This is a genomic window from Winslowiella sp. 2C04, assembly GCF_050037805.1.
In the GTDB taxonomy this organism is placed as follows: Bacteria; Pseudomonadota; Gammaproteobacteria; order Enterobacterales; family Enterobacteriaceae; genus Erwinia; species Erwinia toletana_A.
Genome location: NZ_CP188300.1, coordinates 288,358 through 402,606 on the forward strand (window position 1 = coordinate 288,358; position 114,249 = coordinate 402,606).

Below are 114,249 nucleotides of genomic sequence, written 5' to 3' on the forward strand. Positions count from 1 at the left end.
AAGTAATAAATCATAGGGATACATTGCAGAAACTTTTTCTTAAATGGTTTTTAATCTTTTTTTTGTATTCTTTTATTCGCTAATTATAAGTAAGCGTAAATTCTGTTGCTTAACTATCTGGAAGAAATTAAATTCCCTGCATTAATTAACCAGGGAAATTCTTCAAATGAAAACTAAAATCGCACTTCTTATTCTTGCCGCATCTGTATCTGGCTCCGCATTAGCGAAAGATGTAAAAGAGTGTCAGGCAGTTGACCAGAAACAAATCGAAGCACTGTTTGATCGCTGGAATGAATCATTGCAAACCGGTAACGCACAGACAGTGGCGGATAACTATCTTTCCGACGCCGTTCTGTTGCCAACCGTTTCAAACCACGTGCGCTTGACTGACGCAGAACGTAAGGATTATTTCGAACATTTCCTGCAGAAGAAACCGTTCGGTAAAATTGATACCCGTACCATTCGCATCGGCTGTAATAAAGCAATTGACGCAGGAACGTATACTTTCACCTTTAAAGATAATACCAGCGTCTCTGCCCGCTATACCTTTACTTATGCGTTTGATGGCAAACAATGGCTGATCTCAACTCACCATTCCTCTGCAATGCCGGAAACGAAATAATTGATTAACAGGGAAGTTAATTGTCCTTAGCAAATAAAAAAGAGTCGCTCTGTTGAGCGGCTCTTTTTTTTAGATTGTCAGTGAGAGCATCAGGTACTTGAGCGAATCTCCAGTTTATAACTGAGATTCTGCACCGCGTTTTCGTCGGCAGGGGAGGCGATCATGGTGCTGATGGCGTTTCCTATCTGTACGCCAAGCTTCTGATAGTTGATCTGCATAGCGGTAAGGGCGGGATAGCTGTGTTCACAATTTTCTGAACCTTCAAGGCAGGCGACGGCCAAATCATAGGGCACTTTAAGCATCCGTCGCTGACATTCATACAGTACGCCATAAGCAATTTCGTCATGGCTGCAAATAACCGCATCAATATCCGGATAAGTCTGCAGCAGCTCACCGATCGCATAGCAGCCCAGTTTAAAATCCGGCGCTTCCGGCACGGTGATTTTCATATCAGCATGGTGGTAGTGTGAAAGTAACGCTTTACTCCAGCCATTGATTTGCTGTTTCTGCAGGCGATTATCAGTATGGGCACCAATAAAAGCGATGTTTTTGTAACCCTTTTCCAGTAGATGACAGGTTAGTTTTTCGCCAGCTTCTGACATGGCGAAATTAAACGTCAAGTCGGCAGCGAACGGTTCGGCGCTACAAATATTGATCGTCAGAACGCCACTGTTCTGGATAAGTGCCTGGGTCTGTGATGAGAGTTGCGCGCCAAACAGGATCAGTGCCGCCGGGCGATGCTGCAACAGTTTCTCCACCACTTTGCTTTCGCTATGCTGATTATATTCATGGCAGGCCTGGATTAGCTGAAATTGACGTTTGCTCAGGGTATCCTGCAGTGCGCCAAGGAAGGCAATGCTGGGTTTATCATTAAAGAACGGATAGAGCACCGCCACGCTATTCTGAAAGGTAGCGAGCGCTGAGGCATGCTGTTGCGAAACGTAACCCAACTCATCAACCGCCGCGAGAATCTTTTTCAGCGACTCTTCGGAAACCTGCGTCGGATCGCGCAGCGCGCGCGACACGGTCATTGGGCCAACGCCGGCATGCTGTGCCACATCCTGAAGCGTGACTTTGGCCTTACCGCCTACCAGTTCGCTGGCATCAGTATTAGGCTGATAACCCAGCGTGACAGCGGCTTGTTCCACTTTAACGCGCAGCTTTTCAGACACCTGGTCGGGATTACGCATTACCCGGGAAACCGTCATGGTTCCTACACCAACATAGTTCGCGATATCCTGGAGTGTTACCCGACCACTGCTGCGACGCTTGCTCATGTCAATCTCCTGCAATGACGGCTAATTCCCGCGAAGCTAAACTGATGGGTATATAACGCCATGAAAATGTATTATTTTTATATCAACTGATGCTATTCCTTAGCATCGATAAGTTTGCATCAATTGTACCCAGGGCAACAACAGGTTTACAGTCAAACGATAGACAGATCACAATTGATGATAATTATAACTGTTAGCGATACCAATTTTGACAACCATCACATTTTTGCGCCGCCTGTTACTTTAGTCTGCTGGCAGATTAATAAAAAACAGGTATCGGCCAATGTTGAATCAATTACTCACGTCAGAAACCGTACAAATCCTTGAAAGTTGCCAGGACTGGCGTGATGCAGTCGCCAAATCTTGTCAGCCTCTGCTGCTCAGCAAGGCCATTGAGCCATCTTATATTGATGCGATTTATCGTTCACATGAAGCGATTGGCCCTTATTACGTGGTGGGGCCGGGCATTGCCATGCCGCACGCGCGGCCTGAAGAGGGCGTTAATCGCTTGTCGCTTTGTTTAACGCTGATAAAAGACGGGGTGACATTTAATTCAGAAGGAAATGATCCGGTTAAGTTGTTGATTGTACTGGCTGCAACTGACAGTAACAGTCATATCGAGATTATTTCCAGTCTGGCGCAGCTTTTTGATAATGACCAGCATGTACAAGCCATTATGGCGGCTACCAATAAAGAACAAATTTTATCCATCCTTGCCAACTATTAATCATTACTACGGGAAAAAAAATCATGAAAATCACAGTCGTATGCGGTAACGGTCTCGGCACCAGCTTAATGATGGAAATGAGTATTAAATCTATCGTAAAAGATTTAGGCGTGGCGGCAGAAGTGGACCACGTGGATTTAGGCTCAGCCAAGGGCACACCGAGTGATATTTTTGTCGGAACTAAAGATATTGCTGATCAGCTGGTGGCGCAGAACGTGGCGGGAAAAATCGTCTCGTTGAATAACATGGTGGATAAAGTGGCGATGAAAGAACGTTTATCTGTCGCACTGACTGAACTTGGCGCGTTATAAAAATAACTGCTGGAGGTCAAAATGGAATTTTTCCGTTTTTTGATGAGTGATGTACTGGCTGAGCCCTCGATATTAGTCGGTCTGATTGCGCTTATTGGTCTGATTGCGCAAAAAAAGCCAGTGACAGAATGTATTAAAGGCACGGTTAAAACCGTCATGGGTTTTGTTATTCTCGGCGCCGGTGCTGGATTAATCGTCTCTTCTCTGGGCGACTTTGCGGTGATATTCCATCACGCATTCGGCATTGCCGGAGTGGTGCCAAATAACGAAGCGATTGTTGCCGTTGCGCAGAAGAGTTTCGGCACCGAGATGGCGATGATTATGTTCTTCGCTATGGTGATAAACATTGCAATTGCGCGCTTTACGCCACTGAAATTTATCTTCCTGACCGGGCACCACACGCTCTTTATGTCGATGATGGTGGCGGTTATTCTGGCGACTGCCGGCTTGCAAGGCGCCACGCTGATTGCCGTTGGATCGATTGTGGTGGGGCTTGCAATGGTGATCTCACCGGCGATTATTCATCCTTATATGAAAAAAGTTACCGGTTCGGATGATGTCGCTTTCGGCCATTTTTCGGCAATTTCTCAGCTTCTTTCGGCATTTATTGGCAGCAAGTTCGGCAATAAAGAGAAATCCACGGAAGATATGGATGTTCCGAAAAGCCTGCTGTTTCTGCGCGATACGCCGGTTGCCATTGCCTTCACCATGTTCTTTATCTTTATTGTTACTTGTCTGGTGGCCGGTCCGTCGGCGGTAAAAGAGATGAACGCCGGTGGTAAGAACTGGTTTATGTTTTCTCTGATGCAATCCATTACCTTTGCTGCAGGTGTCTATATCGTGCTGCAGGGCGTAAGAATGGTGATTGCTGAGATTGTTCCGGCATTTAAAGGTATCTCTGACAAACTGGTACCGAACGCCAAGCCGGCGCTCGATTGTCCGGTAGTGTTTCCCTATGCACCGAATGCCGTACTGGTCGGCTTCCTCAGCAGCTTTGCGGCCGGCGTGCTCGGTATGTTTCTGCTGTACGCGTTGAATATGACGGTGATTATTCCGGGCGTGGTGCCGCACTTCTTTGTCGGCGCGGCGGCTGGGGTATTCGGCAACGCCACTGGCGGCAGACGCGGTGCGATTCTGGGTTCATTTGCCAATGGCTTGCTGATCACTTTCCTGCCGGTGTTCCTGTTGCCGGTTCTGGGCAGTATTGGTCTGGCGAATACGACCTTCAGTGACTCAGATTTTGGTGTTATCGGGATCCTGCTCGGACTGATTGTCCGCTAAGCTATCGGAGATAAACGATGGAATTTTATTTAGATACGGCAGATGTCGCTGAGGTGAAACGCCTGGCGGCGGTGTTACCGATTAAAGGTGTCACTACCAATCCCAGCATTGTCGCGCGCGGTAAGCGCGACATTACTAGTGTACTCGAGGAACTGGCATCGTTGCTGCCGGCTGACAGCACGCTGTTTGCCCAGGTCATTGCCAGAGAACCGGCAGCGATGGTGGAAGAGGCGCTAAAACTGCGGGAGGTGATTCCTGAGCTGGTAGTAAAAGTGCCGGTAACGCACAACGGGCTTAACGCCATTAAGCAACTGACTCAGCTTAATATTCCGACTTTGGGCACGGCGGTCTACGGTGCGGGGCAGGGTTTCTTTGCTGCGCTGGCCGGAGCCAGTTATATCGCGCCTTATGTGAATCGCATTGACAGCCAGGGCGGTGATGGCATTGGGCTGGTCACCGAGCTACAGAAACTAATCGGCCTGCATTGCCCTGACAGCAAAGTGCTGGCAGCCAGTTTCCGTACTCCGCGTCAGGTGCTTGACTGCATGCTGGCAGGTTGTCAGGCGATTACCGTTGACCCGCAGGTAGCAGAGATGTTTTTACTGGATCCGGCAGTCGATGATGCCCTGAAACGTTTCGACCACGACTGGTCAGCGGCGTTTGGTACTCTGGCGCTGTAATCAGTGAATGCGCTTAGCCGTTGAGGTTATCGCGCAGCGTTTCCAGTTGTTGTTTCAACTCTTGCAGGGTCCCGGCATCACAGGCCGCCGCACAATGTATCGATTCCGGAATCGTCGTGGCTTGCTGGCGCAACTGGCGACCCTGCTCACTTAATGTTACCACCACCTGGCGTTCGTCCTGTCTTGAGCGCTGGCGGTGGAGCATGCCAGCCGCTTCAAGGCGCTTCAGCAGCGGCGTCAGCGTAGCGGAATCAAGAAACAGACGTTCACCGATCTCTGAAACCGTCACATCATCCTTCTCCCACAGCACCATCATCACCAGATATTGCGGATAGGTCAGTTCAAGTTTTGCCAGTAGCTGCCGGTAAAGTTTGTGCAGCGCCAGATTGGCGGAATAGAGGGCAAAGCAGAGCTGTTGATCCAACAGCAGCGGGGCTTCATCCGGGTTTGAATTATTTGTAGGTGTTGTCATAGCTGAAAATATAGGTAGGGCACTACCTGATTGCAAGCGAATTTCCTCGTTGTGCGCTGGCTGGCTGCTGCGGGGAGATAAGGAGCGACATTAACGCCGCCCCTTGTGCAGATAAGAGGCTTCGCAGCCCGAAAATTATGACTGACGCTTATCTTCAGTGCGCAGCTCGAAATCGCTGGCATCGTGGCGTTCGTGCAGCTGTTGCGAGAGCTCGCCGGTGGTGCGGTTGACGATGCGACCACGCTGTACCGCCGGGCGTTGTTCAATTTCTTTTGCCCAGCGTTGCAGGTGGGTATACGACGCCGCATCAATAAATTCGGCGGCTTCATACAGCCCGCCCAATACCAGGTTGCCATACCACGGCCAGATTGCGATATCAGCGATCGAATAATCTTCTCCCGCAATATAACGATGCTCAGCCAGCTGACGATTCAGCACATCCAGCTGGCGCTTGGCTTCCATCGTAAAGCGGTTAACCGCGTATTCGATCTTCTCTGGCGCGTAGTGATAGAAATGGCCGAAACCACCGCCCAGATAAGGCGCAGAGCCTTGCAGCCAGAACAGCCAGTTGAGCACTTCAGTACGCGCTGCCGGGTTTTTCGGAACAAAGTGCCCGAACTTCTCTGCCAGATACAGCAGGATGGCACCAGATTCGAAAACACGCGTTGGCGGATTGGTCGAGCAGTCAAGCAGTGCCGGGATTTTGGAGTTCGGGTTCACATCAACAAAGCCGCTGGAGAACTGGTCGCCTTCGCCGATGCGAATCAGATGCGCATCATATTCTGCGCCACTGACATTCAGCGCCAGCAGCTCTTCCAGCAGAATCGTCACTTTCTGACCGTTAGGCGTGCCCAGCGAATAGAGCTGTAGCGGGTGTTTACCTGAGGGTAGTGCGGACTCATGCGTCGGTCCGGCAATCGGACGATTGATACTGGACCAGTTGCCGCCGTCCTGTTGGTTCCAGCTCCAGACTTTAGGAGGCTGATAGTTATTTTCCGCCATGATAATGACCTGCCTTTGCTGAGAGTTGAGTGTTTTTCCGTGTTTGAGTGTAGCACTCTGGCATCAGCAGATTTAACCGCATGAGGGATTGGCAGTAGCGGTAGTGGTAGGGTCGCAGGACAGTGCTTAAAGATGAAAAAATTTAACCTCGCCGACGCTGTCACATCCTTTTACATGAATAATCAAAATGATTATACTTCTCATTCGCTTTACTGGTCATTCACTCCAAAAGATTCTTAAAAACACCAGTAAGCAGTGGTGATAGCTACAGGGAAATACGCTGAGATGCGCAGCGCTGTTATGGCAGAAATCGTTACTGCCACAGGGAAAACCTGACCGAATGCGTGACGTTTCTGTAGCCAGAAACGGCGGCAGCGGTCGTCCAGATAATTAAAAATAATAAAGTGTTTTAAGGGTGAATAATGTTTTTTGCTTCAGGCAGTAACAGGATAAATCTCGTCAGCGCTTGCGCGTTGGTCAACGTCAACCCGCCATCCCTTTCGCTACTTGCAGTGCTTGTCGCCACTGCTTTACCGCTACCTTATGCCACGGCAGCGGAAACCACGCCAAAAAAAGAAGAAACCTTAACGGTGGATGCCGTCACTGCCGATGAAGCCAGCCCCGAGAATAGCGATTACAATCCGCCGCTCACTCGTGCCGGAACAAAAATGTTGCTGACCGCGCGCGATACGCCACAGTCGGTCAGTATTATCAGCCAGCAGCGCATGGAAGATCAGCAACTGCAGACGCTGGGTGAAGTGCTGAAAAATACCACCGGCGTGACGGAAAAAGTGGCGGACTCTGACCGCAGCACGTTCTATTCCCGTGGTTTTTTAATTGATAATTATATGGTCGATGGCATTCCGACCCAGTTTGAAGAACGCTGGAATTTAGGTGACGCGCTTTCCGATACTGCCATTTATGAACGTATTGAAGTGGTGCGCGGTGCCACCGGCCTGATGACCGGCGCTGGTAATCCGTCGGCTTCGGTAAACATGGTGCGTAAGCATGCCAACAGCCGTGAATTTGTCGGGAATGTTTCCGCCAGTTACGGTAGCTGGGATAAACAGCGTTATGTTGCCGATCTGTCCGCACCTTTGAGCGAATCAGGTGATGTGCGTGGACGTGTGGTTGCCGGGTATCAGGATAATGACAGCTGGATCGACCGTTATAACAGTAAGAAGAAATTCCTTTATGGCATCATTGATGCTGACCTGACGGATTCGACCACCCTGTCGCTGGGCTATGACTATCAGGAAACTAACGTTAATAACCCAACCTGGGGCGGCATGCCACGCTGGTATAGTGACGGCAGCAAAACCCATTATGACCGCAGCTTTAGCACCGCGCCTGACTGGGCATTCAGTGATAAAACATCGAAAAAAGTCTTCGCCAGCCTGAAACAAAGTTTTGATAATGGTTGGCAGTTCACGGTTAACGGTGCCCACACCGAAGTCGATTTCGACAGTAAAATGCTCTATATCGACGGCTACTTCGATAAAACTACCGGTATTGGCGTTAGCCCGTATGCTAATTATCCGGTGGTCGGTGGAACCGGCTGGAACTCCGGTAAGCGTAAGGTTAATGCAGTTGATGCTTTTGCCTCTGGCCCTTATGAACTGCTGGGGCGTCAGCATGAACTGATGGCGGGTGTCAGCTACAGCCAGCAGAAGAACCGCTATGTTAACTCTTGGGCCAACCTTAGCCCGGAAGATGTGGGTGATTTCAATAACTGGAACAGCCATTATCCTGAGACCGCGTGGGGCGAGCAGAACGTTGCACAGGATGATACGATCCATCAAAAATCCGCTTATATTGCTACCCGCGTCTCGCTGGCGGACCCGTTGCATCTGATTGTCGGCGCGCGCTACACCAGGTGGAGCACCAGCACTATGACGGTGGATATGGAGAAAAATAATATCTCTCCTTATACCGGCCTGATTTACGACATCAACGATACCTGGTCCGCTTATGCCAGCTATACCTCAATCTTCAACCCGCAGTCGTATCGTGACATCAACGGCAGCTATCTCTCTCCGGTTACCGGCAAAAACTACGAGACCGGTGTGAAAGCGGACTGGCTGAACAGTCGTCTGACCACCTCGCTAGCGGTGTTCCGTATTGAGCAGGATAACGTGGCGCAAAGCACCGGATCGATTATTCCGGGCACCAACGACACGGCTTACTATGGTGCTCAGGGTACCGTCAGCAAAGGCATTGAATTCGAAATCAACGGCGCGGTGACTGATAATCTGCAAATGACGTTCGGCGCCACGCGCTATGTTGCTGAAGATAACCAGGGAGAAGCGGTTAATCCAACGCTGCCGCGTACCACGCTGAAACTGTTTACCAGCTATCGTTTGCCAATGCTGCAGGATCTTACCGTTGGCGGCGGGGTCAACTGGCAGACCCACGTATGGGATCATGTTGAAGGCCCGGATGGCAACGGCACCTTGTATGCCGAGCAGGGTAGCTATGCACTGGTTAGCCTGTTCAGCCGCTATCAGGTGACAAAACAGCTGTCGGTGCAGGCCAACGTCAACAACCTGTTCGACAAAACTTACGATACTTCGGTAAGCCGTTCATTGATTTACGGCGCGCCACGTAATCTGTCGGTAACGGCCAATTACAGCTTCTGATGTTAAATCGGGTGCCTTAAGGATAAGGCATCCGATCCTGATTTTACTTCTCTTTATTCAACTGCGGCATGGCTATACAACCTAATCATCTGCCGCCGACGACTAACCGGCGGTGATTCTCCCTGCTGGAGTGGCCTGGCCCGGCTATCTGGGGCAATTCGGTCTCAAACGCATGTTTTGCCCTGGAAGAACGAGAAGAAACAGCCAGGCTGTTGATGCAGGGCAGTAAAAATCTCAGTCACTTAGCGATGACAATGCCGCTGAGCTATATAAAGTGTTTCCACCCACTGTTAATCCTGCTTACCTCCCCCTACAGAATGGCAAAAGGACAAAACAATGAAAAAACGACTTTATGCGGGTGCATTACTGTCAATAATGACGGTGGCCGCTGCGGCTCAGGCGCAGAGTCTGGTATATGTTTCTAACGCTGAAAGCGGCACGGTGACTGGCTATCAGCTGGACAAATCGAATAAAACACTGATCCCGATCGGCACGTTCCCGGCCGGAGATAACGCGATGTCTTCGGTGGTGTCGCCGGATAACAAAATGCTCTACGTCTCGGTACGCAGCAAGCCTTATCACGTGGTGGCGTATCATATTCAGCCGGATGGCAAGCTGGAGAAGGCCGGGCAGACGACGCTGCCGGAGAGCATGGCTTATCTCTCTCTCGATAAGCAGGGGAAATTTCTACTGAGCGCCTCCTACGGTGGTGATCTGTTCAGTATCAACCGTATCGGCAGCAATGGGCTGGTGGAGGAAAAACCGGTACAGGTTGTTCATACCGGCAAGCGCGCCCATGCGATCCAGGTTGATCCCACTAATCATTATCTTTATGTCACGCTGCTTGGGGCCGATCAGCTGCTGCAATACCATTTTGATGCGGTAACCGGCAAAGTGACGCCGAACGATCCACCGTTTATCAATATTCAGGATGAAGCCGCCACCGGCCCGCGACATTTCGTGATGGCTCCGCAGCCGGATCGGCAGGGCAAACGCAGTATGTATGTTCTGACCGAGATGGCCGGCAATATTACTCGTCTGACGCTGAATAAAGACGGCACCACCACTGAAGCAGAAGCGGTCAGTTCGGTCTCACCTGACGAAGATATGCAGCGCGGCGAAGCACAGCCGCTGAACGGTGATAAGCTGCCGCCGTCAAACAAGCCGCGTATCTGGCAGGCCGATATTCATATCACACCGAATGGTCGCTTTCTGTATTCTACCGAGCGCACCAGCAGCACGTTGACCTCGTTTTCTGTCGATACCAGTGATGGCCATCTGACACGACTTGCCAGTATCAAAACCGAACAGCAGCCGCGTGGTTTTGCTATTGATAACAGCGGTCGCTTTTTGGTCGAGTCCGGGCAGAAATCCGATCGGCTTTCCCTCTACACCATTAACGACTCGACTGGTGCACTGACGCTGGTTGGTCGCTATCCTACCGGCAAAGGGGCAAACTGGATCTCGCTGGTTGAGCAGTAACGTCAGGCGACGATCCGCAGCAGTCGGTAGTGGATCGCAACTGTCAGAGCCACGATCATCCTAATCTGTTGAAATGGCGGAGCGCGTACTCCGGCGCTCCGCCATTTCAGGTTAACAGACCCTGGTCAGCACCTTCTCCCCTTGCGAGAAAGCCAGCAGGTTTTCAAATACCAGATCGGCCATCGCCTGCATGGTTTCATCAGTGCTGCTGGCAATATGTGGCGTCACCACCACATTATCGCGCTGCAACAGCGCCGCCGGTACTGATGGTTCATGTTCAAATACGTCCAGCGCGGCTCCGGCAATGGTGCCACTGTCCAGCGCGGCAATCAGCGCCTGTTCATCCACCACGCTACCGCGTGCAATATTTATCAGATAGCCTTTAGCGCCCAGCGCCTGCAACACCTCCGCATTAACCAAATGGTGTGTCTCCGCGCCGCCGGGCAGCGTCAGCACCAGAAAGTCGGATTGCTGCGCCAGAGACAGCAGTGAGTCGTGACGCGTCCACGGCACCTGCGGGCGCGAGCGGGGATTGTAGTAGTGAATATCCATATCAAAGGCTTCGGCGCGACGCGCCAGCTCACGACCAATACTGCCAAGCCCGAGGATACCACACACCTTTCCACCTGGTTTGGTGGCGGGCGCAAAGCGCCCCTGTGACTGCCAGTTACCGGCGCGGGTATAGCGGTCGGCTTCGTTGATGCGGCGGGCAATATTCAGCAGCAGCGCCATGCCAAGGTCGGCAACGCAGGAGTTAAGCACCGTGGGCGTATTGGTCACCACAATCCCTCTGGCCTTCGCGGCAGCGATATCGATAGCATCGTAACCAACGCCATTGCTGCAAATTACTTTCAGATTGGGCAAGCGTGCGATTAGCCCGGCGGATGCCCCCATTTGCGGATTGCCGCTGGTCAGAATGGCGTCGATATCCGGACCAACCTCTCGCAGCAGCGCCTCGGGATCGGCCGCTTCCCATAAGCGATAAGTGGTGAACTGCTGATCCACATTGTTGAGCAGACGCTGTGGCAGGTGTGGACCTTTAATCAGTACCTTAAACTGTTTTAATGCCATGTTGGTTTCCTTGTTGCTGATACGCAGACTCTGCCGACGGTTGCTCTTCGCCGACACGTTCAATCGGGCCCATTACAAACAGGAACAGCAGCGCGGCAACCACACAGTGCGCGCCGACAAAAATCAGCCCGATGCCATAACTGCCGGTTAGCGCGACAATCACGCCGAACAGGATGGGAGTAGTAAAACCGGCAATATTGCCGAAGCCGTTAAAGAATGCGCCAGCCAGCCCGACGGCTTCTTTTGGTGCGGTATCAGCAATAATCGCCCAGGTGCCGGCACCGGCTGCCACACCCTTGCCGTAAAAGGCAAAAGACATCACCGTAATAATCCAGAAATTGCTGTTAAGCCCGGCGGCAATAATCAGCGAGGCCGCCATCAGCATACCGACGATATAAGGGGTTTTACGCGCCCACGACAGGCTCCAGCCGCGCTGTATTAGCCGGTCAGAAATAAAGCCGCCGGATATCGAGCCGAGGAAGCCAAATAATGCCGGAGCGACGGTAGCAAAGCCGGCATCAAGAATATTCATGCCGCGTGCCTGCACCAGATAAATCGGGAACCAGGTGATAAAGAAATAACTCAGTGCAATAACGCAGTACTGGCCAATATAAGCGCACCACAGCATGCGGTTGGTTAACAGTTTTTTCACCAACTGACGTGAGACGCGGGGTTTGGCTTTTCGCTCCTGCAGTGAATCGATCTCCACCAGGCCGCCACCGTCGACGATATGGCGCAGTTCCCGTTCAGAAACGCCAGGATGTTTACGTGGTTCATTCATATATCCGAGCCAGAACAGCAGGGCGATAAGCCCGATGGCTCCCAGCACAAAGAACGGCCATTCCCAGCCATAGCGGGAAACCAGCCAGCCCGACAGCGGCGAGAAAATGGCGACGGCAAAATACTGCGCTGAACTGAACAGCGATGAGGCCCGGCCACGTTCGGCGCTGGGAAACCACATAATAGTGACGCGGGCATTGGCCGGAAAGCTTGGCGCTTCAATCAGGCCAAGGGCAAATCGCAGGCCGAACATCAGCATCAGCGCGCCACTTAGCCCGCTGGCAAACTCGCCGATAAATCCCATCGCCAGAGTCGCCAGCGACCACAGGCCCAGCGTGATGCCATAGACCTTTTTGGTGCCAAAACGATCAAGAAACAATCCTCCGGGGATCTGACCGATCACATAGGCCCAGCTAAAGGCAGACAATACAAACCCCAGCTGTATAGCCGATAGCCCAAACTCATCTTTCATCGCCGAGCCGGACATGGAAAGGATTGAGCGATCGGCATAGGCCACGGCGGAGAGCAGCAGAATCAGCATTAATATCCAGATCCTGACATAGCTGTTTTTTCTTGCTAACTGATTGGTCAACATAACGCGGACTCCTTAAATTGCAGGCAGGGCTTATGGACTGGTCATCGTCAGGAATACCGCATACGTTCCTTTTGTTAACGAAATATAGTTAGCATGTTAATGATTGGTCATTGTGCGAATGGTGAAATTATTGGCGTATTTCATTCGGATATCTGGAGATAGTTACAACGGGCTTTGCGGTGACGCACAAATTGAGTAAAAGAGACGGGTGAGTTTTGTGGAGTGTGCGGTGGGTGGAAGTTTTATACATGAAGTTCTGTCTGGCAGGAGATTTAAACTGCGGCATGCTGCTCAGAGCGTGTGAAAATCATTGAGGATGACGATCCACAGTGCAGCACGTCGCCGGGCCATCAACGATACACCCAGGATGATTAATCTTCATATTTAACGTGTTACGACAGGTGTTTCAGTGGCTGAATCTGAACATTTGCTTTGCCACATCCCTGACCGTACACCTGATCATGAAGATAGCTCATGTTCAGTGAAATTAAATCACTTTTCCTCAATCAATGACTCAGGCATAAAAGAGACACTGTTATTCACTATAGCTATATGAAGACGACTGAAAGAAACCCGCAAGCCCTGAAAAGCAAGCAATAAGATCAGGTTTTAAATCAGAAGTCAGGGTGTCAGATTACAATGAAAAAAGAATTCACATTTGCTATTAAGAGCATTCGTTTCGACGAAAATTATAATCCCTCGAAAAACACGCGCATCACTACCAACTTTGCTAATTTGGCAAGGGGTGAGAAACGCCAGGACAACTTACGCAACACCCTGGTGATGATTGACAATCGTTTCAACTCATTGGCACATTGGGATAACCCCAAGGGAGATCGCTATTCTGTCGAGCTTGAAATCATTACTGCCCAGCTGAATGTTAATGTCGAAGGCAGGAACGATACCTTCCCGGTGATTGAAATATTAAAAACGAATATCGTTGATAAAAAAACCAACCAACGCATTGAAGGCATTGTAGGAAATAATTTTTCCTCTTACGTGCGAGATTATGATTTTAGCGTTTTACTGCCAGAACACAATAATAATCAACCCAAGTTTAGTCTGCCGGATAACTTTGGTGAATTACATGGCAATATTTTTAAATGCTTCATTAACTCAGATGTTTATAAAGCGAACTTTAAAAAAAATCCGGTTATATGCCTGAGTGTTTCGAGTAAAAATGTCTATTACCGTACGGGTAATCAACATCCTGTATTAGGCGTCGAATATCAGCAGGATGTACCTTCTTTGACTGATGAGTATTTCGCAAAAATGGGATTGCGGGCTCGCTATTTCATGCCTGAAAACAGTGTTGCGCCATTGGCTTTTTATTTTACTGGCGATTTACTTACTGATTACACCGATCTTGAGCTTATCAGTACCATCAGCACGATGGAGACGTTCCAAAAAATTTATCGGCCTGAAATTTATAATGCTAATTCCGCAGCAGGAAAACAGTATCAGCCTAGTCTGAATTTCCAGGATTATTCTTTAACCCGAATTGTTTATGACAGAGAAGAACGTAGCCAGTTGGCGGTTGAGCAGGGGAAGTTTACTGAAGAACACTTCATCAAACCCTACCAAACGGTTCTTGAACAATGGTCTGCTCATTCCGTTCTTTGATTAGTCAAAAATACAAGGTCATCTATTATGAAAAAATTATTACCCACTTCAACCGCTGGCAGTTTACCGAAGCCCTCATGGCTCGCACAACCTGAGACACTTTGGTCACCGTGGAAATTAGAAGGTCAGGAATTAATTGACGGCAGACAAGATGCTCTGCGTCTGTGCCTGGAAGATCAGCAACAAGCTGGTATTGATATTGTCAGTGATGGCGAGCAAACGCGTCAACATTTTGTCACGACGTTTATTGAGCACCTCAGCGGAGTGGATTTCGAAAAGCGTGAGACGGTTAAAATTCGTAATCGTTACGAAGCGAGCGTGCCGACAGTGGTTGGCCCCGTGAGCCGTCAAAAGTCTGTTTTTGTTGAAGATGCCAAGTTTTTACGCCAGCAAACCAGCCAACCTATCAAATGGGCTCTGCCTGGGCCGATGACGATGATCGATACGCTTTATGATAATCACTATAAAAGTCGCGAAAAACTCGCCTGGGAATTCGCTAAAATTCTCAATGAAGAAGCCAAAGAATTAGAGGCCGTCGGCGTCGATATTATCCAGTTTGATGAGCCAGCATTTAATGTGTTCTTTGATGAGGTAAATGACTGGGGAATTGCCACGTTAGAAAGAGCTATTGAAGGGCTTAAATGTGAAACCGCTGTGCATATTTGCTACGGCTATGGCATCAAAGCCAATACCGACTGGAAAAAAACGCTGGGTACAGAGTGGCGCCAATATGAAGAGATTTTTCCAAAACTGCAAAAATCTAATATCGATATCATTTCACTGGAATGTCAAAACTCCCATGTTCCGATGGAACTGATGGAGCTGATCCGGGGTAAAAAGGTGATGGTTGGCGCTATTGACGTGGCAACCAATACCGTTGAGACGCCAGAGGAAGTCGCGGCTACGCTGCGAAAAGCCCTGCAGTTTGTCGACGCCGACAAGCTTTATCCTTGCACCAACTGCGGCATGATTCCTTTACCTCGTGGAGTCGCAAGAGGCAAGCTGGATGCCTTAAGCGCAGGTGCTGAAATCGTCAGAAAAGAGCTGCTGGCTAAATAACGTCGCTGGATATACGAGCGGTTAAACAGAACGCTGTCTGGGTTGAGCGATCGGATCGATCGCCTACTACCCCAGACCCTTAACCGGACTGAGCGATAACGGCCATCGCGGCAATAAAGTGAATCCTTAACGGTGAAATCAGGGTAATAAAAAACCCGCACCAGGCGGGTTCATTTTATTATCAGAGCGCTTAACTGCTCAGACTATTGTCTTCATCGCTATTGTAAGCGTCACTGATAATTAGCGCGTCTTACAGCGCTGTGACGTTTCCAGCCGCAGGGCCTTTAGCGCCATTTTCAATGGTGAAGGAGACCTGCTGACCTTCATCAAGTGTTTTGTAGTTGTCACTCTGGATAGCAGAGAAATGGACAAATACGTCCTTACTGCCGTCGTTCGGAGTGATAAAGCCAAAACCTTTATCAGAATTAAACCATTTTACTAAACCAGTCATTTTATTAGACATAGATACTTCCTTAATTAATGAGCCACTAAGAGCGGCGATGATGGCCTGTATTTAGAGTTACTTATTTGGCACTTAGGAGGAGGCTCACGAAGAAGGGTATCTGTGGATAACACCTGAACTGAGGACTGCTTTACTAAAACTGCTTTCATAAGGTCTGTATTCCAAACCGATGGCGTTATTAAGACATAGAGATATTATTTTAGCAAGGTTTATGTTTTTTATTTTAACCGCTTAAACATTCAGATGGCTGTACGGCTGCTAACGTCAAGGCGGATGCAAGCTACGACAACAGCAGGCGCGATCACCCCTCAATATTAATCATTAAGACTTATTTAAAGAATAATAAAATAGCGTTTTTCAATTCTGGTTACTGGAGGAAGTATGGAAAGTCTGTTTGTTTATGGAATTGGGACCTGGCCGTCCCAATTCTCATATTCTGGAAATTATTGGTGGCTCATGGCTGAAGGGGCAGGTCGGCATTCAACCCGAGGTCAGTTCATGACTTTCAGCCAGCAGATCGTGGATCTCTTTCTGCGATAACGGACCTGAAAGCACTATGCTTATCCAGTGCTCTTTATTCATATGGTAAGCCGGTAAAATCCCGTCCTTTTTGCGCAAAGACCCACTGTGTTCTGGCCTGACCTTAACCTCAAGAACATCGACTACCTCATCGGTCTTGAGACCCAGTCTGGAGCCAGGCACATTCATTACCAGCCCGAACCACTTTCCACCATTATGGTGGCGCAGAACTGCATAGCCAGGGAGATTGCGCCATAAAAATTCTGGCTCGGACTTATAGTGTTCGCGGGCATATTTAAACAGCGTTTCTCTTTTCATAGTGATTATCTGTCTTGAGGTAATTTCTGAATGTGTGCAGGCTGGGTTTCCGATAAGTACATAGGGTAGCTGCGGGTTCCGTAAAATCAATCTAATCTGCGACTTCATATGCAGCCTGGTGGTGATCAATCTACAAGGTATTCAGGGCGATGAGAGTCGTGTTTATTGGCGGTTTTAAACAGGTAAAGTGAACAGAATGGCTGGGGGGCATCAAAGAGGAGCGATCCCGTTGAGCGCTACAAAGCAAAAAACCCGCCAGAGGCGGGTTTCTTTAAATATGGTGCCCGAACTCGGAATCGAACCAAGGACACGGGGATTTTCAATCCCCTGCTCTACCGACTGAGCTATTCGGGCAACGGGGCGCATTAAACCGTAAAGGCCGTGTGGCGTCAACGGCTTTCTGCGAAAAACACGCTGACTGGCTGATTTTCAGTCATTCGGGATGAATAATGCTCAGGTCAATGCGCCGTTTTTACGACACAGTGCAAATCGCAGCACATCTTCCGCCAGCCGGTAAGCGGTTGCGACATCCTGTACATTGCGCTTGACCAGCAGCTTACTCAGGCAGCCTTCCAGAATCAGCTCCATCTGCTCGGCAACCAGCGTTGGGTTATCGGTCTCCAGCTCAGTCAGCAACTGATGGGTATATTGCCAGGAGGCGCGTTTTTGCTGCTCGGCAAGCTGGTGAATCGGATGGTCGGTCTGCGGGTAAAAACTGCAGGCGGCGATAAACAGGCAGCCGGGAAAGCGCCCATTACCGACAGACTCTTCCAGCACTTTGTAGCGTGCCAGCAGTTTCTCTTCGGCGTTAAGCGTCTCATCCAGCAGCAGCTGGTGTCGCCAGTTATCAATCTGCTGACCATGAAAGCGTAATGCGTCATAGAGCAGGGCGTCGCGATCGGGCCAGAAGCGCTGCAGCTGTTCCTGCGGGATATCGACATTGCCAGCCAGCATCGATAAAGATGTGGTGGCGGCCAGGCCGTTCTGCTCGAGCACGTTTAGCGCATGCTCGAGTATTTGTTCACGTTGCAAGTGAAACTCCTCTTGTATGCATTCCTCATCCGGCGTCAGGCCGGGATTCACGGTGACGATTTCTGGAAACAAGTGTCGTTTACTGGATGACTTTCTGCAAATGCGCCTTAAAAGCGGCCGCTTTCATAAAGCCGGTAATGCGCGATCCGGGAATCTCTTTACCGCTGGCGTCAAAAAACAGAATGGTCGGCAGCCCCAGCACCTGTAAGCGCTGTAACAGCGCGCTGTCAGTGGCGCTGTTAGCCGTGACGTCAGCCTGCAACAGTTGCACATCCGCCAGAGAGGCTTGCACCTGTGCATCACTGAAGGTGTATTTTTCAAACTCTTTGCAGGCTACACACCAGTCGGCATACAGATCAAGCATGCTGATTCTACCCTGATTATTTTTTAGCGCCTGAGTCAGCACGTCACTGCTGGTGATGCGGTTAAAATCCAGATGGGCCCCCGCGGTGGCGGCTGGCGGCGTTGCAAATGCCCAGTCCTGCAACGGGCGTACGCTGATTAGCGCGGCCAGCAACAGAATCAGCTGGACTACCCGCAGCCAGCCTTTGCCTTTGTTATTGCCAAGGCTGGTAATAAACGCCCAGCCAAAGAAGGCGACGCCCAGCAGGCTCCAGAGACGCAGACCCCACTGCTCGCCAATCACGCGCTCCAGCAGGAATACCGGTAAGGCGAGGATGACAAAACCAAAGCCCTCTTTCACCGTCTGCATCCATGGTCCGCTTTTTGGCAGCAGCTTATTGCCGAACAGGGTGATGGCAATCAGCGGCAGCCCCATGCCAAGTGCATACAGATACAGTGTTCCTGCGCCTGCCAGCATATTTCCGCTTTGGGCGATATACAGCAGAATCGCACTGAGCGGAGCGGTGGTGCAGGGAGAACAAATTAATCCGGCCAGCGCCCCCATCAGGAACACGCCGAACAGCGAGCCACCTTGCTGGCGATTACTCCACAGCGTCAGCCGGGTTTGCAGCGCAGAAGGCAATTGCAGTGAGAACAGGCCAAACATTGACAGAGCCAGTAGTACGAACAGCGCCGACAGGCCAATCAGGACATAAGGGTGTTGCAGCGCGGCCTGAAAGCGCAGGCCAGCGGCGGCGACCACGATGCCCATCAGAGTGTAGGTCAACGCCATTCCCTGCACATACACCAGCGCCAGTGCCAGCAGGCGTCCAAACGACAGGCGTTTACTGCCGCCGAGAATAATACCGGAAATCAACGGGTACATCGGCAACACGCAAGGGGTGAAAGCCACGCCGATGCCAATCAGTAGCGCCCAAAGTGGCGAGAACGGCAGATTGCTCTCTGTAGCCGCTGATTGCTGCTCACGACTGGCGCTGTTCGCTGTTTCAGGCGCTGCGTTGGCGGCGACTTTGCTTAACGGAATATCGCGGGTTTCCGGCGGATAACAGAAACCCGCGCTGGCACAACCCTGATACGTCACGCGTACCGTCGCATCGCCATCAGCCTGCAGTATCGTCAGCGGCAACTTCAGATCGTCAGGATAGATCTCGGTTTTGCCATAAAATTCATCTTCATGCGGCTGACCTGGCGGCAGGCTAAATTGCGCCAGCCGGGCAGCGTGCGGTTCGATAGTGATCTGCTGACGATAAAGGTAGTAGCCCGGCTTTACCTGCCAGCTGAGGGTGAGCTGGTTATCTTTCTGATTAAAATCGAAAGCAAAAGCCTGATTCACCGGCACAAACTGGCGGGTACTTTGTTGCCCGAACAGCGAGGCATTGGCCTGAATGCTGAACAGGCCGATTAGCAGAATAAAAACTAGCTTAAAGATGCGCTGAGCCATGACAGGTATTCACTCTCTCCATGTTGTACGGGCAGGACCAGAAGTTCCGGTGTCTGGTAAGGATGTGCGGCTTTCAACAGCTCGATAAGCTGTTGCTGATGGGCGACGTCACTTTTCAGCAGCAGCTGAACTTCAGTTGCCTGCTCAAGTTTTCCTTCCCAATAGTACCAGGAGGTGGCACCCGGCAGCATGGTAACGCAGGCGGCAAGCCTTGCTGCCAGCGCCTGAGCCGCCAGCTCTTCGGCACTGTCTTCGTCAGGTGCGGTGCACAGCAGCACAATAGCGGTGGACTGGCTCATCGAGCACTCCTATGGTGGAAAGCGCAAATTATATCACGCGGCTGTAGTGCCGGCTTTGACAGGATGTAAGCAACAGTGGCGAACAGTGCAACCCTCCCCACGGGATGGGGAGGGAGAAGGCAGATTATAAAATCAACTGGCCAAAAACAAAGCCAGCCAGCACTGACAGCACAATCGCTATCACGCCGGGGATCAGGAACGAGTGGTTAAAGACGAACTTACCAATACGCGTCGAGCCGGTATCATCCATTTCCACCGCCGCCAGCAGGGTCGGATAGGTCGGCAGTACAAACAGTGCCGATACCGCAGCAAAGGAAGCCACTGCGGTGATTGGCGAAACGCCGAGTACTAATGCCGCAGGCATCAGCGCTTTGGTGGTGGCGGCCTGTGAGTACAGCAGGGTTGAGGCGAAGAACAGCACGATTGCCAGCATCCACGGATAGCTTTGCAGCAGATCGCCAGCCACGGCCTGGATATCATCGATATGGGCTCTGACAAAAGTATCGCCCAGCCACGCGACGCCGAGCACACAGATACAGGCGCTCATTCCCGATTTAAAGGTGCTGGCAGAGAGGATTTCGCTGGTATCCACTTTACAGCTGACGCAGATTAGCGTGGCAATCGTCAACATAAACACCACGATGGCTTCATTGCGCGGCAGCACCGGGTTGCTGATCAGGCCGACGGTATCGCTGATGGCGGTAGCATAAAACACCACTGCCACGATGCCCAACAGGAACAGCAGCACTGAGCGTTTCGCGCCAGGTTTTTCTTCAAATACGCTGGCACCGCGCAGCGTGACCTCGCCTTTTTCCAGCTTCGACTGGTAGACCGGATCGTCTTTCAGCTCTTTGCCGAGGAAATTGGTAATCAGCGCGGCAATAAATATCGCTACCATGGTTGAAGGGATCGCCACCGCCAGCAGTTCAAGGTAGCTAATGCCTTGTGGCTCAAGAATACCGGCGAAGAACACCACGGCTGCGGAGATCGGTGAAGCGGTAATGGCAATCTGCGAGGCCACCACGGCAATCGACAGTGGACGCGAAGGGCGCACGCCTTGCTCTTTCGCCACCTCGGCAATTACCGGCAGGGTGGAGAACGCCGTATGGCCAGTACCAGCCAGTAGCGTCATCAGATAAGTCACCAGTGGTGCAAGGAAGGTTATGTGGCGCGGATGCTTGCGCAGCAGGCGCTCGGCAAGGCTGACCAGGTAATCCATCCCGCCCGCCACCTGCATGGCGGCAATGGCTGCAATCACCGCCATAATGATTTCAATCACGTCGAAGGGAATGGCACCGGGCTTTATCTGGCAGCCCAGCGTCAATACCAGCACGCCCAGTCCACCGGCGAACCCAATGCCAATCCCGCCCAGTCGCGCACCTAAATAGATGGCCAACAGGACGATGATCAGCTCAACTGTGATCATACTGTGCTCCTTGATAAGTAAATGAAAATTAACCGTTAATAATTTGTTTGCTGCAGACATGAAAAAGGCACGTCGTTCTGAGAACTGACGTGCCTTAAAAAAGTTTAACCGGTCTGAATTTTATTGTTCGTTTTCATCGGTATAGCGTTTTGCCTTATATGCCGGATGCATCAGATTCTGTATTGAGAAGATGTCATCCAGTTCTGCCTCGGTCAACAGGCCTCGCTCCAGCACCACTTCACGCACGCTCTTACCGGTTTCCGCACAGATCTTACCGACGATATCACCATTGTGGTGACCAATGTACGGGTTGAGATAAGTGACGATACCAATTGAGTTAAATACGTAAGCTTCACAGACTGCTTTGTTAGCGGTAATGCCATTGACGCATTTTTCCAGCAGATTATAACAGGCATTGGTCAAAATATGGATAGATTCAAACAGCGCCTGACCAATAACTGGTTCCATTACGTTCAGCTGCAGCTGACCGGCTTCTGAAGCCATCGTTACCGTGGTGTCGTTACCGATAACTTTAAAGCAGACCTGGTTTACCACTTCTGGCACCACCGGGTTAACTTTAGCTGGCATGATGGAGGAACCGGCCTGCAGTTCTGGCAGGTTAATCTCATTCAGACCGGCGCGCGGTCCGGAGGAGAGCAGACGCAGATCGTTACAGATCTTGGACATTTTCACCGCCAGGCGTTTTAGCGAGGAGTGAACCATCACGTAAGCGCCGCAGTCAGACGTCGCTTCGATCAAATCTTCTGCCGGTACGCAAGGCAGATTACTGACTTCCGCCAGTTTCTGAACCGCCAGCTGCTGATAGCCTTCCGGCGTGTTCAGGCGAGTACCGATAGCGGTAGCACCGAGGTTTACCTCGAGCAGCAGTTCACCGGTGCGCAGAATGCTTTTGATCTCTTCATTCAGCAGCACGCTGAAGGCGTGGAATTCCTGACCTAAGGTCATCGGTACCGCATCCTGCAACTGAGTACGGCCCATTTTGATCACAGATTCGAATTCGACGGCCTTGCGCTGGAAGCCTTCACCTAATTGCCCAATTGCATCAAGCAGTTTGAGAATCGAACTGTAAACCGCGATGCGGAAACCGGTAGGGTAGGCATCGTTGGTCGACTGGCATTTATTGACGTGATCGTTGGGATTAAGGAACTGATACTCACCTTTTTGATGGCCCATCAGCTCAAGGCCGATGTTAGCCAGCACTTCATTGGTATTCATGTTAACCGAGGTGCCGGCACCGCCCTGATAAACATCAACCGGGAACTGGTCCATGCATTTGCCGTTATTCAGCACTTCATCACAAGCCTGAATAATGGCGTTGGCGACGTTGCGAGGAATGGTCTGAAGTTCCTTATTCGCCATTGCTGCTGCTTTTTTCACCATTACCATGCCGCGAACAAACTCAGGGATGTCACTGATTTTGTTGTTACTGATATAGAAATTTTCAATCGCACGCAAAGTATGAACACCGTAGTAGGCATCTGCCGGAACTTCCCGCATACCTAACAGGTCTTCTTCGATACGAATGTTATTTACCATGGGAACCTTCTTGTTATTGCTACCGGTTAAGTCATCACAAATCGTGTGATTATTTCGTCGTGGAATGCCAGCGCCGATATTTTATCCGTTATCGACCAGGCGAGCACGATCATATGCTGTTATGTCAGAAATGCCGCAACACAGATCACTTAACGACAATTTACTAACGAAACGGTGTTAACAATATGTGATCGTAGTCCCAAAATTAACCCTGTGAAGTAATTTCGACCTTTCAGGTTGAAAAAGTGTCTGACCGTTCCCATCTCAGTAACTACGATTGTGATAATCGCCATTTTTTGCCGCCGTGCCTTTTGCGGGGTGGCCTCTACATAGGAGTATGCGGTGCGCTGGTTACCGTTTTTAGTGTTTTTTCTGCTGGCCTGGATAGAAATTTCCATCTTTATTCAGGTTGCGCACGTGATAGGCGTGCTGATGACCATGCTGCTGGTGATTTTCACCTCCTGCATCGGCGTGTCGCTGGTGAAAAACCAGGGTATTAAAAACTTTATGCTGATGCAGCAGAAGCTGGCGGCGGGCGAAAGTCCGGCGGTCGAGATGGTGAAAAGCGTTTCATTGATCCTCGCGGGTTTCTTGCTGTTACTGCCAGGTTTCTTCACCGATTTTATCGGTTTGTTGCTGTTACTGCCGCCGGTACAGAAGCACCTGACATTGAAACTGATGCCGCATCTGAAAGTATGGCGTGGCACAGCAGCCGGGCCCGATCGCGGTCAGACGTTCGACGGTGAGTACGAACGCAAAGATATTGAGCGTATTGAGCACGACGATCATAAAGATCGCTAAAACAACTGTTATCACTAATGGGTGAAGCCAGCTTCACCCATTTTTTTTATCAGCCTGATGACGGAAACTTAAGGCTAATCATTGGCAAGTAAAAAAAATTAATTTTTTGCCCTTGAAAGCAACCCACCCTGGCCCTATCTCTTCCGTCACGAGGCCGGCAGCCAATATGACCGGCTTTCATCCCAAAATTGATTGGACTTCTCAAAGGAGAGCTATCACATGAAAATTCGTCCATTGCACGATCGTGTAATCGTTAAGCGTAAAGAAGTTGAATCCAAATCTGCTGGCGGCATCGTTCTGACCGGCTCTGCTGCGGCGAAATCTACCCGTGGTGAAGTTCTCGCGGTAGGCAATGGCCGCATCCTGGAAAACGGTGATGTTAAGTCGTTAGACGTGAAAGTAGGTGATGTTGTCATTTTCAATGAAGGCTACGGCGCTAAAACTGAAAAAATCGACAATGAAGACGTGTTGATCATCTCTGAAAACGACATTCTGGCAATTGTTGAAGCGTAATTTACGCGTACCTCACTGAACGTAACCAATTGAAGGGAATTTAAAATGGCAGCTAAAGACGTAAAATTCGGTAATGATGCACGCGTAAAAATGCTACGTGGCGTTAACGTACTGGCAGATGCAGTAAAAGTTACCCTGGGCCCGAAAGGCCGTAACGTGGTTCTGGATAAATCTTTTGGTGCACCGACCATCACTAAAGATGGTGTTTCTGTCGCACGTGAAATCGAACTTGAAGACAAGTTCGAGAACATGGGTGCACAGATGGTGAAAGAAGTCGCTTCTAAAGCTAACGACGCTGCGGGCGACGGTACCACCACCGCTACCGTACTGGCACAGTCCATCGTAAACGAAGGCCTGAAAGCCGTTGCAGCGGGTATGAACCCAATGGACCTGAAGCGCGGCATCGACAAAGCGGTTATCGCTGCGGTTGAAGAGCTGAAAGCCCTGTCTGTTCCTTGCTCAGACTCTAAAGCAATTGCTCAGGTTGGTACTATCTCTGCTAACTCCGATGAGACCGTGGGTACTCTGATCGCTCAGGCGATGGAAAAAGTGGGCAAAGAAGGTGTTATCACCGTTGAAGAAGGCACCGGCCTGCAGGACGAGCTGGATGTGGTTGAAGGTATGCAGTTTGACCGTGGCTACCTGTCCCCTTACTTCATCAACAAACCAGAAACTGGCGCAGTAGAACTGGAAACGCCATTTATTCTGCTGGCTGATAAAAAAATCTCCAACATCCGTGAAATGCTGCCAGTACTGGAAGCCGTTGCTAAAGCCGGTAAACCACTGCTGATCATCGCTGAAGATGTTGAAGGCGAAGCACTGGCTACTCTGGTGGTTAACACCATGCGCGGCATCGTGAAAGTGGCTGCAGTTAAAGCACCTGGTTTCGGCGACCGTCGTAAAGCCATGCTGCAGGATATTGCGACCCTGACCGGTGGTACCGTTATCTCTGAAGAGATCGGTATGGAACTGGAAAAAGCCGTGCTGGAAGATCTGGGCCAGGCGAAACGCGTTGTTATCAACAAAGACACCACCATCATCATCGATGGCGTGGGTGAAGAGAGTGCTATCAAAGGTCGAGTCACTCAGATTCGTCAGCAGATCGAAGAAGCGACCTCTGATTACGATAAAGAAAAACTGCAGGAGCGTGTGGCTAAACTGGCAGGCGGCGTAGCCGTACTGAAAGTGGGTGCAGCAACTGAAGTTGAAATGAAAGAGAAGAAAGCGCGCGTTGAAGATGCTCTGCACGCGACCCGTGCTGCGGTTGAAGAAGGCGTGGTTGCTGGTGGTGGCGTAGCGCTGGTGCGTGTTGCCTCTAAACTGGCAGGCCTGACCGGTCAGAACGAAGACCAGACTGTTGGTATTCGTGTTGCACTGCGCGCGATGGAAGCTCCACTGCGTCAGATCGTTTCTAACGCCGGTGAAGAGCCATCTGTTGTGACTAACAACGTGAAAGCGGGCGAAGGCAACTACGGTTACAACGCGCAGACCGAAGAGTACGGCAATATGATCGACTTCGGTATCCTTGACCCAACTAAAGTGACCCGTTCTGCACTGCAGTACGCGGCCTCTGTAGCTGGCCTGATGATCACTACTGAATGTATGGTCACTGACCTGCCTAAAGGTGATGCGCCTGATATGGGTGCTGCTGGTGGCATGGGCGGCATGGGCGGTATGGGCGGAATGATGTAATCCCCCTCTGGTCGTAAAGCGAAACCCTCTGTCAGTAATGGCAGGGGGTTTTTCTTTTGTGGGGGAAAATAGTATAAGTAGTGGCGCGTGTTTAATAATGAACAGATTAAGTGGCAACGGATGGTTAAGAAAACCCACGGTTTTCTGGTACGCTTCTGCCTGACTCTGATGATAATAAATGGGGATTAAAATGCGGATTAACGTCTTGCTGGGACTCTCTGTCGCGGCGATGCTGCTGACAGGCTGTAGCACCACGAAAGAACTGGACTCAGCCGGTCAACGCGTGACTTTTACCGATCAACAACCGGCAGCTGAATGCCAGTTGCTGGGCAATGTCACCGGCTCGCAAAGCAACTGGCTGAACGGTTCCGGCGGCGAGGGGAGTTCACTGCGTGGCGCAGCGAACGATCTGCGTAATCGTGCGGCCGAAATGGGCGGCAACGTGATTTACGGCGCGACCAGTCCGACGCAGAACATCTGGTCCAGCTTTGCACCGCTGGACAGTAAGATGAGCGGCCAGGTTTATAAATGCCCGTAAGGGATATTCAGTTGCAGGAGCGGCGTTTTCGCCGCCCCTGTGATACTGAAGGGCATTATTCCTGGCGCAGCTGCAAATCCAGCTGCGTTTTACTTGGCTCACCGCCAATTTCACGCGCCAGCTTCGGCACCATATAACCTGATACCATCGACAGCAATTCCCGCACGATAGCGCGAGCTTTATCATCCGGCACAAAGAAGTGCGCGGCGCCCTGCACTTTATCCAGCACGTGCAGATAATAGGGCAGCACTCCGGCGTCAAACAGCGCATTGCTCAGCGCCGCCAGCGTGGTGGCATTATCATTGATACCGCGCAGCAGCACGCTCTGATTGAGCAACGTTACGCCGGCGCGCTTCAACATCAGCATAGCGTGACGTAGCGCATCATCAATTTCCTGCGCGTGGTTAATATGAGTCACCAGCAGTACCTGAAGACGCGATTGCGCCAGGCGCTGACACAGACTCTCGGTGATACGCGCCGGAATCACCACCGGCAGGCGGCTGTGAATACGCAGGCGTTTCAGGTGCGGAATCGCTTCCAGCTCGCCGATCAGCCAGTCCAGCTCATGGTCTTTTGCCATCAGTGGATCGCCACCGGAAAAAATAATTTCATCCAGTTCCGGGTGCTGACGAATATAATCGAGAGCGTTTTGCCAGTTGCGTTTGTTGCCCTGGTTATCCTGATAAGGGAAATGGCGGCGGAAACAGTAGCGACAGTTGACCGCACAACCGCCTTTTACCAGCAGCAACGCACGATTTTTGTATTTATGCAGTAAACCAGGCACCACGCTGCTTTGCTCATCGAGCGGGTCAGTGCTATAACCTGGTGCATCGACAAATTCCTGCTGAGCGGTCAAAACTTGCAGCAGCAGCGGATCTTGCGGATCGCCTTTCTTCATCCTCCAGACGAAGGCACGCGGCACGCGCAGGGCAAAAAGTCGGCGCGCGTCACGTCCTGCAACCAGCTCGGGATGCGAATCGAGAGCTAAAAGTTGCAGTAATTCATTTGGTTCAGTGATTACATCAGCAAGTTGCTGCAACCAATCTTCTCTGGAAGGGCTATTTAGGGTTACAATGTGTGCCATTTTTTTGGCTAAGTACCAGTATTAATATTAGAGGGCCTTTATGGCGACTTATTCTAGCAACGATTTCCGTCCCGGTCTCAAAATCATGTTCGAAGGCGAACCTTACGCTATCGAATCCAGCGAGTTCGTTAAACCAGGTAAAGGCCAGGCCTTCGCACGCGTTAAAATGCGCCGCCTGCTGACCGGAAGCCGCGTTGAGAAAACCTTCAAATCTACCGACTCCGCTGAAGGCGCAGACGTTGTAGATACTAACCTGAACTATCTGTACAACGACGGTGAGTTCTACCACTTCATGCACCCGGAAACTTTCGAACAGCATCAGGTTGAAGAGAAAGCAGTCGGTGATGCAGCGAAATGGCTGCTGGATAATGCAGAATGTATCGTGACGCTGTGGAACGGCCGTCCGATCCAGGTATTACCACCAAACTTCGTTGAACTGGAGATCGTTGATACCGATCCAGGCCTGAAGGGTGACACCGCAGGTACCGGCGGCAAGCCAGCTAAGCTGTCTACCGGCGCAACCGTTAAAGTGCCATTGTTTGTTCAGATCGGCGAAGTGATCAAAGTTGATACTCGCTCTGGCGAATACGTGTCACGCGTAAAATAAGTGTGTCGAAGGCGTACTTCTGGTACGCCTCTCAACTCAATGTGAGAACCGAATGATTAAGCTTGCTAAATTGGTCGCCATCGCGTTGTTGATGACGGGTGCCCTCAGCGCCTGTAATACTTTCCATGGTTTTGGCGAAGATGTACGCCATCTTGGCGGGGCCATTTCTCGCGCTGCGAGCTGATTCTCTTTTCTTCTGAAAATATTTCCTTTTAACCCGCGTGCAATAAGCAGAGTGTCGATTCACCGCCTATGCTTATAGCGCTGTACTAATAACTTCTGTTAAAAGGAAATTGCTATGTTTAAGAAGAGTATTGCTACTATTTTTTCCGTACTGATTCTTTCTTCCCTGCTGTCTGCCTGTAATACCACGCGTGGTGTTGGTGAAGATGTTGAAGCGGGTGGTCAGGCGATCCAGAAGAGCACTCAGTAATCTGTTAACCGGTACGGGCTTTCTGCCGTACCGGCCCCTTCCTTAGCTCTGATTTACCCAGATTAACTTCTCGACCGGGAAACCGTTCTGGCGTGCTTTCTCAACCAGCTGCTGTTTCACTGACTCATCCAGCGTTGGCGTACGCGATAAAATCCACAGATAATCCCGATTAGGCCCACACACCAGCGCATGTTGATAGTTATCATCCAGCGCAATCACGTTATAGCCGCCGTAAAACGGCCCAAAGAATGATACTTTCAGCGCCGCGCGCTGGCTGTCACCGGTAAAGTAGGCTTTACCGACGCTCTCCTGCCATTTCTGCTTTTTGGCGTTAAAGCCACGGTTTACCACCTTCAGGCCACCGTCATCGCGTTGACTGTAAGTTGCAGTGACGTGATCGAGTCCGCGCTCGAAGGGATGATCGAGACGTGCGATCTCATACCAGGTCCCGAGATAGCGATCTGCCTGAAAACCTTCAACCACGGTGACATTTTTGGGTGGGGTGGTACTACAGGCGACAGAAAGCAGTGCGCCAGTAACGGCTACCAGCATTTTCCACAGTTGCATAAGCTATTCCTTTATAGATGAGTCGCTTAATTATAGGTGATATTTGTCAGGCAGCGGATAACTACTCGATAAATTGAGATTGTTGCTGCGAATAAGTCTGAATGAGTAATTTTGAGGTTTGCGGCTATTTGGATGAGAATTTGCTCAGAAGTTTGTTTGCTCACTGCGATACGGGTAGACTTCACCCCCCTGTTTGACTTCGGAGTAACTACCATGAGCGATACGGCAAGCTGGCAGCCGAGCGCACCCATTGCCAATTTGTTGAAACGTGCAGCGATTTTAGCTGAAATACGACGTTTCTTTGCCGATCGTGGCGTGCTGGAGGTAGAAACTCCGGCAATGAGTCAGGCAACTGTCACTGATGTTCACCTGTTCCCGTTTAAGACGCGCTTTGTCGGCCCGGGTGCAGCCGCAGGGCTGGATCTCTACCTGATGACCAGCCCGGAATACCATATGAAACGCCTGCTGGCAGCAGGTAGCGGTCCGATTTATCAGCTGGGTCGCAGTTTCCGTAATGAAGAAGCCGGGCGTCACCATAATCCTGAATTCACGATGCTGGAGTGGTATCGCCCGCATTACGATATGTATCGTCTGATGAACGAAGTGGATGATTTGCTGCAGCAGGTGCTGGAGTGTGACAGCGCAGAGACCCTCTCTTATCAGCAGGCGTTTATCCGCCATCTGGAACTGGATCCGCTGTCGGCTGATAAAACGCAGCTGCGTGAAGCGGCGGCTAAACTTGGCGTTGGCGATCTGGCTAATGCGGAAGAAGATCGCGATACGCTGCTGCAACTGCTGTTTATGCTGGGAGTGGAACCCAGGATTGGACAGGATAAACCCGCTTTTGTTTATCACTTCCCGGCGTCGCAGGCGGCACTGGCCGAGATCAGCACTGAGGATCACCGTGTAGCTGAACGTTTTGAGGTTTATTACAAAGGCATTGAGCTGGCGAATGGCTTCCGTGAACTGACCGATAGTCGTGAACAGCGTCAGCGCTTTGAGCAGGATAATCGTCGTCGCGCGGCACGCGGTTTGCCAAAACAGCCGATTGATACCAACCTGCTGGATGCGCTGGCACAGGGTATGCCTGAGAGCTCGGGTGTGGCGCTGGGTGTCGATCGTCTGGTGATGCTGGCCTTAAAAGCCGAGCGTTTAAGTGATGTGATCGCCTTCCCGGTCGATCGCTGCTAAATCAACGGGCGGCAAGCGCCGCCCGTATCGATGATTTATAACCCACCCGATTTATAGGTTCTCGCTGCCGGCGCGCCGTTGCTGGCGGGGGTTTTTTGCCCCAGCGTTTCCATACGTACCTGGAATGGCGGGAACGGCATCTCAATACCGTGCTCACGGAAACCGTGCAGAATCAGCTGATGCAGCTCATTACGCAACGGCATGCGATGACCCATCTCGGCGGCATAAATACGCAGCTCAAACAGCTGAATCCCCTGTTGTAAATCTACCAGGAAGGCTTCAGGCTGCGGCGTATCCAGCACCCAGCTACAGCGCTCTGAGGCCTGCAGCAGGATGGTATTGATCTCCTCACTGTTAGCGGTGGCCGGTGCCGGTATAGTCAGTACCACGCGCGTAACGGAGTCAGAGAGAGACCAGTTGACGAACTGTTCGGTAATAAAGGCCTTATTCGGCACAATGATCTCTTTACGGTCCCAGTCAGTAATGGTGGTGGCGCGAGTATTGATGCGGGTAATACTCCCGGTAAGATCGCGAATGGTCACGGTATCGCCTATACGGATCGGTTTCTCAAACAGAATGATCAGGCCAGAGATAAAGTTGGCGAAGATCTCCTGTAAACCAAAACCCAGTCCGACACCGAGTGCGGCAACCAGCCATTGCAGTTTCGACCACTCAATACCAATCATCGAAAAACCGACCAGCCCACCCACCAACAGCAGCACATACTTGGTCAGGGTGGTAATCGCATAGCCGGTGCCGGGAGTTAAGCTAAGATGCTGTAACAGCGCCAGTTCCAGCAGCGCGGGCATATTGCGCACCAGCTGGGTGGTAATAATCAATACCAGGATGGCGATGAGTATTGAACCGAGGGTAATTGGCTCAATACTTTCCACACCCTGTACCGTGGTGCTGGCGTCCCACAGCTTAATGTTTTCCAGGAAGCCAAACGCGGAATGAATCTCAGACCACAACACAATCACCGAAACCAGCGCGATCAGCGTCAGAATTGAGCGCACCAGCCGCAGTGACTGGGCACTGATGGCATCGAGGTCGATTACCGGCTCATCCAGGTCGACACTGTCGCTGGTTTGCTGCGCTTCTTCTTCGCCGCGTGCGCGATTCGCCAGCATATCGGCACGACGTTGACGTGCGCGATCAAAGGCAATGCGGCGACGCTGAATCAGCATCCATCGGCGGATGATATGGTAAATAATCAGCAGCAGGAACCAGATAGCAACTGAGGTTTCCAGCCTGGCCAGCAGCGCTTGTGCGGTAGCCAGATAGCCAATGCAGGAGGCCAGCGCGGCGACCAGCGGAATGCAGATCATCAGATTCCACAGGATCTTATTAATAACGTTTTCGCCGTTCCCCTCTTTATCGAGATACAACGGCAGGCCGGCGCGCTTCAGGCTGACGGTTACCAGGCTTAATGCACCGCAAATCAGCACAAAGCACAGGCGACCAAGCGTGGCGGAAAACTGTCGCTCTTCCAGATTATCAAAAGCGATCAACAGCATGATCAGCGGCACGATAAAGCCGATCGACAGTGAATAGTAGCGCATGGCGCGCGCCACGCGCTGTTTCGGCCAGCGGAAATGCACCACAAACAGGCCTTGTGGCCGGGCAAAAGCGGCACTGATCATAAATGCCCACAGCACCGGCAGCGTCGCCGTTACGCCGTCGCCAATCGCCACGGCGATGGGGTAGGGCCAGGCGTGTTGCAAACCATAGCCAAGCGCTGCCCACAATACCGGCAGGGGTAAGGCCACCACAATTGACCAGAACACGGTACGCATCGTCAGGCTGAATTGATCCTGCGTTACTTTACCGACGCGGCTGGTCGCTCGTTCGAGGAATGCATGATAGTGACGACGAGAACTGATGCTGATGCCGACTAACAGCAGCGCCGCGATAATCGGCAGCACCGTTTCGCGACTGGTAAGCATCATCACAAATGCGCCGCCGAGCTGGCCTAAAGTATCCAGAGATAACAGACGGTTCAGCGCGTGTGCCACATCGATTGGATATTTCAGGCCAATCGGACTGACATCAGCGGTCCAGAACAGGTAACGGTGCGCGGCCTCGTTAATTTCTGTTAGCGCATCCTGTAACTGGCTGTTGGCTACTTTCAGCTTGGTGACTTCGAGAATTAAGGTGTCACAACCTGAAATCAGCGAGGTAAGCAGTTCCCGCTGGGTACGCAGCTGGGCATCAAGAATGCGTTTCTGTTCATTAGTCAGCTCCTCGCCATTCTCCTGCTTCTGCTGTCTCAGCTGTTGCTGACGATTTAACAGATCTTCGTAATACAGGCGCTGCACGCGCAACTGGCCCATGTCACTGTCAAGCTGCTGAGATTTCGGCATTTCTGGCAGACGAGCGACCTGGGCGCGCAGGGCTTCGCCTAACAGATTGGAGGCACCCAACCACTGAGATTGTTCACGAATGGTGCTCAGCGCCTGACGTACCTGAATGGTCTGATTGGTGGCTTGTCGTTGCTGTGAGGCCACCAAATCCATACGTTGCGCCTGCTGATTCAGCTCGCCAGACAGCTCGCGGTTAACGCGAAACTGCTCAGTAATGCCCGGCGGCAGATCGCCGCTATTTTCCGCCAGCTGTTCGGTACGCTCCAGCGCCAGCTCAGCTTCACGCTGACGCAAGCTGTTCAGCTGATTGCGCAACGCCTGCAGATAGTTGTCCAACTGGGCGGCTTTTTTCTGGTGGACTTCAGCGCGCATGCGCGCCAGTTCCTGACGGTTATTCGCCGACAGCTGCGCCAGCTCCAGCTCGTCAACGCGAGCCTTCTGAGCGGCTGACTCAGCCTGACGCACGTAGATTTGTGCCTGCGCCATTGGCGTGGTGGCGCTGGGTTGTGACTGCAACCGGCGCTCAACTTCACTCAATGCACGACGTGCTTCGGTCTGCTGCTGAGGCAGCTGCGACATTGAATCACTGATTTCGCGTGCGCGATCCTGCTCCTGCTGAGCCTGGCGACCCTCTTCCAGCAGCTGGCTGCTGATTTGCAGGATCTCCTGGTCCAGTTCAGCGCTGGTCATAGTGCTGCGTACCGACTTGGTGCTGTCAGTCAGACTGGTGATTTGCTGGCGCAGTTCGCGGGACAGTTTCGGAAAGTCGTCGATGACCTGTTGGTATTGATCGGTCAGTTCAAGCGAGGCTTTACGCTCATTCAGCCAGTTCAGCGCGGTTTCCAGCGTCTGAACCAGTTCCGCCTGATTCGGCGTATTTTTGCCAGACTTAGCCTGCTCAAGCTCTTGCTTAAGCAGGCCGTCATCGGGAAGACTGGCAGCTAACACGGGCCAACTTAAACAACAGCCCAGTAAAATAGTAAGAATCAGGCGCACGTTAGGTTCTGCTATTGGTGATGTAACACGGTTTCGGCATCGGTTTTCTGCAAGGCAATTGCCAGCGGTTGACCGAGACGGGTTTTGGTTTCCGGCGTCAGGCTTTCTGCCAGTTTTACTTTGCCTGGCGCAAACAGGTTGATTACCGTTGAGCCAAGTTTAAAGCGGCCCATTTCCTGGCCCTTCAGCAATACCACGGAACCTTCTTCTTCAGCACCCGGCCAGGTCCAGCGTTTGATTACGCCGGTACGCGGCGGCGTTACCGTGCCTGACCAGGCGGTTTCGATGCTGCCGACAATGGTCGCACCGACCAGAATTTGCACCATTGGGCCAAATTCAGTATCGAAGTAACATATGACGCGTTCATTACGCGCGAACAGATTCGGTACGTTTTGCGCGGTCAGCGGGTTAACCGAGAACAGGTCGCCGGGTACATAGATCATTTCGCGCAGGATACCGTTACACGGCATATGTACGCGGTGATAATCGCGAGGCGCAAGGTAAGTGGTCACAAACTCGCCGTCACGGAACTGGTCGGCCATTTGATAGTTACCGGCCAGCAGCGCTTCCAGCGAGTAGTTATGCCCTTTGGCCTGGAAAATATTGTCGCCATCAATATGACCGAGCTGGCTGATTGCGCCATCGGCAGGCAGCACCAGCAGATTCGGGTCGGTATCAATTGGGCGCACGTCGTCACGCAGTGGGCGGACAAAAAAGTCATTGAAGGTGCGATAGGTCGCAGTATCCGCTTTCTGAGCTTCGGACATATCGACCTTATAGAACCAGACAAAGCTGTCGATAACTGCTTTGGTCAGCCATCCTGCGCGCTTGCTGGCGCCCCATCCGGCTAATTCAGTTAACCACTTCTTTGGCAGCAAATAATTCAGGCCGAGTTTAATACGATCCAACACGTTAGCCTCCTGGCTTAATACACGACGTTGAGAGAAAAAGGGGGCGAATTGTAGCAGCGCCCGTTTCTTTAGGCTATGTACCAGACATCATTGCCTGTTGGTGTACAGATTAGTCATCACTGGCGAAGTTTTTACGTGTCTTTACCTGTGACATGCTTTCGAGAATGCGGTGGTAGTTAAAGAAGCGCGACTCATTGATGGTGCCGTTATCCACCGCTTCGCGAATGGCGCAGCCTGGATCGGTATCGTGTTTGCAGTCGCGGAATTTACAATCACCAAGAAACTCACGGAATTCGACAAATCCACGGGTGATTTGTTCCGGTTCGAGGTGCCAGAGACCAAATTCACGTACCCCAGGTGAGTCAATCACATCCCCGCCGTGAGGGAAGTGATAAAGACGGGCGGCGGTAGTGGTGTGCTGACCGAGGCCGGAAACATCAGAGACGTCGTTAGTCAGAATCTCATCGCGACCCAGATCGAGGCCGAGCAGAGCGTTCAGCAGGCTGGATTTACCGACGCCGGACTGTCCGGCAAAGATGCTGATGCGGCCAGTCAGTGCCTCTTCCAGCTCTTTCAGGCCCTGTTTTTCATGGCTGGAAACCATCAATACGCGGTAGCCAATATGGCGATAAATATCCATCTGCTCATCCACAAAGGCACGGCCTTTGTCATCCAGCAGATCGGTTTTATTCAGCACCAGCAGTGGTTCGACATCCAGCGTTTCGCTGGCAACCAGGTAGCGGTCGATGATATTCAGTGAAAGCTCGGGCAAAATCGCCGAGACGATGACGATTTGATTGATATTAGCGGCAATCGGTTTAACGCCGTCATAGAAATCCGGACGTGTCAGTACCGAGGTGCGTTCATGCACCGCTTCAACAATGCCTTTTACCGTTGCGCCGCCTTCCTGACCCGGACGCCAGACAACGCGATCGCCGGTGACCAGCGAGCGAATAGTGCGACGAATGTTGCAGCGATGCACCGTTCCATCAGCATCCTCGACGTCGGCGTGCATGCCAAAACGACTGATCACAATACCATCGCGCGCTTCACCAAACAGGCTGTCGTCAGGCTCAGGTTTGCCTTCACGCTGTTTCAGGCGGCGATCGTGGTTGGCGCTGACGCGACGTTGTTGACCTTTGGACAGTTTATTTTTGCTCACTCTACCTCACAGAACTGACGGCGGTTCGCCCATACCGGGCAAAACGTCTATGATACACCCTTATTCGTTGTAATGACGACTTTGGCAACTGCGGGATTAAACATGAGCGGAAATGAAAATAACCTGATTTGGATCGACCTTGAAATGACCGGCCTCGATCCCGAGCGCGATCGCATTATTGAGATTGCGACGCTGGTGACGGATGCCAATCTGAATATTCTGGCGGAAGGCCCGGTGATTGCAGTTCATCAGAGCGATGAACAGCTGGCGTTAATGGATGACTGGAATGTGCGCACCCATACCGGCAGCGGGCTGGTCGAGCGGGTCAAAGCCAGCCAGTTTGACGATCGCGCTGCTGAGCGGGCGACCATCGAGTTTCTGCAACAGTGGGCACCGGCAAATAAGTCACCGATTTGTGGCAACAGCGTCGGTCAGGATCGTCGTTTCTTGTTTAAATATATGCCGGAGCTGGAAGCCTATTTCCACTATCGTTATCTTGATGTCAGCACCTTAAAAGAGCTGGCTCGCCGCTGGAAACCAGAAATTCTGCCAGGTTTTAAAAAGCAGGGTACGCATCAGGCATTGGATGATATTCGTGAATCAGTCGCTGAACTGGCTTATTACCGCGAACATTTTATTCAGCCCTGAACCTCACGGGCGGCGTTTTGCCGCCCGCGCTAATAATTTGTACAGCGATGGGCTAATAAAACAGCAATTGCTGCGAAAGCGAAAATAATTACTTTCCGGGAGTTGCGGGGGAGATAATTTTTCGTATAATGCGCACCCCGTACCGGTGAAGAATTTTATTGGTACGCAGAGCGGGAATAGCTCAGTTGGTAGAGCACGACCTTGCCAAGGTCGGGGTCGCGAGTTCGAGTCTCGTTTCCCGCTCCAAATTTTTTTTCAAACCTCCCAGTTATACACTTCCTGACACAAGCCTTAATTTTTTCCAGTTGCAGATTGCTGCCAGCGAATATTTTTCACTGATGCAGTGAATAACACTCCCTCTTCAGATTATTACGCGACTTCTTTCTGGTTGTCCGATGAGTCTCGCCCGGAAACATAAACATTCGCCGTCCTTCAATGTCCCTTCGAATAACTCAGCCCTGAACTTTTTAACTGGCGTCTCATCTAATTTATTGCTGTTAACTGACCGTTGTTAATAGTCGATGTGAACCGTCTCAGCAGGATCGCTGATATATCGGATACCGCTGCGTCTTCAACCGAGTCTGGATAGGAAATCTATAGATGAAATGGACCGCAATACTCAAAATGATACTGACGGCAACTGCCTTTTTCTCAATGACGCATAGTGCTGTAGCGCAAAGCGAACGGGTGTTCCCGGAGCTAAGGCCGCCGACCGATACCGCCAAAGATATTCGGGTGATTGGATTTGCCGGTGGTTTCAACTTGCCCATATGGGTAGCCGAGCGACAGGGCTTTTTTGCTGATGAGGGGTTGAAAGTGAGTCTGGATTTCACTCCCGGCTCTACCTATCAGATGTCGAATTTAATCGCCGGAAACTACGATGTTGCCATGACGACGTTTGACAATGTTATCGCTTATCGTGAGGGGCAGGGAGAAGCGTGGATTCCGCCGGGACAGAAGATCGACGTGGTGTCTGTTTTGGCTTCCGACAACGGATTTCTTTCAATATCGGCGCAGCCTGATGTTGAAAGTATCGCAGCGTTAAAGGGGCGGACGATTACTGTTGATGCCATGACCACCGGTTTTGCATTCGTGATGCGGGAGATGCTGGCGCGAAATGGCGTTGAGGAGAGTTCTGTCAAATTCGAACGTGCGGGTGGGGTTGCCAGTCGCTATCGCGATATGCTGACAGATAAAAGTCACGCAGCCACCATCCAGATGACGCCATTCGACCTGCTGGGGCAGGCCGCTGGATTACGCACGCTGGCCAGGGTATCAGATGAATTGGGGCCGTATCAGGGAATGACCGCTGCGGTTAGCCGGAGTTGGGCGCAACAGAATCGTCAGTCTGTCGTGGGTTTTATCCGCGCCTACAGGAAAGCCATTGACTGGCTGTATAATCCGCAAAATCGTCAGGTGGCAGAGGCTATTCTGGTGGCCAACGCAGGGGCCTCAATGACGCCTGCACTGGCGAAAGGTACGTTGGATATTATGCTGACGCCAGAAACCGGATTCTTTCGCGATTCCGCTCTCCATCCCGAGGGGATGAAGCTGGTTCTGGCACTGCGTTCCAAATATGGTATTCCTGCCAGGACGTTAAGCGATCCTGAACCGTATCTCGATCTGTCGTTCTATCAACAAGCAAACATGTAACAGTTTGATTATGCTGCTGTGCGGCATCAATAACGTACGGCAGCATAGTTTTCCGGGTGACGAACTTCCAGGCATTCAAACCGTCTTTGTGAACAAAGGGCTTGCCATCATTTTCGAACAGGTCCATAATGGCGACCTTCCCTGACAAGGGGATGCGTAAAAGTTCTTTTAATCAGTAGGTTAGCGATTTAAAGGCCATTTACGGTTAGAAAATAGAGTAAGTTGTCGCTGATAAAGCGCACCGGTTCCAAAGCGGGAATAGCTCAGTTGGTAGAGCACGACCTTGCCAAGGTCGGGGTCGCGAGTTCGAGTCTCGTTTCCCGCTCCAAAAATTTGATTTTGCAGTATTGCAGTACACCAGTTCCAAAGCGGGAATAGCTCAGTTGGTAGAGCACGACCTTGCCAAGGTCGGGGTCGCGAGTTCGAGTCTCGTTTCCCGCTCCAAAATTTGATTTTGCTGTTTACAGCACACCAGTTCTTATGCGGGAATAGCTCAGTTGGTAGAGCACGACCTTGCCAAGGTCGGGGTCGCGAGTTCGAGTCTCGTTTCCCGCTCCAAATTTTTAAACTTCCTTTTTCAGATGAATTATCCACAGCGATAAGTCGACTGCTCTTTGCTGCATTCCCCAATAGTCAAAATCTTTTAAACAGAGTTATCCACAGGTTAGTTGTTGCTGCTGCTCAGGTATTTTTGCAGTCGATAATTCCATGTGAAATATAACAATATGATTTAAAAGTAAAAAATAACTTTATGGTTTTTCGTTCCAATCGCGTTTTGCGGCTGTGACAGTTGAATGACAACGCTTTTTTATTTTTATTCACAGCGTGTGGAAAACCTGAAGTGAGTCGCCCGCCATTCAATCGTACGCTTATGCATCACGTGGTAATCCCTTCTCGATAGCCCGCACCAGGCGTTTTTGCTGCGGTCGTTGAACCTCAATCACCTGTTCGCTGCGTTTAATCTGCTGTTGCGCCAATGCCCAGTGGATATGTTCATCCAACATTGCATTTTCGCCCATTCGCGCGCCCAGCGCCGCCACGATCTCTGTATCCCAGGGCGCATTGCCCATTGCCACCGCAATATTGCGCAACCAGCGCAGATGACCAATGCGGCGAATTGCCGAGCCTTCCGTAATGCGTAAAAACTTTGCCTCATCCCAGGCAAAAAGTTCACTCAGCGGCGGAGCGTGCAACACCGCCCGTGGACTAAAATCATCTTCGTCGGTAAGTTGGCCGTAACGGTTCCATGGACAAATTAGCTGGCAGTCGTCGCAACCGTAAATCCGGTTACCAATCAGTGGGCGAAATTCCTCCGGAATCACTCCCTCCAGCTCAATAGTGAGATAGGAAATGCAGCGGCGGGCATCAACCACGTAGGGTTCAACAATGGCACCGGTTGGGCAGGTGGTGATACAGGCCACGCAGCGCCCGCAGTTCTCTTCCTGCGGTTGATCCACCGGTAATGGAATATCAATTAACAATTCACCGAGGAAAAACCATGAACCTGCTTCGCGATTCAGAATCAAAGAGTGTTTACCGGTCCAGCCCAGCCCGGCTTTGACCGCCAGCGGGCGCTCAAGCAACGGGGCTGAGTCGACAAAGGGGCGGTACTGACTGTCGCCACAGCGCTCGCGGATCATATCGCCAAGCTTTTTCAAGCGATTGCGTAATACTTTGTGGTAATCACGTCCCAGCGCATAACGACTAACATAACCAAGGCGGGGATTTTTCAGCGTGCTGGCAAAAGCTGCTTTGGCAGGAAGATAGTTCATCCGCACGCTGATTACGCGCAGCGTACCGGGCAACAATTCATGCGGGCGGGCGCGCATCATGCCATGACGCGCCATCCAGTCCATTTCGCCATGATACTGTTTGTCCAGCCATGCCTGCAGCCGCGGTTCTTCCGGCGTTAAGTCGGTATCGCAAATACCGACCTGCTGAAAACCGAGCGACAGTCCCCACTGTTTAATATCCTGGGCAAGCTGATGAAGATCGAGAGGGTGCGACATGACTGACCATAGAGAAAGAGAAAACACCGCCAGTTTACCACACTCTGTATGGCCTGCAGAGGCGATGAGCCATCTGGAAACCTCAGCCGCAGACACCCTCGGAATTACGCTGTTTGAGCTGATGCAGCGCGCGGGTGGAGCCGTATATGAACATATCATCCGGCGCTGGCCGGATGCGCATCACTGGTTAATTTTATGCGGACACGGTAACAACGGTGGTGACGGTTATGTTGTGGCACGACTGGCGCAGGCGGCCGGAATTGAGGTAACGCTGCTGGCTTGTGAAGGCAGTAAGCCGCTGCCGGATGAAGCGCAGGCTGCGCGCGATAGCTGGCTGGCGGCGGGCGGTTTGATCCATGCTGCCGATGCGCCCTGGCCGGAAAAAGTCGAAGTAATCGTGGATGCTTTGCTGGGCACCGGATTAAATCGTCCACCAAAAGCACCGTATGATGAATTAATTGCCAAAGCTAATCAGCACCCTGCGCCGAAATTTGCCGTCGATATTCCTTCCGGCTTACAGGCGACTAACGGTGCTGCTGCTGGTGAGGCGATTGAGGCGGCCGGGACTCTGACGTTTATCGCGCTGAAACCAGGATTACTGACCGGGAAAGCCCGCGATTACGTTGGCAAACTGAGCTATCACGCGCTGGGTCTGGAGTGCTGGCTTGCGGGCCAGCAAGCGCCGATGACGCGTTATGATGCCAGTGATTTAGCGCAGTGGCTGCGACCGCGCCGGGCAACGTCCCATAAAGGCGATCACGGGCGTTTATTGATTATTGGTGGCGATCACGGCACCGCCGGCGCGATTCGCATGACCAGCGAAGCGGCACTGCGCAGTGGTGCAGGATTAGTGCGAGTACTTACTCACAAACAGAATATTGCCTCACTGCTGACCGCCCGTCCGGAGCTGATGGTGCAGGAATTAACCGCAGAAGCACTGGATGACGGGCTGGAATGGGCCGATGTGATTGTCATTGGCCCCGGCCTCGGCCAGGGAGACTGGGGTAAGAAGGCGCTGAAAAAGGTTGAAAACAGTCAGAAACCGATGCTTTGGGACGCAGATGCGCTTAACCTGCTGGCAATCAGCCCTGAGAAACGTCAGAATCGAATTATTACGCCGCATCCTGGTGAAGCAGCACGGTTGCTGAATGTTAAAACGGCTGAAATTGAGAGTGACCGCTTACATGCGGCGCAGCGCCTGGTAAAACGCTATGGCGGTGTGGTAGTACTGAAAGGCGCAGGAACTGTTATCGCCAGTCAGCAGGGCGAACTGGCGTTTGCCGATGTCGGTAATGCTGGCATGGCCTCGGGCGGTATGGGCGATGTGCTTTCCGGTATTATCGGCGGACTGACAGGGCAAAAACTCTCATTGTATGATGCTGCCTGTGCCGGCTGTGTGGTGCATGGCGCGGCCGCAGACTCCCTGGCGGCACGCTATGGTACACGCGGTATGTTAGCAACCGATCTGTTTTCCGAGCTGTATCTGTTTGTCAATCCAGAGATTTCGAATACTAAAGCATGAATACCAGTGTTATCGCATTGCCCGATGAGGCAGCAACCCTAGAACTGGGTGCCAGTGTGGCCCGCGCTTGCGACAGCGCGGCGGTCATCCATCTTTATGGCGATTTAGGCGCAGGCAAAACCACCTTTAGTCGCGGATTTTTACAGGCGCTGGGCCACCAGGGCAATGTGAAAAGCCCGACTTATACGCTGGTTGAACCCTATACGCTGCCCGGACGCACGGTTTATCATTTTGATCTCTATCGCCTGGCCGATCCTGAAGAGCTGGAGTTTATGGGGATTCGTGACTATTTTGCTGACGATACCCTTTGTCTGGTGGAGTGGCCGCAGCAGGGCGAAGGCGTATTGCCGCCACCCGATTTAGCCCTGCATTTGCACTATCAGGCGCAGGGGCGTCTGGCTGAAATCACCGCACTTTCTACTGCAGGAGAACGTATGTTGCAGCAGTTCACCGCGAACAAGGATTGCCCATGATGTTTCGCGTTAGATTAGCGTTGATGTTGGCATGCTGTCTGGCTTCATTCTCCTCACTGGCGGCGAATCTTTCCGATATAAAAGTCTCCAATGGCAACAGTAAAGCCACCATTACTCTGAGCTTTAACGGTCAGCCGGTTTACGGTTTTTTTCCGCTGCATGGCCCAGAGCGGGTGGTGCTGGATATTCGCCAGAGTGGTGTGATTCAGGGGTTGCCGCTGACGTTTAGCGGTGACAACATCGTCAAACGCATTCGTTCCAGCCAGCCAAAAGACAGCCAGAGCATCCGGCTGGTATTTGAACTGACGCAGGCCGGGCGTACCCGCGCGGTAACCAAACGCAACGGCAATAATTATGACGTGGTGTTCACTATTACCGGCACGCAAACCGCTAGCAGCAGTCCGCGTCCGGCAGCAGTGAGCAGCGCCACGCGCAGCAATCCGGTAACCAAAACTGCGCCAGCCAAACCGGAGCGTAATCCGTTCGACGGTAATAAAGTGACGGCGGTGACCAGCGGCAATACGCGCGTGGCACCGGGACGCACCAGCTCCAGCGCCAATGATACTATCGTGGTGGCTATCGATGCCGGACACGGCGGTCAGGATCCCGGGGCGATTGGTCGTGATGGCCTGAAAGAGAAGAACGTGACCATTGCCATCGCGCGCAAGCTAAAAGCATTGCTTAATGCCGACCCGATGTTTAAAGGCGTGCTGACCCGCGATGGTGACTATTTTATTTCGGTAATGGGTCGATCTGACGTGGCGCGTAAGCAAAATGCCAATGTGCTGATCTCTATCCACGCCGATGCGGCGCCAAATCGTAGCGCGTCAGGTGCCTCGGTCTGGGTGCTCTCTAACCGTCGCGCCAACAGTGAAATGGCTAACTGGCTGGAGCAGCACGAGAAACAGTCGGAACTGCTGGGCGGTGCAGGTGATTTGCTGGCTAACAGTCAGGCCGATCCCTATCTGAGTCAGGCGGTACTGGATTTACAGTTTGGTCACTCGCAGCGCGTCGGCTATGACGTGGCGGAGAAAGTTCTCGCTGAGCTGCAGCGTGTGGGTTCGCTGCATAAGCGCCGCCCGGAACATGCCAGCCTTGGCGTATTGCGTTCGCCGGATATTCCGTCACTGTTGGTGGAAACCGGTTTTATCAGTAACCCTGCGGAGGAGCGACTGCTAGGCAGTAGCGCGTACCAGGAGAAGATTGCCCAGTCGATTTATAAAGGACTGCGCAACTACTTCCTGACGCATCCGCTACAATCCGGCCCAAAGCAGGAAAACCGTCCGCTGGAGTCAGCAGCGGCGGTTAACGTAAGAGCTAACAGTTCATCGACGGCAACGCACTACACTGGCGCGACAATGCGCCACGTCGTGCAGCGCGGTGAAACGCTGTCGGGCATCGCGGCACATAATGGTGTCAGCATGGCCACCTTGCGCTCGCTCAACAATCTGAAAAAAGATGGCGTCTGGGTCGGGCAGCGCTTGAAAGTTCCGGCTGGCGCCACCACTACCACTAAAGTCAGCAGTAAACCGAAGAAGCATAAAGTGGTGCGGGGCGATTCTCTGACGGCGATTGCCGTTCATTATGGCGTCAGTTCGAAAGCCATTATGCAGGCCAACAATATGAAAAGTACCAATGTGATGTTGGGACAAACACTTTCTATTCCCGCATCCTGACATACAAGGATAAAGCATGCCCATTCAGGTGTTACCACCCCAACTGGCTAACCAAATCGCGGCGGGTGAAGTGGTTGAACGACCAGCATCGGTGGTCAAGGAGCTGGTGGAGAACAGTCTGGATGCAGGCGCGACGCGTATTGATATTGATATCGAAAAAGGCGGCGCCAAGCTGATCCGCATTCGTGACAATGGCTGTGGCATCAGTAAAGATGAACTGGCGATGGCCCTTGCGCGTCATGCTACCAGTAAAATCACCACCCTTGACGATCTGGAAGCGATTGTCAGCCTCGGTTTTCGCGGCGAAGCGCTGGCCAGTATCAGTTCGGTTTCTCGTCTGACGTTAACCTCGCGCACCGAAGCGCAAAGTGAAGCCTGGCAAGCCTATGCTGAAGGGCGTGATATGGCGGTAACCGTCAAACCTGCCGCGCATCCGCAAGGCACCACGCTGGAAGTGCTCGATCTGTTTTATAACACACCAGCGCGTCGCAAATTTATGCGCACCGAAAAAACTGAGTTTACCCATATTGATGAGGTGATACGCCGCATTGCGCTGGCGCGCTTTGATGTGGCGATTGCATTAACCCACAACGGTAAACTGGTGCGGCAGTACCGCGGCGTGAGTGAAAGCAGCCAGCAGGAGCGCCGACTGGCGGCGATTTGCGGCAGCGCCTTTATGACTCATGCGCTGGCGATTGAGTGGCAGCATGGCGATCTGAGTTTGCATGGTTGGGTCGCCGATCCGGCCGGTTCACGCCAGGTGACTGAGCTGCAATACTGCTACGTCAATGGCCGCATGATGCGCGATCGTCTGATTAACCATGCGATCCGCCAGGCCTATCAGGACAAGCTGGGAGATAACCATCAGCCTGCCTACGTGCTTTATCTGCAAATCGATCCGCACCAGGTAGATGTGAATGTGCATCCTGCCAAGCATGAAGTGCGTTTTCATCAGTCGCGGCTGGTACATGATTTTATCTATCAGGGCGTGCTGAGTGCGCTGCAGGAAACGGGCGCAGAAACCTTAGCCGAACTTGCGACGCCGGAAGCAGCCCCAGCCGAACGCTGGCAGCCGGAAAATCGCCAGGCGGCCGGAGCTAACCACTTTGCTACGCCCGCAGCGCCTTCTTCAGCGCCGAAAGCGGCTTCAGGCGGAGCAGGAAACAGTAACTGGCAGCGTCAGGAGCCAGGCTATCAGCCGCGCGAAGGTAAAGCGTATCAGCAACTGCTGAAAACGCCTGAACCTCCACGCGCGCGTGAAGCGGTCCCTGAGGTCACGCCAGCACAGAAAACCGCAGAACCCTTGCATGCGCACAGTCAAAGTTTTGGCCGCGTGCTGACGGTAATGCGCGAGCATTATGCGCTGGTTGAACGCGGCAGCAGCCTGGCGCTGATTGCCTTGCCGGTGGCCGAACGCTGGCTGAAACAGGCACAGCTCGATCCGGCTGACGAAGGGTTAAAACCGCAGCCGCTGTTAATCCCGGTAAGATTAAAAGTTGATAAGCCGGAGCGTGAGGCGATTGGCCGTTTTGCTGAGTTACTGACCCGGATGGGCATTGATGTGCAGCTGGACGCACAGCATGTGACGCTACGCGCTGTCCCTTTACCATTGCGCCAACAAAATTTACAAAACTTGATTCCAGAACTGTTAGGCTATCTCGCCCGGCAGCAGGATGCCTCGCCAGCCTCAGTTGCACAATGGCTGGCACGCCAGGCAATGGCAGAGCATCCGCACTGGAATCACTCGCAGGCGATTGCGCTGTTGGCGGAAGTCGAAAGACTCTGTCCGGCACTGATTAAATCGCCACCTTCTGGATTAGTGCAACCGATCGATATTGATATGGCGTTGACCGCCCTGAAGCATGAGTGACAGAACAATGGCTGGCCGGCCTAAGGCAATTTTTTTGATGGGGCCAACGGCTTCCGGTAAGACCGCGTTAGCCATTGAGCTACGTAAGCATCTGCCGGTTGAGTTGATCAGCGTTGACTCAGCACTGATTTATCGCGGAATGGATATTGGCACAGCCAAGCCCTCTGCGGAAGAGTTAGCGCAGGCGCCTCATCGCCTGATGGATATTCTCGATCCTTCGCAAGCCTGGTCGGCAGCGGAGTTTCGACGCGATGCATTAGCAGAAATGGCGGATATTAGCCGTGAAGGCCGAATTCCGCTGCTTGTTGGTGGTACCATGCTCTATTACAAGGCGTTACTTGAAGGGTTGTCGCCGTTGCCCTCGGCTGACCCGGAGGTACGCCAGCGTATTGAGCAGATGGCGAGTGAGCAGGGTTGGGATGCCTTACACCGCCAATTATGTGAAATTGATCCCGTTGCTGGTAGTCGTATTCATCCGAATGATCCCCAGAGACTCTCGCGAGCACTGGAAGTTTTTTTTATTTCGGGTAAAACTTTAACGGAGCTGACAAAAATATCGGGCGAAGCATTACCTTATGAGGTGAGCCAGTTCGCCATCGCCCCCGCGAATCGCGAGTTGTTGCACCAACGTATCGAAGTGCGTTTTAAGCAGATGTTAGCGTCAGGTTTTGAAGCGGAGGCTCGGGCACTGTTTGCACGAGGAGATTTGCATACGGACATGCCTTCCATTCGTTGTGTCGGCTACCGCCAGATGTGGTCATATCTGGCGGGTGAAATCGACTATGACGATATGGTTTATCGGGGGATTTGCGCGACCCGGCAGTTGGCTAAGCGTCAGATTACCTGGTTACGTGGCTGGCAGAATGTTCACTGGCTTGATAGCGAACAGCCTGAATTGGCCCGTGATACGGTATTACAGGTTCTTAGTGCGAAGCATGGGTGATTGTGTACAATTGGTGCGTTAACGTGCGCAAATTTTTACGTAGTATTTCAGGACCGCAGGGTTCTTAAGTAACAAACAACAAGCATATAAGGAAAAGATAGAATGGCTAAGGGGCAATCATTGCAAGATCCGTTCTTGAACGCACTGCGTCGCGAACGTGTTCCGGTTTCGATTTATTTGGTGAATGGTATCAAACTGCAAGGTCAGATTGAGTCTTTCGATCAGTTTGTCATTTTGTTAAAAAACACGGTCAGCCAGATGGTGTATAAGCACGCTATCTCTACCGTTGTTCCGTCCCGTCCGGTCTCCCACCACAGTAACAATGCGGGTGGCGGAAGCAGCAACTATCATCACGGCGGTAGTAATACGGCGGCACCTTCGCAGCCACAACAAGACGGTGAGAACGCTGAGTAAGCGCGTTTGCCGTACTGCCTGGACGGGGAGTTCATTTTTGACTGAGGTCCCCGTCTCGGTTCTATTGATAATGAGAGGTCCTACGCTTGTTTGACCGTTACGATGCCGGTGAACAGGCTGTCCTGGTTCACATCTATTTCTCGCAAGACAAAGATATGGAAGACCTGATGGAGTTTGAAACTCTGGTCTCTTCCGCAGGTGTCGAAGCGCTGCGTGTGGTTACAGGCAGCCGTAAAGCACCTCATCCCAAATATTTTGTCGGTGAAGGAAAGGCAGTCGAAATTGCCGATGCGGTAAAATCCAGCGGTGCATCGGTGGTGTTATTTGATCACGCCTTAACCCCGGCTCAGGAGCGAAATCTTGAGCGTCTGTGCGAGTGTCGCGTGATTGATCGCACCGGTTTAATCCTTGATATTTTTGCCCAGCGCGCCCGTACCCACGAAGGGAAATTACAGGTTGAGCTGGCCCAGCTTCGTCATCTGGCTACTCGTCTGGTTCGCGGCTGGACGCACCTTGAGCGCCAGAAAGGCGGCATTGGTCTGCGCGGTCCGGGTGAAACTCAGCTGGAAACTGACCGACGCTTACTGCGTAATCGCATTACTCTGATTCTTTCTCGTCTGGCGCGCGTAGAGAAGCAGCGCGATCAGGGCAGACAAGCTCGTGCTAAAGCGGATGTACCCACCGTGTCATTGGTAGGCTATACCAACGCCGGTAAATCGACGCTGTTTAACTGTATCACCGCGGCCGATGTTTACGCGGCCGATCAGCTATTTGCCACACTGGATCCGACCCTACGCCGCGTGGATGTGGCGGATGTTGGTGAAGTGGTACTGGCGGATACCGTCGGCTTTATTCGCCACCTGCCACATGATTTGGTGGCGGCGTTTAAGGCGACATTGCAGGAGACGCGTCAGGCATCTTTGCTGCTGCATATTATTGATGCCGCCGATCAGCGCGTTGATGAGAATATTGAAGCGGTCGATGTGGTACTCGAAGAGATTGAAGCGGACGAAATCCCTCAGCTCTTAGTGATGAATAAAATTGATATGCTGGAGGATTTTGAGCCACGTATCGATCGCAACGACGAAAATATGCCGGTTCGGGTCTGGTTATCGGCACAAACTGGCGTCGGCGTGCCGTTACTGTTCCAGGCACTGACCGAACGTCTGGCTGGTGAGATCGCGCAGTTTGATTTACGTCTGCCGCCAGAAGCGGGGCGGTTACGCAGCCGTTTCTACCAGCTACAGGCGATAGAAAAAGAGTGGAATGAAGAAGATGGTAGCGTAGGTTTGCATATACGCATGCCGATTATTGACTGGCGTCGGCTCTGTAAGCAGGAACCGGCACTGGTGGATTACATTGTTTGACTGATTTTGCCTGAAACGCGTATCCCGGCCTGGGATACCACCGCACACACAATTAATGGAGTATAAACATGGCGTGGAATCAGCCCGGGAATAACGGACAGGACCGCGACCCGTGGGGAAGCAGCAATAATCAAGGCGGCAACTCTGGGGGAAATAAGGGAGGGCGCGATAAGGGGCCTCCTGATCTTGATGATATCTTCCGTAAACTGAGTAAGAAGCTCGGTGGACTGGGCGGTGGCAAAAATAACAATAACAATAACGACAACAGTGGCGGTCAACGCTCGTCAGGACGCGGTGGGCGTCGACTGGTCGGAATCGTTGTTGTTGCGGCTGTCGTCGTCTGGGCGGCAAGTGGTTTCTATACCATCAAAGAAGCTGAGCGCGGTGCTGTTACCCGCTTCGGCAAATTTGATCACCTGGTTGGGCCCGGTCTGAACTGGAAACCGACCTTTATCGATCAGGTACGTGCGGTTAACGTTGAAGCGGTACGTGAGCTGGCGGCATCCGGTGTGATGCTGACTTCAGACGAGAACGTGGTACGCGTTGAGATGAACGTTCAGTATCGCGTTACCGATCCAGAGCGTTACCTGTTTGCCGTCGTCAACGCTGACGACAGCCTGCGTCAGGCTACCGACAGCGCACTGCGTGGCGTGATTGGTCGTTCCACTATGGATCGTATTCTGACGGAAGGGCGTACCGTCGTGCGTAGCGAGACGCAGCGTGAGCTGGAAGAGACCATTCGTCCGTACGATATGGGTATCACTCTGCTTGACGTCAACTTCCAGGCGGCGCGTCCACCTGAAGAAGTTAAAGCGGCATTTGATGATGCCATCGCGGCACGTGAAAACCGTGAACAGTATGTTCGTGAAGCAGAAGCCTACGCCAACGAAGTTCAGCCACGTGCTAACGGTCAGGCGCAGCGTATTCTCGAAGAGGCACGTGCTTATAAAGCCCGTACCGTACTGGAAGCTCAGGGTGAAGTGGCTCGCTTTGCGAAACTGCTGCCGGAATATAAAGCGGCACCTGAGATTACCCGTGAACGTCTGTACATCGAAACCATGGAACGCGTGCTGAGTCAGACCCGTAAAGTGTTGGTAAACGACAAAGGTAATAACCTGATGGTGTTACCTCTCGACCAACTGATGCGTGGCGGCCAGTCCAGTTCACAGGGCGTGAATACCCAGGACAGCAGCAGTAACAGCCTGTTGCGCCTGCCGCCGGCCTCGAACAACAGTAACGAGCGCGCCAGTAGCAGTTCGTCGTTCAGTCCAGAAAACATCATGGATCAGCGCCGGGCGAATGCTCAGCGCAACGATAACCAGCGCGTAGGGAGAGACTAATCGATGCGTAAGCCATTAATCGTATTATTGATTGTTGTGCTGGTGGTGCTGTACGCGTCACTGTATATCGTGCAGGAAGGCCAGCGTGGCATTGTCATGCGCTTTGGTAAAGTTCTGCGCGACGATGAGAACAAACCACTGGTGGTGTCGCCGGGTCTGCACTTTAAGATTCCATTTATCGAATCGGTGAAGACGCTCGATGCGCGTACCCAGACCATGGATAACCAGGCAGACCGCTTTGTTACCAAAGAGAAGAAAGATCTGATCGTTGATTCTTATATCAAATGGCGCATCAGTGATTTCAGCCGCTACTACCTGGCAACCGGTGGTGGTGACGTTTCTCAGGCGGAAGTGCTGTTAAAACGTAAGTTTAGTGACCGTCTGCGTTCTGAGATGGGCCGTCTGGATGTGAAAGATATCGTCACCGACTCGCGTGGCCGTCTGACCACCGACGTGCGTGATGCGCTGAATACCGGTAGTGCGGGTAGCGATGATGAAGTCGCGACGCCGGCCGCAGATGATGCGATTGCATCAGCAGCAGCACGCGTTGAGATCGAAACCAACAGCAAAGAGCCAGCGATTAACCCGAACAGTATGGCAGCGCTGGGTATTCAGGTGGTGGATGTGCGTATTAAGCAGATCAACCTGCCAACTGAAGTCTCTGACGCGATTTACAACCGTATGCGTGCAGAACGTGAAGCGGTAGCGCGTAGTCAGCGTTCACAAGGCCAGGAAGAGGCAGAAAAACTGCGTGCGACCTCGGATTATGAAGTGACCCGTACGCTGGCAGAAGCGCAGCGTCAGGCACTGATTACCCGCGGTGAAGGCGATGCAGAAGCGGCCAAACTGTTTGCTAATGCATTCAGTCAGGATCCAGACTTCTACGCCTTTATTCGTAGCCTGCGTGCTTACGACAGCAGCTTTAACAGCAACCAGGACGTGATGGTGCTGAGCCCGGAAAGTGATTTCTTCCGCTTTATGAAGTCACCGTCTAACGCAACGCGTTAATCGTCACTGCAACAACTCTGTGGGCCGGAAATTATTCCGGCCCTTTTTTATTGGAAGCAACATGAACTCGACGATATGGCTGGCGCTGGCTTTAGTGCTGGTACTGGAAGGATTGGGCCCAATGCTATTTCCGCGGGCGTGGCGTAGCATGATTCAGTCAATGACCCAACTGCCGGATCAGCTGCTGCGACGTTTTGGTGGTGGGTTGGTAGTGGCAGGTGTAGTGATCTATTACCTGATCAGCACCCATATCCAGGGGGTTTCTTAACGCCAGCTCTCTGGTGAAAAAAAACTCCGCAATCGTATGCTAAAAGTGCTGAAAGACGAAAATTACGATGGTAGAATCCATTTTTAAGCAATCGGTGATTTTGAGAAATGGGTAAGAACGTAGTCGTACTGGGCACCCAATGGGGTGACGAAGGTAAAGGTAAGATTGTTGACCTTCTGACTGAGCGCGCGAAATACGTTGTGCGTTATCAAGGCGGTCATAACGCTGGCCATACGCTAGTCATCAACGGTGAAAAAACCGTCCTCCATTTAATTCCATCTGGCATCCTGCGTGATAACGTGACCAGCATCATCGGCAACGGTGTGGTGCTGTCTCCTGCTGCGCTGATGAAAGAGATGAAAGGCCTGGAAGATCGTGGTATCCCGGTACGTGAACGTCTGCTGCTCTCAGAAGCTTGTCCGCTGATTCTGCAATACCATGTGGCACTGGATGTCGCGCGTGAAAAAGCACGCGGTGCGAAAGCTATCGGCACCACCGGTCGCGGTATTGGCCCGGCTTACGAAGATAAAGTTGCCCGCCGCGGCCTGCGCGTTGGTGACCTGTTTAACAAAGAAACCTTTGCCGCTAAGCTGAAAGAAGTGATGGAATATCACAACTTTACGCTGGTGAACTACTACAAAGAAGAAGCGGTTGATTACGATACTGTGCTGAACGATGTGATGGCAATTGCCGACATCCTGACGGGCATGGTTGTTGACGTTTCTGATCTGCTGGATGGCGCGCGTCAGCGTGGCGATCTGGTGATGTTCGAAGGTGCGCAGGGTACGCTGCTGGATATCGACCACGGTACCTATCCGTATGTGACCTCATCTAACACCACCGCAGGTGGCGTGGCGACCGGTTCTGGCCTTGGCCCGCGTTATGTTGATTACGTGCTGGGCATCGTCAAAGCTTACTCCACGCGTGTCGGTGCAGGCCCATTCCCGACTGAACTGTTTGACGAAACCGGTGAGTTCCTGTGTAAGCAGGGCAACGAGTTTGGCGCAACCACTGGCCGTCGTCGTCGCACCGGCTGGCTGGATGCGGTCGCGGTACGCCGTGCGGTGCAGATCAACTCCCTGTCCGGTTTCTGCCTGACCAAACTGGACGTGCTGGATGGTCTGAAAGAAGTGAAAATCTGTGTGGCTTACCGTATGCCAGATGGCCGCGAAGTGACTACCACTCCGCTGGCGGCTGAAGGTTGGGAAGGCATTGAGCCAATTTACGAAACCATGCCTGGCTGGAGCGAAAGCACCTTCGGCGTGAAAACCGTAGAAGGTCTGCCACAAGCTGCGCTTGACTACATCAAGCGCATTGAAGAAGTCACCGGTGTGCCGATTGATATTATTTCTACTGGCCCGGACCGTAGTGAAACCATGATTCTGCGCGACCCGTTTGACGCATAATCTCAGCACCGGCCGGACACTGTCCGGCCTTTGTTCATTCGGCTTCATGCTCCCTTCTGCCAGCAATTCCTGCCACTTTCACTTCAACCGACAACCCCAAAAGCAGCTGATTCGCAGTCAATATGCCTGCGGATTGAAATATGATGGGGAGAGTTGCTTAAAAAAATGCCCTGAATTTGATGGGCTGGTTTATCATCATTTAGAGAAAATGCATCAGAGCGGAAGATGCCACGCCGGTGATTCACTGAGGTAAATTTGCAGCTAACAAGTTTTACAGATTACGGCCTGCGCGCGCTGATATTTCTTGCGTCACTGCCTGCTGACCAGATGACCAGCATTACTGAGGTGAGCGAGACGTACAATGTGTCACGTAATCACATGGTCAAAATCATTAATCAACTGAGCCGTTCAGGTTATGTTACTGCGGTGCGCGGTAAAAACGGCGGCATACGGTTGGGCAGACCCGCCGCGCAGATTATTATTGGTGAAGTCGTCCGTGAGATGGAGCCTCTGCAACTGGTTAACTGCAGCAGTGAGTTCTGTCATATCACGTCGGCCTGCAGGCTAAAAAAAGCGCTGTACGATGCGGTACAGTGTTTCTTGCAGGAGCTGGACAAATATACCCTCGCCGACCTCGTGGAAGACAACCACTCGCTCTACAAATTACTGCTGGTTGAACGACCTTCAATCAGTGGCAGATGACAACGGAGGAACCGATATGTCACAAGATCCTTTTCAGGAAAGAGAAGCTGAAAAATACGAAAACCCTATTCCCAGCCGTGAATTTATCCTGTCTCACTTAGACAAACGTGAGAAACCGGCCAGCCGCGAAGAGCTGGCAAATGAACTGGGAATGGTGGGAGAAGAACAACTTGAAGCACTGCGTCGTCGCCTGCGCGCGATGGAGCGCGACGGGCAATTAGTGTTTACCCGTCGCCAGTGCTATGCGCTGCCAGAGCGACTGGACTTACTGCGCGGTAAAGTGATTGGCCATCGCGATGGCTATGGCTTCCTGCGCATTGAAGGCCAGAAAGATGACCTGTACCTCTCTGCTGAGCAGATGAAAGTCTGTATGCACGGTGATGTGATCCTCGCTCAGGCGATGGGTGCAGACCGTAAAGGCCGCCGCGAAGCGCGGATGGTGCGGGTGCTTGAGCCGCGTAACAATCAGATTGTTGGCCGCTACTTTACCGACGCCGGTGCCGGATTTGTCGTGCCGGATGACAGCCGTCTGAGCTTCGATATATTGATTCCGCCTGAATCAATTATGGGCGCACGCATGGGCTCGGTGGTGGTGGTGGAACTGGCACAGCGCCCAACGCGCCGTACCAAAGCCATTGGTCAGATCGTCGAAGTGCTGGGCGACAATATGGGCACCAGCCTGGCGGTCGATATGGCGCTGCGCACTCATGAAATTCCGAGTGGCTGGCCTGAGCAGGTTGAAGCTGAAATTGCAAAATTAAGCGAAGAAGTGCCGGAAGAAGCGAAAAAAGGCCGCGTCGATCTGCGCGACTTGCCGCTGGTTACCATTGATGGTGAAGATGCCCGTGACTTCGATGATGCGGTTTACTGCGAGAAGAAACGCGGTGGCGGCTGGCGCTTGTGGGTTGCGATTGCTGACGTCAGTTACTATGTGCGTCCGGGCACCGCACTGGATGCCGAAGCCGTTAACCGTGGCACCTCAGTTTACTTCCCGTCGCAGGTAGTACCGATGCTGCCGGAAGTGCTGTCCAACGGTCTGTGCTCACTGAATCCGCAGGTCGATCGCCTGTGTATGGTGTGCGAGATGACGATTTCCGCGCAGGGTAAGCTGACCGGCTACAAGCACTACGAAGCGGTAATGCGTTCACATGCCCGCCTGACCTACACCAAGGTTTGGCATATTCTTGATGGCGAACAAGCGCTGCGCGATCAGTATCATTCGCAGGTTAAGCACCTGGAAGAGCTGTACAGCATGTATAAAGTGCTGGAAGTGGCGCGTTCCCAACGCGGTGGTATCTCGTTCGATTCAGAAGAAGCGAAGTTTATCTTTAACGCTGAACGTCGCATTGAACGCATTGAACACACGGTGCGTAATGATGCGCATAAACTGATCGAAGAGTGCATGATTCTGGCGAACATTGCTTCGGCACGTTTTGTTGAAAAGCATAACGAACCGGCACTGTTCCGCGATCACGATCGTCCAAGTGACGACAATATCAAAAGTTTCCGTACCGTACTGAGTGAGCTGGGCCTGTCGCTAAGCGGCGGCGCTAAACCTCAGCCTGTCGACTATGCGGAACTGCTGACGCAGATTGCCGATCGTCCCGATCATGAAATGCTGCAAACTATGCTGCTGCGCTCGATGAAGCAGGCGGTATACGATCCGGAAAACCGTGGGCACTTCGGCCTGGCGCTCTCCTCTTATGCGCACTTTACCTCGCCAATCCGTCGCTATCCCGACCTGCTGCTGCACCGGGCGATCAAGTATCTGCTGGCGCGTGAGCAGGGTACGCTGCAGGGTAATACCACGCCAACCGGCGGTTACCATTACGATCTGCAACAGATGTTGCAGCTGGGTCAGCACTGCTCGATGGCGGAACGTCGTGCCGACGAAGCCACGCGTGATGTTGCCGACTGGCTGAAATGTGACTTCATGCAGGATCAGGTCGGGCAGACCTTTACCGGCGTGATCGCCAGCGTCACCGGATTCGGCTTCTTTGTGCGCCTGATCGATCTGTTTATTGACGGTCTGGTGCACGTGTCGACGCTCGACAATGACTACTATCGCTTTGACGCGGTAGGCCAGCGCCTGATTGGTGAGTCTGGTGGCCAGACTTACCGTCTGGGCGATACCGTTGAAGTGCGGGTTGAAGCGGTGCATATGGATGAGCGTAAGATTGATTTTGCGCTGATCTCAAGCCAGCGTAAGCCACGCGGCGAAGGCAAAACCGAACGCGATCGTGCCAAAAAAGGCACGGCGAAGAACGGGGGCAAGCGCCGTCGGGAAGTGCGTAAAGGGGCGAATTTCGAAGCTGACAGCGCGTTCCGCCCGGCTAAAGCGGACGAGAGCAAAGCCAAAAGCGGCAGTAAGGCGAAAAAAGAGAAAAAAGCCAAAACTCCGTCGGATAAAACCCGTAAAATCGCCGCCGCGACAAAAGCCAAACGCGCAGCAAAAAACAAAAGTGACACCAGCGCATAACACGCGGTCCGGATAGTTCGGCACCCTGTAGGGGCGGCGGTTTCGCCGCCCGCAAATTGATTATCGAGTTAAACACATGAGTGAAATTGTTTTTGGTATCCACGCCGTACAGGCGCTGCTTGATAGCGATCCACAGCGTTTTCAGGAAGTTTTTATTCTGAAAGGGCGCGATGACCGCCGCTTACAACCGTTGATTAAGGCGCTGGAAGCTCAGGGTATCGTGATCCAGGTGGCAAACCGTCAGTGGCTGGATAGCAAAGTCGAAGGTGCGGTTCATCAGGGGATTGTCGCCCGCGTTAAGCCGGGCCGCCAGTATCAGGAAGGCGACCTGCCAGACCTGATCGCCGGTCTTGATCAGCCGTTTCTGTTGATTCTCGACGGTGTGACTGACCCGCATAATCTTGGTGCCTGCCTGCGCAGCGCCGACGCTGCCGGTGTGCATGCGGTGATCGTGCCGAAAGACCGTTCCGCTCAGCTGAACGCGACGGCGAAAAAAGTCGCCAGCGGCGCGGCAGAAAATGTGCCGCTGATTCGCGTCACCAACCTCGCGCGCACGATGCGGGTGTTGCAGGAAGCGAATGTCTGGATCGTCGGTACCGCTGGTGAAGCCGATCACACCGTGTTCCAGAGCAAAATGACTGGCCCAATGGCGCTGGTGATGGGCGCGGAAGGCGAAGGCATGCGCCGTCTGACGCGTGAACATTGTGATGAGTTAATCAGCATTCCAATGGCGGGCAGCGTCTCTTCGCTTAACGTTTCCGTTGCCACCGGTATCTGTCTGTTTGAAGCCGTGCGTCAACGTACCAGTAAGTAATCCCTCGGGGGCGTGACCTACGCCCCGAATCTCTTCCCGCTTTCGGGCATTTTTTCTCTCAGGTTTCATACTACGGTATCCGCCAGGGATCATGAGGGAGAAAAAATGACGTGGAACACGCACACCGTTTTTAATCAACCACGCCCACTCAGCAACAGTAATCTGTTTCTGTCTGATACGCCGCTGCGCGAGGCTCTGATACGCGAAGGCGCGGAATGGGACGGCGAATTACAGGCATCGGTTGGACAACAGTTGGGTAGTGCTGAGTCGCTGGAGTTGGGGCGTCTGGCGAACGCCTGGCCACCCGAGCTACTGCGCTACGACCCCTGCGGTGAGCGAATTGATGAACTGCGCTTTCACCCGTCGTGGCATTTGCTGATGCAGGGGCTGTGTGCCAATCGGGTACACAACCTGTGCTGGCAGGCGGATGCGCGACCGGGAGCATTTGTTGCCCGTGCAGCTCGCTTTATCCAGCATGCCCAGGTTGAAGCTGGCACCCTGTGCCCAATAACCATGACCTTTGGCGCGATTCCATTATTGCAACAGAGCCTGCCAGCCGCGTTTCACAGCTGGCTGCCGGGGCTGTTGTCGGATCGTTACGATGCGCATGCGCAACCTGGCGATCAAAAACGCGGTCTGTTGATTGGCATGGGAATGACCGAGAAACAGGGCGGAACCGATGTACTGAGCAACACCACCACCGCGCAGCCGCAGGCCTCGCGTGGTAATGGCGAAATCTATTACCTCACCGGCCATAAATGGTTTTTTTCGGTGCCGCAAAGCGATGCGCATCTGGTGCTGGCGCAGACGTCAGGCGGGCCTGGCTGCTTCTTTATGCCGCGTCTGCTGCCGGATGGCAGCCGTAACGCAATTCGCATCGAGCGGTTGAAAGAAAAGCTGGGAAATCGTGCCAACGCCAGTAGCGAAGTCGAGTTCTGCAATGCCACCGGCTGGCTGTTGGGAGAAGAGGGCGATGGTGTGCGGCAAATCCTGAAAATGGGTGGTTACACCCGTTTTGATTGCGCGCTGGGAAGCCATGGGCAGATGCGGCGCGCATTGTCGGTCGCGCTGTATCACGCTCATCAGCGGCAGGTGATGGGGAAAAATCTGGTCGATCAACCGCTGATGCGGCAGGTATTGAGCGCACAGGCGTTGCAGCTGGAAGGACAGACCGCGTTATTGATGCGGCTGGCGCGTGCCTGGTCAACGCCAGCGAATCAGCATGAGCGCGCTTTCAGCCGTCTGTTCACTCCAGTGGTCAAATACGCAATCTGCAAAAGCGGCATTGCTTTTGTGGCTGAAGCGATGGAAGTGCTCGGTGGAATTGGCTATTGCGAAGAGAGCGAACTGCCACGTCTGTATCGTGAAATGCCGGTCAACAGTATCTGGGAAGGCTCGGGGAATGTGATGTGCCTTGATGTGCTGCGGGTGCTGACCAGGCAGTCCCGCATTACAGAGATGCTGAACCGCGAGTTTGAAGCGGTGAAAGGTGTTAATCGCCACTTCGACAGTCGTTGGCGGCAGTTGAAATTACGGCTGGCTCATCCGCAAGAGGTGCAGGCGCGTGATATTACCAGCCTATTGTTCCGGCTGGCAGTGGCGGCACAGCTGCTGAAATATCTCGAGCCACCGCTGGCCGATGCCTGGTGTCGTCAGGCGCTGGATGCGCGCGGAGCCAGCACGCTGAGCGAGGATAACTGTGCGCGACTACTGCAGCGGGCGACTGGCGGCTGACGGACCGTACAGCGTCGCGGTGGCATACCACATCGCCGGCACTACCGTTTCACTGACCATAATGATGTGATAGTAAGTCGCGCCCAGCGCATTGGCTTTCGCTGCGATGGCGCGCTCAGCATCATCCGGAGAGCCGCGCACGGTAGCGCTAATATTGCCAAGACGGGTCAGGCTGAGACTCTGGGCGCGGGTAATTTGCTGTGCCTGAGATGTCGCGGCGGGCGGCGGCTGAGGCGTGGTGTGTAAAGCGCTGCATCCACTCAGTAACAGCGCTGCCAACAGCTGAATGACGATACGCATACCGATTTCTCCCGACGGTGATGGCATTAAGTTTATGCCATCACCGCGCAAGAGTTATCCTTTAAGTGTAAACACGCTGACTAACTGATTGAGATGGTGCCCTTTCTGACTCAGTTCACTGGCGATCTGTTCCGACTGCGCCACCATTTCGGTGTTGTGATGCGTCGCCTGACCAATCTGCGACATCGCAATATTCACCTGGCCAATACCGGCTGACTGTTCATGGGATGCCACATCAATCTCGCCCATCAGCGCTTTAACCTGCTCAATGCGGATGACGATATTCTCCATTGCTTCGCGGGTCTGTTCCGACAGCTTATGGCCTTCCGTTACCTTGCTGATTGAATTCTCAATCAGGTCGTCGATCTCTTTTGCTGCCTGCGCGCTGCGCTGCGCCAGCGCCCGGACTTCGGCCGCGACGACCGCAAAGCCTTTGCCGTGTTCACCGGCGCGTGCCGCTTCTACCGCCGCGTTCAGTGCCAGGATATTGGTCTGGAAAGCAATCGATTCGATAACATGAGTGATATCGGCAATGCTCTGCGATGAAACGTTAATCGCTGACATGGTGTTCACTGAGCGTGTTACGGTATCACCACCGTGCTGTACCGCATTAGCGGCTTCAGCCACCAGCGTCAGCGCCTGCGAGACGTTATCGGCATTCTGTTCTACCGTCGCGCCCAGTTGCTCCATGCTGGCAGAGGTCTCTTCTACGCTACTGGCCTGACGTGAAATCTGCTCGCTGATATTTCCACTGCTGACGGCGATAGCATCAGTCGCGAAGCTGATCTCTTCAGCGGCGTGACGTACCTGCGAGACAATGCGTTCCAGCCCGTCACCAATTCCGTTAATTGCGTGAATCAGCTGACCCACCTCGTCCTGACGTTCGGTTGCCAGCGTCGCCTGCAGGTTACCTGCGGCATAATGCTGCGCCAGCGCTATCACCTGTTGCAGCGGATGACTTAACCAGCGGCGGGTAATCCAGACGAAGCTCAGCGCAAATATCATCACCAGCGCCAGACCAATCAGCAGGAAGGTATTACGTGTGGCGTTAATCGGTGCCAGCAGGCTGGCTTTACTGACTTCACCGACGATAACCCAACTCCAGCCGGGCAGCTGCTGCCAGACAATAATCTGGCTTTCTCCCTGAAGATTAATGGCTTCCATCGTGCCTTGCGATTGTTGCAACAGCTGCTGTTGCACTGTGGCAGACCAGGCTGGCTGGCTGCCTTCGCGGCTGCGGTGGAACAGAAACTGGCCCTGAGCTTTCCCGGCGGCGCCGTTAATCACGCTGAAATAACCACTGTCGCCCAGTGTCTTATTCAGCACCTTTTCGCGCATCAGATTGAACTGTGAAGTGATATCGACGCCGACAAACAGGATGCCGATCACTTCGCCACTGCTGTCCCTCAGCGGCTGATACTGGGTGATATAACGTTTACCAAACAGAAGGGCAAGGCCGCGGAAGGTTTTTCCCTGGTTAGCCAGTGCCCAGGCCGGGCTGCTGCGATCCAGCCGGGTGCCCATCGCGCGCGCGCCGTCCTCTTTGCGCAAGGAGGTAGCGATGCGGATATAGTCGTCACCCTGACGGACAAAAATCGTCGAAATCGCGCCGGTGCGCTGCATAAAGTCATCTACCGTGCCTTCATCCAGGTTTAGGGTTTTCTCGCCGGCACGCAGGGTCGGTGTTGTTTCACTGCCGACGGTAATCATCTGCGTGCTGTCACGGCTGAATTGTTCCGGCAGAAAGCTCTGGAACAGCCGGGTATAATTGGCTACCTCTTCGCTCAGGGTGGCGTTAAACATGCCGGCCATATCACCGATGCCCGCGACCTGGTTTTGCATATTACCCAGGGTTAAGGTTTCCAGCTGTTTTGCGGCGTTGTGGGTTAATGACAGCGTGAGAATGAAAAACAGTATCGCCACGCTAAATGACGTCAGTACAGACAGCTTTACTCCCAAACTCCATTTGCTGAGTGAAAGACGTTTCATAGTATTGCCTTATAGAGGAATTATTAGAGCAAAGTACAACGGCAAAAAACGGCCAGGGTTTACCCTACAAAGGCTATGGAAAAGAAGATTTAATCAATTTGTAATAATCGCCAGCTGCAACAGCTTATAAATTAACGGTATTTGGCACACATGCAGCGCTGTGAGAACTTACACTGCATAACAGATCAAACCTTAAGTGCGGTCCCTGAGATCACGGAGGCAGAATGATTGAGATTGGAACGGCGTTGCTGGCGGGTATTGAGTGTCTGCATGCCACACCGGCCGGAAAACAGCAGCAGGCGCTGCCGACCATCATTTTTTATCACGGCTTTACCTCGTCGAAAGAGGTCTATTCGTACTTTGCCGTTGCGTTGGCGCAGGCTGGTTTTCGCGTAGTACTGCCCGATGCCGATCAGCATGGCGCGCGCTATGACGGCGATAGCGACTTTCGGCTGACGCATTTCTGGGAAATTCTGCGCCGTAATATTGACGAGTTGCCACAGCTTGAGGCGGCGCTGCGCCAGCAGGATCTGATTGCCGAAGGCCGGTTTGGCGTCGCCGGTGCCTCAATGGGTGGGATGACGGCGCTGGGAGCCATGGCGCGTTATCCGCAGATTAACAGCGTCGCCTGTATGATGGGCTCGGGTTATTTTAGCTCGCTCAGCCATTCGCTGTTTCCGCCGCTGGAGGCGCGCACGCCGGATCAACAGCAGGCGCTGGCGCAGCGGTTAGCACCGCTGGCGGAGTATGATGTCAGCCATCAGCTGGAGAAGCTGGCGAATCGTCCGTTGCTGTTGTGGCACGGCGAAGCGGATGAGGTCGTGCCGGTAGCAGAAACCGTGCGGCTGGAAAAAGCGCTGCGCGAAGCGTCGCTTGACCAGCGTCTGACCTTTATAACCGAAAAAGGAATGGGGCATCGCATTTCACCGCCAGCGTTAACCGCAATTGTCGCCTTCTTTAAGCATCACTTGTAATGCCAGACAGAAAAAAAGGCCGGAAACGGCTCCGGCCTTGATATCCGTGGTTCACAGCTGTTGCGATAACTGGCGGGGCGCGGAGATATTGGCGCGCTCATGGTTACCGGTCGGCGTGGCGATACGGTTGATATACTCATAATTTGCTGCCGCTTTGCTACCGTGACTTCTAATCTGCTGCGCACAGTCGGTGGTGCTGGCAATGGCGGTGGTAGACAGGAAGAGACCGAGTAAAGTGGCAATAGCGATGTTGTTCATCATCGACTCCACCATACAGTTGCTGCGTACTAAACCTGGCGCGAAGGTCAGGGCCGTTTATTCCTTCATCAATCAGTTTAGTTGCTGTGTAAAAAATAAACAGCGCTTACCCCGAACTCCCCGCAATATTTAATTCATCAGGCACCTTGAGTTTCCCAGGCTACGCCAGTATGATTACGCGTCAATTTTTCAGCCGCACTTAAACAACGTTCCTTGCTTCCATGGGCCGCGGTTGACCCTGACAGGAGGCTGAATAATCCGTAAGGAGCAAATTCGATGCGTCATTACGAAATCGTTTTTATGGTTCACCCTGACCAAAGCGAACAGGTTCCGGGCATGATCGAGCGTTACACTGGTGCTATCACTGGTGCAGAAGGCACGATTCACCGTCTGGAAGACTGGGGCCGTCGTCAGCTGGCTTACCCGATCAACAAACTGCACAAAGCACACTACGTTCTGCTGAACGTTGAAGCTCCTCAGTCTGTGATCGATGAGCTGGAAACTAACTTCCGCTTCAACGACGCCGTTATCCGTAGCATGGTTATGCGCGTTAAAAACGCGGTTACCGAAGCATCTCCGATGGTTAAAGCGAAAGACGAGCGCCGTGAGCGTCGTGAAGATTTTGCTAACGAAACCTCTGATGATGCAGATGCTGGGGATTCTGAAGAGTAATCAACCGTGACGGCAAATCGACTGCGCCTGTCTGGCACTGTGTGCAAGACGCCGGTTCGAAAAATTAGCCCGTCAGGTATTCCACACTGCCAGTTTGTGCTTGAGCACCGCTCGCAGCAGGAAGAAGCCGGATTTATTCGGCAAGCCTGGTGTCGTATGCCCATCATTTTAAGTGGCACGACGCATCAGGTCATTACTCAAAGTATAACGGTCGGCACGCAACTCACTGTGGAAGGTTTCATTAGTTGCCATCAAGGGCGCAATGGCCTCAGCAAGATTGTGTTACATGCCGAGCAGATTAGATTGATAGATTCTGGAGACTAGCCAAATGGCACGTTATTTCCGTCGTCGCAAGTTCTGCCGTTTCACCGCGGAAGGCGTTCAAGAGATCGATTATAAAGATATCGCAACGCTGAAAAACTACATCACTGAAAGCGGTAAGATTGTACCGAGCCGTATCACCGGTACTCGCGCTAAATACCAGCGTCAGCTGGCTCGTGCTATCAAGCGCGCGCGTTACCTGTCTCTGCTGCCGTACACTGATCGTCATCAGTAATCGGCAACTGTCCATTAACGACTTTAAGAGGATATGGTAATGCAAGTTATTCTGCTTGATAAAGTAGCAAACCTGGGCAGCCTGGGTGATCAGGTTAACGTTAAAGCGGGCTACGCTCGTAACTTCCTGGTACCACAGGGCAAAGCTGTTCCTGCTACTAAGAAAAACGTTGAGTTCTTCGAAGCACGTCGTGCAGAACTGGAAGCCAAACTGGCTGACGTTCTGTCTGCAGCTAATGCACGCGCTGAGAAAATCAATGCACTGGGCACCGTTACCCTCGCGTCTAAAGCAGGCGACGAAGGTAAACTGTTCGGTTCCATCGGTACCCGCGACATCGCTGACGCTGTAACTGCAGCTGGCGTTGAAGTGGCTAAGAGCGAAGTTCGTCTGCCGAACGGCGTTCTGCGCACCACCGGTGAGCACGAAGTGGACTTCCAGGTTCACAGCGAAGTATTCGCAAAACTGATCGTGAATGTAGTTGCTGAAGCTTAATTCGCGCTTGTCGCTGAATTAACACTTTAGTTAACACGTAAAACGCTGGCCTTGTGCCAGCGTTTTGCATTTCCGGCCCCGGAAATAAACTATCATTGAGTAGATAGTTGTCTACCTGGAGGCCCGATGTCCGACGCTATTTGTCTTACCCGCGTGTATGACGCGCATGCGCCTTTCTCCCCTCACACTTTTCTTATCGACCGCCTGTGGCCGCGCGGTATCAGTAAAGCGCGTCTGGAAGGCGTGGCGTGGTTTAAAGATGTGGCACCGAGCAGCGATCTACGCAAATGGTTTCACGCCGAGCCTGAAAGATGGGCGGAGTTTGTTGATTATTACCGTAATGAGCTGGCACAGGGCGATGCCTGCGACAGGTTGCTGACGCTGCTTAAGCAAAAGAAAAAGATAGTGCTGCTGTATGGCAGTAAAGATGCGCAGCACAATCATGCGATCGTACTGCGCGATTATTTGTCAGAGCAACTGTCCCGTTAGCGCGTACGGGTAAAGGCACCATCGGCACCACGGATAAAGCGAACTGACTGATTGTCCGTCGTTTCGATTTCCAGTTCGGTCACCATGCTTTGCGCATTCAGCAGCAATTTGACTTTCTGACCCGCCTGCAGATTACTCAGCGGCTTATCGTCACCTTCCACTTGCGCCATCGCGAATACATCACTAACCGGCAAATTATTATCGCGGAATAACTGAGCCAGCGTCTGGCCGGCAGCTATCTGGTAGCTGCGCCATTCGTCCGATGAATCGGCTTCTGGCTGCGCTGGTGGAGAGGCAGTCTGATTATTGTCGTTATTATAAATATCCGCCTGCAACGGTACTTCATTGCCGCTGCTTTGCAGCGCAGGGCGCGATGACGGGCCTTGAGACGATGAGGACGGCCAGAGAAATGCCAGCAGCATCACCAGTAGCGCCAGGATAATGCCACGGCGATGAGCAGACGGTAGCGGATCCATAAAGCGCAGATTATCGGCCAGATGCCAGATTTTACTCAGCACTGACTGGCTGCGTGATGAAGAATTCTCAGGAGTCATTTCATCCTCCGGTTGCGCTGCTTGTGCAAATGGTTTGCGGTTTGCCATCCACATCTTTAACACCGGATGGTAAAACGGCAGGCGTTTCCTTTGCCGCGGGGCAATTCTCCCCATGTAACTAACCTCGTTAACCCAGAATGACGCATTAGTAAACGGCAGGTTTATATTATAACCTGCTAACTGTTTGATGTGACAAGCACAAGCCAGATACGTGACGCTATGGGCGTTATTAATTATATGAGTTGCTATTGTTTCTGTTTCTGCGGCAAAAGTCATCCACTGGCACGTGGGATTTTACCCTCAGAGCTTGCGCTGTTATGCTCTGCCTTCATTTATATCAATGATGAAAGGAAAATTCATGACAACCCCTTCTTTTGACAGCGTCGAAGCGCAAGCAAGTTACGGTATCGGTTTACAGGTTGGCCAGCAGTTGCTGGAGTCCGGACTGCAGGGTCTGCAGCCAGAAGCATTGCTGGCAGGTCTGCGCGATGCGCTGGAAGGGAATGCGCCAGCAGTTCCTGTTGATGTGGTGCATCGCGCACTGCGCGAAGTTCACGAGCGTGCTGATGCAGTTCGCAGCGAACGTCAGCAGGCAATGGCGGTTGAAGGTCAGAAATTCCTTGAAGAGAACCTGAAGCGTGAAGGCGTCAGCAGCACCGAGTCAGGTCTGCAATTCAGCGTGATTAAGCAGGGCGACGGTGCGATTCCATCCCGTCAGGATCGCGTACGCGTGCATTACACCGGTAAACTGATCGATGGCAGCGTATTCGACAGTTCAGTACAGCGTGGCGAACCAGCAGAATTCCCGGTCAGCGGCGTTATCGCTGGCTGGATTGAAGCACTGACCCTGATGCCAGTTGGCTCCAAATGGGAGCTGGTGATCCCACATAACCTGGCTTACGGCGAGCGCGGCGCCGGTGCATCCATCCCACCTCTGAGCACCCTGGTGTTCGAAGTTGAGCTGTTAGAGATTCTGTAATCTTGCAGGTTGCGGGCGGCGATGTAATCACGCCGCCCGTTCTGTTAATGCTTGCTGAGATCCAGGCTCCAGATGGCAAAACCGATGTCATCACCCCCTTTCTGCGTCATCGGATACTGCGCGTGCTGCTGAATAAACGCCGTTGCCTTGTCCGTCGGTGAAGTTTCGAATCGAATATCCAGTGGTTGCTTGCTGTCAATGGCTGCCAGTCGCCAGTTATTATTCACCTGCGGGTTCACTTCTCCCCGTGCTTTGCTCTCGGCGCTGATCCAGGCCGCAACCACCGAGCGGTTTTCATCCGGTGAAGCAAATGCCACATATTGATCGCCAGTACCGGCAAACTTGCCGCCATAGGCGCGATAGTTGTTGGTTGCCACCAGGAATGTCGCCTTTGGATCAACCGGCTTGCCCTGCCAGGTCAACTGTTTAATACGTGAAGCGTCGGCATTAATCAGCTGGCACTCACTGTCATAGCGCGCCGGTTGGGTGATATCAATCTGATAACTGACGCCATCGATCATGTCGAAGTTATAGGTGCGGAAATCCCAGTTAATCAGCGATTGCGGTTTGCCGCTGTTGGCATCTATCTGATTGAACTGTCCGGCAGAACACTCCAGCCACTCTTTCACCTGCTCTCCGCTGACTTTCATCACCACCAGCGTGTTGGGGTAAAGATAGAGATCGGCGGCGTTACGGAAGGTCAGCTGACCCTTTTCCACTTCCACATAGCTGGCCGGATCGTTTTTGCGTCCGCCGGCCTTAAACGGCGCGGCGGCAGACAATACCGGCAGATTCGCCAGGTCAGGATCGCCCTGAATATAATGTTTTACATAATCAATCTGCGCTTTATTAACGATCTGTACGGTAGGATCGGCCTGCACCAATGACAGATAGCTGTACATCACGTCAGCCGATTTACCGATCGGTTTACTGACAAATTCGCGGGTTGCGCGATGATCGTCAGCCAGAACCTTCACCAGCGCCGGATCTTCTGCTGCCAGCGACTTTTTCGCCGTTTTATCATAAATCGGGCGCGCTTCTGCTTTGGCGCTGCTGACCTGCCATTTGCCACCGTGGTTATCGAGCACCATATCGACCACGCCGAGATGATCGCCCCACATCCCCGGCATGACCGCCGGGATACCATTCAGCGTGCCCTGGCTGATATCCGCACCCTTAATCGCGGCGAAATCTTCGCTGGGGAAAACCGCATGGGCGTGACCAAACATAATCGCATCAATGCCCGGCACCTGGCTGAGATAGTAAACAGAGTTTTCCGCTAACGCTTTGTATGGCTCACTGGAAAGCCCGGAGTGCGGAATGGCGACCACAATATCCGCGCCCTGTTTACGCATTTCCGGCACCCACTTACGCGCAGTTTCGGTGATATCGTCAACCGTCACTTTGCCTTGCAGATTGGCTTTATCCCACACCATGATTTGTGGTGGCACAAAGCCGATATAGCCAATTTTAAGCTGGTGCGTCTTACCCTCGCGGTCAGTGACCTCAAGCGGCTCGATCAGAAAGGGCGTAAACAGCGGTTTACCGCTTTTCACATCAATCACGTTGGCATTGATATAGGGAAAACGCGCACCGCTGATTGCTTTGTGCAGATAATCGAGGCCGTAGTTGAATTCGTGATTGCCGAGATTACCGACGCTGTAATCAAGAGTATTCATCGCTTTGTATACCGGATGAATATCACCCTGTTTCAGCCCTTTTGCTGCCATGTAGTCGCCAAGCGGACTGCCCTGAATAATGTCACCATTATCGACCAGCACGCTGTTTTTACTCTCTTGACGCGCCGCTTCGATCAGGGTGGCGGTGCGTACCAGCCCGAATTTCTCACTCGGTGTATCTTTGTAGTAATCGAAGTCCATCATATTGCTGTGCAGATCGGTGGTTTCCAGAATACGCAGATCGACCGTCGCGGCATTTACCGTGGTTGCTACCATCACTGCCAGCAGCGTCATGCAAGGCTTAAACATTCCATTCTCCCGTTAATTACATCCAGCATAATTTACTTAGGATCTCAAAATACGCTGAAAACATTACGTTTAATCTCACAATATTGTGATCTGCCACGGAAAAATATGTCATGGTATCCGTCACGGAATACACTGAGTTTAATCAGCGAACGGTGACAAACTGCTATGATCTGCATAGTGTTCGCTACAACGAATGAAATCATGAGGTGAAAAATGTTAGAGCAAATTTGCCAGCTGGCGCGTGAAGCGGGCGAGGCCATTATGCAGGTATACGATGGCCAGGCACCGCTTGACGTTTCTCACAAGTCTGATGATTCTCCGGTTACCGCAGCGGATATCGCGGCACATCAAGTGATTGTACAGGGGTTAAGTTCACTGACGCCGGATGTTCCGGTGTTGTCGGAAGAGGATCCCGCAAGCTGGGAGGTGCGTCAGCACTGGCAGCGCTACTGGCTGGTTGACCCGCTGGACGGCACCAAAGAGTTTATTAAGCGCAACGGCGAATTTACCGTGAATATTGCCCTGATTGATAAGGGTGTTCCGGTGCTGGGTGTGGTCTATGCGCCAGCGATTGGCGTGATGTATTCGGCGGCGGCTGGTAAGGCATGGAAAGAAGAGGGCGGCCATCAGGAGCAGATTCAGGTACGCGATGCGCGTCCACCGCTGGTGGTGATTAGCCGTTCTCATGCCAGCTCTGATGAAGAACTGAAAGAGTATCTGGACCAGATGGGCGAGCATCAGACTACCGCCATTGGCTCTTCGCTGAAGTTCTGCCTGGTGGCGGAAGGTAAAGCGCAGCTGTATCCACGTTTTGGGCCAACCAATATCTGGGATACCGGCGCAGGCCATGCGGTGGCTATTGCTGCCGGAGCCCATGTGCATGACTGGAAAGGCCAGACGCTGGACTATACCCCGCGCGAGTCATTCCTGAACCCGGGGTTCCGGGTGTCGATTTTCTGACCGTATCACGGGCGGCGAAAACGCCGCCTTTACCGAAAGGTGATGTTATGGCGTTCTTTTAATCCATCACTTCAACAAGTTATGCAGTAAGGCCATTACCTGCTTCACTTCATCCTGCGTCAACGCGCCATCTTTTGCGTAACGCACGGTTCCTTGTTTATCCAGCACCACAATCGCCGATCCGCCTTTCTCCAGTTGCCATGCCTGTTTTGCCGCGCCATTACTGTCGACAATAAACTGCGACCACGGATACTGCTTTTTATTACTTTCAATGCTGCTACGGACAAACATACCGGTGCCGGGAATTGCGTCATCGGTATTCACTATTGTCGTGGTCTGATAGCGATCGTGCGGCAGCTGAGCGGCTTTGATCGCTTCAATCAGCGCCGCATTTGCCTCTTTGGCTGAAGACCGACCGGCAATATGTTGGATGACCCGCACTTTTCCACTGAGCTGGGCGCTGTTCCAGTTTTTATAACTAAACTGATCTTGTTGCCAGGAAAGTTCGCCCTTATCGGCGATGCCGACCGGGGCTACGCGTTGCCCCTCTACAAAGTTATGAGCACCGGCACTGAGCGGCAGTAACAGTGACAGAGCAATGGCTAAACAGCGGGCAGTAATCATTATGACTCCGATATTCAGGTGATCCGACCACTTGGTCATGATTCTGCAATAATAAGCGTGGATGATGCGTCTGTCGCATCGAACTGTCAGCTTTGCGGCATGCTGCACAAATCCATGCTGAGTGAAGGTTTATACTGAATAGCATGACGTAATTAACAGACTATTCTGTAATGTTATGTCAGTTCAGTAAAAAAGTTCGCTTTTCGGAACCACGGTAAGGAATGTTGTTCTATAATTTTTCAGCAATTTGCGCTTCAGGAGTTCGTACCGAATTTGGCCACGACGAAGCGTAGTGAAGGACTTAACTGTCAGGAGCTAGTACAGAATGAAAATATTCCAGCGTTACAACCCATTGCAGGTCGCAAAGTATGTAAAAACGCTGTTCAGAGGAAGGCTGTATATCAAGGATGTCGGTGCGTTTGAATTCGATAAGGGTAAAATTCTTATCCCGCGCATCAAAGATAAGCAGCACTATAGCGTTATGTCGGAAGTTAATCGCCAGGTTCTGAGATTACAGACTGAGTTTAACTGAGACCGGCGGCAATCAATATGCCGCCACTGCATCCGGGTTTATGAAGCAACCCATGGGAGCCCTCATCGGCTCCCTTGATGTTTTTATCCCTGCCTGGTTTACTCTTCGGCTTCAACCGCTTTTGGCAGCGTAATCGTAGAAACCGGGCGTTCAACGATACGTGTCACCAGTAACTGATCGATGCGATAGCTGTCGATATCTACCACTTCAAATTTATAGCCGGCAAACTTTACGAAATCGGTACGTTTCGGGATTTTGCGCAGCATATACATCATAAAACCGCCAATGGTTTCGTAGTTACCGGACTGCGGGAAGTCATCGATATCCAGCACGCGCATAACATCATCAATCGGCGTACCGCCTTCAACCAGCCAGGAGTTCTCGTCACGGGCAACAATCTGCTCTTCCATGCCCTGACCGACCAGATCGCCCATCAGCGTGGTCATGACGTCATTCAGCGTGATGATCCCCACCACCAGTGCATATTCGTTCATGATGACCGCAAAGTCTTCACCGGCGGTTTTAAAACTCTCCAGCGCCTCAGACAACGTCAGGGTGTCCGGTACGATTAATGCCGAACGAATCTGCACGCCGCTGCTCAGCGTCATGCTTTGATTGCCGAGCACGCGCAGCAACAGCTCTTTGGAGTCCACATAGCCAACGATATGGTCAATATCCTGATTACAAACCAGAAATTTTGAGTGCGGATGGCGGGCAATTTTCTCTTTCAGGCTGTTTTCATCTTCGTGCAGATCAAACCAGACGATATTCTCGCGCGAGGTCATTGAAGAGGGCACGGTACGTGATTCAAGCTCAAACACGTTCTCAATCAGCTCATGCTCCTGCTTACGCAGTACCCCGGCCAGCGCACCGGCTTCCACCACCGCATAGATATCATCAGAGGTGATGTCATCCCTGCGCACCATCGGAATTTTAAACAGGCGAAAAATCATATTCGCCATGCCGTTGTAGAACCACACCAGCGGACGGAAAATCATCAGGCAAAAGCGCATCGGATTGATAATGCGCAGCGCAATAGCCTCCGGCGCAATCATGCCGATACGTTTTGGGGTTAAATCGGCAAACAGAATAAAGAAGCTGGTGACAAGGGTAAACGAACAGATAAAACTCAACTGTTCTGCCAGTTCCGGTGGGGCTAATCGCTCAAACAGCGTGCGGAAAGCAGGAGAGAAGGCGGCATCACCGACGATACCGCCGAGAATAGCCACGGTATTCAGGCCAATCTGCACCACGGTAAAGAACATGCCGGGCGTTTCCTGCATCTTCAACACGTGTTGCGCGTTAATGTTGCCCTCATCGGCCAACAGTTTAAGTTTAATTTTTCGGGCGGCAGCCAGCGAAATCTCCGACAGGGAGAAAAAGGCACTGATCGCGATTAGCAGTAATATGACAAGCAGGCTATCTAGCATAGATTTTCCGTAGGTTTGTTTCTCTTGTCATTTTTGGCTTGGTGTGGCGCGGGATTCCACGTACTTCCTGTACATGTCATTAATAAAACGGCTGCCCATGCCAAAAATGTCTGCGTTAGTGCGACCATAACAGATAGGGCACGGTCGGGCAGAATTTATCAGATCCTGGTCAGATCTTCGCTGCGCATTATAGCAGCAGGCTATATCGGGCGGCTAGTGGTTACGAGTGTGATTAAAAAATAGACAGCAATGTTAATTAATCATCAAAGTATCAGGTTAAGCGCCACTTCCAGACTTGTCTAATGACATTCGCGGGTTACACTCCAGTGGGTTGCGATTTGCGATCCGCTGTTGTGTACTGTCATGAGTTTTCAGACAATAACGCGTAAAATTTGCGTTTATGCTGCATTTTAGCGAATAGTTAAGCTGTGCGGGACAGGAAGTGAATAAGGTGCCTTTCTGAAATTATCCCGGCAGTACAATGGTTTGCTGTTCATATAACGATTCGCCCATCTGGAACAAGGGCTGGCAAGAGAAACAGGAGTAAGCGTGCCACGAATTCATGTGTACTGCATGTACTGTCTGCTGATTGCCGCGCCTGTGACACAGGCCGCGACTATCCGCTTGCAGGTTGAAGGTTTATCCGGGGATTTACAAAAAAACGTCAGGGCACGTCTTTCAACCATCAGCACTGATGAAATCTCTGCTGACGGGCGCTTTCGTGCACGCGTTTCGAATGCGATAAAGGAAGGTTTGCGCGCGCTGGGTTACTACCAACCCGATATCGATTTTGAGATGCGCCCCGCGCCGGCTGAGGGCGGCCGTCCGGTACTGATTGCCCGGGTGAAAGCCGGTGAACCGGTGAGAATCGCCGGTACGACGGTGATATTGCGCGGTGAGGCACGTAATGATGAGGACTATCTCAGAATGGTGCGCGAGGGGACACCCGCTGATGGCACCATTCTCAATCACGGCAAATTCGACAGCTTCAAAAGTAACTTCACCAATCTCGCGCTGCGCAATGGCTATTTTGATGGCGAATTCCTCAAAAGCCAACTCGGCGTCTCAGTAGAGCGCCACGAAGCGTTCTGGGATATTGATTATGACAGCGGTCAGCGTTACCGCTTCGGCGATGTTAGTTTTGAAGGCTCGCAGATCCGCGAAGAGTATTTGCAAAATCTGGTGCCGTTTAAAAAAGGCGACTACTACAGTTCACGCGATCTGTCCGAGCTGAATCGTCGCTTATCCGCGACCGGCTGGTTTAATTCCGTGGTCGTTGCGCCAGAATTTGCTGAAGCGCGCGAAAGCAAAGTGTTGCCACTGAATGGCGTGGTCTCGCCACGTACTGAGAACACCATTGAAACCGGTGTTGGCTACTCAACTGACGTCGGTCCGCGTGTCAAAGCAACGTGGAAAAAGCCGTGGGTCAACTCGCGCGGCCATAGCTTTGCCACCAGCGCTAATATCTCTGCGCCGGAACAGCAGCTCGATTTCAGCTACAAAGTTCCGCTGCTAAAAAGCCCGCTTGAGCAATATTATCTGTTGCAGGGCGGGGTGAAACGTACCGACCTGAATGATACCAAGGCAGATTCCACCACCCTGGCCGTTTCCCGTTACTGGGATCTGAGCAGCGGCTGGCAGAAAGCGATTAACCTGCGCTGGAGTCTCGATCACTTTACCCAGGGCAGCGTGACGAACACCACCATGCTGCTTTATCCGGGCCTGAGTATTAACCGTACCCGCTCGCGCGGTGGCCTGATGCCGGTCTGGGGCGACTCGCAGCGTTACTCGGTCGATGTCTCCGACACCACCTGGGGCTCAGACGTCGACTTTGCGGTGTTGCAGGCGCAAAACGTCTGGATCCGTACGCTGGCCGAAAAGCACCGCTTTGTGGCGCGTGGCAACCTTGGCTGGATCGAAACCAATGACTTTGAGCGCGTACCGCCGGATCTGCGCTTCTTCGCCGGTGGCGACCGCAGCATTCGCGGCTATAAATTCAAAGGCATTTCACCGCGTGACAGTGAAGGCAAGCTGACCGGTGCCTCGAAACTGGTCACCGGCTCGCTGGAATATCAGTATAACGTCACTGGCAAATGGTGGGGCGCGGTGTTCGTTGACTCCGGTGAAGCGGTGAATGACATCAAAAAGGATGACTTTAAAACCGGCGCCGGTTTTGGCGTGCGCTGGCAGTCTCCGGTTGGGCCGATCAAGCTCGATATTGCCCGACCGATTGGTGACAGAGAGGAACATGGATTGCAGTTTTACATTGGACTGGGGCCTGAACTATGAGTCGCTGGAAGAAGGTCCTGATTGGCATTCTGATTTTTATCCTGCTGCTGCTTGGCGGCGTGGCGTTTTTAATTGGTACCACTACCGGGCTGCATCTGTTGCTTAACGGTGCCTCGCGCTGGGTGCCGGGGCTGGAAATTAAGCAGGTCGACGGTGGCTGGCGCAATCTGACGCTAAGCGGTATTCAGTATGAAATGCCGGGCGTGACGGTAAATGCCGGAGAATTTCACCTTGCGGTGCAGCTCGGCTGCCTGAAGCGTTCGGCGTTTTGTATCAACGATCTGTCGCTGAAAGACGTTAACGTCGTCGTCGACAGCAAGAAAATGGCACCTTCGGCCGAGCCTGCGCCGCAGGAAGAGAGCGCAATGGGCGATCTCTCCACGCCTTATCCGCTGACTTTACGCCGCGTGGCGCTGCATAACATCAACGTGAAAATCGATGATACCACCGTTTCTCTGCTCGATTTTTCTACCGGGATGAACTGGCAAGGTCGTGCGATGACCTTAACCCCGACCCGCATTCAGAGCCTGCTGGTGGCGCTGCCTAAGGCGGCCAAAGTGGCCGATGAGCAGGTGGTGCAGCCAAAAGTCCAGCAGCCGCAAGCTGGCGAAAAGCCTTTAGGTGAAACGCTGCAGGAGATGTTTGCGCAACCCCTGCTGCCGGAATTGCCAGATTTCCGCCTGCCGCTGGATATTAATGTGCAGGAGGTGGTTGGCGAACAGCTGCGTATCACTGGTGACACCGATATTCTGGTTAACCGTCTGTTACTGAAAGCGAAAACCGAAGATCGCCTGCTGCATCTTGAAACGCTGGACGTGGATTCGCCGCAGGGGCTGCTGAATGCCAGCGGTCAGGCACAGCTGTCGGATAACTGGCCGCTAGATTTTACCGTCAACAGCACGCTAAATATCGATCCGCTGAAAGGCGAAAAGATCAAACTGACGCTCGGCGGCGAGATGCGCGACCAACTAAAACTGGCGCTGAATCTATCCGGGCCAATACCGGCTCAGCTTGATGCGCAAACTGAACTGGCACAGGTGGGTCTACCGCTGGAAATGACGCTCAGTAGCCCGCAATTTCGCTGGCCACTGACCGGACCGGTGCAGTACCAGGCCGATAATTTCAACTTCAAATTCAGCGGTAAGGCGACGGATTACGTGATGTCGCTGCGTACGGCGCTGAAGGGCGAAGCCATCCCTCCTGCCACAGTGACGCTGGACGGTAAGGGCAATATCGAGCAGTTTACCCTCGATAAACTGCGTCTGGCGGCGCTGCAGGGCAATACCGACCTCACGGCGGTGGTGGACTGGAGCAAAGCGATTAGCTGGCGCAGTGAGTTAACGCTCGCCGGCATCAACACGGCGAAACAGTATCCTGACTGGCCGGCAAAACTGGACGGTAAAATTACCACCCGAGGCAGTCTGTACGGCGGCAGCTGGCAGGTGCGGGTTCCGGAACTGGCACTGCGTGGCAATGTGAAGCAGAACGCGGTTACCGCCAATGGCTCACTGTATGGCAATAGCTATAACCAGTGGGACATTCCCGGCATCAAGCTGGTGCTTGGTCGCAACAACGTCAACGTTAAAGGTTCACTCGGTGAAACACTGAATCTGGATGCGGATATCGACGCCCAGCATCTCGATAATGCGCTACCGGGACTGGGCGGCGTAGTGAAGGGCAATATCAAGGCACGCGGCAACCTGGAAGCGCCACAGTTACTGGCTGACCTGACTGCGACCGGCTTACGCTGGCAGCAGATGAGTATTGGTCGGGTGAAAGTTGACGGTGATGTGCGCTCCAGCGATCAGATTCAGGGCAAACTGGCGATCCGCGTTGAACAACTGAAGCAGGATGCGCTGGCTATTAATCTGCTGACGCTGAACGCCGACGGTAATGAAAAGCAGCATCAGCTGAAACTGAATGTACAGGGCGAGCCGGTTTCCGGTCAGCTGGCGCTGAGTGGCAGTTTTGATCGCAAAGAGCAGCGCTGGAAAGGTTCACTGAACAATACCCGCTTCGATACGCCGGTGGGTGAGTGGCGTTTGTCACGCGCGATGACCATCGATTATCTCAACAGCACTCAGACTGCCAGTATTGGCGCGCACTGCTGGCAGAATCCGAATGCGCAGCTCTGCGTGCCGCAAACCATCGAGGCAGGCCCGAGCGGCCATGCGCGCGTGGTGCTGAACCGTTTTGACCTGGCGATGATCAAACCTTTCATGCCTGAGGAAACCGCGCTGAGCGGCGTATTTAACGGTGATGCCGAAGTCAGCTGGACGGCCAATGGCGGCCTGCCGCAGGGGCGGGTCTCACTGAAAGGGAATGGTGTTAAGCTCGAGCAGGATGTGCAGGGCAACACGCTGCCGATTGCTTTCAATACTCTTAACCTGAATGCGGCGTTACGCAACGGTCGCGCCCAGCTCGACTGGTTAATCCGTATTGCCAACAATGGCCAGATGGATGGTAATGTACAAATTGCCGATCCTGAAGGTCGTCGCACCTTATCCGGTAACGTAAATATTACCGATTTGTCGTTGGCGATGCTGAATCCCGCGCTGATGCAGGGTGAGAAAGTGGCTGGCGTGCTGAACGCCGGCCTGCGTCTTGGCGGTAATCTGCAACGCCCGCAGGTATTTGGCCAGCTGGCGCTGCGCAATGTCGATGTCGACGGTAACTTTATGCCGGTCGATCTCACCAGTGCCAATCTGACGATGCTGTTTAACGGTATGAGCTCGACGCTGGAGGGCTTAATTCAGACCTCGCAAGGGCAGATCAACCTGAATGGTGATGCCGACTGGAGCCAGCTGGATAACTGGCGCGCGCGCGTTGCGGCGAAGGGCAACCGGGTTCGCGTAACCGTGCCGCCAATGGTGCGGATGGATGTTTCGCCGGATCTGGTATTCCAGGCGACGCCATCGATGTTTAATCTGGATGGTCGGGTAGATATTCCGTGGGCGCGGATTACCGTGCAGGAAGTACCGGAAAGTGCGGTTGGTGTTTCGTCTGATGAGGTGATGCTGGATCAAAATCTGCAGCCGATTGCACCAAAATCTGCCGCGATTCCGATCAACAGTAATCTGGTGATTCATATCGGCAATGATGTTCGTCTTGACGCCTTTGGCCTGAAAGCCCGACTGAATGGCGATCTGAAGCTGGTTCAGGATAAACGCGGGCTGGGGCTGAATGGCCAGATTAACATTCCGTCTGGCCGCTTCCACGCCTACGGTCAGGATCTTATCGTGCGTAAAGGTGAGCTACAGTTTGCCGGACCGCCAGATCAGCCGTATCTTAACCTCGAAGCCATCCGTAATCCGGAAGCCACTGAAAATGACGTGACCGCCGGGCTGCGCGTCACAGGCCTGGCCGATGAGCCGAAAGTTGAGATCTTCGCCGACCCGGCGATGTCACAGCAGGAAGCCTTGTCCTACCTGTTACGTGGTCAGGGACTCAATTCGGATGGCGACGGTAATGCGCTAACTTCAGCCCTGGTCGGTTTAGGGGTTGCACAAAGTGGGCAGGTTATGGGTAAAATCGGCGAGACATTCGGCGTCAGTAACCTGGCACTTGATACGGCAGGTGTTGGCGACAGTCAGCAGGTGCAGGTCAGTGGCTATGTGCTGCCGGGTCTGCAGGTGAAATACGGTGTTGGCATATTTGATTCACTGGCGACGTTAACCTTGCGTTATCGCCTTATGCCGAAATTCTATTTGGAAGCGGTGTCTGGTATTGATCAGGCACTAGATGTGCTCTATCAGTTTGAGTTTTAGCAATGCGAATAATTGTCTACGGCAGTTTACGGCGCAAGCAGGGTAACAGTCACTGGATGACTAACGGGCAATGGCTGGGCGATCATCTGATCGAAGGCTATGAGCTCTACAGTCTGGGCCATTACCCTGGCGTGGTTCAAGGATCGGGCCAGGTTTATTGCGAAGTTTACCGGATCGATGCCGCCATGTTGGGTGAACTGGATGCCCTGCGTTCCAAAGGCGGAGAGTACAAGCGTCAGCTGGTGCAGACGCCGTACGGTAGTGCCTGGCTGTATGTGTATCAGCGTTCTGTTGCCGGTCGGCAACGCATCGAAAGTGGCGACTGGCTACAACGGGACGCAGTTGACAAGTTGTAGCTCAGCATAAAAAACACCGCCAACTGGCGGTGTTTTTTTTGTGGTGCGTATTCGTCGAAGCTTTCCCTTCCTCCTCCATAAATTCCTTTTGTACTTTCATTACAGCATGTCAAAAAACCCAAATTTCTCAGGAAAAACAGAAGGAATCAGCCTCTGTAAGTGGGATGTTTAAGATGAGTAGCGCAGAAAACAAGCAACGCCGACCATCAGATAGCATCAACCTAATCCGGGAAAATAATATGCAACGACCTGACCTGAATTCATCGCTTGTCCCTGATACTGACACTCCGACGGACGCGCTTGCCGCAGATGTCGACGCACTGCTTGCAGGAAAAACCTCGCTTGCTGAGCTGTGTAATATTTCACCACAGCAGCTGGAGGATCTCTATGCGCAGGGTTATCAGGCGTGGGAAGAGGGTAATCTGGAGATGGCTACCGATTTTTTTGCGCTGGTCGCGCAGCTGGACCCCGCTGCCCGCCGCAATATTTTTGCTTTTGCCTGTGCCCTTAAACAGCAAGGTGAATATGCTCATGCCCTGAAACTTTTCAGCTATGCCGTACAGATGCAGCCCAGCGATCCCTTTGCTCCTTTTCATATTGCCAACTGCTTGCAAGCTGTCGGTGAGGTAGAAGGGGCGCGGGAAATCTTCAATGTGACTATCGCTCTGTGCTTTGAAAGGGCGAATAGCGATGCGCGTTATGAGGATTTACGTAAGCAAGCGGAAGATCAACTAACTGAATTAAATGGATAATTAACAAGCTAAGGAGAGTGTTATGTTGTCACCCGCAACCGGATATACCCTTCCGGTACATTACGCCGCCAAGTCAGACGAGGTGAGCATAAAAATGGTCACCAATAGTACTGGCGGAGAATTTCCCTCAGCCAGCGAAAGCGGCATAGTGAAACCGACAGCTTCTGTTCCGTCCAAAGCGCTGGAGCCTGACTTTTTAAACGATCAGAAGGCCCGTATTACGGCGTACTCGCAGGAAGTTGAGCTGAGGATCGATACTAATACCCTGGTCACCAAGGTTATCGGTGCCGTAACGGCGACAGCGGCACTGGTAACGTCGGGGATTGGTGGCACTGGCCTGTTAGCTGCAGCAAATGCGGCGGCTGAAGCCGTGGCTCTGATGGATGTGGGCTGCGCCGCCTATGAAGTACACGATAAGAAGAAGCCCGAAGCGGAAAGGAATGGCGGGCTGACTTTGGGTGCGGATTCCATTGGCAATGCGGTAAATCAGTTAGCCCTGAAATGCCGTCTTTCCGCAGATCAATCCGAGAAAGTTGCTACCTACTTTTCTGGAGTCGCGCGGGCTGTCGTGAGTGGTACGCCAGCCGTGTTAGCCAGCTGGCTACCGGCCAGCGCTGCCACCGGCGTTATGCCAACGGTTGCTCGTGTCATTGCTACCGCTAAGCCTGCGTTAGACCTTGCGGTTAACACCTTTAATGCCGATAACGCACTGAAAGGAAAAGTGAAAAAGGAATTGGGTATTCAGAAGATGCATAATGAGTTCCTGGAAGCGCATGCCAAAGCGCTTAATACACCGGTTAAGACATCCGCGACGACTCAGACAGAGACTCAAATGCGGAAGCGGAATGGTTTTGGCTCTGATGAGTGAGTTATAAATCGGGCGGCAATGGCAAAAATGCCATTGCCGCTGGTCGTTACCACTCTTCTTCATCGACCAGCTTTTCCTGATACTCAGAAAAAGCCTGTAAAACGGTCTCTCGCTGTTCAATATCTTCAAAACAGTCATCGGGCAGCAGTTTTACCAGGTCAACCATACGGCGGGCATAACCATGCTGGCTGAAGCCCTCGGGCAGCATCTGGCTGGCGCGTTCTTTCAGCCAGTCGGGATAGACCCACGACTGCTGCATAATCTCCAGTAGCTCCGAGGTAATACGATCGCCATCCACATCAGGGACATTGAGCGCCTTGGCCATCCGCTTGCAGTGATCTTCAACAGTGAGAAACTGTAAAATACGCTTCAAATCGGTAATCACCGCGCCAAGACGAATACCACTGATGCCGAATTCGGCGGACAATTCAAACGACAGGGCGCGAATGAGGGTTTTCAGCTTACGCTGGCGATCCTGCAATTGGCTGAACTGAGAAAACCAGTATGAAAGACCAGACTCGCGGCTGGCGGCGCGCTGATAAAGGCGACGCAGTTCAGCCAGGCCGTCAGGGCCCACGGCACCGAATTCCAGAAAGCCGAACAGTTTCAGCACCCAGTCTTCTTCATCCATTGCCCGTTCCAGCGCCAGTTCAAGGCGTTGGCGTCGCGCCGGGCTGAGATCGGAGTCATTAAGCATCGCGCCCAGCAGCAGCACCATCTCTCCGGCGTCCATGTGATGTTGCCGCATTGAGTTGAGCAGGTCGTCGACTTCATCAACCTGTTCAATCGCCGGGATGCGCTGACGTAAATCTTCCAGCTGATTCGGCGCAACGGCGGCCACTTGCCGCGCCAGCCGCTGAACCATCGCGCGCGGGCGTGCACGTTCATTGCCGGTTGAGGCGTTGCCAGAGGTACTGCTGGAGCGTCCGGCAAGCGCAAAACCGATGTTTTCCTGGGTTTCCTGCATCGCATCAAGATCGGTTGGCATCCCTTGCAGGGTCATAACATCGCTGCCCAAGGCGCTTTTGGCGATATTCATTACCGACTGGGCCGGAATCACTTGCGAGGCGTTGCGATCAGCGCGCAGTTGCTGCGATTGCTGTACGTTGTTCACCTGATGATGTGGGCGGTGGCCACCGGCCTCAATCTTGTTGATCATCTGCTGACTCCTGACTCAGTTGTTCCAGGCGGGAAAGTATTGACTGCAACTGCTCGTCAAGATTCAGATATAGCGAAACCAGAGAAGTATTCAGCCTCGCTTCGCCGGGTTGCAGCCGCGCATCTGGCTTAACTCGCAATTGTGGATGGGTGACAAAAGCCTGACGCAACTCATCATACTGTGACTCATTGACATGCAGCGTGCCGGTGGCTTCGTCCAGCAGGGCGTCAATATGCCGGTGCAGGTGCGCCATCAATAATCTGGCGTCATTCTGCTGACCATAAAACTCTTCAAACACCTGCACCATGATGCGACGCAAGCGAACTTCGAGCTGTTCGACCACGCGGCGTTCAACCTCATGCGTCTCAATCAGCCATTGGATGGTATCGGCGACCGCTTGTTGACGTAGCGCGGGCGCTTCTTCCTCAACCTGCATTAATCCTTCTTGCCTGGCGGCTTCTTGTGCTTTATCACAATATTGCTGCAGATGTTCGGCATCCAGTTCAGCGCGTTGCAAAATCTGCTCCGCCTGGGCCTGGGCCGCCGCAATAATATCTTCTGCCGCCAGAAACTCCGCCAGTTGACTGGCATGAATCAACGGGCCAGCAGGAGCGGCTACCGTCAGGCGGGTAACCGGTATGGTTAAGAGAGTCATAAAAATCGTCCTATGCGTAGCAACCAGGGAACCGGCGATCCCAACTGGGGTTCAGAGGCTACCTCTGCCGGGGGTAATACCATTTGCAGCGCGGCAATCACCGGACATTGTTGTGCGGCACTGCGCAACCAGCCAATTCCCCGGGCCTGAGCCGCCGCGGGTAACTGTTCAGCGGTCAGCATCCCGAGCGGCGGAGTGGTGAATGAACCCAGTACCAATAGCTGATCGCATCCGCGCTCCCCGAGACTTAGCGATAGCTGGCGTCGGTACTCACCCAGCAGCAAATAGTCCGGGCAGGCGATGGCCAGTAGCCCCAACGCGGTACACAGCCGTGGCAACTGTTCCTCCAGCGACAGTAGCTGTAACTGTTGTGCGCTCAGACTGGCGGGCAGTGGGCTAAGTGTTTCCCGGCAACGCCGGGCGATTAAGTGATTCAACCGACCGCGCGACGCAGGATAACGTTGATAGCAGTGTTGCCAGGGGGCCAGTGACAGTGCCTGCCACCACCCCTCATCCATCCACTCACCCGCCTGCCAGCTAAGCTGATGCAAACGCTGTAACGGAGCGGTGATCACCGCATTCATGATGCAGTTTTCCTGCGGCGCAGCAGAAGGGCTCCTGTGGCGGCTGATATCACCAGCACCAGTGCTGCGACCAGCCACAGTTTACGGTCATGCCACCAGGGTGATGGTTGCTCAGAAACCGGCAATGCGCGCTGATAGCGATAATCTGTGGCTTGCAACACCACTGAAATATTCTCTGCACGCAGATTCGGGATGCCGTTCTGAATCAAGCTTCTGATGTCATTCTCGCGACTCTGCATATTGATGCCAGGAGTATGTTTTACAAACACCGATGCCGAAGGAACCGGCGTTTCACGTCGGTTATGGCTGACGCTTTCTGCAATTGAAACCTGAGCATTCACCACACCATCCATGCCGCGCAGCATTTTTTCCAGCAGCTGTTCCTTCAGATAGTTTATTTTGGCCTGCTCCTGCACCGGTGACATTACCAGCTGGCCGGAAGGAAACAGATCGTTCATGCTTTCGGTGCGGCGCGCGGGTAAACCGTGCTGACGCAGTGCTTCCACCGCATCGACAAACTGGCTTTTCTCTACCTTAATCGCCACGTTGCCTTCCTTGATCACCTGTTTCTCACTGTCGATATCACGCAGCATTAACAATGCCAGCATCTGATTCGCTTCGGCTTCAGAGAGTCCGCTGTAGAGTTCCACTTTACAGCCGGTTAAACATAGCGCCAGCAGCGCCAGCAAACCGTACCGCTTCACGGAAGCTATCATTGCATGCTCACCAGTTTGTTAATGCCTTGCCCCAGTGAGCCCGCAACTTTGGCGGTTAACTCCACTTCCAGCAGTGACTTGGACAATGCTGATTTCACCGCCATCATTTCAGCAGGACTGCTGATGATTTCTGCAGTGGGCTTCGCGCCCTCTATCGCCTGATGCACAGCAATGGATTTTTTCTGCAGTTGGGCCGTCGCCATTTCGTCCGGGGTGATCAGCATGTTGCCAAACATCGCGCGGGTAAAGGCGTCGACGTCTGCGGCATCAGGCGGCGTAACGATGTGATCCTGGGTGGCTTGCAGAGTGTTCAGTTGGATTGCGTCAATTTCCATGATGTATAGCTCCTGATAAATGTTATTTTGGATGGCCCCAAACGGGCAAAGAGGTATCGACGCTGCTGGCAGTCAAGCGCCGCAGCATGTCAGCTTCGGCTGAATCATTATCTTTCAGCAGTGCAAGGGCAGTTTTGCTGTCGCCAAGCCCAATCAGCAGGGTAGATTCAACGATGCATCGCGCCTGTTGATTGTCGGTTAGCCAGGGTAAAGCCTCGCGGACCGCTTGTGCCTGAGGAAAGAAACCGTGATTCACTGCCATCAGGCTGGTTTCCACCAGCAGCTGGCGTAATTCGCGATCGAGCATCATCATATTTTCTGAATAATCCCTGCCAGCATGTCTTTTACCGCACGCATAATCGCGCTCTCATAGCTGACAAAAGTCGAATATTGCTGAATGGCAAACTGAGCCTGCAACATTTTTGCCGGATCGTTAAAATCCGCAGCGGTGACTTTTGACTGCACTTCATTACCCGCTTTATCAACCAGTTGTGAAAGCTGGTTAGTAATAGCTTCAATATCCATAGTGGTTATTCTTCTCCATTCAAAATTCCGTCATTGTCGACTTTGCCGTGCGACTGATAACGAAATTGTTTCGGGCTGCACATGAAATTGCGGCGGAAACTGTCGGTAAAGTGCGCATGATTGGAAAATCCACACTCCAGAGCGATATCCAGCACCCGCATCGGCGTACTGCTCAGCAACCTTTTCGCATGCTCCAGCCGCCGCTCCAGTAACCAGCGTTTGGCCGGTTTACCGTACACATCCTGAAACTGCTGGTTAAATTTGCGCAGTGGTAAACCTATCTCTTCGGCTAATTGCGCCACCGACCACGGCTGCATAAAGTTTGTTTCAATAAAATGACAAAAAGCTTTATTGCCGGAAATACTACTTTTCAACAGTGCCGAAAAATAGTTTCTGTCCAGACTCAGGCAATAGATATATGAAAAATATAAAAAGCTGTCTGGTGATAAATTTGAAAGTGAAGAAAATACATCGATAACATCATTTTCCGCCTTAATAACTTTTACGTTATTACGACTGAAAGTGTTATTTCTTTCGGTTTCAATTAGCTCGATAACATCCGGATAAAGCTGCTGCAACGCAGCGGCAGAAAAATCCACAATGATCGGCTTACATTGCAGGACGTCGCTGACAACCTGCATATTGGCGCAGGTTACTGCAAGGCTATTTGCCGGTACAACATAGCGCTCTCCATGCAGTGATAGCGTCAAACTGCTTCGGGTAATAATAAATCTGAGTGCTGACATCTTTCCCCCCATGAATACTGCAATCACCGGGATATCTTCCTTTATAGGCAAAAAAAAGAACATCAGGTGTTCACCTGACATGTGGCGAGAAATAGTTTTTGAGCGAGGTTGGTAAAAAACAGAATATTTTGTACAGATACAGAATTCTATTTTTTTCAGATGCCTATTATAGCCACATCAACACCGGACATTGCCTGACAGATTATCTGGCAAACAATTAAAACATCTAAATAGGAAAGAGTAATCATGACTGCTATTAACAATCTTAACCTCAACGCACCAACTGGCCCGAAATCAAGTGGCGACACCGAGTACCTGAGCGCAGGCAAAAACACCTCGCTGATGGGCACCGCGATGGTCACCATGGACAGCATCATGCTGCTGTTTACCGAGCTGGCGAACGCCAAGTTCGAGCAGATGAGCAAGAAGACCGAAGTGTCACGTGATGCGCAGGATATGGCTAACCGCGTTGACGCGCTGCTGGCGGGCCTGGAGAACAGCAAGGATACCGTATCGCTGCCGCCAGAAGTGATTGAATACATGCGTGCCAACAATATTGAAGTTAACGGCCAGAGCATTGATGAGTTTCTTAGCGGCCTGCCAAAGTCCATACCTGCTCATTTAAAGGGCCAGGACGTTCCTGCTGAGTGGCTGAATCAGTCTGGTGGAACGCCTCTGCTGGATAAAGCTGATCTGACCGCCGTGAAATCCGCACTGGAATCCCATTCAGGCCGCGCCTCTGACTTCGTACAGCAGAACCAGCTGAAGCTGCAGCAGCTGATGCAGAACTTTAACACCGCGGTCACCATGGCCAACAGCGTACAGAGCATGAACGCGGAATCGGCTAAATCCATCGCCCAGTCCATCCGTTAATAACTGATTAATGACTACCGGCAGCGCCATAAAGGCCTGCCGTTAACCAGACACATTCAAAATAAAGGGAATTACACGATGACCGCTATCAACAATCTTAACCTCAATGCTCCAGCTGGCCCGAAATCAAGTGGCGACACCGAGTATCTGAGCGCAGGTAAAAACACCTCGCTGATGGGCACCGCGATGGTCACCATGGACAACATCATGCTGCTGTTTACCGAGCTGGCGAACGCCAAGTTCGAGCAGATGAGCAAGAAGACCGAAGTGTCACGTGATGCGCAGGATATGGCCAACCGCGTCGACGCGCTGCTGGCGGGCCTGGCGGATGCTCAAAGCAAGGCAGATCTGCCGGAAGACGTTATCGCGTATATGCGTGCCAACAATATCGAAGTCAACGGCATGAGCATCGATAAGTTTCTGAGCGAAAATGGCTCCAGTCTGAATAAAGCCGACCTGACGGCAGTAAAATCGGCGCTGGAATCCCATTCAGGCCGCGCCTCTGACTTCGTACAGCAGAACCAGCTGAAGCTGCAGCAGCTGATGCAGAACTTCAACACCGCGGTCACCATGGCCAACAGCGTACAGAGCATGAACGCGGAATCGGCTAAATCGATCGCCCAGTCCATCCGTTAATAACTGATTAATGACTACCGGCAGCGCCATAAGGGCCTGCCGTTAATCAGACACATTTAAAATAAAGGGAATTACATTATGACCGCTATCAACAATCTTAACCTCAATGCACCAACTGGCCCGAAATCAAGCGGCGACACCGAGTACCTGAGCGCAGGCAAAAACACCTCGCTGATGGGCACCGCGATGGTCACCATGGACAGCATCATGCTGCTGTTTACCGAGCTGGCGAACTCCAAGTTCGAGCAGATGAGCAAGAAGACCGAAGTGTCCCGTGATGCGCAGGATATGGCTAACCGCGTTGATGCGCTGCTGGCGGGCCTGGCGGATGGTAAAAGTAAGGCTGAGCTGCCGGCAGATGTCATCGCTTACATGCGTGAAAACAACATCGAAGTCAACGGCATGAGTATTGATGATTTTCTGGATTCCAAATTACCTGGCGCAGGTAACGTCCTGGCAGCGCTGTCACAACTGCTGGCGTCAGGTCAGCAAGAATTTAAAGAGGAGGATATTGCAGGCCTGCTTAAATTTATGGATGACAATGGCATCAAGGTCAACGGTCAGAGTGTCTATTCACTTATCACAGACTCTGAGTTCGCGGGTGGTGAGTTAATGGCATTAGATAAAGTTGTCACCGCGGGAAATATGGAAAAGATTATGAGCGCCCTGCAGGACGCCATCAAGCTGGATAAAGCTGATCTGACCGCCGTGAAATCCGCACTGGAATCCCATTCAGGCCGCGCCTCTGACTTCGTACAGCAGAACCAGCTGAAGCTGCAGCAGCTGATGCAGAACTTCAACACCGCGGTCACCATGGCCAACAGCGTACAGAGCATGAACGCGGAATCGGCTAAATCCATCGCCCAGTCCATCCGCTAATCACTGATTAATGACTACCGGCAGCGCCATAGAGGCCTGCCGTTAACCAGACACATTCAAAATAAAGGGAATTACATCATGACCGCTATCAACAATCTTAATCTCAATGCACCGACTGGCCCGAAATCAAGCGGTGACACCGAGTACCTGAGCGCAGGCAAAAACACCTCGCTGATGGGGGCCGCGATGGTCACCATGGACAGCATCATGCTGCTGTTTACCGAGCTGGCGAACACCAAGTTCGAGCAAATGAGCAAGAAGACCGAAGTGTCCCGTGATGCGCAGGATATGGCTAACCGCATCGACGCGCTGCTGGCGGGCCTGGCAAGCGGAAAAGATACCGCCGAGCTGCCGGCAGATGTTATCGCGTACATGCGTGCCAACAATATTGAAGTCAACGGCCAGAGCATTGATGAGTTTCTGAGCGACAAGAAGTCTGAGATCTTAGGGGCCGGCCTCCAGGATCACATCAATGAACTCACGCGCGAGTATTATCAAAAATCAGGTGACTACTACAACAGAAATGAAAATGACGAGCGCTCTAATGAGAAAAAAGCCGCACTGGACGATATTTCAGAGCGCCTGCGTAGAGCAAAAGCTGGCGATATCGACGTTAAGCTGGATAAAGCTGATCTGACCGCCGTGAAATCCGCACTGGAGTCCCACTCAGGCCGCGCCTCTGACTTCGTACAGCAGAACCAGCTGAAGCTGCAGCAGCTGATGCAGAACTTTAACACCGCGGTCACCATGGCCAACAGCGTACAGAGCATGAACGCGGAATCGACTAAATCGATCGCCCAGTCCATCCGCTAATGACTGATTTATGACTACCGGCAGCGCCATAAGTGCCTGCCGTTAACCAGACACATTCAAAATAAAGGGAATTACATTATGACCGCTATCAACAATCTTAACCTCAATGCACCGACTGGCCCGAAATCAAGCGGCGACACCGAATACCTGAGCGCAGGCAAAAACACCTCGCTGATGGGCACCGCGATGGTCACCATGGACAGCATCATGCTGCTGTTTACCGAGCTGGCGAACTCCAAGTTCGAGCAGATGAGCAAGAAGACTGAAGTATCCCGTGATGCGCAGGATATGGCTAACCGCGTCGACGCGCTGTTGGCGGGCCTGGCAAGCGGAAAAGATACCGCCGCGCTGCCGCCAGAAGTGATTGAATACATGCGTGCCAACAATATTGAAGTCAACGGCAAGAGTATTGATGACTTCCTGCGCGGTGCTGAAAGCTTAGGCTCGCTCTGGGCGCTGAACAACCTTGACTCTTTTGACAGAAGAGGCTTTGGGTGGAGTAGCGGGATGAATGACAGCGCCAATCAGGTGGTTAAAGATTTGGATGCTGCCGGAATCAAGATTGATGGCCAAAAAGCCAGTGAGTGGCTGGCGAACCAAAAAGGTTCCGGATCTGAACCTTACAGCAAGGAAACGATCTCACAGCTGGTTAATTCTGGCCGACAGCTGGACAAGGCTGACCTGACTGCGGTGAAATCTGCACTGGAATCCCACTCAGGCCGCGCCTCTGACTTCGTACAGCAGAACCAGCTGAAGCTGCAGCAGCTGATGCAGAACTTTAACACCGCGGTCACCATGGCCAACAGCGTGCAGAGTATGAATGCTGAATCGGCCAAATCCATCGCTCAGTCCATCCGCTAATCATTGTTTCATGACTAACGGCAGCGTTTTTAACCGCTGCCGTTAACCCGAGACACTACAATAATGAGAATAAAATCATGAGCGGTATCAATACCAATAACCTTAATATCAACGCGCCGACTGGGATGAAATCAGGCGGTGATACTGAGTATCTGAGCGCAGGCAAAAACACCTCGCTGATGGGCGCTGCGATGGTCACCATGGACAGCATTATGCTGCTGTTTACTGAACTGGCGAATGCCAAGTTCGAGCAGATGAGCAAGAAGACCGAAGTGTCACGCGATGCGCAGGATATGGCTAACCGCGTCGATGCGCTGCTGGCGGGCCTGGCAAGCGGAAAAGATACCGCTGCACTCCCGCAAGACATTATTGAGTATATGCGTGCCAACAACATCCAGGTTAACGGCATGAGTATTGATAAGTTTCTCGGTCTGAAGCCAGCGGATGATCTACCAGGCGGCCCAGAAACCCCAGAAACCCCAGAAACCCCAGAAGCACCAGAAACCCCAGAAGCACCAGAAGCACCAGAAGCACCAGGTACACCTGGAACGCCTGGCGCGTCTGAAGCGGCGAAATTTGTGCAGATGTTAAATGCACTGCTGGCCAGCGCGCCGGCAGAGGGAGTGCAGGGAAGTCAGCTGTTTGAACTGCTTGATTTTATGAAAGAATATGGCATCCCTTTGGGGGGCGATATGCTGCATTTGCCGAATGGGGGTAATGCCTCTCTGTGGCAAATTGAACAACTGAGAAATCAGCTGACAGCAGCGTTTCCGGATGCCGGCTTCAATCCTGGTACTCGCCCGGCGATCAATCCCGACGCGCCTCCGGTTGATGGTCCAGTGGATGGTCCGGTCAATGGCCCGGTAACGGGCCCGGTTGAGCTGGATAAAGCCGCACTGACGGCAATAAAATCCGCACTTGAGTCCTACTCTGGCCGTGCCTCTGACTTCGTACAGCAGAACCAGCTGAAGTTGCAGCAGCTGATGCAGAACTTTAACACCGCAGTCACTATGGCTAACAGCGTGCAGAGTATGAACGCTGAATCGACCAAATCTATCGCCCAATCAATACGCTAATCACGCACCGCGGCAGTGCTGCAATATTCTGCCTGCCGCCTTTCTATATCCGGTATTATTCAGAATTAATGACATTTATTCGATTGCTTATCAAAAAAACTAAAGCGAGCCCGATATACGCTAAAAGATTCCCCTGTGATACTTCCCGACAATCAATTTATATATATTGACATAAAAATAAAGATAAACTTTATTGAGGTGAGGTTTTATTTTTCCAGAGGCTTATTGGTATTCAAATTATTAGTTAAATATAACAGCTTTCTAATACTACAGGTGTATTCAGCTGAGGATGTGCCTTGCTATTTTAAGTTATTGTTTCTAGGGTTTATTTTATCCATTTTGTCATTTAAATAATAATCCCATCAGGTGTTTACCTGATATTTTTTGTAATTAAATTATCAATGTTAGTGTGCAAAAACAGAATGTTTTGCAGAGATCCGCAAATCTATATTTACCAAGTATCTATCATAGCCTCATTAAAACCAAGCCACGCAGGATTCGACAATCTTGTAAACATGTAAAACACCAAAAGGAATGAGAGTTCATGTACGCGATCGAAAACATTGTCAGCGTTTCCCGAAGCGAATCACCCGTTCTCAGCAGGCCAGCCGATCTCGACTACCTCAGAGCCGGTGGCAATGTCTCGTTGATGGGTACTGCGTTGACGACGATTGAAAAAATCATGCTGCTGTTTACCGAGCTGGCAAATGCAAAATTCGAGGAGATGGGTAATAAAACCGAAGTATCCCGTGATGCACAGGATATGGCCAACCGTGTTGACGCACTGTTAGCGGGTTTGGCGGATGCTCAAAGTCAGGCTGAGCTGCCAGCAGACGTTATCGCTTACATGCGTGAAAACAAGATTGAAGTCAACGGCATGAGCATCGATCAGTTCCTGGCTGAAAATGGCCCCGAGCTGAATAAAGCCGATCTGACGTCGGTGAAATCGACGCTGGAATCCTTCTCAGGTCGCGCTTCTGACTTCGTACAGCAGAACCAGCTGAAGCTGCAGCAGCTGATGCAGAACTTTAACACCGCAGTCACCATGGCCAACAGCATACAGAGCATGACCGCAGAATCGACTAAATCGATCGCCCAGGCTATTCGCTAATAATTTTAGGGGCTGAGGCGTCTGCTTATGCTCCGTTTTACCTCACCGGGGGAACAAAAATGCAAGACCTGAACCAGCTAAAAACCATGATCGATACTCTGCAAATGCGTCGCGTGGGTTTTAAAAAACAAATTGATGAATTTAAAAAGCTGCAGGAAGAGATTGCTCAACTGCACGCGCGTGCGCCGAACGATCCCGATGCTCAGCGCAAGCTGAAAAAACTTGATGGGGTACTGAAAGGCGATCGCGTGCCGAAGCAAATGGCTGAAAAAGTGGCCTCAATGCAAAAGACATTTGAGCAATTGGGTAAACAGCTGAAACAGCTGGTACCCGATCAACCCGTTCAACCAGGCCAGACCACTGCTGTGGTAGCCGCTGCCGCCAATGCACCTGCCAAGCCAGTGATGGCGAAAAAACATCGGCGTGCGTTTATTTGATTTTTCACCCTCTCACATGGCGCGAAGAGCAAAATTTCGACGCGCCTTAACATGGAGTTTTTATGTCAGAGACCATGATTAACCCACAGCAAGAAGAGAACGACGACGTACTGCAACGCTTCTTTTCGCGCGGTGGATCATTACGGATGTTAACCGATATCGACGATCAGGATCTGGTACAGCTTTACAGTTATGCCGGTCAGTTGTTTGCCGCTGGTGAGTTCGTGGCGTCGCGTAACTTTTATCAACTTTTAAGCACTTTTGATCACTGGAATTACGACTATTTGTTGGGATTAGGGCTATCCCATCAGCGCCTTTCTGCCCATGAAGAAGCCATCTCCTGCTTTGCACGAGCCGGGATGATCACTATCGATGACCCGCGGGCGGCGTTTTTTGCTGGCCTGAGCTACCGGCTGGTAGGCAATGAAGCTTACGCCCGCAAAGCCTTTAATGCCGCCATCATGTGGTGCGGCGAACAATCACATTATCAGGAAATTAAGGGAAATGCGGAAAGGATGTTAACCGCTACCACGGAGGAAGTTTCATGCACATTGGTTTAGATCGTGCTCTTGCAGCGCCAGGAGCTGGCAGTGATTTGGAGAATGAATTCTCTGCCGTTAAAAGTCCCCGTACTGAAAAAACGCTGGCACCAATCATTCTGCTGTTTGTTAGCGACAGAGACGGCAAAAAATCCCCACTTGCGCAGTTGGCGATGCCGACAGAGTCACCCGTCACGGGCTCTCGTCAGCAAGCTCAGGCCTCGTTAGACAATATACAGCGGGCGCTGCCTGCGCCAGTGGGAGATGACCCCAGCTTTAAATTCAATTTATCGACCATGGAACGTGTGCCGATGGAGGCGATGTTCCTGGCGTCGACCATGCTGGCGAACCAGATTCTCGGTGACACTGCGGAGATGAAAGGTCGGGCGCTGTCAATTATGAGTGACAAGCAAGACCAGCTGCGCAAGCAGGAGGTCGAGCAGATTCGCGAGCAGATGAATGCTTCCGTCGAGCAGCAGGACAAAGCGAAGAAAGCGGGCATCCTCAGTGTAGTGTTTGACTGGGTAGTCGCTGCCGTTGAGGTAGTTACAGGCGTCGCGAAAATCGTCGGTGGTGTGCTGAGCGGCAACGCACTACAGGCGGCAGGTGGTGCCATGGACCTGATGGCGGGCCTGGCCGGAATGGTGAAAGCGATGGCGAATACCCTGGCGCTGATCGATCCGGAGAATGCTGAAAAATACAAAAAAGTGGCAGACGCAGCCGGAAAAATCCAGATGGCGTTTGAAATTGCCGGTGCGGTGATTGATGTCACCAGCGCGATGCGTAATGCCATCATGACCAAAGTAGTGCCTAAAGTCGTCGGTAAGCTGTTGAAAGAGGGTGCCGATCAGGCCATTTCTACCGCGATTAGAGAAGGAAATAAAGTCGCTCTGAAAACTGCCGCCAACCAGCTCGGTAAAAAGGTTGCTTCAGAAATTGGCGAACAAATTGTCACCCGTACAGCGAGAGAGCTGGCGGAAGAAGCCGCTAAAAATGCCATCAAGAAAACAGCACATAACTTTGCCGTTAATAAGATGGCGAAGCAGTTCGGCAGTGAAGCGATTGAGCAAATGGTCAGTAATGCGGTGGAAAAAGTCGGCAAGGACGCGATTAAACGCGGCGTTGACCTGACGGCAAAAGAAGTCACTAAAAAGGTGATGGCAGAGATTCGCTGGCAGGTAATGACGGCAGTGGCGAAAGGTGTCACTTGTGGCGCGACTACCGTGATGAATGTTACCCGCGGAGCGGTCACTGGTGCTCAGAACATTACCGTTGGCACCATTGATAAGCAAAAAGCGGAGCTGCAGAAGAAAATTGATCAGCTGGTTCTTGACCAGCAGTGGACCCAGAGCTTCTTCGAATACTTTGAAGCAAGTAAAAAGGAAACCATCAAAAAGGTGAAAGATCTGCAGGACAGCCAGGCTGAAGTGATGCAGGGCGGCGTTGCGATGATTAGCCAGATTGCTTCTAACCAGGCGCAGATGGCCGCTTCAATGGTGTAAACAGGAGTCATTATGGATGCAGTAAGCCGTTTCGGTAGCCATAGCCAGGTGCAAATCTCATCGCAGCCCAGCGAGAAAGCAGCAGGGTTATCGCTTGAGCACACCGAAGCCAATAGTGTTTTGACGGAGGGGCTTACTGCTGAAGGCGTCGCGATGTTTGCCATGCAAGAGATTGATCAGCAACAGCTTAATCGAATAGAGGGAGCCTTAAACAGTGCCGCTAATTATGCATCCGAAGGGCTGGAAGATACAGAATTAGCCGGTGTAATCAGGCAAGCCGCTGCGGAAGTAGTTGGCGCCAGCAATCAAGCGCAGACCTTCACTATGTTTGAGTTGATTGCGTTGATCATGGCTGTCTCTTTACGCGATGGCGAACGGCAGCGAGATATGGCCGAAGAGCTCAAGCCGGAGGTTTCCGCTACGGCTATCGCGATTCAGGCTATTGGCCAGCAAGCGATTGAAGACTCTTTTACCAGCAACATACTTTCATCAGTTGGGGCAATGATGAATGGAGTCAAAGCATGGGTTGGCACCAGTGATAACAAGGATGCGACAGATGCGGTGGGAAGTATCAGCAGCATGTGTGGGCTGCATGCCGCCAGCTACAACATCAGTAGCGAATTGCGGGAAAGCATTAAAGCCATTGCCCAGGACTATATGGATAAAACAAAAGAGCAGATCGATGGTGCGCTGCAAATGGGCGATGCCAGCCAGCAAGAGTTGGATCAGCAGTTAACGCAACTGGTCAATACCGGTAACCATATGGCGATGATTATTGCCAGCGCCACTGAAATTATGAAAGGCGCATTCAGAAAAAGTTAAATCACTCACCGATTATCGGTAAACAAAATAAATGGAGACAGAAAAGATGAGTACCATCAACCAAATTAATAATACCAATACTGCACCTGTTACGCCTGAAACTACCAGCACGCGCTCTGCGGCAGGCAATGGCGCCCTGGCAACAATTGATGATCTGATTGCCATGCTGCAAAAAATGAACGGTGATATTCGCGATATGCAGCGCGAACACTACACCGCTCAACAATCGGCGGCTCATAAAAAAGATCTCACGGCTATGGCGAGTAAAGAGAAAGCCATTGAACTGAATTATTCGGCGGCACGCGGTAACGCCACGGCGAAAATTCTCTCCGGTGGATTCAGCGTTGCAGGCGCATTTCTCGGCGGCGTGGCATCCAGCGGCGGGTCACTGATTTCCGGCGGCGCGGATGGCATGGGTAAAATAAGTGAAGGCAGTGCCGGGATGAAAGGTGCCGGAATCACCCGCGAAGCGCAGGAGATGCAATTGTTAGGTGACTATCAGTCGAACGCCGCCAGCGAATACTGGAAAGGGCTGGCTGCTACCGCGGATAAAGCGGCAGAAGCTTCCCGTCGAATGCTGGAAATGACGCGTGAACTGATGAGCCTGCAAGAGCGCATTATGGGTGCTGTGCGCCTGTAGTAGCAGAAAAACGGGGTTAAGCCTGAGTGCTTAATCCCTTGAAGGAGAAGAATATGCAGCAAGTTACAGAAAATACCGATGCAGTAACTGACTATTTACGCAGCCAGGGTAAAACGCCGCAAGTGGCTTATTTTGGCAATAGCCCGTTGGTAATTGGCTGGCGAGTCACCCTGGCAGACTTTGAGCTGGTGTACCGGCTGGAAGAGGGTCAGCTGGTGGTCTGCGATTTTAAAGCTAACAGCGATACCGGCAACCATAATCGTGCGGCCGCAGGATTTATTAAACTGATTCATCAACTGGAACGCAAAGTACCGCAGATGAAGTGCGTGCGCGGTATGTTGCTGGACAGCATTCAGGCTGATGTGCTGAGCATGCGCCAGCGCCTGGCTGATGCGCTGATTTATCAGGGCGCTTACTGGCAGGAGATTGACGGCGAACTGTGGCTTATTTATGACGCCGGGGTTAAGCGTAAAGCCGCCGTGGCGTGATAGCCCGTATATTATTATCCTTTCTGCTGCGACCATTGCTGAAATAAAAATCGGCTGTGGTCGCGATTTTTTATTGTGATGTCGCCCTGGTACTCATCATTTCTTTAGCAAGTTGCTTAGCAGGAACAGATTAGATACCTGAAGAGATAATTATTAACCTTAACCAACGATAAAGTCGCCTCTGATAAATTAATTTAAATAATTTAATTAATTTATCAGAGGCGCTATTTTAATATTATCGGCAGCGGATGCTTTTGTTCTGCATCGGAATACAGCAAGGCGAACGGTGAACATCAGTAATAAAGATGTAAACTGGATCAGAACAGCGATAATCGTTTTTCCCACGGCTATTTACAGGGCATGGCTGGTATCTTGCGTATTATGTTGCTTGTTGGCTGCTGCACTGGGCGCGGATATCAATAGTCCCAACAGTTTTGCGGCTAGCGCATGACCATTGAGTGCAACTTTCTCCACGGGTTTATCTGCCACCGTTTCCGATTGCATAGCGTACTGCTTGTCCGCAGGAAGAGAGTGACGCTGTGGCTGCTGGTAATGGGCCATCACCTTTTTTACATAGTGCTGCGTTTCGCGATACGGTGGAATGGTTTTACCGTAGCGCTTTACCGCGCCTTCGCCGGCATTATAGCCTGCCAGGGCCAGCGTTAAATCATTATCGAAGTGTTTGATTAACCACTGCATATAACTGGCTCCGGCGCGCAGGTTGTGCTGTGGATCCAGCAAATCGGTGTAACCGAAGCGCTCGCCGGTAGCAGGCATAACCTGCATCAAACCACGCGCGCCTTTAGGCGAAACGGCCTCATGCTGATAGTTTGACTCAACGCGGATCATCGCGTGCAGCAGGTCGGCATCAAGGCCGAACTCTGCCGACACCTGCTCAACCAGCGGATGAAAACGGTCTCTGTCCCTTTGTTGAGCGGCAGTTACGGCCGGGGGGGGCGGCAATTCAGCACTGGTTTTTGCAGTTGGCTGAGCGGGATTGACTTCTTCCTTCTCAGGCACCGTTGCAGTCATCGCGCTGCTACTCTCCTGCACGCGGGTCCAGGAGAGTGGCTCTACCGGCTGCTCGACGAAATCATTCGCCATATCAGACTCTGTCACCGAGAGGGAAGCGTCAACCTCCTGGGGTGGCGTATCCACAAAAGAGTGCCATAAAGAACAGCCGCTTAATCCGGTACAAAATAATAATACCGATAAATTTTTAATTTTCATCTTCTTCACTATCATCGTCATCGTAGTCCAGCTTCATCGCAAGGCGCAGAATATGCGCCACAGGTTCAAAAAGTTCGGCCGGAATATAACCGCCAACCGGGGTTCCATTGGCGAGTGCGCGCGCCACCAGAATGTTTTCTACGACCGGAACACCGGCTTTTTCCGCTAATTGCACAATATGTAATGCGCGTTTGTCGCGTCCCATTTCAATAACCTGCGGCAGCGGTGATTTGTCCGGATGGTAATAAAGGCAAACGGCAATATGAGTCGGGTTACGCACCACGGCGGTCGACTTTTTAACGTTGGCCGCCAGACTGCCGCTCTGTATTTCGCGATGCACTTCTTTGCGCTTCTGCTTTATTTCTGAATTTCCCTCGAGGTTTTTATGCTCCTGCTTAATATCATCCATCGACATCATCATTTTTTTAGTGTTGTCATGGCGTTGGAAGGCGAGGTCGGCGATGCCAATGACCACATAAAAACCAATCAGTGACAGAAACATCCAGAACAGCAGGCGCATCGCCACTTCCAGCCCGTTGATAACCGGATAGAGCGGAAGAAACTGAATAGTGGAGCTGTACTGTCGCAACAGATAAAAGAAAATCAGCGAAAGCAATGACACTTTCAGCACTGATTTGACGAACTCAAACAGATTTTTAGCGGAAAATATGTTTTTCAGATTGGACATGACATTGAGCTTTTTCGCCGAGGGTTTTAATGCCTCGGTGGCAAGCAGTGGACCAATCTGCACCAGAATGCTGAAGGCGGTCGTGGTGATCATTACCGCCGCAATGCCCGAAACGAAACGCAGTGCCAGTGAGCCCACTGCTTCCATCAATTGGCCCAGACCTATGCTCAGCGTTTGATTGGTCGCATTGATTGCCAGCTCCTGCAGTTGCACCAATATGCGCCATAGCGCAGGCCCTTCGAAGGTGAAATAGCCCAGTATCACTGCCAGCTGCACGCCACTGGTGACCTCAACGCTTTTGGCGACCTGGCCTTTTTTACGCGCATCACGAATTTTTTTCGGTGTGGGCTTTTCGGTTTTTTCACTCATGAAAAAGCCTCCAGCAACCTGCTGCTCAGATTCTTAAAGAACATGCTGTATTCCAGCAAACTGCCATAGGCGAAGTTAAAACTGATGATCAGCATCAGCAGCGCAAAGGCACTTTTAATCGGCATCGCCAGGAAAAAGACGTTTAACTGCTGAGCGGAGCGGTTAATCAGCCCCATTGCCATATCCACCAGCAGAATCACCACCATCGCTGGCATGGCGAAGCGAATTCCCAGTTCATACATCAGTTGCCACTGCTGGCTGATAAAGGCCAGCGCATCAGGCCCGTAATGCAGCCCCCCGCCGGGTGGTAAGGTTTGATAAGAGTGATAAATGGCGCGCATCAGTTCGTTAAAACTGCCGCTCATCAGAAACAGCACGCCAAAAACTTGGGTAAATAACAGACCGAACAGCGAGGATTGCTGCCCTAACAGCGGGTTAAGTACGCTGGCCATTGAAGAACCACGCATGGTATCAATGATAAAACCTGCCATATCCAGCGCCCAGAAGGGGATGGCGGCGCAAAAGCCAATGACCAGTCCAATACACAGCTCGCCTGCGGCGAGGATAAAAAATCCCCAGGCACCCGCGGCAGGTACGGGCCATTCGGTATAAACCGGCACCAGTGGCAAGGCGATCATTAATAACAGTGCGTTGCGGGTCAGCATGCCGCCGAGGTTGCCGGTGCTAAACAGCGGCATCAGCAGAAATACGCCCAGCGGGCGTAACATACACAGACCAAGAATCGGCAACCATTGTATCCACAAGCTGACCATGTCATTCCCTCATCTGGGTGATTTGGTCAAATGCCAGCCCTGCATAGGTCAGTATTACGTCGCCCATCCAACTGTAAGTTACCGCCAGCGTTATCGAGACGGCGACCAGTTTGGCGAGGAACTGAATGGTCTGCTCCTGAATCTGGGTCAGCGCCTGCATCAGGCTCACCAGAATACCGACAAATGAGGCCACCATAACCACCGGCAGGGAAAGTATCAGTACCAGCCACATCATCTGCGTCGCCAGCTGGGTGATCATCGCTTCACTCATTTTTTACTCCGCGATCAGGAAAAGGAGAGGACCAGCTGGCGCAATAACTTCTCCCAGCCGCCCATCAGGACGAAGACCAGAAGTTTCAGTGGCATAGAAATTGTCATCGGCGAAACCATCATCATGCCCATCGCCAGCAAGACGTTAGAAACCACCAGATCAATGGCAATAAAAGGCAGGAACAGCAGCAGGCCGATCTTGAAGGCTTCAATCAACTGGCTGACGGTAAACGCCGGCATCATTACCAGCAGTGAGTTGTCTGGAATGCGTTGCTGATATTTTTCAGGCCAGATTTGGTGACCAATATCGACAAAGAAATGCACCTGCTCCGGTGCGGTATTGCGCTCCAGAAACTCGCGGTAGGGTGCCAGAATGCCGGTCTCAACCTGTTGGATAAACGCCGGAGATTCCAGGCTGACCGGGTTTTCGGCGAGGTTATCCTGAATCGCCAGTACCACCGGTGCCATGGTAAAAAATGTCAACACCAGCGCCAGCCCATACAGCGCAATATTCGGCGGTATCTGCTGGATACCCAGCGCGTTTCGCAGCAGGGCAAACACGATCGATAGTTTCAGAAAGGAAGTGCCCAACACGATCAATAACGGCAAGATCGAGAGGGCAAACAGTACAATAATAAGTTGTAATGGATTGTCTAATAACGCCATGAGAGCTACACGGAAATCAAATATGGCGGCTATTATCACCAACCACTGACGTCAGGCGTATCAGGTGAACACCCTGGATTACCTCAGCAAAGGTGGTCGATTTTTACTGCCATCTTGCCGTCGAACGCCAGTAAAGAGCCACGCGCAATGGCGCGGTTGCCCACTTTCAATGTCACCAGCCCGTTCTGCTGGGCCACGCCAGACAGCAATCCTCCGGCTACCATGTTGCTCAACTCCTGAATCGAAACCGCCAACTGAGCCACTTCCACCGTGACGTTCACCGTAGCTTCATTCAGCGCCTGCTCGACACTGTTACCATGAATGGTATTGGTCTCAAGTGAGGGGGAAAGGTCCATCCAGTCTTCAAAATCACTCATTACTGCCTCGATAGTAAAAGTCTCTTGCTCGCTACTTTGCGCGATAATGGCGAGCGGTCGATCGAGAAACAGGGCAACCTGTCCCTCAGAAATCTGCCAGCTTTTATGCAGCATCAGCGCATCGCCTGGCCGCAGTGAGCTGAGTTGTCCGGCAGTGACGGTGCTCCAGCCCGCCAGCAGGCTGGCAGTCAGGATAATTTCGGCCTGGTCATCAGCGAAATTTACCGGAAACATATTATCCGCCAGACTGTCGATCCAGGGTTCAGCACCACTGAGCAAGCGCAGATCCAGCTGCCGGTCTGCGCGCTGAATAGTCATGCTCCAGCCCAGTCCTGCTGGCGCGTCACCGGGTTGCAGAGTCTGTGCCTCTGGCCACAATAAATCACCGCTGTCGCTGCATTCGCTGGCGTCTGCCAGTGTCCAGTGCGCCAGTAAAGGCTGTAATTCGGCGGGAGCCAATGCCAGCGAAGGGACTGACAGCATCGGCGTTACCCACTGGCACCATTGCTGTTCATCCAGCCACAGTGTTACCGGCCGATCGTGAAACTGAGCATGCAGCAGCAAGCCGCTGGATGCGTTTTGCTGGCGAAATGACAGCTGTATGCTGCCTTGCTCGCTGAACAGCTGTAAGCCATGTCCTACTTTTTTGATCAGGCGTCCCTGATCTTTACTCAGCTGCGCGATCTGCATCATTAATCTCCACCGTGACATGGCAGTTAAACTGCGTGGCCAACTGCTGCTCCAACTGGCGCGCCGAACCCATCCGCCGTAACAACGGTTCCAGATCCTGTGTTCGCAAGCGGACAGACATGTCGTCATTGCGGTAACAGGCCTCAATTTCCAGTCCGGCCAGCGGGCCATTCGTCAGACGCCAGCGCAGCCAGCTGCTGGTTAATGATTCTTTCATGCGCCAGTCTGACGTCAGTGGTAAATCATTCGCACCTTCCCAGTGAAAGGTTTTGGCCAACGTATCCGAACCGCGACCGCTGGCTATCGTCGACGAAGTGTCACGTTTTTTGGGCGACATCCCCATTAACGAGCTAAAGCGCTGTTGCTCTTGCTCATCAGAGGGATGATGTTCCTCTGCAGTTCGCTGATTTAGCCCCCACTGGCGGGGTGAAAACGGGGGAATATGCATGTTTACTCCATAAGAATGTTGAGTTTTTCCTGATCCATCAGCACCTGCCGTAACAATAATTGCTGCTCATCTTTATCCCTTTGCAGATGAGCGAACATATCGTCAGTGGCGGCGACTTGCGCTTGCAGATGGTGATCCTGCTGGTAATAACCCGCCAGCTGAGCGCGTAATAATCTCCACTGTAGCGACGTGAGTGTCTGCTCCTGGCTGCTGCTTTCTCGCCATTGCTGCCATAATTGCTGGTGAGCCTGCAGCAACTGCTGTTTACGCTGCTCCACTTGCTGCCATTCTTCTTCGAGACGGGCGATTTCACGACGAATGCGCCGCTCCCGGCGTTTTTTCAGCGACAGCAGGGTCGACAGCGTCAGTCGACTGTCTGGCACAGCAACTCCAGCGTTTCATTGAAATCGTTTTTCTCCGTCACCGATTGACAGAGAAATTCACTGATGGCTTCTTTACGTTCCATCGCTTCATCGGCCAGCGGATCCTGTCCCTGCTGGTATTCACCCACGCGTACCAGCAATTCGATCTCTTTCCACGCCGCCATCAATCGCCGCAGCTTACCGGCACGTTGACGATGCTCTTGGTCGGTGACCATCGACATTATTCGGCTGACGCTGGCGGCAATATCGATGGCCGGATAATGGTTGGCCTGCGCCAGCTTGCGCGACAGCACAATATGGCCGTCGAGAATCGAGCGCACTTCATCGGCCACCGGTTCATTGAGGTTATCGCCTTCAACCAGCACGGTATAAATGCCAGTGATACTGCCGCTTGCCGCTGGCCCGGCGCGCTCCAGCAGGCGCGGCAGACGAGCAAAGAAACTTGGAGGATAACCGCCTGCCAGCGCTGGCTCGCCTGCCGCCAGGCCGATTTCGCGCGAGGCACGGGCAAAACGTGTCAGCGAGTCCATCATTAACAAGACGTTTAGCCCCTGGTCGCGGAAATACTCAGCAATGGCCGTGGCGGTATAGGCGGCTTTCAGGCGCTCAAGTGCCGGGCGGTCGGAAGTGGATATCACCATCACACAGCGGGCACGCGCTTCGACACTCAGGGTATGCTCGAGGAATTCGCGAACTTCGCGTCCCCTTTCGCCAATCAGCGCCAGTACGATGACATCTGCCAGGCTGCCGTCACAAATCATACCGAGCAGAGTACTTTTACCCCCGCCAGCGGCAGCAAAAATACCGATACGCTGCCCCATCCCACAGGTCAGTAAACCATCAATAGCGCGCACGCCCAGCGGCAGTGGCGTATCAATCAGCGTACGGGTAAGGGGATTGGGCGCCTCGCCTTCTAAAGAGCGTTTTTCGCTATCGTCAGGCAGCGGCAAATCGTCGATCGGCCTTCCCAGACCATCCACCACCCGGCCTAACAAAAAATCGCCGACTTGCAATTGATGCACATTGCCACTCGCCAGCACTTTACTGCCGGTGGTGACGCCCAGCGGTTCGCTAAACGGAGAGAGCATCGCGTAGTTACCCTCAATCGCCACCACTTCCGCTTCAATACCGGAAGGTTCGAGGCGGCATATTTCGGCGATGCTGACGCCAGGCAGCGAGGCGCGCAGTAACGTCGGGCCAATCTCCACGACTTTACCGGCCAGCTGTACACCAATATCGGGCGGTGGCGGCGGTAAACTGAGGCGTTGCTCCAGCATGGCTAATACGGTTTCCTGTTGCGGCAGACGCATTTTATTGCTCTCCAATCAGGTCGATATTGCCAATGACTCGCAGCTCAATTTCTTCGCCAATCTCTTGAAACGACAGGACTTGCAGTGCATAAAAATCACGCTCAATAACCCGGCGTAAGAAGCGACGAACATCAATGGCGGTGAGCAGCACGTTGTTCTGTTTTTCGTTACCTTCGACGGCGGCACGGATCTGTTCGATAATCTGCTGCGAAAGTTGTGGATCCAACGCGGAATAGGAACCGGCAGAGGTCTGGCGTATCGCTTCGCGGATCATGCCTTCGATCACATCGCCAATCATCCAGCCGCTGACCCAGGGTTGATCGCCACGGAAGCGGCTCAGCAGATGGCGACGCAGTGAAATGCGGACATACTCCACCAGCATGATCGGATCCTTTTCACGCGGTGCCCATTCGATCAACGCTTCAAAGATGCTACGCAGATCGCGGATCGAAATTTCTTCCGTTACCAGACGTTGCAACACATCGGCAATGCGACCAATCGGTAACTGACGCTGGACCTCTTTGATCAAATCGGAATATTGGCTCTCCATGCCATCCATCAGGAAACGCGTCTCCTGCACACCAATAAATTCACCGGCATAGCGATTGATCAGTGTTGATAAGCAATGGGTCAGGCGTTCCTCATCCTGATAGAGCGTTACGCCCAGCGCGGAAATCGCATCCTTGTCTGCGGGCGCAATCCACTGCAGGCTGAGGCCACCAAACGGCAGAGGGGTATTTTGTTGTGCCTGAGGCAGTATTTGCGACTTTGCGTCAGCCAGCAGCAAGCCCTGCGGAATCTGGATGTTCAGTACCACTTCCTGATACAGCAGAACTTGCAGTGTGCCCGGCGTCAGCGAAGGATCTTTTTGCAGCACAATCTCAGGCAGCGGGATGCCTAACTGCTCAAATTTGCGGAAGCGGAAAGCGTTAAGCTTGGCGGACAGCTGGTTTGAGCGGGCCAAATCGGTGGCGAGACGCAGCATCAGCGGCGTGGCACCAGGGGTCATGTTGCCGGTAGCGCTACTGCCATCAGCGCCATTCTCACTGATTGCCATGCCGGGTACTGCATCGGCGCTGGCAAGCCGTTTTCTTTTCGCCCACCAGGTAATGGAGAACAGCAGTGCAGCCAGCATAATAAAGTAGATGGCGGGAAAACCGGGGATCAGCGCAAACACCAGCAACACCACACATGCCAGCATCAGCGCCTGTGGCTGTTTACCCAACTGCTGGGCAAGGTCGCTGGCGAGGTTCTGCTGTTCCTCGCCGCTCACGCGGGTGACGATAATACCGGCGGTAATTGAGATCAGCAGCGCAGGGATCTGGCTAACCAGGCCATCACCAATCGACAGGATGGCGTAAACCGACAGCGCTTCGCTGGCACTCAGGCCATGCATCATCACGCCGATCGCAGTACCCCCTAAAATGTTGACCAGAATGATAACGATACCGGCGATGGCGTCACCTTTGACGAACTTCATCGCACCATCCATTGCGCCGTACAGCTGGCTCTCTTTCTGTACCTGGTTACGCAGGCGTTTCGCCTGATCGCCATCGATGGCGCCAGCACGCAGATCGCCATCGATACTCATTTGCTTACCCGGCATCGCATCCAGTGAGAAACGGGCGCTGACTTCAGCGACACGCTCCGAGCCTTTGGTAATCACGATAAACTGCACAATGGTAATAATCAGGAAGACAATTAAGCCGACACCAAGGTTACCGCCGACGGCAAATTCACCAAAGGTGTAGACGATTTGGCCCGCATCCGCTTGCAGCAGGATCAGGCGCGTGGTGCTGATCGTCAGTGCCAGACGGTACAGTGTGGTAATCAGCAGCACTGCCGGAAAGGCCGCAAACTCAAGCGGATTTTTGATATACAGTGCCATCATCAACAGGATGACGGAAATTGTCAGGTTGACGGCGATCATAAAGTCCACCAGCCCGGTCGGCAGTGGAACAATCATCATAAATATTGCTATCAGCAGCATTGCTGCCAGCACAATATCCTGGCGGCCCGAAAGCATAATCAGGACGCGTTTCATCTGATTCACCGGTTACCTCCTGCGGTGGTTTCAAGTAGGCGGCGCAGGGTATGCATGCACATCAGCCAGTGAGTGGTGTCACTCTCTTTGGTTGGTGCGCAGCTCAGCATTTGCTGCCCGTGCAGTTGCCAGACGCGAACAGGTGTGCCCTGTGTCCGGCTGGGGTGACAGGCGGTAAGCAACTTTTTCATCACCTCAATTTGATAAGCGGGTTCCACTTCACGCCCCAGCGTTAACAGGATGTGCTCATCAAGGGATTCGATGTATAGCTGATAAGGAGGCATAGAAAATTCCATGCGCTCTTCAATACATTGCGCCGTCAGGTCGGCCAGCTGCAGAAATTTCTCCAGTCGCCGTTCAGTTTGTAATTCCATCCGGCCTCTCTGATAATTGATGGATACACCCGTCTTACAAGCGGCAGGCGTGTGGGCTGTGCACGTTTATTCCCGCAGCCGGGATAGCTCTGCTGCTGGAGATTTACGGACGTATTGCCTTCCTGCTACCCGATTTTTTTTTGGGTATAAAAGAGTTTGCTTTAATGACTCTTCAGGTCGAGTATCATCATAAAAACCAGGTCATATCGCTATCGGGTAAACACCTGAACAGCACGCCAGCGGAAGGCGTCAGTCTCCTTCTGAGGGTGGCAATAATCATGAGTAAACTTTGGGCTAACTCGCTGCTTTTTCGACTGATGTTGATAGTTGGCTGTATTATTGCCCTGTTTGGCATCGTGACGGAGTCGGTGCAATTCTGGTCGCGCTATGTCGATAGGCAAACCACATTGCGTCATGAACTGGTGGCCGAAGTCGGGGGGCTGGTCAACGAACAGAGCAACCACTATTTTCAGGCGCAATATCGTTTAAATACCTTTCATGAGGTGTGGCGGGCACTGCCGGAGGGGATCTCGCTTAATCTGAATGCCCGCGACGTGCTATTTATTCCATTTACTGATGAGCGGATTCAGACAGATAATCCGCAGTTATATAAGGCGATGCAGGCGGTAAAACTGTTCGGTAACGCGGGCAACAGCGAAGCGATTTACCTTATTCTGCCGCATCAGGGGATGATTATTTATCACCCGGACTCTGCCGATAAGCACCTTTTGCAGCAGCGCGCCGCTGAGCTGTTAGCCCTGAGTCAACAACATTCCCGCACCGGCATTGTCTGGGGAACGCCGTTTAGCATCGGCGATCGCTTGTATGTGCCGATGACGCAGCATCTTTCTGACAGTGAAGCGATATCGGGTATCAACCTGGCCGTCTGGAGCAAGCCCGAGCTGAATCCCGATTTGAATGACAACATCGCTTTCGCCATGCTGGATGGCAACAATCAACTGTTACCGTTGAGCTCGCAGGAGAAAGCCATTCCCGCTGACGAATTTCCTGTTGAGATACTTTCTCGCTGTCAGTCAAATACGACGGTGCTTTATCAGGGGTTTAATTACGTTTGCAAAGCGCTGAAGGAACCTGGCTGGCAATTAGTCGCCCGCTATCCACAGCAACAAATCGTGTTAAGAGCGCTGGAATCGCAGCTGTGGACACTGCCGCCAGTCGCAGCGGTATGGTTGACGCTGTTGGCGATTATCTACTGGGTATTACTTCATCAAGTGATTCGCCCATTACGACGTTTTGTGGATGTGGTGGATCGCTTTCGCTTTATGGACTGGGCGCATTCATTAACCGAAGGACGTAATGATGAGTTGGGGCGGATTGCCAGGGCCTATAACCGGTTGCTGGTGGTCATCAGAGCACACTATGAAACGCTGGAAAAACGTGTGCACGAACGCACCCGGGCGCTGGATGACGCCAGGCGCAGTGCCGAACAGCTGAGTAGCAGCAAAAGCATTCATATGGCCAGCATCAGCCATGAAATACGCACGCCAATGAACGGTGTGGTGGGTGCGCTTAGCCTGCTACAGCGTTCCAGATTGACGGCTGAACAGCAGGATTTAGTCGAAACGGCGCACACCTCTGCCGATTACTTGCTCTCAATTATTAATAATTTACTCGATTACAATCATATCGAAGCCGGACAGCTGCAACTGTCGTATGAGCCAACCGAACTGTTGCCACTGCTGGATCGGGTGATGATGACGGTATGTGTCAGCGCGAATGCGAAAGGGCTGAAGCTCTCTTGTCTGGTCGCTGCTAATCTGCCGGAAAGCCTTGAGATCAGCCGTATTCGCGTGAAACAGATTTTGATCAATATGCTGGGTAACGCAATAAAATTCACCGAACAGGGCGATGTTCGGTTACAGGTAGAACGGCAAGGCCATCTGTTGATGATTTCCGTGGAAGACAGCGGGAAAGGTATCTTACCTGAGCATCTGCAAACTATCTTTCGCCCCTTTGTACAGATCAGTGAACACAGCGGTGGCAATGGCCTGGGGTTAACCATCTCCGCGATGCTGGCCCAGTTGATGGGAGGGGAGATCAAAGTCACCAGTCAACCTGGCAAAGGCTCCTGCTTCACGTTGTTGCTGCCAATAAATCATCCGGGTGCCAACCTTGAGAGTTTTAGCGGCACGCTGTCTGCTCCGCCTGAACTGCACCAGCAGCTACAGCTATGGGGAATAACGCCACAGCAAGGCGAACAACCGCTGCTCTCGTCACCAACCCTGGTGTATCTGCCTGGTCGCCTGCAACGCCAGCTGGCGGCGATTTATGGCAAGGTTTATGAGGAAGATGTCAGCGCCACGCTGCCGATCTGCCCATGGTCCCTTAAAGTATTGGTGGTGGATGATATTACGACTAATCGCGAAATTGTCAGCAAGATATTGCGTGCTCTGGGCCATCAGCCAGATAGCGTCGCTTCTGGTGCGCAAGCGCTTGAGGCGGGTCGGCTCAACGTTTACGACATGGTGCTGATGGATTTGCGTATGCCGGAAATGGATGGATTTGAAACCGCCCAGCGCTGGCGCGATCCGCTGTCCGGCATACTTGATGACGATACGCCCATTATTGCGCTGACCGCGAATACACTGTCGGTAGAGCGTGAGCGGGTTAAAAAGAGTGTGATGAATGGCTATCTTGCGAAGCCGTTACGCATGGAAAAATTGCTGCAGGCGATTGAGCACGTGGTGGTGATGCAGATGGCGAGAGAGATTGAGTTGATGCCCAATGAGCTGTTACAACGGCCATTATTTGATGCCACACAGGATGCTGAGATGCAAAATAAGCTGCGAACCACCTTACAGGTGTTTGCTCAGCGGATTGATGAGAGCTGGCAGCAGCAGCAACAACATACTTTGCTGGAGCTGTTGCATGCGCTCAAAGGCTGCGCGGGGCTGGCCGGTATTGACGACATTTTCAACGCCAGTGAACAGTTGGAAACCGAGGTTCGTCACGGTAACTGGCCAACAGCTCAGCAGATACGGACGCTGCTTAACCGATTAAGCGCGGCATCGGGTTCAACTGTGACATCTGATGGTGATAATGCAAAACCAAATTAGCGAGATGGGTGGTCTGCAGGGGGCTAACCCTCGGCAGGGGCGGTGAAAACGCCTTTACTTCAGAAAACCGATCTCAGAAGCGCTTAAATAACCCATAATAGGCGATGCCGCTGGCTTAGTTATCGTGAATACCCAGGCGCACCGCCCAGTTGGTCAGCGCAACTGCACTATGGGCATTTAGCTTGCGCATCAGGTTGAGGCGATGGGTTTCGACGGTTTTTATGGTGATCTTCAGATTTTCGGCAATATCCCGATTACGCAATGCCTGAGCAATCAGCTTAAGGATTTGTCGCTCACGCACCGTCAGGCTGACCGTACCGTCTAAACTCGGTTTTTCACTAATTTGCTGCTGGTCCAGCGAGGGATCAAGAAAGGTTCGTCCCGCTCTGACAGCCTGCAAAGCTGCCAGCAGCGTCTGCTGTGAGCTTTTCTTCAGAATATAGGCGATAGCGCCAGCCTCAAGCGCCGCCCGTGCACGATGCTCGTTACTGTTAGCGGTCAGAACCATAATAATCAGCTCCGGCCAGCGTTGCTTAAGCTGGTGGATGACATCAATACCGTCCATTCCCGGCAAGCCTAAATCCATCAGCACCAGATCCGGAGCCAGACGTTGGCAAGCAGCATAGGCTTCTAAACCATCCGTGACTTCGCCCGCCACCTGATAACCCGGCAGTGACGACAGTAACTGTTTTACTCCATCACTTATTAATGAATGATCTTCGATCAATACAACCCGCTTCGTGGCGGACGACATCTCTGGTGAAATTATCATAATAAAATTAATCAATAGCTTTATAATTAGGTAATCAGAAAATTATAATGAAAACCTCTTACAGAACTTTCCTGAGATGCCTGGGAGCTTTCCCGCGTAAAAATCAGATAATCAGCCATTCTGCTTCAAATCATTGAACCTGCAGTGCTTATAAATGCACCAGTAAACCCCTAAGATAACAACAAATCATTTAAGCGCTTTTTCACGCTACCCCTGCCACTTCACCAATTCAGGTCATCACCTGATATCCATTTCTGCGCGAAATTTTCACAATAGCGCCTCTTTTTCCAATGCAATCGAGAACCTATGAAACTCCCCAACTCCCTTGCCGCACTGGAGTGGGTCCGCGTGAATGAATCTCGCAGCGACCGGCTGGTACTGAACATTGCCGATACTCCGGCCTGGTGTGCTTGCTATCCGCAAGCCATCTGCGTGGCTATGGATACCGGCCTGATCATCAGTGAAATTGACTGGCTACAGCGTGTTTGCCTGTGGTTTGCTGCCGTTCGCGATTGTATTAACGATTGCCTGATACTCGAAGCCAACCGGTTAATGCTGGTCCGGCGTCATAAAGATCCCCAAACCACCGTTCAGTGGGAAGCCGCGCTGAACCAGCAGCTGGCGGTTTGCGACTGGTTGAACCGATACGGTGCAGCAGAGATGAACACTAATCCAGCAGAGGGATGGCGATGAAACGCAAAATGCATTGGGCGTGTGGTCTCGCGCTGTTATTTGCCAGCACTCAGGTGATGGCTACCATTCCATGGCAGGATAACGCGCCGTTTTTCCTGTCCAGCCGCGGCAGTAAACTGATCGATGTGCTGCAAGATTTCGGTGCCAACTATGGCGTACCGGTGGTGGTAAGCAAGCAGGTTGATGAGCCGTTTATCGGTGTTATTCAAAATATGCCGCCTGCCGAGGCGCTGGACCATTTGGCACGCCAACATAAACTGGCGTGGTACTACGATGGTCAGGCGATTTATATCTATAAGGCGCAAGAAGTCAGCAGCATGTTGATTACGCCAACTTATCTGACCGTAGACACATTGACCCGCCAGCTTACGACCAGCGGCATTCTGGATAAGCGTAATTGCCGGGTGCGTAAACTGCCGGCGTCGAATGCTTTACAGGTTGAAGGCGTACCGATTTGCCTTAAACGTGTCGATACCGTCTCAAAGCGCATCGACGAGCAGAAGCTGAATCACGATCAAAATCAGGAAATTATTCGCTTCTTCCCGCTGAAATATGCCAGTGCATCAGACAGTAATTACAACTATCGCGGTCAGCAGGTGGTGGTGCCCGGTACGGTCAGTATGCTGAAAGAGATGGCGCAGGGGCGAACGCTGCCGTTACAGGAAAATCAGGGGCAACAACAACCCTCAGACCGATCTCTGCCGATGTTTTCTGCCGATGTTCAGCAAAACGCGGTGATTGTGCGTGACCGAAAAATCAACATGCCGCTGTATGAGAAGTTGATTAAGGAGTTTGACCGCAAGCCAGCATTGATTGAAATCGCGGTGCTGATCATTGATGTCAATGCCCAGGATCTCAGCTCGTTAGGCATTGACTGGGCGATGTCGACCAAAATCGGTGGGGGGCGGATTAGCTTTAACAGTAACGGCGAAGCGAATGCCAATAACTTTTCATCCGTCATCTCAAATACGCCAAATTTTATGATTAGACTCAATGCGTTACAGCAAAATGCTAAAGCGCAAATTCTCTCGCGTCCCTCGGTGGTGACGCTGGATAACACTCAGGCAGTGCTGGATCGCAGTATCACTTTCCACACGAAGCTATTGGCGGAAAACGTTGCCAAGGTGGAATCGATTTCAACCGGCACTTTGCTGCGTGTGACGCCGCGCCTGATTGATGAAAATGGTCAAAAGCAGATGATGTTGAAACTGGTCATCCAGGATGGACGACAAATTGACTCTACCAGTGTCCAGGAACCGCTACCGCAGACGCTGAGCTCTGAAGTCTCTACCCAGACGCTGCTGCGTGCGGGTCAGAGTCTGTTACTGGGTGGCTTTGTGCAGAATGAAAACAGCGAAGGCGTGAGCAAAATACCGTTACTGGGTGATCTTCCACTCGTGGGCAGTTTGTTCCGTTCCAAGCAAAATAACACCCGCAGTACGGTTCGTCTGTTTCTGATTAAGGCTGAACCCTCAACCCAGTCCTGATCCCGGAGCCGGTATGGAATTTTTATTTAAAATTAAATGGCTGAACGGCCCACTGATGGGTCGGGAGCTGGATCTACCGGCGGGTGAGACGCGCCTCGGTGGCAGTGATGCGGATATCGCTTTGCCGCTTGAGCTGGGAGCAAGCACGGTACTGACGGTGGCGGCTGAAGGAATTACGCTGGCCCCGGCGGTACCGGCCTGGGTCGACGGCAAGCCGTGGGATACCACTCAGCCGTTACCTGTGGGTAAAGCGATTGATCTCGCAGGTCTTGGCCTGGTGATTGGCCCCGCAGGCAGCAGTTTGCCGTCTCTGACATTGCCGCCGCGCAGCAGCGCTGAGCCGACTGGGATCGCCCGACAGCAGAAAAGCCGCGTCTGGCCATGGGGGCTGGTATTGGCTGCTCTGCTGGTGATAGTGGCAATAATGACTTTCAGCCGCAATCCGCCAGAACCGGTCGTGCCGTTTAACCCGCAGCAGTGGCTGGCGAAAATGTTGGAAAACCCGAAACTGGCCGGGCTGGAAGCGCGTATCGATGATCAAGGCATTGTGCATCTTAGTGGTCTGAGTGTGACTTCGCAGGCCGTTGCGCAACTGCGTGAGCAACTGCGTAACCACGGGCTGCACTTTTACGATCAAAGTCTCGGCGTTGATGCATTGCATCAGCAGGTGCGTCAGGTACTGGCATTAAATGGCTATTACGATATCGACTTAACCAGCGGCAGTACGCCGGATAGCGTGGAAATTCATGGTGCCATCAAAGGGGATGCGGCGTGGTTACGAGCCAGTAGCCGCTTGCAGGAAGTCAGATACCTGAAACACTGGAAAGTCATCAACGATCAGGCCGAATTGTTCCAGCGGCTGCTGGAGAAGTTAAAGCAGCATAATTTGCTGGAAGGAATAAGCGTGCGGGTGATTGGCAAAGAGTTATTGATCAATGGGCAGTTGGATGCACAGCAAGCGGCGAAAATGGCGCAGTTAACCGCCGAGTTTAATCGTGAAGGAGAGCCACGGCTGCTGTCACGCTTTCAGAATATCCCAACTGGTGCGACGGCCAATTTGCTGCCTGCCGCAGTGATCAGTGTGGGTGGCAACAAAGATTCGGTTTATCTGCAACTGGCAAATAATATGCGTTTGCAGCAGGGGGCCATTTTGCCTAATGGTTACAAGATTTACGCACTTAGCCGCTCTTCAATCAGCCTGATGCAGGGCGAGCGATTAGTCTCTTTACCCCTTAATCATTAAGCCATGCCGAGGAGGTTTTATGGCCCGTTTAACCGCATTGGAAAACCGACTGAGACGTGATACGCAGGGCATAGAGCGTGATCAGTTACTGGCTCGATTGCAGACTGGTGAGCAGCAACTGCGGCAGCAATTATTACTGAGTCAGGAGCAGCAGCACCAGCAGCTTGCTCTGTTACTTAATGCCTGTACAGCTTCCAGTGAAGTGATTAGCGCATTGTGGGGCCGTTATCATGGGCATTAACATCAGGCGCAAACAGTGATTAAAGGCTGAACCTCATACGGTTCAGCCTTGATCATTTAAGAGGGGATTACTTGTTCTTAGCGCGTTCGAAAGACGTGATAATCTCAGCTTTAGCCGCTTCAGCGTTATCCCAACCTTCCACTTTCACCCATTTCCCTTTTTCCAGCGCTTTGTATTGCTCGAAGAAGTGAGTGATCTGCGCACGCAGCAGTTCTGGCAGGTCGTTCACATCTTTGATGTGATCGTACTCTTTCGACAGTTTGGTGTGTGGAACTGCAACCAGTTTCGCATCTTCACCAGATTCATCAGTCATTTTCAGCACGCCAACCGGACGGCAACGAATAACAGAACCCGGCTGCAGCGGATAAGGGGTTGGCACCAGTACGTCAACCGGATCACCGTCCAGCGACAGCGTGTGGTTGATGTAACCATAGTTGCACGGGTAGAACATGGCGGTAGACATAAAACGGTCAACGAACAGTGCGCCAGACTCTTTATCTACTTCGTATTTGATCGGATCCGCGTTGGCCGGGATTTCGATAACCACATAGATATCTTCTGGCAGGTCTTTACCCGCGGGAACATGGTTCAAACTCATCTGGTATTCCTTCAATAGTCTTCACTCGAGTGACGGCTATTATAGCCAACTGATGCGGAAAGTACTGCCCCCTTTTTCGGCTTTCAGAAAGCACCTGTATCGGTAGGTGAATCGCCATAAAACTCAGGCCATCGTCACGCTGGTTATCCGGCTTTTCCTGGCGCAACTAACCTTTACCTTCCCTGAAAAAACATGACGCAGTAAAAAGAAGAACCGGTCTAAAAGCTAAAGACTGGCCTTAATGATACCAGTAACTTCGCGGGATTATTATTCACTGCTGATTACCGGAATAAACTCATCATGCCTAAAATTTTACAATCTGCGTCGTCCACTTCTGCCGGGCAAACCAGCCATACCGCTGCCGCGGAGGCAATGACCGAAAATAATTCGTTCGTGAGAAGCGTGATGGGTGATATTTCAGTCTGTCCGCAGGCCAAACAGCTGCTGGGGCAGATAGTGATGGATGCCGGGGAGCGCTGGCAGCATGAGGAGGGCGTTCCGGCCTTCCTGTCGGACTTGCTGAAAGATGAAAAATTTGTCAAAGAAATTATGGACCTGACCGGCCTGGTGATGGCCGCGAATCAGCCCGACAGCGCGCCGCCCGCCAGCGTGAAGGACCTGCTGGCGCCGGGCTGCCACGCGGCCCAGTTTCAGCTCGATCAGCTGCGCCAGCTGCTTACGGACAAGCTGGAATACAGCTACCCGATGCTGGACGAGTTCCGCAGTAAGGGGCACAACAGCAAAATTCTGCACCTTGAACTGGACAGCACCCTGCTCCAGTCGCTGAAGGCGCAGTCCCCGGATGGCAGCGGCAGTGAGGCCGTGACGGAGGTGGCTGAAGCACTGCACAAGGCGATAGCCAGTACGCTGGCGATAACGTCAGCAGACAAGGACGTGCAGGCCGACGTGACCAGCCTTAAAAAGGCGCTGCGCGCCCAGACCGACGCGCTGATGAAGGCCGCCCTGGTTCTGCCGGTGGCCAGCAAGCTGTTAACGCCGGTGGCCGGAAAGGCGCCGGACCCTGACCCGGCGCTGATAAAGGCGGTTGCGGAAGGGCTGCACGACGCGGCGAAGGCGACCGACCAGGCAGAAAAGGCATTCACAGAGGAGCTGGTCAGGCTGTCGCCGCTTTCCGAAGGGGCTGGCGGAGCAAAGGCGGTAGCGATCCAGGCCGGGCTGGTTAACAAAAAGCTGAAGCTGATGCGGGAAAACCTGAAGACGATGGAGCAGGCGATCCAGCCGGCCAGGTCGCGCATGGGGCAGCTGGCAGAGCTGTCTAAAAAAGCCTTCCGCGCGGTGGAAAAAGCCACTTCGGCCGAAAGTGTTGGAACGCTGCAAAAAGCGATGGGGAACGCCTGGCATAAAAGCCCGGCGTTTTTCCGCGATTTGGTACGCAGCACGGCAAACCAGGGGATGACGCTGCCGGCCGCCATCAGGCACGTCGCAAAACTGACGACCAGCTACATCAACAAGGCTAACCACGCCGTTCAGGACGCCGCGCGCTGGGTCGGGGATGCCCACCTCTCTTTTGAAGCCAGGCTCGAAAAAGGGGCCGGGGATGCGGTCACGCAAAAAATAAACAGCCAGGTGCGGGCGGCCTATCATCCGCTGCTGGTGGCGATGAAAAAGCACCAGAACGCCTCGGAAAAACTGATCGCGGCGACGGAGACGCTGGCAAGGGCGACCCTGGCTTACGACAAGTCGCCGGACGGGGTCTCCGGCTTAATGGATGAAATTACGGAGGGATCGGCCGCCGGGAGCGCACTGGCCGCCGCCGGGCAGCACCTGGCGGGCGGCCTTACGCCCGGCGGCGCGGCAAAGAAGGAAAAAAGTGAAGCACAGCTGAGGGAGCAGGCGCAGCTGATGTTTAACCAGCAGTCGGAGGCGTTGTCCGCCGCCCGCGATGAGGTGGAAGGCTGCTCGGAAGAGCTGCGGGCGGTGCTGAAGGAGACCGCGGAGCGGTATAAACAGCATGACAAGCAGGTGAAGAAGCTCAGGACGTTCAAGGCCGAGATTGACCGGGCCGAGCGCCACTTCCGCGCGGCGGCGGAAAAAATGAAAGGGGCG

General features: G+C 52.4%; 113 protein-coding genes and 5 tRNA genes (1 of these 118 only partly in view). 71 read left to right on the forward strand and 47 right to left on the reverse strand.

Annotation, left to right across the window (positions count from 1 at the left end):
* The first annotated feature begins 166 nt into the window (after positions 1-166).
* Positions 167-622, forward strand: coding sequence for an SgcJ/EcaC family oxidoreductase (locus ACP3TC_RS01300; RefSeq protein WP_313854136.1), 456 nt, complete (start codon positions 167-169; stop codon positions 620-622).
* An 89-nt stretch (positions 623-711) separates the two neighbouring features.
* Here ACP3TC_RS01300 and ACP3TC_RS01305 read toward each other — a convergent pair whose 3' ends face one another.
* Positions 712-1,899: a LacI family DNA-binding transcriptional regulator gene (locus tag ACP3TC_RS01305; RefSeq protein ID WP_426817366.1), complete on the reverse strand. Its 1,188-nt coding sequence runs from the start codon at positions 1,897-1,899 to the stop codon at positions 712-714.
* Positions 1,900-2,182: 283 nt separating this feature from the next.
* Here ACP3TC_RS01305 and ACP3TC_RS01310 point away from each other — a divergent pair, with 283 nt between their 5' ends.
* Genes ACP3TC_RS01310 through fsa form a run of 4 tightly spaced genes read left to right on the forward strand, consistent with a single transcriptional unit; the run spans position 2,183 to position 4,898 of the window.
* Complete coding sequence (locus ACP3TC_RS01310) at positions 2,183-2,626, forward strand: PTS sugar transporter subunit IIA (protein WP_313854132.1); 444 nt, start codon at positions 2,183-2,185, stop codon at positions 2,624-2,626.
* Between the two features lie 23 nt (positions 2,627-2,649).
* The gene (locus ACP3TC_RS01315) at positions 2,650-2,937 is read left to right on the forward strand and encodes a PTS sugar transporter subunit IIB (RefSeq protein ID WP_313854131.1); all 288 of its coding nucleotides are present in this window, start codon (positions 2,650-2,652) and stop codon (positions 2,935-2,937) included.
* Positions 2,938-2,958: 21 nt separating this feature from the next.
* Positions 2,959-4,218 (forward strand): PTS ascorbate transporter subunit IIC, encoded by a 1,260-nt coding sequence (locus tag ACP3TC_RS01320; protein WP_313854129.1) that lies wholly within the window; start codon positions 2,959-2,961, stop codon positions 4,216-4,218.
* Positions 4,219-4,235: 17 nt separating this feature from the next.
* Complete coding sequence (gene fsa, locus ACP3TC_RS01325) at positions 4,236-4,898, forward strand: fructose-6-phosphate aldolase (RefSeq protein ID WP_313854127.1); 663 nt, start codon at positions 4,236-4,238, stop codon at positions 4,896-4,898.
* 13 nt (positions 4,899-4,911) lie between these two features.
* Here fsa and ACP3TC_RS01330 read toward each other — a convergent pair whose 3' ends face one another.
* The gene (locus ACP3TC_RS01330; RefSeq protein WP_313854124.1) at positions 4,912-5,370 is read right to left on the reverse strand and encodes a MarR family winged helix-turn-helix transcriptional regulator; all 459 of its coding nucleotides are present in this window, start codon (positions 5,368-5,370) and stop codon (positions 4,912-4,914) included.
* A 135-nt stretch (positions 5,371-5,505) separates the two neighbouring features.
* Positions 5,506-6,372: a glutathione-dependent disulfide-bond oxidoreductase gene (gene yghU, locus ACP3TC_RS01335; protein ID WP_313854122.1), complete on the reverse strand. Its 867-nt coding sequence runs from the start codon at positions 6,370-6,372 to the stop codon at positions 5,506-5,508.
* Between the two features lie 422 nt (positions 6,373-6,794).
* On the opposite strand from yghU, the gene fhuE reads away from it, so the two are divergent.
* Positions 6,795-9,011 carry a ferric-rhodotorulic acid/ferric-coprogen receptor FhuE gene (fhuE, locus tag ACP3TC_RS01340; RefSeq protein ID WP_426817367.1) on the forward strand — a complete coding sequence of 739 codons (2,217 nt, stop codon included), beginning with the start codon at positions 6,795-6,797 and terminating at the stop codon, positions 9,009-9,011.
* A 336-nt stretch (positions 9,012-9,347) separates the two neighbouring features.
* On the forward strand, positions 9,348-10,493 hold the full coding sequence (locus tag ACP3TC_RS01345; RefSeq protein ID WP_426817368.1) for a lactonase family protein: 1,146 nt from the start codon (positions 9,348-9,350) through the stop codon (positions 10,491-10,493).
* Positions 10,494-10,604: 111 nt separating this feature from the next.
* On the opposite strand, the gene ACP3TC_RS01350 is transcribed toward ACP3TC_RS01345, so the two are convergent.
* Both ACP3TC_RS01350 and ACP3TC_RS01355 read right to left on the reverse strand, forming a co-directional pair.
* On the reverse strand, positions 10,605-11,564 hold the full coding sequence (locus tag ACP3TC_RS01350) for a 2-hydroxyacid dehydrogenase (protein ID WP_426817369.1): 960 nt from the start codon (positions 11,562-11,564) through the stop codon (positions 10,605-10,607).
* On the reverse strand, positions 11,545-12,939 hold the full coding sequence (locus tag ACP3TC_RS01355; protein ID WP_426817370.1) for an MFS transporter: 1,395 nt from the start codon (positions 12,937-12,939) through the stop codon (positions 11,545-11,547). The genes ACP3TC_RS01350 and ACP3TC_RS01355 overlap by 20 nt, the downstream gene beginning before the upstream one ends.
* Before the next feature lie 639 nt (positions 12,940-13,578).
* On the opposite strand from ACP3TC_RS01355, the gene ACP3TC_RS01360 reads away from it, so the two are divergent.
* Together ACP3TC_RS01360 and ACP3TC_RS01365 are read left to right on the forward strand one after the other, a co-directional pair.
* Positions 13,579-14,562: a DUF1852 domain-containing protein gene (locus tag ACP3TC_RS01360; RefSeq protein WP_426817371.1), complete on the forward strand. Its 984-nt coding sequence runs from the start codon at positions 13,579-13,581 to the stop codon at positions 14,560-14,562.
* A 27-nt stretch (positions 14,563-14,589) separates the two neighbouring features.
* Complete coding sequence (locus ACP3TC_RS01365) at positions 14,590-15,621, forward strand: methionine synthase (RefSeq protein ID WP_313854112.1); 1,032 nt, start codon at positions 14,590-14,592, stop codon at positions 15,619-15,621.
* A gap of 250 nt (positions 15,622-15,871) precedes the next feature.
* On the opposite strand, the gene cspE is transcribed toward ACP3TC_RS01365, so the two are convergent.
* The 8 genes from cspE to aspA all read right to left on the reverse strand — a co-directional run bounded on the left by cspE (position 15,872) and on the right by aspA (position 23,039).
* Entirely contained in the window at positions 15,872-16,084 is a 213-nt protein-coding gene (gene cspE / locus ACP3TC_RS01370) for a transcription antiterminator/RNA stability regulator CspE (protein ID WP_313854110.1), read from the reverse strand.
* Positions 16,085-16,564: 480 nt separating this feature from the next.
* On the reverse strand, positions 16,565-16,921 hold the full coding sequence (locus ACP3TC_RS01375; RefSeq protein ID WP_313854109.1) for an MmcQ/YjbR family DNA-binding protein: 357 nt from the start codon (positions 16,919-16,921) through the stop codon (positions 16,565-16,567).
* 278 nt (positions 16,922-17,199) lie between these two features.
* A tRNA-Phe gene (locus ACP3TC_RS01380) sits at positions 17,200-17,275 on the reverse strand.
* Positions 17,276-17,374: 99 nt separating this feature from the next.
* Positions 17,375-17,953, reverse strand: a complete 579-nt coding sequence (gene dicD / locus ACP3TC_RS01385; RefSeq protein ID WP_313854108.1) for a division control transcriptional repressor DicD — start codon at positions 17,951-17,953, stop codon at positions 17,375-17,377.
* Between the two features lie 79 nt (positions 17,954-18,032).
* Entirely contained in the window at positions 18,033-19,757 is a 1,725-nt protein-coding gene (locus ACP3TC_RS01390) for a protein-disulfide reductase DsbD (RefSeq protein ID WP_426817372.1), read from the reverse strand.
* Positions 19,733-20,056 carry a divalent cation tolerance protein CutA gene (gene cutA, locus ACP3TC_RS01395; protein WP_313854105.1) on the reverse strand — a complete coding sequence of 108 codons (324 nt, stop codon included), beginning with the start codon at positions 20,054-20,056 and terminating at the stop codon, positions 19,733-19,735. Before cutA ends, ACP3TC_RS01390 begins: the two co-directional genes overlap by 25 nt.
* Before the next feature lie 124 nt (positions 20,057-20,180).
* Positions 20,181-21,482: an anaerobic C4-dicarboxylate transporter gene (locus ACP3TC_RS01400; RefSeq protein WP_313854104.1), complete on the reverse strand. Its 1,302-nt coding sequence runs from the start codon at positions 21,480-21,482 to the stop codon at positions 20,181-20,183.
* 120 nt (positions 21,483-21,602) lie between these two features.
* The gene (aspA, locus tag ACP3TC_RS01405) at positions 21,603-23,039 is read right to left on the reverse strand and encodes an aspartate ammonia-lyase (protein ID WP_313854102.1); all 1,437 of its coding nucleotides are present in this window, start codon (positions 23,037-23,039) and stop codon (positions 21,603-21,605) included.
* A 342-nt stretch (positions 23,040-23,381) separates the two neighbouring features.
* Here aspA and ACP3TC_RS01410 point away from each other — a divergent pair, with 342 nt between their 5' ends.
* The 4 genes from ACP3TC_RS01410 (at position 23,382) to ACP3TC_RS01425 (ending at position 26,583) form a co-directional block, all read left to right on the forward strand.
* Positions 23,382-23,840, forward strand: coding sequence for an FxsA family protein (locus ACP3TC_RS01410; protein ID WP_313854101.1), 459 nt, complete (start codon positions 23,382-23,384; stop codon positions 23,838-23,840).
* Between the two features lie 219 nt (positions 23,841-24,059).
* Positions 24,060-24,353 carry a co-chaperone GroES gene (locus ACP3TC_RS01415; RefSeq protein ID WP_426817373.1) on the forward strand — a complete coding sequence of 98 codons (294 nt, stop codon included), beginning with the start codon at positions 24,060-24,062 and terminating at the stop codon, positions 24,351-24,353.
* Positions 24,354-24,398: 45 nt separating this feature from the next.
* On the forward strand, positions 24,399-26,045 hold the full coding sequence (gene groL / locus ACP3TC_RS01420) for a chaperonin GroEL (protein ID WP_313854099.1): 1,647 nt from the start codon (positions 24,399-24,401) through the stop codon (positions 26,043-26,045).
* Positions 26,046-26,235: 190 nt separating this feature from the next.
* Positions 26,236-26,583, forward strand: coding sequence for a DUF4156 domain-containing protein (locus ACP3TC_RS01425; protein WP_313854098.1), 348 nt, complete (start codon positions 26,236-26,238; stop codon positions 26,581-26,583).
* A gap of 55 nt (positions 26,584-26,638) precedes the next feature.
* Here ACP3TC_RS01425 and epmB read toward each other — a convergent pair whose 3' ends face one another.
* Positions 26,639-27,667 (reverse strand): EF-P beta-lysylation protein EpmB, encoded by a 1,029-nt coding sequence (gene epmB, locus ACP3TC_RS01430; protein ID WP_313854096.1) that lies wholly within the window; start codon positions 27,665-27,667, stop codon positions 26,639-26,641.
* 40 nt (positions 27,668-27,707) lie between these two features.
* On the opposite strand from epmB, the gene efp reads away from it, so the two are divergent.
* From efp to ACP3TC_RS01445, 3 genes are all read left to right on the forward strand, one after another.
* The gene (efp, locus tag ACP3TC_RS01435) at positions 27,708-28,274 is read left to right on the forward strand and encodes an elongation factor P (protein WP_052898816.1); all 567 of its coding nucleotides are present in this window, start codon (positions 27,708-27,710) and stop codon (positions 28,272-28,274) included.
* 52 nt (positions 28,275-28,326) lie between these two features.
* Complete coding sequence (locus ACP3TC_RS01440; protein ID WP_072133238.1) at positions 28,327-28,458, forward strand: entericidin A/B family lipoprotein; 132 nt, start codon at positions 28,327-28,329, stop codon at positions 28,456-28,458.
* A gap of 114 nt (positions 28,459-28,572) precedes the next feature.
* On the forward strand, positions 28,573-28,707 hold the full coding sequence (locus tag ACP3TC_RS01445; protein ID WP_052898817.1) for an entericidin A/B family lipoprotein: 135 nt from the start codon (positions 28,573-28,575) through the stop codon (positions 28,705-28,707).
* 42 nt (positions 28,708-28,749) lie between these two features.
* Here the strand turns inward: ACP3TC_RS01445 and ACP3TC_RS01450 are convergent, their stop codons facing one another.
* Positions 28,750-29,274, reverse strand: a complete 525-nt coding sequence (locus ACP3TC_RS01450) for a lipocalin family protein (protein WP_313854093.1) — start codon at positions 29,272-29,274, stop codon at positions 28,750-28,752.
* 213 nt (positions 29,275-29,487) lie between these two features.
* Between ACP3TC_RS01450 and epmA the strand changes: the two genes are divergently transcribed.
* Positions 29,488-30,465 (forward strand): elongation factor P--(R)-beta-lysine ligase, encoded by a 978-nt coding sequence (epmA, locus tag ACP3TC_RS01455; RefSeq protein WP_313854092.1) that lies wholly within the window; start codon positions 29,488-29,490, stop codon positions 30,463-30,465.
* Between the two features lie 35 nt (positions 30,466-30,500).
* On the opposite strand, the gene mscM is transcribed toward epmA, so the two are convergent.
* The 3 genes from mscM to rsgA all read right to left on the reverse strand — a co-directional run bounded on the left by mscM (position 30,501) and on the right by rsgA (position 35,897).
* Positions 30,501-33,824: a miniconductance mechanosensitive channel MscM gene (mscM, locus tag ACP3TC_RS01460; protein ID WP_313854091.1), complete on the reverse strand. Its 3,324-nt coding sequence runs from the start codon at positions 33,822-33,824 to the stop codon at positions 30,501-30,503.
* Between the two features lie 11 nt (positions 33,825-33,835).
* Positions 33,836-34,735: an archaetidylserine decarboxylase gene (gene asd, locus ACP3TC_RS01465; RefSeq protein WP_313854090.1), complete on the reverse strand. Its 900-nt coding sequence runs from the start codon at positions 34,733-34,735 to the stop codon at positions 33,836-33,838.
* 109 nt (positions 34,736-34,844) lie between these two features.
* Complete coding sequence (gene rsgA / locus ACP3TC_RS01470) at positions 34,845-35,897, reverse strand: small ribosomal subunit biogenesis GTPase RsgA (RefSeq protein WP_313854088.1); 1,053 nt, start codon at positions 35,895-35,897, stop codon at positions 34,845-34,847.
* A 102-nt stretch (positions 35,898-35,999) separates the two neighbouring features.
* On the opposite strand from rsgA, the gene orn reads away from it, so the two are divergent.
* From orn to ACP3TC_RS01500, 6 genes are all read left to right on the forward strand, one after another.
* Positions 36,000-36,545, forward strand: coding sequence for an oligoribonuclease (gene orn, locus ACP3TC_RS01475; RefSeq protein WP_313854086.1), 546 nt, complete (start codon positions 36,000-36,002; stop codon positions 36,543-36,545).
* Between the two features lie 170 nt (positions 36,546-36,715).
* Positions 36,716-36,791, forward strand: a tRNA-Gly gene (locus tag ACP3TC_RS01480).
* A gap of 354 nt (positions 36,792-37,145) precedes the next feature.
* Entirely contained in the window at positions 37,146-38,198 is a 1,053-nt protein-coding gene (locus ACP3TC_RS01485; RefSeq protein WP_313854084.1) for an ABC transporter substrate-binding protein, read from the forward strand.
* A 252-nt stretch (positions 38,199-38,450) separates the two neighbouring features.
* Positions 38,451-38,526, forward strand: a tRNA-Gly gene (locus ACP3TC_RS01490).
* 40 nt (positions 38,527-38,566) lie between these two features.
* Positions 38,567-38,642 (forward strand) — tRNA-Gly (locus tag ACP3TC_RS01495).
* Between the two features lie 38 nt (positions 38,643-38,680).
* Positions 38,681-38,756 (forward strand) — tRNA-Gly (locus tag ACP3TC_RS01500).
* A gap of 311 nt (positions 38,757-39,067) precedes the next feature.
* Here the strand turns inward: ACP3TC_RS01500 and queG are convergent.
* Positions 39,068-40,207 (reverse strand): tRNA epoxyqueuosine(34) reductase QueG, encoded by a 1,140-nt coding sequence (queG, locus tag ACP3TC_RS01505; RefSeq protein ID WP_426817374.1) that lies wholly within the window; start codon positions 40,205-40,207, stop codon positions 39,068-39,070.
* Between queG and nnr the strand changes: the two genes are divergently transcribed.
* The 15 genes from nnr to ACP3TC_RS01580 all read left to right on the forward strand — a co-directional run bounded on the left by nnr (position 40,206) and on the right by ACP3TC_RS01580 (position 58,223).
* A complete protein-coding gene (gene nnr / locus ACP3TC_RS01510; RefSeq protein WP_313854079.1) occupies positions 40,206-41,729 on the forward strand; it encodes a bifunctional ADP-dependent NAD(P)H-hydrate dehydratase/NAD(P)H-hydrate epimerase in 1,524 nt (507 codons plus the stop codon). The two genes, queG and nnr, sit on opposite strands and share 2 nt — an antisense overlap.
* Positions 41,726-42,202, forward strand: coding sequence for a tRNA (adenosine(37)-N6)-threonylcarbamoyltransferase complex ATPase subunit type 1 TsaE (gene tsaE, locus ACP3TC_RS01515; protein WP_313854077.1), 477 nt, complete (start codon positions 41,726-41,728; stop codon positions 42,200-42,202). Before nnr ends, tsaE begins: the two co-directional genes overlap by 4 nt.
* Positions 42,199-43,878, forward strand: a complete 1,680-nt coding sequence (amiB, locus tag ACP3TC_RS01520) for an N-acetylmuramoyl-L-alanine amidase AmiB (RefSeq protein WP_426817375.1) — start codon at positions 42,199-42,201, stop codon at positions 43,876-43,878. Before tsaE ends, amiB begins: the two co-directional genes overlap by 4 nt.
* A gap of 16 nt (positions 43,879-43,894) precedes the next feature.
* Positions 43,895-45,748 (forward strand): DNA mismatch repair endonuclease MutL, encoded by a 1,854-nt coding sequence (gene mutL / locus ACP3TC_RS01525; RefSeq protein WP_426817376.1) that lies wholly within the window; start codon positions 43,895-43,897, stop codon positions 45,746-45,748.
* Positions 45,741-46,691: a tRNA (adenosine(37)-N6)-dimethylallyltransferase MiaA gene (miaA, locus tag ACP3TC_RS01530; protein ID WP_313854074.1), complete on the forward strand. Its 951-nt coding sequence runs from the start codon at positions 45,741-45,743 to the stop codon at positions 46,689-46,691. Before mutL ends, miaA begins: the two co-directional genes overlap by 8 nt.
* Positions 46,692-46,793: 102 nt before the next feature.
* Complete coding sequence (hfq, locus tag ACP3TC_RS01535; RefSeq protein ID WP_052898830.1) at positions 46,794-47,105, forward strand: RNA chaperone Hfq; 312 nt, start codon at positions 46,794-46,796, stop codon at positions 47,103-47,105.
* An 86-nt stretch (positions 47,106-47,191) separates the two neighbouring features.
* On the forward strand, positions 47,192-48,472 hold the full coding sequence (gene hflX / locus ACP3TC_RS01540) for a ribosome rescue GTPase HflX (RefSeq protein ID WP_313854073.1): 1,281 nt from the start codon (positions 47,192-47,194) through the stop codon (positions 48,470-48,472).
* Between the two features lie 68 nt (positions 48,473-48,540).
* Positions 48,541-49,812 carry an FtsH protease activity modulator HflK gene (hflK, locus tag ACP3TC_RS01545; RefSeq protein WP_313854072.1) on the forward strand — a complete coding sequence of 424 codons (1,272 nt, stop codon included), beginning with the start codon at positions 48,541-48,543 and terminating at the stop codon, positions 49,810-49,812.
* Between the two features lie 3 nt (positions 49,813-49,815).
* Entirely contained in the window at positions 49,816-50,820 is a 1,005-nt protein-coding gene (hflC, locus tag ACP3TC_RS01550; protein ID WP_313854068.1) for a protease modulator HflC, read from the forward strand.
* Positions 50,821-50,881: 61 nt separating this feature from the next.
* Positions 50,882-51,088: a DUF2065 domain-containing protein gene (locus tag ACP3TC_RS01555; RefSeq protein WP_313854066.1), complete on the forward strand. Its 207-nt coding sequence runs from the start codon at positions 50,882-50,884 to the stop codon at positions 51,086-51,088.
* 107 nt (positions 51,089-51,195) lie between these two features.
* Complete coding sequence (locus tag ACP3TC_RS01560) at positions 51,196-52,494, forward strand: adenylosuccinate synthase (RefSeq protein ID WP_426817377.1); 1,299 nt, start codon at positions 51,196-51,198, stop codon at positions 52,492-52,494.
* 255 nt (positions 52,495-52,749) lie between these two features.
* Positions 52,750-53,196: a nitric oxide-sensing transcriptional repressor NsrR gene (nsrR, locus tag ACP3TC_RS01565; protein ID WP_426817378.1), complete on the forward strand. Its 447-nt coding sequence runs from the start codon at positions 52,750-52,752 to the stop codon at positions 53,194-53,196.
* Between the two features lie 16 nt (positions 53,197-53,212).
* A complete protein-coding gene (gene rnr, locus ACP3TC_RS01570; RefSeq protein WP_313854061.1) occupies positions 53,213-55,675 on the forward strand; it encodes a ribonuclease R in 2,463 nt (820 codons plus the stop codon).
* A gap of 76 nt (positions 55,676-55,751) precedes the next feature.
* Positions 55,752-56,489 carry a 23S rRNA (guanosine(2251)-2'-O)-methyltransferase RlmB gene (rlmB, locus tag ACP3TC_RS01575; protein ID WP_052898838.1) on the forward strand — a complete coding sequence of 246 codons (738 nt, stop codon included), beginning with the start codon at positions 55,752-55,754 and terminating at the stop codon, positions 56,487-56,489.
* A gap of 105 nt (positions 56,490-56,594) precedes the next feature.
* Complete coding sequence (locus ACP3TC_RS01580; RefSeq protein ID WP_426817379.1) at positions 56,595-58,223, forward strand: isovaleryl-CoA dehydrogenase; 1,629 nt, start codon at positions 56,595-56,597, stop codon at positions 58,221-58,223.
* Here the strand turns inward: ACP3TC_RS01580 and bsmA are convergent.
* Together bsmA and ACP3TC_RS01590 are read right to left on the reverse strand one after the other, a co-directional pair.
* Positions 58,197-58,523, reverse strand: a complete 327-nt coding sequence (gene bsmA, locus ACP3TC_RS01585; RefSeq protein ID WP_426817380.1) for a biofilm peroxide resistance protein BsmA — start codon at positions 58,521-58,523, stop codon at positions 58,197-58,199. The genes ACP3TC_RS01580 and bsmA overlap by 27 nt on opposite strands.
* A gap of 54 nt (positions 58,524-58,577) precedes the next feature.
* Entirely contained in the window at positions 58,578-60,512 is a 1,935-nt protein-coding gene (locus tag ACP3TC_RS01590; protein ID WP_426817381.1) for a methyl-accepting chemotaxis protein, read from the reverse strand.
* Between the two features lie 224 nt (positions 60,513-60,736).
* On the opposite strand from ACP3TC_RS01590, the gene yjfP reads away from it, so the two are divergent.
* A complete protein-coding gene (gene yjfP, locus ACP3TC_RS01595) occupies positions 60,737-61,486 on the forward strand; it encodes an esterase (protein ID WP_313854051.1) in 750 nt (249 codons plus the stop codon).
* Between the two features lie 51 nt (positions 61,487-61,537).
* Here the strand turns inward: yjfP and ACP3TC_RS01600 are convergent, their stop codons facing one another.
* Positions 61,538-61,747: a hypothetical protein gene (locus ACP3TC_RS01600; RefSeq protein WP_390902442.1), complete on the reverse strand. Its 210-nt coding sequence runs from the start codon at positions 61,745-61,747 to the stop codon at positions 61,538-61,540.
* 273 nt (positions 61,748-62,020) lie between these two features.
* Between ACP3TC_RS01600 and rpsF the strand changes: the two genes are divergently transcribed.
* From rpsF to ACP3TC_RS01625, 5 genes are all read left to right on the forward strand, one after another.
* Positions 62,021-62,416, forward strand: coding sequence for a 30S ribosomal protein S6 (gene rpsF, locus ACP3TC_RS01605; RefSeq protein ID WP_052898843.1), 396 nt, complete (start codon positions 62,021-62,023; stop codon positions 62,414-62,416).
* 6 nt (positions 62,417-62,422) lie between these two features.
* Entirely contained in the window at positions 62,423-62,740 is a 318-nt protein-coding gene (gene priB, locus ACP3TC_RS01610) for a primosomal replication protein N (RefSeq protein ID WP_313854050.1), read from the forward strand.
* A 4-nt stretch (positions 62,741-62,744) separates the two neighbouring features.
* Complete coding sequence (gene rpsR / locus ACP3TC_RS01615; RefSeq protein ID WP_000135199.1) at positions 62,745-62,972, forward strand: 30S ribosomal protein S18; 228 nt, start codon at positions 62,745-62,747, stop codon at positions 62,970-62,972.
* Positions 62,973-63,011: 39 nt separating this feature from the next.
* Positions 63,012-63,464, forward strand: coding sequence for a 50S ribosomal protein L9 (gene rplI, locus ACP3TC_RS01620; RefSeq protein ID WP_313854049.1), 453 nt, complete (start codon positions 63,012-63,014; stop codon positions 63,462-63,464).
* Positions 63,465-63,590: 126 nt separating this feature from the next.
* A complete protein-coding gene (locus ACP3TC_RS01625; protein ID WP_313854048.1) occupies positions 63,591-63,953 on the forward strand; it encodes a DUF488 domain-containing protein in 363 nt (120 codons plus the stop codon).
* Here the strand turns inward: ACP3TC_RS01625 and ACP3TC_RS01630 are convergent.
* Positions 63,950-64,621 carry an OapA family protein gene (locus ACP3TC_RS01630; RefSeq protein ID WP_426817382.1) on the reverse strand — a complete coding sequence of 224 codons (672 nt, stop codon included), beginning with the start codon at positions 64,619-64,621 and terminating at the stop codon, positions 63,950-63,952. The two genes, ACP3TC_RS01625 and ACP3TC_RS01630, sit on opposite strands and share 4 nt — an antisense overlap.
* Positions 64,622-64,865: 244 nt before the next feature.
* On the opposite strand from ACP3TC_RS01630, the gene fklB reads away from it, so the two are divergent.
* Positions 64,866-65,486, forward strand: a complete 621-nt coding sequence (gene fklB, locus ACP3TC_RS01635) for an FKBP-type peptidyl-prolyl cis-trans isomerase (protein WP_313854045.1) — start codon at positions 64,866-64,868, stop codon at positions 65,484-65,486.
* A gap of 44 nt (positions 65,487-65,530) precedes the next feature.
* Here the strand turns inward: fklB and ACP3TC_RS01640 are convergent, their stop codons facing one another.
* Positions 65,531-67,474, reverse strand: a complete 1,944-nt coding sequence (locus tag ACP3TC_RS01640; RefSeq protein WP_426817383.1) for a bifunctional 2',3'-cyclic-nucleotide 2'-phosphodiesterase/3'-nucleotidase — start codon at positions 67,472-67,474, stop codon at positions 65,531-65,533.
* Positions 67,475-67,687: 213 nt separating this feature from the next.
* Between ACP3TC_RS01640 and cysQ the strand changes: the two genes are divergently transcribed.
* Complete coding sequence (gene cysQ / locus ACP3TC_RS01645) at positions 67,688-68,434, forward strand: 3'(2'),5'-bisphosphate nucleotidase CysQ (protein ID WP_313854040.1); 747 nt, start codon at positions 67,688-67,690, stop codon at positions 68,432-68,434.
* Positions 68,435-68,500: 66 nt separating this feature from the next.
* Here the strand turns inward: cysQ and ACP3TC_RS01650 are convergent, their stop codons facing one another.
* Complete coding sequence (locus ACP3TC_RS01650; protein ID WP_426817384.1) at positions 68,501-69,058, reverse strand: YtfJ family protein; 558 nt, start codon at positions 69,056-69,058, stop codon at positions 68,501-68,503.
* Between the two features lie 325 nt (positions 69,059-69,383).
* Between ACP3TC_RS01650 and ACP3TC_RS01655 the strand changes: the two genes are divergently transcribed.
* A complete protein-coding gene (locus ACP3TC_RS01655) occupies positions 69,384-69,590 on the forward strand; it encodes a DUF1107 domain-containing protein (protein ID WP_052898849.1) in 207 nt (68 codons plus the stop codon).
* Between the two features lie 98 nt (positions 69,591-69,688).
* Here ACP3TC_RS01655 and ACP3TC_RS01660 read toward each other — a convergent pair whose 3' ends face one another.
* Entirely contained in the window at positions 69,689-71,020 is a 1,332-nt protein-coding gene (locus tag ACP3TC_RS01660; protein ID WP_313854036.1) for a hemolysin family protein, read from the reverse strand.
* 573 nt (positions 71,021-71,593) lie between these two features.
* Here ACP3TC_RS01660 and tamA point away from each other — a divergent pair.
* Genes tamA through ACP3TC_RS01685 form a run of 5 tightly spaced genes read left to right on the forward strand, consistent with a single transcriptional unit; the run spans position 71,594 to position 79,052 of the window.
* On the forward strand, positions 71,594-73,309 hold the full coding sequence (tamA, locus tag ACP3TC_RS01665; RefSeq protein ID WP_313857818.1) for an autotransporter assembly complex protein TamA: 1,716 nt from the start codon (positions 71,594-71,596) through the stop codon (positions 73,307-73,309).
* Positions 73,306-77,076 (forward strand): autotransporter assembly complex protein TamB, encoded by a 3,771-nt coding sequence (gene tamB / locus ACP3TC_RS01670; RefSeq protein ID WP_426817385.1) that lies wholly within the window; start codon positions 73,306-73,308, stop codon positions 77,074-77,076. The genes tamA and tamB overlap by 4 nt, the downstream gene beginning before the upstream one ends.
* A 2-nt stretch (positions 77,077-77,078) precedes the next feature.
* Entirely contained in the window at positions 77,079-77,432 is a 354-nt protein-coding gene (locus tag ACP3TC_RS01675; protein WP_313854033.1) for a gamma-glutamylcyclotransferase family protein, read from the forward strand.
* Positions 77,433-77,470: 38 nt separating this feature from the next.
* The gene (locus ACP3TC_RS01680) at positions 77,471-78,184 is read left to right on the forward strand and encodes a tetratricopeptide repeat protein (RefSeq protein ID WP_313854031.1); all 714 of its coding nucleotides are present in this window, start codon (positions 77,471-77,473) and stop codon (positions 78,182-78,184) included.
* Between the two features lie 22 nt (positions 78,185-78,206).
* A complete protein-coding gene (locus ACP3TC_RS01685) occupies positions 78,207-79,052 on the forward strand; it encodes a hypothetical protein (protein WP_313854029.1) in 846 nt (281 codons plus the stop codon).
* A 46-nt stretch (positions 79,053-79,098) separates the two neighbouring features.
* Here ACP3TC_RS01685 and sctW read toward each other — a convergent pair whose 3' ends face one another.
* Genes sctW through ACP3TC_RS01725 form a run of 8 tightly spaced genes read right to left on the reverse strand, consistent with a single transcriptional unit; the run spans position 79,099 to position 83,772 of the window.
* Positions 79,099-80,211, reverse strand: coding sequence for a type III secretion system gatekeeper subunit SctW (sctW, locus tag ACP3TC_RS01690; RefSeq protein ID WP_426817386.1), 1,113 nt, complete (start codon positions 80,209-80,211; stop codon positions 79,099-79,101).
* Complete coding sequence (locus ACP3TC_RS01695) at positions 80,195-80,866, reverse strand: hypothetical protein (RefSeq protein ID WP_426817387.1); 672 nt, start codon at positions 80,864-80,866, stop codon at positions 80,195-80,197. Before ACP3TC_RS01695 ends, sctW begins: the two co-directional genes overlap by 17 nt.
* Complete coding sequence (locus ACP3TC_RS01700) at positions 80,863-81,450, reverse strand: type III secretion system domain-containing protein (protein ID WP_313854022.1); 588 nt, start codon at positions 81,448-81,450, stop codon at positions 80,863-80,865. The genes ACP3TC_RS01695 and ACP3TC_RS01700 overlap by 4 nt, the downstream gene beginning before the upstream one ends.
* On the reverse strand, positions 81,447-82,166 hold the full coding sequence (gene sctJ / locus ACP3TC_RS01705) for a type III secretion system inner membrane ring lipoprotein SctJ (RefSeq protein WP_313854020.1): 720 nt from the start codon (positions 82,164-82,166) through the stop codon (positions 81,447-81,449). Before sctJ ends, ACP3TC_RS01700 begins: the two co-directional genes overlap by 4 nt.
* On the reverse strand, positions 82,163-82,501 hold the full coding sequence (gene sctI / locus ACP3TC_RS01710; RefSeq protein WP_313854017.1) for a type III secretion system inner rod subunit SctI: 339 nt from the start codon (positions 82,499-82,501) through the stop codon (positions 82,163-82,165). Before sctI ends, sctJ begins: the two co-directional genes overlap by 4 nt.
* A gap of 22 nt (positions 82,502-82,523) precedes the next feature.
* Positions 82,524-82,814 (reverse strand): EscG/YscG/SsaH family type III secretion system needle protein co-chaperone, encoded by a 291-nt coding sequence (locus ACP3TC_RS01715; RefSeq protein WP_313854015.1) that lies wholly within the window; start codon positions 82,812-82,814, stop codon positions 82,524-82,526.
* Positions 82,811-83,026 carry a type III secretion system needle filament subunit SctF gene (sctF, locus tag ACP3TC_RS01720; RefSeq protein WP_052898860.1) on the reverse strand — a complete coding sequence of 72 codons (216 nt, stop codon included), beginning with the start codon at positions 83,024-83,026 and terminating at the stop codon, positions 82,811-82,813. Before sctF ends, ACP3TC_RS01715 begins: the two co-directional genes overlap by 4 nt.
* 5 nt (positions 83,027-83,031) lie before the next feature.
* Positions 83,032-83,772 carry a helix-turn-helix transcriptional regulator gene (locus ACP3TC_RS01725; protein WP_313854012.1) on the reverse strand — a complete coding sequence of 247 codons (741 nt, stop codon included), beginning with the start codon at positions 83,770-83,772 and terminating at the stop codon, positions 83,032-83,034.
* Positions 83,773-84,018: 246 nt separating this feature from the next.
* Here ACP3TC_RS01725 and ACP3TC_RS01730 point away from each other — a divergent pair, with 246 nt between their 5' ends.
* From ACP3TC_RS01730 to ACP3TC_RS01790, 13 genes are all read left to right on the forward strand, one after another.
* On the forward strand, positions 84,019-84,645 hold the full coding sequence (locus ACP3TC_RS01730; RefSeq protein WP_313854010.1) for a hypothetical protein: 627 nt from the start codon (positions 84,019-84,021) through the stop codon (positions 84,643-84,645).
* Positions 84,646-84,723: 78 nt separating this feature from the next.
* Complete coding sequence (locus ACP3TC_RS01735) at positions 84,724-85,281, forward strand: hypothetical protein (protein WP_426817388.1); 558 nt, start codon at positions 84,724-84,726, stop codon at positions 85,279-85,281.
* Between the two features lie 78 nt (positions 85,282-85,359).
* The gene (locus ACP3TC_RS01740) at positions 85,360-86,160 is read left to right on the forward strand and encodes a hypothetical protein (protein ID WP_426817389.1); all 801 of its coding nucleotides are present in this window, start codon (positions 85,360-85,362) and stop codon (positions 86,158-86,160) included.
* Positions 86,161-86,238: 78 nt separating this feature from the next.
* On the forward strand, positions 86,239-86,973 hold the full coding sequence (locus ACP3TC_RS01745) for a hypothetical protein (protein ID WP_313854002.1): 735 nt from the start codon (positions 86,239-86,241) through the stop codon (positions 86,971-86,973).
* Positions 86,974-87,051: 78 nt separating this feature from the next.
* On the forward strand, positions 87,052-87,834 hold the full coding sequence (locus ACP3TC_RS01750) for a hypothetical protein (protein ID WP_313854001.1): 783 nt from the start codon (positions 87,052-87,054) through the stop codon (positions 87,832-87,834).
* Positions 87,835-87,911: 77 nt separating this feature from the next.
* The gene (locus ACP3TC_RS01755) at positions 87,912-88,910 is read left to right on the forward strand and encodes a hypothetical protein (RefSeq protein WP_426817390.1); all 999 of its coding nucleotides are present in this window, start codon (positions 87,912-87,914) and stop codon (positions 88,908-88,910) included.
* Between the two features lie 544 nt (positions 88,911-89,454).
* Positions 89,455-90,021, forward strand: coding sequence for a hypothetical protein (locus tag ACP3TC_RS01760; protein WP_313853997.1), 567 nt, complete (start codon positions 89,455-89,457; stop codon positions 90,019-90,021).
* Positions 90,022-90,080: 59 nt separating this feature from the next.
* A complete protein-coding gene (locus tag ACP3TC_RS01765; protein WP_313853995.1) occupies positions 90,081-90,458 on the forward strand; it encodes a hypothetical protein in 378 nt (125 codons plus the stop codon).
* A gap of 62 nt (positions 90,459-90,520) precedes the next feature.
* Positions 90,521-91,018 carry a SycD/LcrH family type III secretion system chaperone gene (locus tag ACP3TC_RS01770; protein WP_313853993.1) on the forward strand — a complete coding sequence of 166 codons (498 nt, stop codon included), beginning with the start codon at positions 90,521-90,523 and terminating at the stop codon, positions 91,016-91,018.
* A complete protein-coding gene (sctE, locus tag ACP3TC_RS01775) occupies positions 91,003-92,499 on the forward strand; it encodes a type III secretion system translocon subunit SctE (protein ID WP_426817391.1) in 1,497 nt (498 codons plus the stop codon). Before ACP3TC_RS01770 ends, sctE begins: the two co-directional genes overlap by 16 nt.
* 12 nt (positions 92,500-92,511) lie before the next feature.
* Complete coding sequence (locus tag ACP3TC_RS01780) at positions 92,512-93,321, forward strand: hypothetical protein (protein ID WP_426817392.1); 810 nt, start codon at positions 92,512-92,514, stop codon at positions 93,319-93,321.
* A gap of 46 nt (positions 93,322-93,367) precedes the next feature.
* Positions 93,368-93,961: a hypothetical protein gene (locus ACP3TC_RS01785; RefSeq protein WP_313853987.1), complete on the forward strand. Its 594-nt coding sequence runs from the start codon at positions 93,368-93,370 to the stop codon at positions 93,959-93,961.
* Between the two features lie 53 nt (positions 93,962-94,014).
* A complete protein-coding gene (locus ACP3TC_RS01790) occupies positions 94,015-94,449 on the forward strand; it encodes a hypothetical protein (protein WP_313853984.1) in 435 nt (144 codons plus the stop codon).
* Positions 94,450-94,800: 351 nt separating this feature from the next.
* Here ACP3TC_RS01790 and ACP3TC_RS01795 read toward each other — a convergent pair whose 3' ends face one another.
* The 11 genes from ACP3TC_RS01795 to ACP3TC_RS01845 all read right to left on the reverse strand — a co-directional run bounded on the left by ACP3TC_RS01795 (position 94,801) and on the right by ACP3TC_RS01845 (position 104,071).
* On the reverse strand, positions 94,801-95,607 hold the full coding sequence (locus ACP3TC_RS01795; protein WP_426817393.1) for a lytic transglycosylase domain-containing protein: 807 nt from the start codon (positions 95,605-95,607) through the stop codon (positions 94,801-94,803).
* A 61-nt stretch (positions 95,608-95,668) separates the two neighbouring features.
* A complete protein-coding gene (locus ACP3TC_RS01800) occupies positions 95,669-96,736 on the reverse strand; it encodes an EscU/YscU/HrcU family type III secretion system export apparatus switch protein (RefSeq protein WP_313853980.1) in 1,068 nt (355 codons plus the stop codon).
* Positions 96,733-97,509, reverse strand: a complete 777-nt coding sequence (gene sctT, locus ACP3TC_RS01805; protein ID WP_313853979.1) for a type III secretion system export apparatus subunit SctT — start codon at positions 97,507-97,509, stop codon at positions 96,733-96,735. Before sctT ends, ACP3TC_RS01800 begins: the two co-directional genes overlap by 4 nt.
* Position 97,510: 1 nt before the next feature.
* The gene (sctS, locus tag ACP3TC_RS01810) at positions 97,511-97,780 is read right to left on the reverse strand and encodes a type III secretion system export apparatus subunit SctS (protein ID WP_313853977.1); all 270 of its coding nucleotides are present in this window, start codon (positions 97,778-97,780) and stop codon (positions 97,511-97,513) included.
* 14 nt (positions 97,781-97,794) lie between these two features.
* Positions 97,795-98,445, reverse strand: a complete 651-nt coding sequence (sctR, locus tag ACP3TC_RS01815; RefSeq protein ID WP_052902117.1) for a type III secretion system export apparatus subunit SctR — start codon at positions 98,443-98,445, stop codon at positions 97,795-97,797.
* A gap of 83 nt (positions 98,446-98,528) precedes the next feature.
* A complete protein-coding gene (gene sctQ / locus ACP3TC_RS01820) occupies positions 98,529-99,515 on the reverse strand; it encodes a type III secretion system cytoplasmic ring protein SctQ (protein ID WP_426817394.1) in 987 nt (328 codons plus the stop codon).
* Positions 99,490-99,960, reverse strand: a complete 471-nt coding sequence (locus tag ACP3TC_RS01825) for a hypothetical protein (RefSeq protein ID WP_426817395.1) — start codon at positions 99,958-99,960, stop codon at positions 99,490-99,492. The genes sctQ and ACP3TC_RS01825 overlap by 26 nt, the downstream gene beginning before the upstream one ends.
* A 2-nt stretch (positions 99,961-99,962) precedes the next feature.
* On the reverse strand, positions 99,963-100,343 hold the full coding sequence (locus ACP3TC_RS01830) for a hypothetical protein (protein ID WP_313853951.1): 381 nt from the start codon (positions 100,341-100,343) through the stop codon (positions 99,963-99,965).
* A complete protein-coding gene (locus tag ACP3TC_RS01835; RefSeq protein WP_313853950.1) occupies positions 100,325-101,653 on the reverse strand; it encodes an EscN/YscN/HrcN family type III secretion system ATPase in 1,329 nt (442 codons plus the stop codon). Before ACP3TC_RS01835 ends, ACP3TC_RS01830 begins: the two co-directional genes overlap by 19 nt.
* 1 nt (position 101,654) lies before the next feature.
* Positions 101,655-103,697 carry an EscV/YscV/HrcV family type III secretion system export apparatus protein gene (locus ACP3TC_RS01840; RefSeq protein WP_313857817.1) on the reverse strand — a complete coding sequence of 681 codons (2,043 nt, stop codon included), beginning with the start codon at positions 103,695-103,697 and terminating at the stop codon, positions 101,655-101,657.
* 5 nt (positions 103,698-103,702) lie between these two features.
* Positions 103,703-104,071 (reverse strand): type III secretion chaperone SycN, encoded by a 369-nt coding sequence (locus tag ACP3TC_RS01845; RefSeq protein WP_313853949.1) that lies wholly within the window; start codon positions 104,069-104,071, stop codon positions 103,703-103,705.
* A gap of 278 nt (positions 104,072-104,349) precedes the next feature.
* Here ACP3TC_RS01845 and ACP3TC_RS01850 point away from each other — a divergent pair, with 278 nt between their 5' ends.
* Positions 104,350-107,148 (forward strand): two component system sensor kinase, encoded by a 2,799-nt coding sequence (locus ACP3TC_RS01850; RefSeq protein WP_426817396.1) that lies wholly within the window; start codon positions 104,350-104,352, stop codon positions 107,146-107,148.
* Between the two features lie 115 nt (positions 107,149-107,263).
* On the opposite strand, the gene ACP3TC_RS01855 is transcribed toward ACP3TC_RS01850, so the two are convergent.
* Complete coding sequence (locus ACP3TC_RS01855; protein ID WP_426817397.1) at positions 107,264-107,920, reverse strand: two component system response regulator; 657 nt, start codon at positions 107,918-107,920, stop codon at positions 107,264-107,266.
* Between the two features lie 306 nt (positions 107,921-108,226).
* Between ACP3TC_RS01855 and ACP3TC_RS01860 the strand changes: the two genes are divergently transcribed.
* From ACP3TC_RS01860 to ACP3TC_RS01875, 4 genes are read left to right on the forward strand one after another with little or no spacing between them, the layout of a single operon-like run.
* Entirely contained in the window at positions 108,227-108,613 is a 387-nt protein-coding gene (locus ACP3TC_RS01860) for a hypothetical protein (RefSeq protein WP_426817398.1), read from the forward strand.
* Complete coding sequence (locus ACP3TC_RS01865; protein ID WP_390902423.1) at positions 108,604-110,100, forward strand: EscC/YscC/HrcC family type III secretion system outer membrane ring protein; 1,497 nt, start codon at positions 108,604-108,606, stop codon at positions 110,098-110,100. Before ACP3TC_RS01860 ends, ACP3TC_RS01865 begins: the two co-directional genes overlap by 10 nt.
* 13 nt (positions 110,101-110,113) lie before the next feature.
* On the forward strand, positions 110,114-111,343 hold the full coding sequence (sctD, locus tag ACP3TC_RS01870) for a type III secretion system inner membrane ring subunit SctD (protein WP_426817399.1): 1,230 nt from the start codon (positions 110,114-110,116) through the stop codon (positions 111,341-111,343).
* Positions 111,344-111,362: 19 nt separating this feature from the next.
* Positions 111,363-111,584, forward strand: coding sequence for an EscE/YscE/SsaE family type III secretion system needle protein co-chaperone (locus ACP3TC_RS01875; protein ID WP_426817400.1), 222 nt, complete (start codon positions 111,363-111,365; stop codon positions 111,582-111,584).
* A 67-nt stretch (positions 111,585-111,651) separates the two neighbouring features.
* Here the strand turns inward: ACP3TC_RS01875 and ppa are convergent, their stop codons facing one another.
* The gene (gene ppa / locus ACP3TC_RS01880) at positions 111,652-112,182 is read right to left on the reverse strand and encodes an inorganic diphosphatase (protein ID WP_313853940.1); all 531 of its coding nucleotides are present in this window, start codon (positions 112,180-112,182) and stop codon (positions 111,652-111,654) included.
* 300 nt (positions 112,183-112,482) lie between these two features.
* Between ppa and ACP3TC_RS01885 the strand changes: the two genes are divergently transcribed.
* Positions 112,483-114,249, forward strand: partial view of a hypothetical protein gene (locus tag ACP3TC_RS01885; protein WP_426817401.1) — the 5' portion only. 5,433 nt of this gene lie beyond the right edge of the window; only the first 1,767 of its 7,200 coding nucleotides appear in the window; it begins with the start codon at positions 112,483-112,485; its stop codon lies off the right edge, out of view.

Bases quoted from the DNA above. Each gene is read 5' to 3' on its own strand.
- ACP3TC_RS01450 (WP_313854093.1), bottom strand. From the start codon at position 29,274: ATGCAACTGTGGAAAATGCTGGTAGCCGTTACTGGCGCACTGCTTTCT.
- ACP3TC_RS01865 (WP_390902423.1), top strand. From the start codon at position 108,604: ATGGCGATGAAACGCAAAATGCATTGGGCGTGTGGTCTCGCGCTGTTA.
- ACP3TC_RS01440 (WP_072133238.1), top strand. From the start codon at position 28,327: ATGATTAAGCTTGCTAAATTGGTCGCCATCGCGTTGTTGATGACGGGT.
- ACP3TC_RS01845 (WP_313853949.1), bottom strand. From the start codon at position 104,071: ATGGAATTACAAACTGAACGGCGACTGGAGAAATTTCTGCAGCTGGCC.
- rplI (WP_313854049.1), top strand. From the start codon at position 63,012: ATGCAAGTTATTCTGCTTGATAAAGTAGCAAACCTGGGCAGCCTGGGT.
- aspA (WP_313854102.1), bottom strand. From the start codon at position 23,039: ATGGTAAATAACATTCGTATCGAAGAAGACCTGTTAGGTATGCGGGAA.
- ACP3TC_RS01485 (WP_313854084.1), top strand. From the start codon at position 37,146: ATGAAATGGACCGCAATACTCAAAATGATACTGACGGCAACTGCCTTT.
- sctF (WP_052898860.1), bottom strand. From the start codon at position 83,026: ATGGATATTGAAGCTATTACTAACCAGCTTTCACAACTGGTTGATAAA.
- ACP3TC_RS01800 (WP_313853980.1), bottom strand. From the start codon at position 96,736: ATGAGTGAAAAAACCGAAAAGCCCACACCGAAAAAAATTCGTGATGCG.
- tamA (WP_313857818.1), top strand. From the start codon at position 71,594: ATGTACTGTCTGCTGATTGCCGCGCCTGTGACACAGGCCGCGACTATC.
- ACP3TC_RS01675 (WP_313854033.1), top strand. From the start codon at position 77,079: ATGCGAATAATTGTCTACGGCAGTTTACGGCGCAAGCAGGGTAACAGT.
- epmA (WP_313854092.1), top strand. From the start codon at position 29,488: ATGAGCGATACGGCAAGCTGGCAGCCGAGCGCACCCATTGCCAATTTG.
- rnr (WP_313854061.1), top strand. From the start codon at position 53,213: ATGTCACAAGATCCTTTTCAGGAAAGAGAAGCTGAAAAATACGAAAAC.
- ACP3TC_RS01425 (WP_313854098.1), top strand. From the start codon at position 26,236: ATGCGGATTAACGTCTTGCTGGGACTCTCTGTCGCGGCGATGCTGCTG.
- ACP3TC_RS01360 (WP_426817371.1), top strand. From the start codon at position 13,579: ATGAAAAAAGAATTCACATTTGCTATTAAGAGCATTCGTTTCGACGAA.
- ACP3TC_RS01300 (WP_313854136.1), top strand. From the start codon at position 167: ATGAAAACTAAAATCGCACTTCTTATTCTTGCCGCATCTGTATCTGGC.
- ACP3TC_RS01560 (WP_426817377.1), top strand. From the start codon at position 51,196: ATGGGTAAGAACGTAGTCGTACTGGGCACCCAATGGGGTGACGAAGGT.
- sctJ (WP_313854020.1), bottom strand. From the start codon at position 82,166: ATGATAGCTTCCGTGAAGCGGTACGGTTTGCTGGCGCTGCTGGCGCTA.
- ACP3TC_RS01735 (WP_426817388.1), top strand. From the start codon at position 84,724: ATGACCGCTATCAACAATCTTAACCTCAATGCTCCAGCTGGCCCGAAA.
- ACP3TC_RS01365 (WP_313854112.1), top strand. From the start codon at position 14,590: ATGAAAAAATTATTACCCACTTCAACCGCTGGCAGTTTACCGAAGCCC.
- sctI (WP_313854017.1), bottom strand. From the start codon at position 82,501: ATGGAAATTGACGCAATCCAACTGAACACTCTGCAAGCCACCCAGGAT.
- ACP3TC_RS01630 (WP_426817382.1), bottom strand. From the start codon at position 64,621: ATGGGGAGAATTGCCCCGCGGCAAAGGAAACGCCTGCCGTTTTACCAT.
- rlmB (WP_052898838.1), top strand. From the start codon at position 55,752: ATGAGTGAAATTGTTTTTGGTATCCACGCCGTACAGGCGCTGCTTGAT.
- nnr (WP_313854079.1), top strand. From the start codon at position 40,206: ATGACTGACCATAGAGAAAGAGAAAACACCGCCAGTTTACCACACTCT.
- ACP3TC_RS01850 (WP_426817396.1), top strand. From the start codon at position 104,350: ATGAGTAAACTTTGGGCTAACTCGCTGCTTTTTCGACTGATGTTGATA.
- ACP3TC_RS01765 (WP_313853995.1), top strand. From the start codon at position 90,081: ATGCAAGACCTGAACCAGCTAAAAACCATGATCGATACTCTGCAAATG.
- mutL (WP_426817376.1), top strand. From the start codon at position 43,895: ATGCCCATTCAGGTGTTACCACCCCAACTGGCTAACCAAATCGCGGCG.
- ppa (WP_313853940.1), bottom strand. From the start codon at position 112,182: ATGAGTTTGAACCATGTTCCCGCGGGTAAAGACCTGCCAGAAGATATC.
- yghU (WP_313854122.1), bottom strand. From the start codon at position 6,372: ATGGCGGAAAATAACTATCAGCCTCCTAAAGTCTGGAGCTGGAACCAA.
- ACP3TC_RS01600 (WP_390902442.1), bottom strand. From the start codon at position 61,747: ATGATGAACAACATCGCTATTGCCACTTTACTCGGTCTCTTCCTGTCT.
- ACP3TC_RS01840 (WP_313857817.1), bottom strand. From the start codon at position 103,697: ATGAAACGCGTCCTGATTATGCTTTCGGGCCGCCAGGATATTGTGCTG.
- ACP3TC_RS01400 (WP_313854104.1), bottom strand. From the start codon at position 21,482: ATGATCACAGTTGAGCTGATCATCGTCCTGTTGGCCATCTATTTAGGT.
- ACP3TC_RS01755 (WP_426817390.1), top strand. From the start codon at position 87,912: ATGAGCGGTATCAATACCAATAACCTTAATATCAACGCGCCGACTGGG.
- ACP3TC_RS01835 (WP_313853950.1), bottom strand. From the start codon at position 101,653: ATGCGTCTGCCGCAACAGGAAACCGTATTAGCCATGCTGGAGCAACGC.
- ACP3TC_RS01750 (WP_313854001.1), top strand. From the start codon at position 87,052: ATGACCGCTATCAACAATCTTAACCTCAATGCACCGACTGGCCCGAAA.
- ACP3TC_RS01320 (WP_313854129.1), top strand. From the start codon at position 2,959: ATGGAATTTTTCCGTTTTTTGATGAGTGATGTACTGGCTGAGCCCTCG.
- ACP3TC_RS01350 (WP_426817369.1), bottom strand. From the start codon at position 11,564: ATGGCATTAAAACAGTTTAAGGTACTGATTAAAGGTCCACACCTGCCA.
- orn (WP_313854086.1), top strand. From the start codon at position 36,000: ATGAGCGGAAATGAAAATAACCTGATTTGGATCGACCTTGAAATGACC.
- miaA (WP_313854074.1), top strand. From the start codon at position 45,741: ATGAGTGACAGAACAATGGCTGGCCGGCCTAAGGCAATTTTTTTGATG.
- ACP3TC_RS01700 (WP_313854022.1), bottom strand. From the start codon at position 81,450: ATGAATGCGGTGATCACCGCTCCGTTACAGCGTTTGCATCAGCTTAGC.
- cspE (WP_313854110.1), bottom strand. From the start codon at position 16,084: ATGTCTAATAAAATGACTGGTTTAGTAAAATGGTTTAATTCTGATAAA.
- ACP3TC_RS01695 (WP_426817387.1), bottom strand. From the start codon at position 80,866: ATGACTCTCTTAACCATACCGGTTACCCGCCTGACGGTAGCCGCTCCT.
- ACP3TC_RS01770 (WP_313853993.1), top strand. From the start codon at position 90,521: ATGTCAGAGACCATGATTAACCCACAGCAAGAAGAGAACGACGACGTA.
- ACP3TC_RS01375 (WP_313854109.1), bottom strand. From the start codon at position 16,921: ATGAAAAGAGAAACGCTGTTTAAATATGCCCGCGAACACTATAAGTCC.
- sctT (WP_313853979.1), bottom strand. From the start codon at position 97,509: ATGGTCAGCTTGTGGATACAATGGTTGCCGATTCTTGGTCTGTGTATG.
- ACP3TC_RS01825 (WP_426817395.1), bottom strand. From the start codon at position 99,960: ATGCATATTCCCCCGTTTTCACCCCGCCAGTGGGGGCTAAATCAGCGA.
- ACP3TC_RS01715 (WP_313854015.1), bottom strand. From the start codon at position 82,814: ATGATGATGCTCGATCGCGAATTACGCCAGCTGCTGGTGGAAACCAGC.
- ACP3TC_RS01855 (WP_426817397.1), bottom strand. From the start codon at position 107,920: ATGATAATTTCACCAGAGATGTCGTCCGCCACGAAGCGGGTTGTATTG.
- ACP3TC_RS01590 (WP_426817381.1), bottom strand. From the start codon at position 60,512: ATGAAACGTCTTTCACTCAGCAAATGGAGTTTGGGAGTAAAGCTGTCT.
- fhuE (WP_426817367.1), top strand. From the start codon at position 6,795: ATGTTTTTTGCTTCAGGCAGTAACAGGATAAATCTCGTCAGCGCTTGC.
- ACP3TC_RS01330 (WP_313854124.1), bottom strand. From the start codon at position 5,370: ATGACAACACCTACAAATAATTCAAACCCGGATGAAGCCCCGCTGCTG.
- ACP3TC_RS01640 (WP_426817383.1), bottom strand. From the start codon at position 67,474: ATGTTTAAGCCTTGCATGACGCTGCTGGCAGTGATGGTAGCAACCACG.
- queG (WP_426817374.1), bottom strand. From the start codon at position 40,207: ATGTCGCACCCTCTCGATCTTCATCAGCTTGCCCAGGATATTAAACAG.
- cutA (WP_313854105.1), bottom strand. From the start codon at position 20,056: ATGAGCCAGTCCACCGCTATTGTGCTGCTGTGCACCGCACCTGACGAA.
- cysQ (WP_313854040.1), top strand. From the start codon at position 67,688: ATGTTAGAGCAAATTTGCCAGCTGGCGCGTGAAGCGGGCGAGGCCATT.
- sctE (WP_426817391.1), top strand. From the start codon at position 91,003: ATGCACATTGGTTTAGATCGTGCTCTTGCAGCGCCAGGAGCTGGCAGT.
- ACP3TC_RS01625 (WP_313854048.1), top strand. From the start codon at position 63,591: ATGTCCGACGCTATTTGTCTTACCCGCGTGTATGACGCGCATGCGCCT.
- fsa (WP_313854127.1), top strand. From the start codon at position 4,236: ATGGAATTTTATTTAGATACGGCAGATGTCGCTGAGGTGAAACGCCTG.
- bsmA (WP_426817380.1), bottom strand. From the start codon at position 58,523: ATGCGTATCGTCATTCAGCTGTTGGCAGCGCTGTTACTGAGTGGATGC.
- sctQ (WP_426817394.1), bottom strand. From the start codon at position 99,515: ATGATGCAGATCGCGCAGCTGAGTAAAGATCAGGGACGCCTGATCAAA.
- amiB (WP_426817375.1), top strand. From the start codon at position 42,199: ATGATGTTTCGCGTTAGATTAGCGTTGATGTTGGCATGCTGTCTGGCT.
- ACP3TC_RS01730 (WP_313854010.1), top strand. From the start codon at position 84,019: ATGACTGCTATTAACAATCTTAACCTCAACGCACCAACTGGCCCGAAA.
- groL (WP_313854099.1), top strand. From the start codon at position 24,399: ATGGCAGCTAAAGACGTAAAATTCGGTAATGATGCACGCGTAAAAATG.
- hflK (WP_313854072.1), top strand. From the start codon at position 48,541: ATGGCGTGGAATCAGCCCGGGAATAACGGACAGGACCGCGACCCGTGG.
- ACP3TC_RS01390 (WP_426817372.1), bottom strand. From the start codon at position 19,757: ATGGCTCAGCGCATCTTTAAGCTAGTTTTTATTCTGCTAATCGGCCTG.
- ACP3TC_RS01580 (WP_426817379.1), top strand. From the start codon at position 56,595: ATGACGTGGAACACGCACACCGTTTTTAATCAACCACGCCCACTCAGC.
- ACP3TC_RS01355 (WP_426817370.1), bottom strand. From the start codon at position 12,939: ATGTTGACCAATCAGTTAGCAAGAAAAAACAGCTATGTCAGGATCTGG.
- hflC (WP_313854068.1), top strand. From the start codon at position 49,816: ATGCGTAAGCCATTAATCGTATTATTGATTGTTGTGCTGGTGGTGCTG.
- rpsR (WP_000135199.1), top strand. From the start codon at position 62,745: ATGGCACGTTATTTCCGTCGTCGCAAGTTCTGCCGTTTCACCGCGGAA.
- sctD (WP_426817399.1), top strand. From the start codon at position 110,114: ATGGAATTTTTATTTAAAATTAAATGGCTGAACGGCCCACTGATGGGT.
- ACP3TC_RS01310 (WP_313854132.1), top strand. From the start codon at position 2,183: ATGTTGAATCAATTACTCACGTCAGAAACCGTACAAATCCTTGAAAGT.
- ACP3TC_RS01685 (WP_313854029.1), top strand. From the start codon at position 78,207: ATGTTGTCACCCGCAACCGGATATACCCTTCCGGTACATTACGCCGCC.
- ACP3TC_RS01555 (WP_313854066.1), top strand. From the start codon at position 50,882: ATGAACTCGACGATATGGCTGGCGCTGGCTTTAGTGCTGGTACTGGAA.
- ACP3TC_RS01660 (WP_313854036.1), bottom strand. From the start codon at position 71,020: ATGCTAGATAGCCTGCTTGTCATATTACTGCTAATCGCGATCAGTGCC.
- ACP3TC_RS01790 (WP_313853984.1), top strand. From the start codon at position 94,015: ATGCAGCAAGTTACAGAAAATACCGATGCAGTAACTGACTATTTACGC.
- sctS (WP_313853977.1), bottom strand. From the start codon at position 97,780: ATGAGTGAAGCGATGATCACCCAGCTGGCGACGCAGATGATGTGGCTG.
- ACP3TC_RS01305 (WP_426817366.1), bottom strand. From the start codon at position 1,899: ATGAGCAAGCGTCGCAGCAGTGGTCGGGTAACACTCCAGGATATCGCG.
- ACP3TC_RS01315 (WP_313854131.1), top strand. From the start codon at position 2,650: ATGAAAATCACAGTCGTATGCGGTAACGGTCTCGGCACCAGCTTAATG.
- epmB (WP_313854096.1), bottom strand. From the start codon at position 27,667: ATGGCACACATTGTAACCCTAAATAGCCCTTCCAGAGAAGATTGGTTG.
- sctW (WP_426817386.1), bottom strand. From the start codon at position 80,211: ATGATCAACAAGATTGAGGCCGGTGGCCACCGCCCACATCATCAGGTG.
- ACP3TC_RS01760 (WP_313853997.1), top strand. From the start codon at position 89,455: ATGTACGCGATCGAAAACATTGTCAGCGTTTCCCGAAGCGAATCACCC.
- ACP3TC_RS01780 (WP_426817392.1), top strand. From the start codon at position 92,512: ATGGATGCAGTAAGCCGTTTCGGTAGCCATAGCCAGGTGCAAATCTCA.
- ACP3TC_RS01415 (WP_426817373.1), top strand. From the start codon at position 24,060: ATGAAAATTCGTCCATTGCACGATCGTGTAATCGTTAAGCGTAAAGAA.
- ACP3TC_RS01785 (WP_313853987.1), top strand. From the start codon at position 93,368: ATGAGTACCATCAACCAAATTAATAATACCAATACTGCACCTGTTACG.
- tsaE (WP_313854077.1), top strand. From the start codon at position 41,726: ATGAATACCAGTGTTATCGCATTGCCCGATGAGGCAGCAACCCTAGAA.
- tamB (WP_426817385.1), top strand. From the start codon at position 73,306: ATGAGTCGCTGGAAGAAGGTCCTGATTGGCATTCTGATTTTTATCCTG.
- sctR (WP_052902117.1), bottom strand. From the start codon at position 98,445: ATGGCGTTATTAGACAATCCATTACAACTTATTATTGTACTGTTTGCC.
- ACP3TC_RS01875 (WP_426817400.1), top strand. From the start codon at position 111,363: ATGGCCCGTTTAACCGCATTGGAAAACCGACTGAGACGTGATACGCAG.
- ACP3TC_RS01445 (WP_052898817.1), top strand. From the start codon at position 28,573: ATGTTTAAGAAGAGTATTGCTACTATTTTTTCCGTACTGATTCTTTCT.
- efp (WP_052898816.1), top strand. From the start codon at position 27,708: ATGGCGACTTATTCTAGCAACGATTTCCGTCCCGGTCTCAAAATCATG.
- yjfP (WP_313854051.1), top strand. From the start codon at position 60,737: ATGATTGAGATTGGAACGGCGTTGCTGGCGGGTATTGAGTGTCTGCAT.
- ACP3TC_RS01725 (WP_313854012.1), bottom strand. From the start codon at position 83,772: ATGTCAGCACTCAGATTTATTATTACCCGAAGCAGTTTGACGCTATCA.
- ACP3TC_RS01345 (WP_426817368.1), top strand. From the start codon at position 9,348: ATGAAAAAACGACTTTATGCGGGTGCATTACTGTCAATAATGACGGTG.
- fklB (WP_313854045.1), top strand. From the start codon at position 64,866: ATGACAACCCCTTCTTTTGACAGCGTCGAAGCGCAAGCAAGTTACGGT.
- hfq (WP_052898830.1), top strand. From the start codon at position 46,794: ATGGCTAAGGGGCAATCATTGCAAGATCCGTTCTTGAACGCACTGCGT.
- ACP3TC_RS01745 (WP_313854002.1), top strand. From the start codon at position 86,239: ATGACCGCTATCAACAATCTTAATCTCAATGCACCGACTGGCCCGAAA.
- rpsF (WP_052898843.1), top strand. From the start codon at position 62,021: ATGCGTCATTACGAAATCGTTTTTATGGTTCACCCTGACCAAAGCGAA.
- ACP3TC_RS01650 (WP_426817384.1), bottom strand. From the start codon at position 69,058: ATGATTACTGCCCGCTGTTTAGCCATTGCTCTGTCACTGTTACTGCCG.
- ACP3TC_RS01740 (WP_426817389.1), top strand. From the start codon at position 85,360: ATGACCGCTATCAACAATCTTAACCTCAATGCACCAACTGGCCCGAAA.
- ACP3TC_RS01655 (WP_052898849.1), top strand. From the start codon at position 69,384: ATGAAAATATTCCAGCGTTACAACCCATTGCAGGTCGCAAAGTATGTA.
- ACP3TC_RS01860 (WP_426817398.1), top strand. From the start codon at position 108,227: ATGAAACTCCCCAACTCCCTTGCCGCACTGGAGTGGGTCCGCGTGAAT.